This window comes from Denitromonas iodatirespirans, assembly GCF_018524365.1.
GTDB classification, from domain to species: domain Bacteria; phylum Pseudomonadota; class Gammaproteobacteria; order Burkholderiales; family Rhodocyclaceae; genus Nitrogeniibacter; species Nitrogeniibacter iodatirespirans.
In genome coordinates this window covers 57,070-165,744 of the sequence record NZ_JAEKFT010000006.1, presented here as the reverse complement: position 1 = coordinate 165,744, position 108,675 = coordinate 57,070, and the positions used below count along the sequence as shown (strand labels likewise).

Annotated in this window: 116 protein-coding genes and 4 tRNA genes (2 of these 120 cut by a window edge); 87 read left to right on the top strand and 33 right to left on the bottom strand. The window is 65.6% G+C overall.

The genetic code is table 11. The features are described from left to right. Positions 1-53 carry the end of an MFS transporter gene (locus tag I8J34_RS07610; protein WP_214360797.1) on the top strand. It extends 1,165 nt beyond the left edge of the window, so only the last 53 of its 1,218 coding nucleotides appear in the window; its start codon lies beyond the left edge, outside the window; it ends in the stop codon at positions 51-53. 186 nt (positions 54-239) lie between these two features. Here the strand turns inward: I8J34_RS07610 and I8J34_RS07605 are convergent, their stop codons facing one another. Continuing rightward, a complete protein-coding gene (locus tag I8J34_RS07605) occupies positions 240-644 on the bottom strand; it encodes a ribonucleotide reductase subunit alpha (protein WP_214360796.1) in 405 nt (134 codons plus the stop codon). A 196-nt stretch (positions 645-840) separates the two neighbouring features. Between I8J34_RS07605 and I8J34_RS07600 the strand changes: the two genes are divergently transcribed. The 5 genes from I8J34_RS07600 to I8J34_RS07580 all read left to right on the top strand — a co-directional run bounded on the left by I8J34_RS07600 (position 841) and on the right by I8J34_RS07580 (position 6,247). Next, positions 841-1,464 (top strand): alternative oxidase, encoded by a 624-nt coding sequence (locus I8J34_RS07600; RefSeq protein ID WP_214360795.1) that lies wholly within the window; start codon positions 841-843, stop codon positions 1,462-1,464. Between the two features lie 158 nt (positions 1,465-1,622). Next, positions 1,623-2,780, top strand: a complete 1,158-nt coding sequence (gene nosP / locus I8J34_RS07595; RefSeq protein ID WP_214360794.1) for a nitric oxide-sensing protein NosP — start codon at positions 1,623-1,625, stop codon at positions 2,778-2,780. Next, the gene (locus I8J34_RS07590; protein WP_214360793.1) at positions 2,773-3,948 is read left to right on the top strand and encodes an ATP-binding protein; all 1,176 of its coding nucleotides are present in this window, start codon (positions 2,773-2,775) and stop codon (positions 3,946-3,948) included. The genes nosP and I8J34_RS07590 overlap by 8 nt, the downstream gene beginning before the upstream one ends. 59 nt (positions 3,949-4,007) lie before the next feature. Then, complete coding sequence (locus I8J34_RS07585) at positions 4,008-5,726, top strand: putative bifunctional diguanylate cyclase/phosphodiesterase (RefSeq protein WP_214360792.1); 1,719 nt, start codon at positions 4,008-4,010, stop codon at positions 5,724-5,726. 233 nt (positions 5,727-5,959) lie between these two features. Next, a complete protein-coding gene (locus I8J34_RS07580; RefSeq protein ID WP_214360791.1) occupies positions 5,960-6,247 on the top strand; it encodes a putative quinol monooxygenase in 288 nt (95 codons plus the stop codon). A gap of 114 nt (positions 6,248-6,361) precedes the next feature. Here I8J34_RS07580 and katG read toward each other — a convergent pair whose 3' ends face one another. After that, the gene (gene katG / locus I8J34_RS07575) at positions 6,362-8,572 is read right to left on the bottom strand and encodes a catalase/peroxidase HPI (protein WP_214360790.1); all 2,211 of its coding nucleotides are present in this window, start codon (positions 8,570-8,572) and stop codon (positions 6,362-6,364) included. Between the two features lie 264 nt (positions 8,573-8,836). Between katG and I8J34_RS07570 the strand changes: the two genes are divergently transcribed. From I8J34_RS07570 to I8J34_RS07555, 4 genes are all read left to right on the top strand, one after another. After that, complete coding sequence (locus I8J34_RS07570; RefSeq protein ID WP_214360789.1) at positions 8,837-9,628, top strand: UDP-2,3-diacylglucosamine diphosphatase; 792 nt, start codon at positions 8,837-8,839, stop codon at positions 9,626-9,628. Beyond that, positions 9,616-10,815 carry a glycosyltransferase gene (locus I8J34_RS07565; protein ID WP_230411744.1) on the top strand — a complete coding sequence of 400 codons (1,200 nt, stop codon included), beginning with the start codon at positions 9,616-9,618 and terminating at the stop codon, positions 10,813-10,815. Before I8J34_RS07570 ends, I8J34_RS07565 begins: the two co-directional genes overlap by 13 nt. Further along, a complete protein-coding gene (locus I8J34_RS07560; RefSeq protein ID WP_214360788.1) occupies positions 10,793-11,161 on the top strand; it encodes a diacylglycerol kinase in 369 nt (122 codons plus the stop codon). Before I8J34_RS07565 ends, I8J34_RS07560 begins: the two co-directional genes overlap by 23 nt. Before the next feature lie 587 nt (positions 11,162-11,748). Next, a complete protein-coding gene (locus I8J34_RS07555) occupies positions 11,749-12,099 on the top strand; it encodes a PepSY domain-containing protein (RefSeq protein ID WP_214360787.1) in 351 nt (116 codons plus the stop codon). 38 nt (positions 12,100-12,137) lie between these two features. Here the strand turns inward: I8J34_RS07555 and I8J34_RS07550 are convergent, their stop codons facing one another. Next, a complete protein-coding gene (locus I8J34_RS07550) occupies positions 12,138-12,611 on the bottom strand; it encodes a hypothetical protein (RefSeq protein ID WP_214360786.1) in 474 nt (157 codons plus the stop codon). Positions 12,612-12,670: 59 nt separating this feature from the next. After that, the gene (locus I8J34_RS07545; protein WP_214360785.1) at positions 12,671-13,816 is read right to left on the bottom strand and encodes a hypothetical protein; all 1,146 of its coding nucleotides are present in this window, start codon (positions 13,814-13,816) and stop codon (positions 12,671-12,673) included. Positions 13,817-14,019: 203 nt separating this feature from the next. On the opposite strand from I8J34_RS07545, the gene I8J34_RS07540 reads away from it, so the two are divergent. Next, complete coding sequence (locus I8J34_RS07540; RefSeq protein WP_214360784.1) at positions 14,020-15,657, top strand: bacteriohemerythrin; 1,638 nt, start codon at positions 14,020-14,022, stop codon at positions 15,655-15,657. Positions 15,658-16,008: 351 nt separating this feature from the next. Continuing rightward, positions 16,009-16,398, top strand: coding sequence for a 3D domain-containing protein (locus I8J34_RS07535; protein ID WP_214360783.1), 390 nt, complete (start codon positions 16,009-16,011; stop codon positions 16,396-16,398). Positions 16,399-16,411: 13 nt separating this feature from the next. Here I8J34_RS07535 and I8J34_RS07530 read toward each other — a convergent pair whose 3' ends face one another. Genes I8J34_RS07530 through I8J34_RS07515 form a run of 4 tightly spaced genes read right to left on the bottom strand, consistent with a single transcriptional unit; the run spans position 16,412 to position 18,572 of the window. Continuing rightward, on the bottom strand, positions 16,412-16,798 hold the full coding sequence (locus I8J34_RS07530) for a nuclear transport factor 2 family protein (protein ID WP_214360782.1): 387 nt from the start codon (positions 16,796-16,798) through the stop codon (positions 16,412-16,414). Next, positions 16,795-17,433: a uracil-DNA glycosylase family protein gene (locus I8J34_RS07525; protein ID WP_230411743.1), complete on the bottom strand. Its 639-nt coding sequence runs from the start codon at positions 17,431-17,433 to the stop codon at positions 16,795-16,797. Before I8J34_RS07525 ends, I8J34_RS07530 begins: the two co-directional genes overlap by 4 nt. Positions 17,434-17,461: 28 nt before the next feature. Beyond that, positions 17,462-18,010: a cytochrome P460 family protein gene (locus I8J34_RS07520; RefSeq protein ID WP_214360781.1), complete on the bottom strand. Its 549-nt coding sequence runs from the start codon at positions 18,008-18,010 to the stop codon at positions 17,462-17,464. A gap of 28 nt (positions 18,011-18,038) precedes the next feature. Beyond that, positions 18,039-18,572 carry a carboxymuconolactone decarboxylase family protein gene (locus I8J34_RS07515; RefSeq protein WP_214360780.1) on the bottom strand — a complete coding sequence of 178 codons (534 nt, stop codon included), beginning with the start codon at positions 18,570-18,572 and terminating at the stop codon, positions 18,039-18,041. A gap of 118 nt (positions 18,573-18,690) precedes the next feature. On the opposite strand from I8J34_RS07515, the gene I8J34_RS07510 reads away from it, so the two are divergent. Next, on the top strand, positions 18,691-19,539 hold the full coding sequence (locus I8J34_RS07510) for a helix-turn-helix transcriptional regulator (protein ID WP_214360779.1): 849 nt from the start codon (positions 18,691-18,693) through the stop codon (positions 19,537-19,539). Here I8J34_RS07510 and I8J34_RS07505 read toward each other — a convergent pair. From I8J34_RS07505 to I8J34_RS07490, 4 genes are all read right to left on the bottom strand, one after another. Continuing rightward, entirely contained in the window at positions 19,520-20,626 is a 1,107-nt protein-coding gene (locus I8J34_RS07505) for a peptidoglycan -binding protein (RefSeq protein ID WP_214360778.1), read from the bottom strand. The two genes, I8J34_RS07510 and I8J34_RS07505, sit on opposite strands and share 20 nt — an antisense overlap. A 3-nt stretch (positions 20,627-20,629) precedes the next feature. Then, the gene (locus I8J34_RS07500; protein WP_214360777.1) at positions 20,630-21,709 is read right to left on the bottom strand and encodes a flagellar motor protein MotA; all 1,080 of its coding nucleotides are present in this window, start codon (positions 21,707-21,709) and stop codon (positions 20,630-20,632) included. A 144-nt stretch (positions 21,710-21,853) separates the two neighbouring features. Beyond that, positions 21,854-22,447, bottom strand: a complete 594-nt coding sequence (locus tag I8J34_RS07495) for a TetR/AcrR family transcriptional regulator (RefSeq protein ID WP_214360776.1) — start codon at positions 22,445-22,447, stop codon at positions 21,854-21,856. 2 nt (positions 22,448-22,449) lie between these two features. Beyond that, a complete protein-coding gene (locus I8J34_RS07490; protein WP_214360775.1) occupies positions 22,450-24,483 on the bottom strand; it encodes an NADPH-dependent 2,4-dienoyl-CoA reductase in 2,034 nt (677 codons plus the stop codon). A 160-nt stretch (positions 24,484-24,643) separates the two neighbouring features. Here I8J34_RS07490 and I8J34_RS25085 point away from each other — a divergent pair, with 160 nt between their 5' ends. The 3 genes from I8J34_RS25085 to I8J34_RS07475 all read left to right on the top strand — a co-directional run bounded on the left by I8J34_RS25085 (position 24,644) and on the right by I8J34_RS07475 (position 27,457). After that, complete coding sequence (locus I8J34_RS25085) at positions 24,644-25,171, top strand: DUF2778 domain-containing protein (protein ID WP_353525761.1); 528 nt, start codon at positions 24,644-24,646, stop codon at positions 25,169-25,171. Next, complete coding sequence (locus I8J34_RS07480; RefSeq protein WP_214360773.1) at positions 25,168-25,428, top strand: hypothetical protein; 261 nt, start codon at positions 25,168-25,170, stop codon at positions 25,426-25,428. The genes I8J34_RS25085 and I8J34_RS07480 overlap by 4 nt, the downstream gene beginning before the upstream one ends. A 376-nt stretch (positions 25,429-25,804) precedes the next feature. Beyond that, positions 25,805-27,457 (top strand): methyl-accepting chemotaxis protein, encoded by a 1,653-nt coding sequence (locus I8J34_RS07475; RefSeq protein WP_214360772.1) that lies wholly within the window; start codon positions 25,805-25,807, stop codon positions 27,455-27,457. A 51-nt stretch (positions 27,458-27,508) separates the two neighbouring features. On the opposite strand, the gene I8J34_RS07470 is transcribed toward I8J34_RS07475, so the two are convergent. Continuing rightward, positions 27,509-28,054: a thioredoxin family protein gene (locus tag I8J34_RS07470; RefSeq protein ID WP_214360771.1), complete on the bottom strand. Its 546-nt coding sequence runs from the start codon at positions 28,052-28,054 to the stop codon at positions 27,509-27,511. 166 nt (positions 28,055-28,220) lie between these two features. Between I8J34_RS07470 and I8J34_RS07465 the strand changes: the two genes are divergently transcribed. Further along, positions 28,221-28,673: a hypothetical protein gene (locus tag I8J34_RS07465; RefSeq protein WP_214360770.1), complete on the top strand. Its 453-nt coding sequence runs from the start codon at positions 28,221-28,223 to the stop codon at positions 28,671-28,673. Positions 28,674-28,817: 144 nt separating this feature from the next. Here I8J34_RS07465 and I8J34_RS07460 read toward each other — a convergent pair whose 3' ends face one another. Beyond that, positions 28,818-29,813, bottom strand: a complete 996-nt coding sequence (locus tag I8J34_RS07460; protein ID WP_214360769.1) for a YihY/virulence factor BrkB family protein — start codon at positions 29,811-29,813, stop codon at positions 28,818-28,820. Between the two features lie 235 nt (positions 29,814-30,048). Here I8J34_RS07460 and I8J34_RS07455 point away from each other — a divergent pair, with 235 nt between their 5' ends. The 11 genes from I8J34_RS07455 (at position 30,049) to I8J34_RS07405 (ending at position 41,789) form a co-directional block, all read left to right on the top strand. Beyond that, positions 30,049-32,013, top strand: coding sequence for an AMP-dependent synthetase/ligase (locus I8J34_RS07455; protein WP_214360768.1), 1,965 nt, complete (start codon positions 30,049-30,051; stop codon positions 32,011-32,013). 15 nt (positions 32,014-32,028) lie between these two features. After that, positions 32,029-32,811, top strand: a complete 783-nt coding sequence (locus I8J34_RS07450; protein WP_214360767.1) for an ABC transporter ATP-binding protein — start codon at positions 32,029-32,031, stop codon at positions 32,809-32,811. Between the two features lie 34 nt (positions 32,812-32,845). Continuing rightward, complete coding sequence (locus tag I8J34_RS07445; protein ID WP_214360766.1) at positions 32,846-33,772, top strand: branched-chain amino acid ABC transporter permease; 927 nt, start codon at positions 32,846-32,848, stop codon at positions 33,770-33,772. Between the two features lie 122 nt (positions 33,773-33,894). Further along, positions 33,895-34,962: a branched-chain amino acid ABC transporter permease gene (locus tag I8J34_RS07440; RefSeq protein ID WP_214360765.1), complete on the top strand. Its 1,068-nt coding sequence runs from the start codon at positions 33,895-33,897 to the stop codon at positions 34,960-34,962. Between the two features lie 67 nt (positions 34,963-35,029). Next, on the top strand, positions 35,030-36,352 hold the full coding sequence (locus tag I8J34_RS07435; RefSeq protein ID WP_214360764.1) for an ABC transporter substrate-binding protein: 1,323 nt from the start codon (positions 35,030-35,032) through the stop codon (positions 36,350-36,352). A 159-nt stretch (positions 36,353-36,511) separates the two neighbouring features. After that, positions 36,512-37,342, top strand: coding sequence for an ABC transporter ATP-binding protein (locus I8J34_RS07430; RefSeq protein ID WP_214360763.1), 831 nt, complete (start codon positions 36,512-36,514; stop codon positions 37,340-37,342). 90 nt (positions 37,343-37,432) lie between these two features. Continuing rightward, positions 37,433-38,662: a phenylacetate--CoA ligase family protein gene (locus I8J34_RS07425; protein ID WP_214360762.1), complete on the top strand. Its 1,230-nt coding sequence runs from the start codon at positions 37,433-37,435 to the stop codon at positions 38,660-38,662. Between the two features lie 67 nt (positions 38,663-38,729). After that, positions 38,730-39,338 carry a carbonic anhydrase gene (locus I8J34_RS07420; protein WP_214360761.1) on the top strand — a complete coding sequence of 203 codons (609 nt, stop codon included), beginning with the start codon at positions 38,730-38,732 and terminating at the stop codon, positions 39,336-39,338. Between the two features lie 4 nt (positions 39,339-39,342). Continuing rightward, positions 39,343-40,482: a CaiB/BaiF CoA transferase family protein gene (locus I8J34_RS07415; protein ID WP_214360760.1), complete on the top strand. Its 1,140-nt coding sequence runs from the start codon at positions 39,343-39,345 to the stop codon at positions 40,480-40,482. A 45-nt stretch (positions 40,483-40,527) separates the two neighbouring features. Next, positions 40,528-41,100 (top strand): sigma-70 family RNA polymerase sigma factor, encoded by a 573-nt coding sequence (locus I8J34_RS07410; RefSeq protein ID WP_214360759.1) that lies wholly within the window; start codon positions 40,528-40,530, stop codon positions 41,098-41,100. After that, the gene (locus I8J34_RS07405) at positions 41,097-41,789 is read left to right on the top strand and encodes an anti-sigma factor (protein ID WP_214360758.1); all 693 of its coding nucleotides are present in this window, start codon (positions 41,097-41,099) and stop codon (positions 41,787-41,789) included. Before I8J34_RS07410 ends, I8J34_RS07405 begins: the two co-directional genes overlap by 4 nt. A gap of 98 nt (positions 41,790-41,887) precedes the next feature. Here the strand turns inward: I8J34_RS07405 and I8J34_RS07400 are convergent, their stop codons facing one another. Continuing rightward, positions 41,888-42,475, bottom strand: a complete 588-nt coding sequence (locus tag I8J34_RS07400; protein WP_214360757.1) for a ferritin-like domain-containing protein — start codon at positions 42,473-42,475, stop codon at positions 41,888-41,890. Positions 42,476-42,618: 143 nt separating this feature from the next. Here I8J34_RS07400 and I8J34_RS07395 point away from each other — a divergent pair, with 143 nt between their 5' ends. Beyond that, positions 42,619-43,515: an AEC family transporter gene (locus I8J34_RS07395; protein ID WP_214360756.1), complete on the top strand. Its 897-nt coding sequence runs from the start codon at positions 42,619-42,621 to the stop codon at positions 43,513-43,515. Positions 43,516-43,536: 21 nt separating this feature from the next. On the opposite strand, the gene I8J34_RS25195 is transcribed toward I8J34_RS07395, so the two are convergent. The 4 genes from I8J34_RS25195 to I8J34_RS07375 all read right to left on the bottom strand — a co-directional run bounded on the left by I8J34_RS25195 (position 43,537) and on the right by I8J34_RS07375 (position 49,466). After that, on the bottom strand, positions 43,537-44,208 hold the full coding sequence (locus I8J34_RS25195) for a PhaM family polyhydroxyalkanoate granule multifunctional regulatory protein (protein WP_370661881.1): 672 nt from the start codon (positions 44,206-44,208) through the stop codon (positions 43,537-43,539). A gap of 98 nt (positions 44,209-44,306) precedes the next feature. Further along, positions 44,307-46,238, bottom strand: a complete 1,932-nt coding sequence (locus I8J34_RS07385) for a hybrid sensor histidine kinase/response regulator (protein WP_313798623.1) — start codon at positions 46,236-46,238, stop codon at positions 44,307-44,309. Continuing rightward, positions 46,235-47,158 carry an ABC transporter substrate-binding protein gene (locus I8J34_RS07380; protein WP_214360755.1) on the bottom strand — a complete coding sequence of 308 codons (924 nt, stop codon included), beginning with the start codon at positions 47,156-47,158 and terminating at the stop codon, positions 46,235-46,237. The genes I8J34_RS07385 and I8J34_RS07380 overlap by 4 nt, the downstream gene beginning before the upstream one ends. A gap of 7 nt (positions 47,159-47,165) precedes the next feature. After that, positions 47,166-49,466 carry a TonB-dependent receptor plug domain-containing protein gene (locus I8J34_RS07375; protein ID WP_214360754.1) on the bottom strand — a complete coding sequence of 767 codons (2,301 nt, stop codon included), beginning with the start codon at positions 49,464-49,466 and terminating at the stop codon, positions 47,166-47,168. Here I8J34_RS07375 and I8J34_RS07370 point away from each other — a divergent pair. Beyond that, complete coding sequence (locus I8J34_RS07370; protein WP_214360753.1) at positions 49,437-50,069, top strand: response regulator transcription factor; 633 nt, start codon at positions 49,437-49,439, stop codon at positions 50,067-50,069. The genes I8J34_RS07375 and I8J34_RS07370 overlap by 30 nt on opposite strands. A gap of 58 nt (positions 50,070-50,127) precedes the next feature. On the opposite strand, the gene I8J34_RS07365 is transcribed toward I8J34_RS07370, so the two are convergent. The 3 genes from I8J34_RS07365 to I8J34_RS07355 form a co-directional block, all read right to left on the bottom strand. Then, complete coding sequence (locus tag I8J34_RS07365; protein WP_214360752.1) at positions 50,128-50,832, bottom strand: P-loop NTPase family protein; 705 nt, start codon at positions 50,830-50,832, stop codon at positions 50,128-50,130. A gap of 40 nt (positions 50,833-50,872) precedes the next feature. Further along, positions 50,873-51,676: a class I SAM-dependent methyltransferase gene (locus tag I8J34_RS07360; protein ID WP_214360751.1), complete on the bottom strand. Its 804-nt coding sequence runs from the start codon at positions 51,674-51,676 to the stop codon at positions 50,873-50,875. A gap of 124 nt (positions 51,677-51,800) precedes the next feature. Next, complete coding sequence (locus I8J34_RS07355; protein ID WP_214360750.1) at positions 51,801-55,337, bottom strand: indolepyruvate ferredoxin oxidoreductase family protein; 3,537 nt, start codon at positions 55,335-55,337, stop codon at positions 51,801-51,803. 282 nt (positions 55,338-55,619) lie between these two features. Here I8J34_RS07355 and I8J34_RS07350 point away from each other — a divergent pair, with 282 nt between their 5' ends. The 47 genes from I8J34_RS07350 (at position 55,620) to rplQ (ending at position 88,280) form a co-directional block, all read left to right on the top strand. After that, complete coding sequence (locus I8J34_RS07350; RefSeq protein ID WP_214360749.1) at positions 55,620-56,135, top strand: Lrp/AsnC family transcriptional regulator; 516 nt, start codon at positions 55,620-55,622, stop codon at positions 56,133-56,135. 40 nt (positions 56,136-56,175) lie between these two features. Next, positions 56,176-56,260, top strand: a tRNA-Tyr gene (locus I8J34_RS07345). An 87-nt stretch (positions 56,261-56,347) separates the two neighbouring features. Then, a tRNA-Gly gene (locus I8J34_RS07340) sits at positions 56,348-56,421 on the top strand. A gap of 17 nt (positions 56,422-56,438) precedes the next feature. Next, a tRNA-Thr gene (locus I8J34_RS07335) sits at positions 56,439-56,513 on the top strand. A 68-nt stretch (positions 56,514-56,581) separates the two neighbouring features. Then, positions 56,582-57,772: an elongation factor Tu gene (gene tuf, locus I8J34_RS07330; protein WP_214360737.1), complete on the top strand. Its 1,191-nt coding sequence runs from the start codon at positions 56,582-56,584 to the stop codon at positions 57,770-57,772. Positions 57,773-57,837: 65 nt separating this feature from the next. Further along, positions 57,838-57,913, top strand: a tRNA-Trp gene (locus I8J34_RS07325). A 24-nt stretch (positions 57,914-57,937) separates the two neighbouring features. Then, positions 57,938-58,285, top strand: coding sequence for a preprotein translocase subunit SecE (secE, locus tag I8J34_RS07320; RefSeq protein WP_214360748.1), 348 nt, complete (start codon positions 57,938-57,940; stop codon positions 58,283-58,285). 2 nt (positions 58,286-58,287) lie between these two features. Beyond that, positions 58,288-58,821, top strand: a complete 534-nt coding sequence (gene nusG, locus I8J34_RS07315; RefSeq protein ID WP_214360747.1) for a transcription termination/antitermination protein NusG — start codon at positions 58,288-58,290, stop codon at positions 58,819-58,821. An 80-nt stretch (positions 58,822-58,901) separates the two neighbouring features. After that, a complete protein-coding gene (gene rplK / locus I8J34_RS07310; protein WP_214360746.1) occupies positions 58,902-59,333 on the top strand; it encodes a 50S ribosomal protein L11 in 432 nt (143 codons plus the stop codon). Between the two features lie 2 nt (positions 59,334-59,335). Further along, positions 59,336-60,034 carry a 50S ribosomal protein L1 gene (gene rplA / locus I8J34_RS07305; RefSeq protein ID WP_214360745.1) on the top strand — a complete coding sequence of 233 codons (699 nt, stop codon included), beginning with the start codon at positions 59,336-59,338 and terminating at the stop codon, positions 60,032-60,034. A 300-nt stretch (positions 60,035-60,334) separates the two neighbouring features. Continuing rightward, a complete protein-coding gene (rplJ, locus tag I8J34_RS07300; RefSeq protein ID WP_214360744.1) occupies positions 60,335-60,859 on the top strand; it encodes a 50S ribosomal protein L10 in 525 nt (174 codons plus the stop codon). 62 nt (positions 60,860-60,921) lie between these two features. Continuing rightward, positions 60,922-61,302 carry a 50S ribosomal protein L7/L12 gene (gene rplL, locus I8J34_RS07295; protein WP_214360743.1) on the top strand — a complete coding sequence of 127 codons (381 nt, stop codon included), beginning with the start codon at positions 60,922-60,924 and terminating at the stop codon, positions 61,300-61,302. A gap of 140 nt (positions 61,303-61,442) precedes the next feature. Beyond that, the gene (gene rpoB, locus I8J34_RS07290) at positions 61,443-65,576 is read left to right on the top strand and encodes a DNA-directed RNA polymerase subunit beta (protein WP_214360742.1); all 4,134 of its coding nucleotides are present in this window, start codon (positions 61,443-61,445) and stop codon (positions 65,574-65,576) included. Between the two features lie 38 nt (positions 65,577-65,614). Then, complete coding sequence (gene rpoC / locus I8J34_RS07285; RefSeq protein ID WP_214360741.1) at positions 65,615-69,898, top strand: DNA-directed RNA polymerase subunit beta'; 4,284 nt, start codon at positions 65,615-65,617, stop codon at positions 69,896-69,898. Positions 69,899-70,029: 131 nt separating this feature from the next. Further along, positions 70,030-70,407: a 30S ribosomal protein S12 gene (rpsL, locus tag I8J34_RS07280; protein ID WP_214360740.1), complete on the top strand. Its 378-nt coding sequence runs from the start codon at positions 70,030-70,032 to the stop codon at positions 70,405-70,407. Between the two features lie 33 nt (positions 70,408-70,440). After that, on the top strand, positions 70,441-70,911 hold the full coding sequence (rpsG, locus tag I8J34_RS07275; RefSeq protein ID WP_214360739.1) for a 30S ribosomal protein S7: 471 nt from the start codon (positions 70,441-70,443) through the stop codon (positions 70,909-70,911). Between the two features lie 98 nt (positions 70,912-71,009). Then, positions 71,010-73,103, top strand: a complete 2,094-nt coding sequence (fusA, locus tag I8J34_RS07270; protein ID WP_214360738.1) for an elongation factor G — start codon at positions 71,010-71,012, stop codon at positions 73,101-73,103. 32 nt (positions 73,104-73,135) lie between these two features. Next, positions 73,136-74,326, top strand: coding sequence for an elongation factor Tu (gene tuf / locus I8J34_RS07265; RefSeq protein WP_214360737.1), 1,191 nt, complete (start codon positions 73,136-73,138; stop codon positions 74,324-74,326). A gap of 53 nt (positions 74,327-74,379) precedes the next feature. Beyond that, entirely contained in the window at positions 74,380-74,691 is a 312-nt protein-coding gene (gene rpsJ / locus I8J34_RS07260; protein ID WP_144179113.1) for a 30S ribosomal protein S10, read from the top strand. 112 nt (positions 74,692-74,803) lie between these two features. Continuing rightward, complete coding sequence (gene rplC, locus I8J34_RS07255; protein ID WP_214360736.1) at positions 74,804-75,445, top strand: 50S ribosomal protein L3; 642 nt, start codon at positions 74,804-74,806, stop codon at positions 75,443-75,445. Next, positions 75,445-76,068: a 50S ribosomal protein L4 gene (gene rplD, locus I8J34_RS07250; RefSeq protein ID WP_214360869.1), complete on the top strand. Its 624-nt coding sequence runs from the start codon at positions 75,445-75,447 to the stop codon at positions 76,066-76,068. The genes rplC and rplD overlap by 1 nt, the downstream gene beginning before the upstream one ends. Then, positions 76,065-76,370 (top strand): 50S ribosomal protein L23, encoded by a 306-nt coding sequence (gene rplW / locus I8J34_RS07245; protein WP_214360735.1) that lies wholly within the window; start codon positions 76,065-76,067, stop codon positions 76,368-76,370. Before rplD ends, rplW begins: the two co-directional genes overlap by 4 nt. A 7-nt stretch (positions 76,371-76,377) precedes the next feature. Next, positions 76,378-77,205, top strand: coding sequence for a 50S ribosomal protein L2 (gene rplB / locus I8J34_RS07240; protein ID WP_214360734.1), 828 nt, complete (start codon positions 76,378-76,380; stop codon positions 77,203-77,205). 10 nt (positions 77,206-77,215) lie between these two features. Beyond that, entirely contained in the window at positions 77,216-77,491 is a 276-nt protein-coding gene (gene rpsS / locus I8J34_RS07235) for a 30S ribosomal protein S19 (RefSeq protein WP_214360733.1), read from the top strand. A 12-nt stretch (positions 77,492-77,503) separates the two neighbouring features. Then, on the top strand, positions 77,504-77,833 hold the full coding sequence (rplV, locus tag I8J34_RS07230) for a 50S ribosomal protein L22 (RefSeq protein ID WP_214360732.1): 330 nt from the start codon (positions 77,504-77,506) through the stop codon (positions 77,831-77,833). Positions 77,834-77,842: 9 nt separating this feature from the next. Beyond that, the gene (rpsC, locus tag I8J34_RS07225) at positions 77,843-78,622 is read left to right on the top strand and encodes a 30S ribosomal protein S3 (RefSeq protein WP_214360731.1); all 780 of its coding nucleotides are present in this window, start codon (positions 77,843-77,845) and stop codon (positions 78,620-78,622) included. Continuing rightward, positions 78,622-79,035 (top strand): 50S ribosomal protein L16, encoded by a 414-nt coding sequence (rplP, locus tag I8J34_RS07220; RefSeq protein ID WP_144179121.1) that lies wholly within the window; start codon positions 78,622-78,624, stop codon positions 79,033-79,035. Before rpsC ends, rplP begins: the two co-directional genes overlap by 1 nt. A gap of 2 nt (positions 79,036-79,037) precedes the next feature. Continuing rightward, entirely contained in the window at positions 79,038-79,229 is a 192-nt protein-coding gene (rpmC, locus tag I8J34_RS07215; RefSeq protein ID WP_214360730.1) for a 50S ribosomal protein L29, read from the top strand. Further along, complete coding sequence (gene rpsQ / locus I8J34_RS07210; RefSeq protein WP_214360729.1) at positions 79,229-79,498, top strand: 30S ribosomal protein S17; 270 nt, start codon at positions 79,229-79,231, stop codon at positions 79,496-79,498. The genes rpmC and rpsQ overlap by 1 nt, the downstream gene beginning before the upstream one ends. A gap of 131 nt (positions 79,499-79,629) precedes the next feature. Then, positions 79,630-79,998: a 50S ribosomal protein L14 gene (gene rplN / locus I8J34_RS07205; protein WP_214360728.1), complete on the top strand. Its 369-nt coding sequence runs from the start codon at positions 79,630-79,632 to the stop codon at positions 79,996-79,998. 9 nt (positions 79,999-80,007) lie between these two features. Beyond that, entirely contained in the window at positions 80,008-80,325 is a 318-nt protein-coding gene (rplX, locus tag I8J34_RS07200; RefSeq protein WP_214360727.1) for a 50S ribosomal protein L24, read from the top strand. 9 nt (positions 80,326-80,334) lie between these two features. After that, positions 80,335-80,874: a 50S ribosomal protein L5 gene (rplE, locus tag I8J34_RS07195; RefSeq protein WP_214360726.1), complete on the top strand. Its 540-nt coding sequence runs from the start codon at positions 80,335-80,337 to the stop codon at positions 80,872-80,874. Positions 80,875-80,881: 7 nt separating this feature from the next. Further along, positions 80,882-81,187, top strand: coding sequence for a 30S ribosomal protein S14 (gene rpsN / locus I8J34_RS07190; protein ID WP_214360725.1), 306 nt, complete (start codon positions 80,882-80,884; stop codon positions 81,185-81,187). Between the two features lie 12 nt (positions 81,188-81,199). Further along, a complete protein-coding gene (rpsH, locus tag I8J34_RS07185) occupies positions 81,200-81,595 on the top strand; it encodes a 30S ribosomal protein S8 (RefSeq protein WP_214360724.1) in 396 nt (131 codons plus the stop codon). Between the two features lie 10 nt (positions 81,596-81,605). Beyond that, complete coding sequence (gene rplF, locus I8J34_RS07180; protein ID WP_214360723.1) at positions 81,606-82,139, top strand: 50S ribosomal protein L6; 534 nt, start codon at positions 81,606-81,608, stop codon at positions 82,137-82,139. A gap of 15 nt (positions 82,140-82,154) precedes the next feature. Beyond that, positions 82,155-82,508, top strand: a complete 354-nt coding sequence (gene rplR, locus I8J34_RS07175) for a 50S ribosomal protein L18 (protein WP_214360868.1) — start codon at positions 82,155-82,157, stop codon at positions 82,506-82,508. A gap of 12 nt (positions 82,509-82,520) precedes the next feature. Then, a complete protein-coding gene (gene rpsE / locus I8J34_RS07170; RefSeq protein WP_214360722.1) occupies positions 82,521-83,045 on the top strand; it encodes a 30S ribosomal protein S5 in 525 nt (174 codons plus the stop codon). 4 nt (positions 83,046-83,049) lie between these two features. Further along, positions 83,050-83,232 carry a 50S ribosomal protein L30 gene (gene rpmD, locus I8J34_RS07165; RefSeq protein ID WP_214360721.1) on the top strand — a complete coding sequence of 61 codons (183 nt, stop codon included), beginning with the start codon at positions 83,050-83,052 and terminating at the stop codon, positions 83,230-83,232. Continuing rightward, positions 83,233-83,667 carry a 50S ribosomal protein L15 gene (rplO, locus tag I8J34_RS07160; RefSeq protein ID WP_214360720.1) on the top strand — a complete coding sequence of 145 codons (435 nt, stop codon included), beginning with the start codon at positions 83,233-83,235 and terminating at the stop codon, positions 83,665-83,667. Between the two features lie 11 nt (positions 83,668-83,678). Further along, the gene (gene secY / locus I8J34_RS07155; RefSeq protein ID WP_214360719.1) at positions 83,679-85,004 is read left to right on the top strand and encodes a preprotein translocase subunit SecY; all 1,326 of its coding nucleotides are present in this window, start codon (positions 83,679-83,681) and stop codon (positions 85,002-85,004) included. A 7-nt stretch (positions 85,005-85,011) separates the two neighbouring features. Beyond that, entirely contained in the window at positions 85,012-85,230 is a 219-nt protein-coding gene (gene infA / locus I8J34_RS07150; protein WP_214360718.1) for a translation initiation factor IF-1, read from the top strand. A 21-nt stretch (positions 85,231-85,251) separates the two neighbouring features. Beyond that, on the top strand, positions 85,252-85,365 hold the full coding sequence (rpmJ, locus tag I8J34_RS07145) for a 50S ribosomal protein L36 (RefSeq protein ID WP_004258276.1): 114 nt from the start codon (positions 85,252-85,254) through the stop codon (positions 85,363-85,365). A gap of 53 nt (positions 85,366-85,418) precedes the next feature. Beyond that, positions 85,419-85,781 (top strand): 30S ribosomal protein S13, encoded by a 363-nt coding sequence (gene rpsM / locus I8J34_RS07140; RefSeq protein ID WP_214360717.1) that lies wholly within the window; start codon positions 85,419-85,421, stop codon positions 85,779-85,781. 12 nt (positions 85,782-85,793) lie between these two features. Next, positions 85,794-86,183 (top strand): 30S ribosomal protein S11, encoded by a 390-nt coding sequence (gene rpsK / locus I8J34_RS07135; RefSeq protein ID WP_144179136.1) that lies wholly within the window; start codon positions 85,794-85,796, stop codon positions 86,181-86,183. A gap of 13 nt (positions 86,184-86,196) precedes the next feature. Continuing rightward, positions 86,197-86,826, top strand: a complete 630-nt coding sequence (gene rpsD / locus I8J34_RS07130) for a 30S ribosomal protein S4 (protein ID WP_214360716.1) — start codon at positions 86,197-86,199, stop codon at positions 86,824-86,826. A gap of 39 nt (positions 86,827-86,865) precedes the next feature. Then, positions 86,866-87,846, top strand: a complete 981-nt coding sequence (locus tag I8J34_RS07125) for a DNA-directed RNA polymerase subunit alpha (protein WP_214360715.1) — start codon at positions 86,866-86,868, stop codon at positions 87,844-87,846. 26 nt (positions 87,847-87,872) lie between these two features. Beyond that, positions 87,873-88,280 carry a 50S ribosomal protein L17 gene (gene rplQ / locus I8J34_RS07120; protein WP_214360714.1) on the top strand — a complete coding sequence of 136 codons (408 nt, stop codon included), beginning with the start codon at positions 87,873-87,875 and terminating at the stop codon, positions 88,278-88,280. A gap of 202 nt (positions 88,281-88,482) precedes the next feature. On the opposite strand, the gene I8J34_RS07115 is transcribed toward rplQ, so the two are convergent. From I8J34_RS07115 to I8J34_RS07105, 3 genes are read right to left on the bottom strand one after another with little or no spacing between them, the layout of a single operon-like run. After that, positions 88,483-88,869, bottom strand: coding sequence for an RNA-binding S4 domain-containing protein (locus I8J34_RS07115; protein WP_214360713.1), 387 nt, complete (start codon positions 88,867-88,869; stop codon positions 88,483-88,485). Continuing rightward, positions 88,866-89,408, bottom strand: coding sequence for a response regulator transcription factor (locus I8J34_RS07110; RefSeq protein WP_214360712.1), 543 nt, complete (start codon positions 89,406-89,408; stop codon positions 88,866-88,868). The genes I8J34_RS07115 and I8J34_RS07110 overlap by 4 nt, the downstream gene beginning before the upstream one ends. Next, on the bottom strand, positions 89,405-90,685 hold the full coding sequence (locus I8J34_RS07105) for an ATP-binding protein (RefSeq protein WP_214360711.1): 1,281 nt from the start codon (positions 90,683-90,685) through the stop codon (positions 89,405-89,407). Before I8J34_RS07105 ends, I8J34_RS07110 begins: the two co-directional genes overlap by 4 nt. 118 nt (positions 90,686-90,803) lie before the next feature. Here I8J34_RS07105 and I8J34_RS07100 point away from each other — a divergent pair, with 118 nt between their 5' ends. The 5 genes from I8J34_RS07100 to I8J34_RS07080 all read left to right on the top strand — a co-directional run bounded on the left by I8J34_RS07100 (position 90,804) and on the right by I8J34_RS07080 (position 94,551). Next, positions 90,804-91,268, top strand: coding sequence for a copper chaperone PCu(A)C (locus tag I8J34_RS07100; RefSeq protein WP_214360710.1), 465 nt, complete (start codon positions 90,804-90,806; stop codon positions 91,266-91,268). A gap of 117 nt (positions 91,269-91,385) precedes the next feature. Further along, on the top strand, positions 91,386-92,405 hold the full coding sequence (gene galE, locus I8J34_RS07095) for a UDP-glucose 4-epimerase GalE (protein ID WP_214360709.1): 1,020 nt from the start codon (positions 91,386-91,388) through the stop codon (positions 92,403-92,405). A gap of 75 nt (positions 92,406-92,480) precedes the next feature. After that, positions 92,481-92,957: a MarR family winged helix-turn-helix transcriptional regulator gene (locus I8J34_RS07090; protein ID WP_214360708.1), complete on the top strand. Its 477-nt coding sequence runs from the start codon at positions 92,481-92,483 to the stop codon at positions 92,955-92,957. 24 nt (positions 92,958-92,981) lie between these two features. Beyond that, positions 92,982-94,262, top strand: coding sequence for a cation:proton antiporter (locus tag I8J34_RS07085; RefSeq protein ID WP_214360707.1), 1,281 nt, complete (start codon positions 92,982-92,984; stop codon positions 94,260-94,262). After that, on the top strand, positions 94,255-94,551 hold the full coding sequence (locus tag I8J34_RS07080; RefSeq protein ID WP_214360706.1) for a lipopolysaccharide assembly protein LapA domain-containing protein: 297 nt from the start codon (positions 94,255-94,257) through the stop codon (positions 94,549-94,551). The genes I8J34_RS07085 and I8J34_RS07080 overlap by 8 nt, the downstream gene beginning before the upstream one ends. 4 nt (positions 94,552-94,555) lie before the next feature. On the opposite strand, the gene I8J34_RS07075 is transcribed toward I8J34_RS07080, so the two are convergent. Both I8J34_RS07075 and I8J34_RS07070 read right to left on the bottom strand, forming a co-directional pair. Further along, the gene (locus I8J34_RS07075) at positions 94,556-94,867 is read right to left on the bottom strand and encodes a hypothetical protein (RefSeq protein ID WP_214360705.1); all 312 of its coding nucleotides are present in this window, start codon (positions 94,865-94,867) and stop codon (positions 94,556-94,558) included. Between the two features lie 149 nt (positions 94,868-95,016). Next, complete coding sequence (locus I8J34_RS07070) at positions 95,017-95,598, bottom strand: DJ-1/PfpI family protein (protein ID WP_214360704.1); 582 nt, start codon at positions 95,596-95,598, stop codon at positions 95,017-95,019. 116 nt (positions 95,599-95,714) lie between these two features. Between I8J34_RS07070 and I8J34_RS07065 the strand changes: the two genes are divergently transcribed. Further along, positions 95,715-96,008 carry a ribbon-helix-helix domain-containing protein gene (locus tag I8J34_RS07065; RefSeq protein ID WP_214360703.1) on the top strand — a complete coding sequence of 98 codons (294 nt, stop codon included), beginning with the start codon at positions 95,715-95,717 and terminating at the stop codon, positions 96,006-96,008. A 10-nt stretch (positions 96,009-96,018) separates the two neighbouring features. Here the strand turns inward: I8J34_RS07065 and I8J34_RS07060 are convergent, their stop codons facing one another. Both I8J34_RS07060 and uvrA read right to left on the bottom strand, forming a co-directional pair. Continuing rightward, positions 96,019-98,562 carry a putative bifunctional diguanylate cyclase/phosphodiesterase gene (locus tag I8J34_RS07060; RefSeq protein ID WP_214360702.1) on the bottom strand — a complete coding sequence of 848 codons (2,544 nt, stop codon included), beginning with the start codon at positions 98,560-98,562 and terminating at the stop codon, positions 96,019-96,021. 115 nt (positions 98,563-98,677) lie between these two features. Beyond that, positions 98,678-101,506 (bottom strand): excinuclease ABC subunit UvrA, encoded by a 2,829-nt coding sequence (gene uvrA / locus I8J34_RS07055; RefSeq protein WP_214360701.1) that lies wholly within the window; start codon positions 101,504-101,506, stop codon positions 98,678-98,680. 171 nt (positions 101,507-101,677) lie between these two features. Between uvrA and I8J34_RS07050 the strand changes: the two genes are divergently transcribed. Both I8J34_RS07050 and ssb read left to right on the top strand, forming a co-directional pair. Further along, positions 101,678-103,015: an MFS transporter gene (locus I8J34_RS07050; RefSeq protein WP_214360700.1), complete on the top strand. Its 1,338-nt coding sequence runs from the start codon at positions 101,678-101,680 to the stop codon at positions 103,013-103,015. Next, on the top strand, positions 103,016-103,525 hold the full coding sequence (ssb, locus tag I8J34_RS07045) for a single-stranded DNA-binding protein (RefSeq protein ID WP_214360699.1): 510 nt from the start codon (positions 103,016-103,018) through the stop codon (positions 103,523-103,525). Positions 103,526-103,843: 318 nt separating this feature from the next. On the opposite strand, the gene I8J34_RS07040 is transcribed toward ssb, so the two are convergent. Next, entirely contained in the window at positions 103,844-104,992 is a 1,149-nt protein-coding gene (locus I8J34_RS07040) for a MalY/PatB family protein (protein ID WP_214360698.1), read from the bottom strand. 632 nt (positions 104,993-105,624) lie between these two features. Then, on the bottom strand, positions 105,625-105,888 hold the full coding sequence (locus tag I8J34_RS07035; RefSeq protein ID WP_214360697.1) for a hypothetical protein: 264 nt from the start codon (positions 105,886-105,888) through the stop codon (positions 105,625-105,627). Positions 105,889-106,079: 191 nt separating this feature from the next. Between I8J34_RS07035 and I8J34_RS07030 the strand changes: the two genes are divergently transcribed. Continuing rightward, positions 106,080-107,024, top strand: coding sequence for an MBL fold metallo-hydrolase (locus tag I8J34_RS07030; RefSeq protein WP_214360696.1), 945 nt, complete (start codon positions 106,080-106,082; stop codon positions 107,022-107,024). A 5-nt stretch (positions 107,025-107,029) separates the two neighbouring features. Here the strand turns inward: I8J34_RS07030 and I8J34_RS07025 are convergent, their stop codons facing one another. Then, positions 107,030-107,695 (bottom strand): tetratricopeptide repeat protein, encoded by a 666-nt coding sequence (locus I8J34_RS07025; RefSeq protein WP_214360695.1) that lies wholly within the window; start codon positions 107,693-107,695, stop codon positions 107,030-107,032. Between the two features lie 56 nt (positions 107,696-107,751). Between I8J34_RS07025 and I8J34_RS07020 the strand changes: the two genes are divergently transcribed. Then, the gene (locus tag I8J34_RS07020) at positions 107,752-108,543 is read left to right on the top strand and encodes a tRNA threonylcarbamoyladenosine dehydratase (RefSeq protein ID WP_214360694.1); all 792 of its coding nucleotides are present in this window, start codon (positions 107,752-107,754) and stop codon (positions 108,541-108,543) included. Here the strand turns inward: I8J34_RS07020 and I8J34_RS07015 are convergent. After that, positions 108,529-108,675, bottom strand: the 3' portion of a protein-coding gene (locus I8J34_RS07015; RefSeq protein ID WP_214360693.1) for a peptidoglycan DD-metalloendopeptidase family protein. The gene runs 681 nt beyond the window's last position; the window shows 147 of its 828 coding nt (coding positions 682-828); its start codon lies off the right edge, out of view; its stop codon occupies positions 108,529-108,531. The two genes, I8J34_RS07020 and I8J34_RS07015, sit on opposite strands and share 15 nt — an antisense overlap.

Here is a 108,675-nt window from a genome sequence, read left to right as displayed (position 1 = left end):
TGGTGTCGGTGTACGCCGCGCTCGGCGTGGGGCGGCGCACGGCGGCGAGCTGAGCGCGGCGACGCCGGCGGCACGGTGCGCTCAGAACTTGTGAATAAATCTACTGCGCGTGCCGATTGCTGCGTTGCTCACTCGCTCACTCCTCGCCTATCTATTTGATATGTCTCGTGGTTCGCTCGCGTAGTTGCCAAATGCGGCCTTGCACTCGGCCCTGCTCGCTACGATTTCATCACAAGTTCTCAGACGAAGCGCACCGGCCGACCGGTTTTGTCGAAGGCCAGAAAGCGCTCGATCTGGCCGTTCTCGATGTGCTTCACCATCAACTCCAGCGCCGGCTGCGCGGCCTCGCTGCCCAGCGGCTGGCCCCGGTGGCCGTCCAGCGCTGCCACGAACACGATCTGCCAGTCACGCCCGGTGTGCTTCGACTCGGCCACCAGGCTGTCGAAATCGGCCACCTCCGGCTGCGCCTTGTCCACATACATCACTGGTGTCAGCGTGCCGCCCTGACCCTCGGCAAAGCGTCGCGCCTCCTCGTCGGTGTGCTCGGCGGGCAAGGCCGCCGTGGCGAAGACGAATAGCAGGTGCTGCGGCTCGGTCTGCTGTGCGGCGACGGTCAGAAAATCGTTGAAATGCGTCAGTTCCATGGCGGGGCTCGTTCCGGCAAAAGAGGCAGGGTATGCCAGAGCTCGGGGCGATTCCTTGAGCTGACCGGGGGTGCGGGCGATGAATTTATCGCGCATCGACGCATCGAACAGCCGACGACCCCTGAATGGAGAAGACGATGATGAACCGGAATCTGGTGTTTGGACGGATGCCCCGGGGCGAGCCGAGGTGCCGGCCATGAACGCCCCCACCAATCTTGACTACGCGCACCCGGTCAATGGGCTGTCGGATCGCATTGCGCGCGGTCTCACCACCGTGCTGCGCTTTTTTGCCGACACCTTCTTCGCCCGGCGCTACGGGCATCGGGCGGTGGTGCTCGAAACCGTGGCTGGGGTGCCCGGCATGGTCGGCGCGACGCTGCAGCATCTGAAGGCGCTGCGCTACATGTCCGACGACCACGGCTGGATCCGCACCTTGATGGACGAGGCCGAAAACGAGCGCATGCACTTGTTCACCTTCATCGAGATCGCCCAGCCCAACGCGCTCGAGCGCGGGCTGATCATCCTGGCGCAGGGGGTGTTCTACAACGCCTTCTTTCTGCTCTACCTGATCTCGCCGCGCACGGCTCACCGCATGGTCGGCTACTTCGAAGAGGAGGCGGTGATCAGCTACACCGCCTATCTGGCCGATGTCGACGCCGGGCGCCAGCCCAATGTGCCGGCACCGCAGATCGCCATCGACTACTGGCATCTGGCGCCCGACGCGCGGTTGTCGGATGTGATCGTCGCCGTACGGGCCGACGAAGCCGGCCATCGTGACGTCAACCATGGCTTCGCCGACCAGCTCGACCCGGTGCGCTGACGGCCGGGGCGAGGGCAGGGCGCACGATCTGCGCTTCAGAATTCGCCGCGTCCGGCCGTTGATGGAGGACGAGAGCGCTGAATCAGCGTGTGCCTGACCTGACCCGGTGCTGAGGTGGAAGCGGTTTTGTCAATTTTTTCAATAGGATGCGTACGTTAATGCCACGCCAATCCGCGATTCGACTCGGTCACTCGCTGGCGCAGGATGCCCGCCTGGCCGCGCAGGAGTTCCATGCCGCGGTGGCGCAGGACGACGCCGCGCTGGTGGCGTTTTTCTGCTCCAGCCTGTATGACCTCGATGCGCTGGCCGACGAGATGGCGCGCCTGTTCGCCGGCATCCCGGTGATCGGTTGCACCACCGCGGGCGAGATCGGGCCGGCCGGCTATTGCCGGCACAGCCTGTCGGGGGTGAGCTTTTCGGCCGCCGCCTGCAGCGCTGTCGTCGGCCGTGTCGATGCGCTGCAGCAGTTCCACATCGCCGACGGGCAGGACTTTGCCACCGACTTGCTGGGCCAGCTCAAGGCGCAGCGGCCCGCGGCGTCGGGGGCCAACACCTTCGGCATGCTGCTGATCGACGGCTTGTCGATCCGCGAGGAGTCGGTGGCGCACACCCTGCAGTCGGCGCTGGGCAGCATCTCCATCGTCGGTGGCTCGGCCGGCGACGATCTCAAGTTCAGCCGCACCTGGATCTATCATGACGGCGCCTTCCACACCGATTGCGCGGTGCTCGCGCTGGTCAATACCGAGCTGCCGTTCATGGCCTTCAAGACGCAGCATTTCGTCACCGAAGAGGAGCGTCTGGTGGTGACCGAGGCCGACGCCGACCGGCGCATCGTGTATGAAATCAACGGCCTGCCGGCCGCCGAGGAGTACGCCCGGCTGGTCGGCACCACGGCAGAAGGCCTGGGGCCGGATCAGTTCGCCGCGCACCCCATCGTGGTGCTGATCGACGGCACCGACTATGTGCGCTCGATCCAGAAGGTCAACGCCGATGGCAGCCTCACCTTCTACTGCGCCATCGAGGAAGGGCTGGTGCTGCGCGTGGCGCGCGGGCAGGACATCGTGGACGATCTCGACACCACCCTGGCGCGCATCCGCGAGGTGATCGGCCCGCCCGAGTTCATCTTCAGCTGCGACTGCATCCTGCGCCACCTGGAGATGGAGGCGCGCCAGCAGCGCGATGCCGTGGCCGAGCTGCTGATACGCAACAACACCATCGGTTTCAGCACCTATGGCGAGCAGTACGGCGGGGTGCACATCAACCAGACGCTGACCGGCATCGCCATCGGGCGCTCGCTGGAGACCGGCGATGCCTGAGCAAACGCCGCCTGCCTCGGCCGACGAGCACAGCCTGCGGCAGGAGATCGCGCGCCAGCAGAAGATCATCCGTGTGCTGATGAACCGCATCGAGCGCGAGGCCGATGCGCAGCGCTCCGACTACGGCCGCTTCCAGACCACCGTGATGCTCGAGAACCAGGTGCGCGAGCGCACCGTCGAGCTCGAAACCGCGCTGCTCGAAAACAAGAAGATCAACCAGAACCTGGCCGCCGCGCGGGCTCGCATGGCCGAGGAGATCGACGAGCGGCGCCGCGCGCAGGAAGCGCAGCGGGCCCTCATCCAGAAGCTCGAAAGCGCTCAGAACCAACTGCTGCAATCCGAAAAACTGGCCTCCATCGGGCAGCTGGCCGCCGGCGTGGCACATGAAATCAACAACCCCATCGGCTTCGTCAATTCCAATCTGTCGACACTCAAGAACTACGCCGCCGGCCTGCTGCGCCTGCTGGCGGCCTACGAGCAGGCGCCGCAGGCGCCCGACGCGCGGGCCGACATCGACGCCATCCGCCAAGCCGTCGACATCGACTTCCTGCGCGAGGACATCGGCACGCTGATCGACGAATCGATCGACGGCACCGCGCGCGTGCGCCGCATCGTGCAGGACATGCGCGACTTCTCGCGCATGGGCGACGGTGGCTGGCAGCTGGCCGATCTGCACCAGGGGCTCGAAAGCACGCTCAACGTGGTGTGGAACGAGATCAAGTACAAGGCGCAGATCGTCCGGGAATTCGGCACGCTGCCCGAGGTGGAATGCCTGCCGTCGCAGATCAACCAGGTGTTCATGAACCTGCTGGTCAATGCCGCTCAGGCCATCGACGGCCACGGCACCATCACGCTGTCCTCCGGCGTCGAGGGCGACTGGGTATGGATCGCGGTGGCCGACACCGGCCGCGGCATCGCGCCCGAGCATCTCAAGAAGATCTTCGATCCCTTCTTCACCACCAAGGCGGTGGGACAGGGCACCGGGCTGGGGTTGTCAGTCTCCTACGGCATCGTCAATCGCCACGGCGGCCGGATCGAGGTCGACAGCCAACTCGGCGTCGGGACGAGCTTCCGCATCTGCCTGCCCGTGCGCCAGAGCGCATCGCCGACACCGGCCGGCGGCTCGCAGACTGCCAAGCTGCCCGACCCGGTCGATGCGCAGAGCTGACGCCTTGCTGCCCACCGTCGCGCGCCCCTCTCTTTCAAGGCCCCCGAGGCTCGCCTTCCATGATGCAGATCTACCGTAAGCCGCCACAGGCCCTGCCCGCCGAGAGCGCCTTCTTCCGGCTCCCCGGCGCCTTGCTGATGATCCTCGACGACGACTGGATCATCCAGATGATGAGCGAGTCGTGGCGCGACGTGCTGGGCATGGGGCAAGACACCCTGCGGTGGCGCCGCTTCCCCGACCTGCTGCATCCGCTCGACCGCGTTGACGTCACCGACCGTCTCGCCACCATCGGCGATGTGCTGACGACGGTGCGCTTCTCCTGCCGCTGCCGCAAGGCCGACGGGCACTATGTCGGCCTCGCCTGGAGCGTCAGCCACGACCCCGACCAGGGCTTGTTCTATGCCGCCGCGCACGAAACCGGCATCCACCTCTCGCACCACGAGGCGCGCCTGCCCGAAGTCTTCGTCGACGGGCTCACCGGCCTGCCCAACCGCGGCCTGTTTCTCGACCGCGTCAGCCATGCCATGCAGCGCGCCGCGCGGCGCAAGGACTTGAGCTTTGCCGTCATCCACTGCGGCGTCGATCGCTTCAGCGTCATCAACCACAGCCTCGGCAACCGCATCGGCGACCTGCTGCTGATCGAAGTGGCCAACCTGCTGCGCCGCACCACCCGGCCCACCGACATGGTGGCCCGCCTCGGTGGCGACGAATTCGGCATCCTGCTCGAAGACATCCGCGACGCCACCTCGCCGGTGCGCGTCATCAAGCGCCTGCAGGACCACCTGGTCGTGCCCTTCCGCCTGCACGAGCACGAAGTGTTCTCCAGCCTGTCGAGCGGCATCACGCTGTCCGGCGAGCCCTATGCCGAGGCCGACATCATGCTGCGCGACGCCAACATGGCCATGGGCCGGGCCAAGGGCCAGGGCGGCGGCGGCTACGTTTTGTTCGACCGCGGCATGCACGAGACTGCGCTGCGGCGGTTGGACCTCGAACTCGATTTGCGCCGGGCGCTCGAACGTGACCAGTTCGAGGCCTACTACCAGCCCATCGTCCGCGTGGCCGACCGGCGCCTGATCGGCTTCGAAGCCTTGGTGCGCTGGAACCACCCCGAACGCGGCCTGATCTCGCCGGCCGATTTCATCCCGCTGGCCGAAGAAAGCGGCCTGATCGTGCACATCGGCCGCTGGATGCTGCACCAGGCCTGCGCGCAGATGCGCGCCTGGCAGCTGGCCTTTCCGCGGCGTCCGGCACTCACCGTCAGCGTCAACCTCTCGGCCCGCCAGCTGCTGCACCCCGACATCCTCCCCGAGATCCGCCGCACCCTGCGCCAGACCGGCCTGTCGGCCCGCCACCTCAAGCTCGAGATCACCGAGAGCGCCATGATGGAAGATGCCGAGCGCGCCATCGAACTGCTCGAAACCCTCAAGCGCACCCGGCTCAAGCTGATGCTCGACGACTTCGGCACCGGCTACTCCTCGCTCTCCTACCTGCACCGCTTGCCCATCGACGTGCTCAAGGTCGACCGCTCCTTCGTCATGCACATGCACGAACGCAGCGAAGACCGCAGCTTCGTCGAAACCATCGTCAACCTGGCGCAAAAGCTCGGCCGCCCGGTGGTCTGCGAAGGCGTGGAGCTGCCCGAGCAGGAAGCGCTGCTGCGCGAGCTCGGCGTGGAATACGCGCAGGGCTACCTGTACTCGCGGCCGGTGACGGCGGCGCAGGCCCAGATGCTGATCATCGAGGACGCGGCGCGGTTCGCACGCAAGCGGCGAGGCTAGGGCTGACCGGCCGGGCGCGTTCGGTGGATGCCGGGCGCAATGACGGAGCGCTCGCCCTCAGGGGCGGCGAACCCCGTCACGCTGCTCGTCACCATGGGCCAGCACTGGTCTCCTCCTAGGGCCTGACCCTTCGCCGCAGTCGATGTGATAGGGTCGGCCCTGCCAGTTTGCGTATGCGATTGGTATCCTGTGACGGACATTTCGTCCCGTAATGAATAAAACAAGGACTCTTCATGACCACGAATGTCATCATCACCTTTACTGCAAAGCCCGAGAAACTGGCGGCATTCACCGACATCCTCCAGAGCGTAAAGACGGAGCTGCCGAAGGTTGACGGTTGTATCGCGGTGGATGTCTTCAATGACACCGCCAATCCGTGCGTCTTCACCCTGGTGGAAACCTGGCAGTCTGAAAGTGCCCACAAGGCGCATATCGAGGGGGTCGTGTCATCGGGGGGCTGGAGTCATATCGCATCCCATTTGGCATGCGATCCGAGCAGCAGCTATTTCAAGGCGCTCTGATTCAACGGACGGCCGATTCGCGCGGCGGTCGGCGGCTGAGCCGCCCGCCGGGCGGCCCGTCGTCGAGGCAATGACCGCTTCGTTGCGCGCAGCTGCGGAACGAAGTGGCAGGCCTTACTTCACGTCGAAGCGGTCGAGGTCCATGACCTTGGCCCAGGCCGCGACAAAGTCGCGCACGAACTTGGCCTGCCCGTCTTCCTGCGCATAGATCTCCGCCAGCGCGCGCAGTTGTGAGTTGGCGCCGAAAACCAGGTCGACCCGTGTGCCGGTCCATGTCAGCTCACCGGTCTTGCGGTCGCGCCCTTCGAAGCTGTCGCTGGCGTCCGAAGTCGCCTTCCAGACGGTGCCCATGTCGAGCAGATTCACGAAGAAATCGTTGCTCAGCACCTGGGGGCGCTTGGTGAATACGCCATGCTTCGAGCCGCCCGAGTTGGCGCCGAGCACGCGCAGGCCGCCGACCAGCACCGTCATTTCGGGCGCGCTCAGGGTGAGCAGCTGGGCGCGGTCGACCAGCATGGCCTCGGCGGGCACCGAATACACCTGCTTCTGGTAGTTGCGGAAGCCGTCGGCCTCGGGCTCCATCACGTCGAAGGATTCGATGTCGGTCTGGTCCTGCGAGGCGTCGGTGCGGCCCGGGGTGAAGGGCACGCTCACCGGATGGCCCGCCGCTTCGGCCGCGGTTTCGACCGCCGCGCAGCCGGCCAGCACGATGAGGTCGGCGAGCGACACTTTCTTGCCGCCGCTCTGCGCGCTGTTGAAGGCCTGCTGGATGTCTTCGAGCGTGCCCTGCACGCGGGCCAGCTGGTCCGGCTGGTTCACCGCCCAGTCTTTCTGCGGGGCGAGCCGGATGCGCGCGCCGTTGGCGCCGCCGCGCATGTCGGAGCCGCGGAAGGTCGAGGCCGAGGCCCAGGCGGTGGACACTAGCTCGGCGATCGACAGGCCCGAGGCCTTGATCTTGGCCTTGAGGTGGTCGATGTCCTTGGCGTCGATCAGCGGGTGATCGACCGCCGGCACCGGGTCCTGCCAGATCAGGTCTTCGGCCGGCACTTCCGGGCCCAGATAGCGGGCCCTGGGCCCCATGTCGCGGTGGGTGAGCTTGAACCAGGCGCGGGCGAAGGCGTCGGCGAAGGCCGCCGGGTCTTTGTGGAAGCGCCGGGAGATGGGCTCGTAGATCGGATCGAAGCGCAGGCTGAGGTCGGCCGTGGTCATCATCGGCGGATGCTTCTTCGACGGGTCGTGCGCATCGGGGATCATGTCTTCCGGCTTGACGTCCTTGGCCACCCACTGGTTGGCGCCGGCAGGGCTCTTGGTCAGCTCCCACTCGTAGCCGAACAGCGTATTGAAGTAGCCGTGGTCCCACTGCGTGGGGTTGCGCTTCCAGGCGCCCTCGATGCCGCTGGTGGTGGTGTCGCCGCCCTTGCCGGTACCATGCTTGTTGAACCAGCCCAGGCCCTGCGCTTCGAGCGGGGCGGCTTCGGGTTCGGGGCCGACCAGCGCCGGGTCGCCCGCGCCGTGTGCCTTGCCGAAGGTGTGACCACCGGCGGTGAGGGCCACCGTTTCCTCGTCGCCCATGGCCATGCGGGCGAAGGTCTCGCGCACGTCACGGCCCGAGGCGACCGGGTCGGGGTTGCCGTCGGGGCCTTCGGGGTTCACATAGATCAGGCCCATCTGCACGGCGGCCAGCGGGTTTTCCAGCTGGCGCTCGCCGGAGTAGCGGCTGTTGGGCTTGTCGCTGGTGGCCAGCCATTCCTTCTCGGCGCCCCAGTAGATGTCCTCTTCGGGCTGGAAGATGTCCGGGCGGCCGCCGCCGAAACCGAAGGTCTTGAAGCCCATCGATTCGAGCGCGCAGTTGCCGGCCAGGATCATCAGGTCGGCCCAGGAGATCTTGTTGCCGTATTTCTGCTTGATCGGCCACAGCAAGCGGCGCGCCTTGTCGAGGTTGCCGTTGTCGGGCCAGCTGTTGACCGGCGCGAAGCGCTGGTTGCCGGTGCCGCCACCACCACGGCCGTCGGCCGTGCGATAGGTGCCGGCGCTGTGCCAGGCCATGCGGATGAACAGGCCGCCGTAATGGCCCCAGTCGGCCGGCCACCAGTCCTGCGAGGTGGTCATCAGGGCATACAGGTCCTTTTTGAGGGCGGCGAAGTCGAGCTTCTTGAATTCTTCGGCGTAGTCGAAGTCCGTGCCCAGCGGGTTCGATGCCGGGGCGTGCTGGTGCAGGATGTTCAGGTTCAACTGGTTGGGCCACCAGTCGCGGTTCGACTGGGCGCCGGTGGTGGCGCTGGCCGCGTTGTGGCCCGAAAACGGGCATTTGCCTTCGGTGCTCATGATGATGTTCTCCTCTGACAGTCAACCCGGGATGGGAACTCTCGCTAATCACCTTAGTTGCGAATGGCTCATGTTTCTATCGAATTGATTTCATGAATGCCATAGTCACTGCGTATCGGTCGGAGGGCCACGAACCACACCGGGCCACGAGGCACCGGCGCGCTCGGCGGTTTCGCGGGTCCGATGCTTGCAGGGGCAGCGTGTCACATGGCCGTAGCCTGTTCGTCACACGGCAGACACGCCGCCGACCCACACTGCGCCGCAATGCGCTGGAAAACCGTCTTCCTCTCCGATATTCACCTGGGCACGCGGGCCTGCCAGGCCGACCGGCTGCTCGACTTCCTGCGCCACCACCCCTGCGACAAGCTTTACCTGGTCGGCGACATCATCGATTTCTGGGCGATGTCGCGCGGCATCCACTGGTCGGCCGAGCAGAACACCGTGGTGCAGAAGCTGTTGCGCCTGGCGCGGCACGGCACCCAGGTGGTGTTCATCCCCGGCAACCATGACGAAGCCCTGCGCGACTACTGCGGCACCGACTTCGGCGGCATCCAGCTGCGCGAGGAGGATGTCCACACCACCGCCGACGGCCGCCGTCTGCTGATCGTCCATGGCGATGCTTTCGACCAGGTGACGCGCCATCACCGCTGGGTCGCGGTGCTCGGCGACATCGCCTACAACACGCTGGTGCGCCTCAACATCTGGCTGTCGCGCGTGCGGCGCCTGCTGGGCATCAGCGGCTACTGGTCGCTGGCCGGCTACGCCAAGCAGAAGGTCAAGAAGGCCATCGACTTCGTCTTCGATTTCGAGGACTCGGTGGTTCACCATGTACGCGACCGTGGGCTCGACGGCGTGGTGTGCGGCCACATCCACTGGCCGACGCTCAAGGACTGCGACGGCGTGCTGTACGCCAACTGCGGCGACTGGGTCGACTCCTGCTCGGGGCTGGTCGAGGACGCCGCCGGCACCCTGCATGTGGTGCGCTGGCAGCCCGGCATGGGCCGCCCGGCGCTCGAAGCGCCGGCCCCGGAAGAGGACTCCGCGTGCGTGTCCTGATGCTCAGCGATGTGTACTTCCCGCGCATCAACGGGGTGTCCACGTCGATCGAAACCTTCCGCCGGCAATTGCCGGCGCAGGGCATCGCCACCGAGTTGCTGGCGCCGGCTTATGGCGGCGAGCCGGTCGACGAGGTCGATATCCTGCGCATACAGGGCCGCCCGGTGCCGGGCGATCCGGAAGACCGCCTCATGCGCTGGCGCGAGGCCTGCCGGGTGGTGGACCGCCTGCCGCCGGGCGACTACGACGCCATCCACATCCAGACGCCCTTCCTGGCGCACTACCTGGGCACCCGCCTGCGCCGGCGCCACGGCCTGCCCACGGTGGTGACCTACCACACCCTGTTCGAAGACTACCTGCACCACTACGCGCCATGGCTGCCCAAGGCCGGGCTGCGGGCGCTGGCGCGGCAGCTGTCATGCCGGCAGTGCAATGCGGTGGACGCGGTGATCGCCCCGTCCTCCGCCATGGCCGCACGCCTGCGCGACTACGGTGTGCGCACGCCGATCCATATCCTGCCGACCGGCATCCCGGTGGCGCACTACGCGAACGGCGACGGTGCCCGTTTCCGCGCCCGCCACGGCCTCGACCCCGTGCGGCCGCTGGCGCTCTACGTCGGACGCCTGGCCTTTGAGAAGAACCTGCACTTTCTGCTCGACGTGGCCGAACAAGCGCGCCAGCGGCAAAGCCCGGTGCAGCTGCTGCTGGCCGGCGATGGCCCGGCCAATGCGCCGCTGCGCGCGGCGGTCGAACGCCGTGGCCTGAGCGATTGCGTCGGCTTCGTCGGCTACCTGTCGCGCGAAGACGAACTGCCCGACTGCTATGCCGCGGCCGACGCCTTCGTCTTCGCCTCCAAAACCGAAACCCAGGGCCTGGTGCTGCTCGAAGCCATGGCCGCCGGCGTGCCGGTGGTGTGCCTGGCCGAGATGGGCGTGCGCGACGTGGTCGCCGGCTGCCCGGCGGCACGCACCCCGCCGGCCGAGCCCGGCGCCTTTGCCGAGGCCCTCGTCGACCTGCTCGCCGATCCGGCGCGCGAGACCACCTTGGCCGAGGCGGCGCGCGCCCATGCCGCCGAGTGGTCCGACGCCGCCATGGCCGAGCGCCTCGCCACCCTCTACCGGCAGCTTGCCGTCCCCGGCGTGCGCGCCGTCTCCGGAGATCTGAATGGAAAGCCCGTTCAAGGGTAAGACCGGCCTGCGCCGCCTGATCAACGCTTTCGGTTACTCGATGAATGGCCTGGCGACCGCCTTCCGTGTCGAAGACGCCTTTCGCCAGGAAGTGCTGCTCGCCGCCGTGCTGATCCCGCTGGCGCTGTGGTTCGAGGTCAGCGCCCTGGAGCGCGCCCTGATGATCGGCAGCGTGCTGCTGATCCTCATCGTCGAGCTGCTCAACTCGGCGGTCGAAGCCACTGTCGACCGCGTCTCGCTCGACAGCCACCAGCTCGCCAAGCGCGCCAAGGACATTGGAAGCGCCGCGGTGTTCGTCGCGCTGGTCAACGGCGTAGTGGTGTGGGGGCTGATCCTGGTCCGGTGAGGCAGGGGCTCTTCGCTGGATGACATGACAGATGGACTGCTTGGTTGGAGCGCTGATCAAGCGTAGCCCGGACAAGGCCCGCAGGGCCGCCTCCGGGATTCGTCGGTTGATCGACCACTGTCCCCGGATTCCGCTTCGCTGCATCCGGGCTACGAATCTGTGATGCCGGCAGCCGGCAGGGTGAACGAAGCGCTAACGCCCGGTTCAGCCAATGTAGGGCGGATCAGCGAAGCGTCATCCGCCGAAGGCCTCCGCTCCAATCACTGCATGCGGCGGAAGGCGCCTCGCTTTTCCGTCCTACGCGAGCTGGCGGGCGAGGTCGTTGAAGCGCACCGGGCCGTCCTTCAGGTGCCACAGCAAGCGTAGCCCGGACAAGGCCCGTAGGGCCGCCTCCGGGATTCGTCGGTTGATCGACCACTGTCCCCGGATTCCGCTTCGCTGCATCCGGGCTACGAATCCGTGATGACGGCAGCCGGCAGGGTGAACGAAGCGTTAACGCCCGGTTCAGCGCGGGTTCAGCGCGCGGACGCAAGAATGACCTCACGGTCGCAACGGCGATCGCGACAAACCTTCACAGGAGATGCGCCATGAAAACCCGCACTTTGATTCTGACCCTCGCCCTCGGTGGCGGCCTGCTGGCCGGTGCCGCCGCCGTGGCTCCCGTGTTTGCCCAGAGCGACGCAGCGCCCGCCGTGCGCCAGGACGACGGTCTGAGCATGCCCCAGATCCACGACGCGCTCACCGCCGCGGGCTACCGCAACATCAACGCCATCGAACGCGAACGCAATCGCTACGAGGTCAAAGCCAGCGATGCCGACGGCCGGCGCGTCGAACTGAGCGTCGATCCGATGACCGGCAAGGTGATGAAGACCGAGACCCGGCGCGATCGGCGCGAGGAGGCGACCCGCGAGCGTCGCGGGTCGGATGGCGCCAAGTGACGTTCGCCGGTGGCCGCCCGTCCGGCCAGGGTGGGCGGCTACCGGACGGTTTCGATCAGCGCCGTCGGCGTGACCGTCAGCACCAGCCCGTGGCGGATATCGGGCAAGGCGGGATTGTTCTTGCGTGCCGCGGCGGTGTAGCGATCCATCGTCACGTCGATCGTAGCCTGATCCACCGTGGCGTCTTCCCGCCAGCGGACATCGCGGACTTCGCCCTCGTGCGTCAGGCGGAAGACGTTGGCGAGCGGATATTCATCAAAGGTCGAAACGCTCAGGTAATAGGTGTTGGCGCACACGCCATGGGTCTCGACGAAGCAGTCGCCGCCGACTTGTGGCACGGCGTAGAGACGCAGGCTGAGGTTCTTCTCAATGGCCGGATCGCGCGCGTCGAGGTCGATCCGTTGGCCGTAGGCCAGGGCGGCCTTCAGGTCGTCGGGGGCGATCTGGGCTGGCGGCGCGAGGTGGGTGCAGCCGGCGAGCAGCAGGGGCAGGAGGCGAGTCGGCAATGCCATGAGCGCCGGAGCGCAGCATGGATTCGAATGTCATTTTCGGTCCGCGCGCATCGCCCCGCTCACAACAAATACCGTTCCATCTGCCGCACCGGCGCGTTGCGCAGCAGGTAGAGGTTGGGGTTGTCGCGCTGGGCGCGCTGGCCGGCTTCGCTGACTGCGACCGGTTCGCGTTCGAGGATGCACAGGCGGCGGCTGATGCAGTCGGCGCGCCACTGCGCGTTGGCCTTGCGGCCGCGCTCTTCGACGGCGATGCGGGTGAGGTGGAATTCGTCGTCGGGCGATTCGTCCGCGATGCGTCGGCGGATGGCGTCATGCGCCTTGTTGAGGCTGCCCTGCTGCACGCACAGGTCGTAGAGCGCGGCCAGGCAGCGGAAATTTTGGATGGGGATCGGGCAGACGCCGTCGAGCCATGACAGCGCGGCGATGAGCTTGCGGCCATACACATCGTAGGCGTAGCGCAGGGTTTCGTCGCGGAAGGCCGGTGTGTTGCCGACCGCCTGCAGCGCTGCCTTCCAGGCCGGTTCGAAGTCGGCTTTGTTGCGCCCACGGCTGAGTTCGTCGGCCCATTCGACCTGCTTGCGGCGCGAGGGCAGGGCCATCACGGCCTGCCAGGCCGGCCAGCGCGGGCCGAAGGCGCGGCGCAGTGCGGCGGCGTCGCGCGCTTCGAAACGGCGGAACATCTCCTGCAGCGTGCCGGTGCCGAAATTCACCTGGATCGGCCCGAACGAGAGCCCCGCGCCGTCGAAATTGCCGGTCACCTGCAGATAGGGGTCGCCCGAGGTTTCGAAGGCGGCGGTGACTTCGATGGCGCGCGCCAGCGCGTTTTCGGCCGGCAGCGGCGGCAGGTGGTCCGGGTCGGGCATTTCGAGATAGACGCGCGGGCCGTGGGCCTCGATGCGCGCGAAGCTGCCCTCGCGGGCCAGGCGCTCGGCTGCGTTGGCCACCGTGGCCGGATCGCCGGCCTCGACCCACACGAAGCGGCCGTCCAACCCCTGGCCCAGACCGTCGGCGGGTGCCAGCGAGGCGATGTCGACGCTGCGCCCCAGCGCGTGGCGCAGCTGCTGGACGGCGCCGACCAGTTCGCGATGGATGCGGACGCTGCCGTCGGCGCGGGTGTATTCGGCGAGGCGGAAGTTGGGGGTGACCCAGGCGCGCTTGGGGCCGCCGACCAGGTAGTCGTTGTCGTACTTCAATCCGAGCGTCATGGCGTCTCCTCGCAGCCGGTGTATAGGCCTCAGTGTAGACGGCGCTCGCCGGCGAGTCGGCCTTGCCGTTTTGAAAGGAAAAACGCCTGTGGCGACGGGCTTTGCGCGGGGGCAATTGATTTCCATCAACACGCCTGCGGAGCCGTTCCGGACAATCGAGGGCTGATGCGCAGCGCCACCGGTGGCGTCCGAGGTAGCGAAACATGCAGATTGTGGCCTGGAACGATTCCCTGAAAACCGACATCGACGTGGTCGACCAGCAGCATCGCGGGCTGGTCGAGCTGGTCAATGCCACGGCGGCCAAGCTGGCCCAGGCGCCCGAGCTGTCGGCGGACGAGGTGCGCCTGCTGCTCGGCTATCTGACCGATTACGCGCAGGTGCACTTCAGTACCGAAGAGGCCTTGATGGCCTTGTGCGGGCTGGAGGCGCGACAGACCGATGCCCATCACGAAGGCCATGCGCGTTTCCTGGCGCAGGTGGGCGACATGGTCGAGGCGCTGGGCGAGGACGGGGTGCTCGATGGCCAGCGCCTGCTGATGTTTCTGGGCGACTGGCTGATCGACCACATCCAGGGTGAAGACCAGGTGATTGCCCGTTCGCTGCGAGCCGCCATGGCCGCCACCTCGCCGGGCGGGGCGCCGGGGGCGGTCGGCGCGGGCGATGCGTTCGGCAGTTGGGAGGCGCGCGCCCAGGCCCTGGCGGCGTCGCAGCTGGCCGATGCCGAGCCGGATTTTTCGGCCGTGGTGGCGCGCCACAGCGCGGCCTTGCTGGCCAGCGAGGCCGGCGTGGTCGATCTGTGCACCCATGGCGAGGTGCCGGCGCTGATCGTGTCGCTCGATGCGGCCCTGATGCCGGCCACGATTCTGCATGCCAACGCGGCGGCTGCGGACTTCTTCGGCCAGCCGGCGGACATCCTGTGCCGTCATGCCCTGGCCGATCAGCTCAGTGCCGACGAGGTGGCGCGCTTCCCGGTGCTGGTCGGCGAAGTGTTGATGGCCGGGCGCTTCGAGGGGCCGTTGCGCTGTCGCGACGCCGAGGGCAAGGAACAGAGCGTGCGCGCCCGGGTGACGCATCTGGCGCTGCACGGGCAGACGGTGCTGCTGGTGTTGTTGCGCCCCGAGGCGGCGCCGATCGCGGGGCGCGAGGTGGTGCCGGTCGAGCAGCCGGCGGTCGTCGGCTCGGTGCTGTCGCGCCATGCGCTGTTCCACGATCTGCCAAAAGAGGAGCTCGATCAGCTCGACGCCGCCGCGCGCCTGATCCGCGTGCCCCGCGGCAAGGTGGTGTTCCACAAGCTGGATGCGCCGCTTGGCGTGTACCTGGTGATCAGTGGCCAGGTGAAGCTGGCGGTGTCGAATGCCCGCGGCGCGGAAAAGGTGATGGGCTTTGCCGGGCCGATGCAGGTGTTCGGCGAAATCGACGCCTTGACCGGCGTGAACCACACCGTGCTGGCGCAAAGCCTGGCGGCCACCGTGCTGCTGCTCATTCCGCTGGCCCCGCTGCAGGACTTGCTGACGCGCAGCCTGCCGTTCTCGCGGGCGCTGGTGGCGCATTTCGGCAAGCGCTACCAGGACGTGGCCTGGGATCTCGAAGCCTATGCCTTGCAGACCGGCATGGAACGCGTCATCGACCATCTGCTGCAGCATGCCCGCATCAACGCCGCCGGCGTGCTCGAAGCCGTGCTGCCGGCGCAAAAGCAGGTCATCGCCTCCTACCTCAACCTCACCCCGCCGACTTTGTCGCGCACCTTCCAGCAATTGAGCGAGGCCGGGCTGATCGAGATGAGCGGCCGCTATGTGCGCATCCCCAACAAGCGGCGCCTGCTGAACTTCCATCCCGACTGAGGATTGCCGGCGGGTCTTGGCGGGCGGCGCTGTGCTGCGCTAGGGTCTGTTGACAATCATTCGGGGGTCGCGCGCGGGCCTGTTTGGTCGCAGGGCAAGGCGCGCCGACGCAGTCTGGGTGGCCCCCAGCCAAGGAGGCGCAACGCCGCCATGCGGCCAAACAGGCCCGCGCCCGCAGGGTTGTGTCCAAATGGCTTCGCCACTGCGTTGCACTCGTTGCCAAGGGGGCCACCCTTGGCTGCCTCCTGCGCCTTGTCGCGAAGCCATTTGGACACAACGCGATCCCCCGAATGATTGTCAACAGACCCTAGGGTGTGGTTGCGTCGCGCCCGATGCGCGGCGCACCTGCCCATGACCGCCCGTTTGCGACGCTATTTCCTGCTGCTGTTGCCACTACTGCTCACCGCCTGCGGCGATGAGCGCCAAAGCATGACCGTGACGGCCACCGCCTACACCTCCTCGCCCGGCGAGACCGACGACACGCCCGACCTCGCCGCCTGGGGCGACACCCTCGCGCCCGGCATGAAAGTCATCGCCGTGTCGCGCGATCTGCTCGAACTCGGCCTGGTGCAGGGCGCCGAGGTCACCATCGAGGGGCTCGACGGGGAATACGTGGTGCTCGACAAGATGCACCCGCGCTGGACGCAGAAGATCGACATCTACATGGGCGACAACGTCAAGAAAGCCCGCGCCTGGGGGCGGCGCGAGGTGACGATTCGCTGGGACGGCGAGCGGGAGTAGACCCCACCCGAGCTCAGGGCACGCTGTCAGCCACCGGATCGAAATGGAACACCTTGGCGATGATGCGCCACTGGCCGTCGAGGCGGATCAGGCTGAGCAGATCGTCGAAATGCTTGTGCATCATGGTGCTGCGCATGCGCGCCAGCGCGGTGACCGGGCCGGCGAATTCGATGCTGTCGATGCTGTAGCTGCAGGCCTCGCCGGTGCTCTCGGGCGAGGTGCGCCCGGCGACGATAGGGAAATAGGTGGGCATGTCGAGGTGCAGCAGCTTGCCGTCGCTGGCGGTGAAGTAGTGCGCCTCGGGGTGAAAGACCTCGGCCAGCAGCGCGGTGTCGCAGCGCACCAGGGCGTCGTAGTACTTGTGCAGCAGTTCGGTGATGGCGGCAGTGTCGTCGGTCATGGGGTTTCCTTGGGGTTGGCGGTGAGGACGGCTTGGACGCGTGCTTGCAGCATGGGCAGCACGTCTTGTTCGAACCAGGGGTTGCGCACCAGCCAGCGGTTGTTGCGCGGGCTGGGATGCGGCAGCGGCAGGGCATGCGGCCAGTGTTCGCGCCAGTGCTCGACCACGCGGGTGAGCGGCGTCTTGCCGGTGCCGAGGTGGTAGTCCATGGCATAGCCGCCCAGCACGATCGTCAGCGACAGGCGCTCGAAGCGTTGCATGAAGGCATCGCGCCAGGCGGCAGCGCATTCGGGGCGGGGCGGCAGATCGCCGCGCTTGCCGGTGCCGGGGTAACAGAAACCCATCGGCAGGATGGCGATGCGCGTGGCGTCGTAGAAGGTGTCTCGGTCGATGCCGAGCCAGGCGCGCAGGCGCTCGCCGCTGGCGTCGTCGAAGGGCACGCCCGACGCATGCACCCGCGCCCCCGGCGCCTGGCCGGCGATCAGGATGCGTGCACGCGGGTCGAACTGGAACACCGGGCGCACGCCGTGCGGCAAGTGCGCCGCACAGCGGTTGCAGCGGCGGACCTCGGTGAGAAAGGCGTCAAGCGACGTCATCGGGGCGGGCGGGGTGTCGCGCAGGATCGAGCACTGCATCCTGCGCGACACGGCGGCCGAGGGCAAGTCAGCGGGCCGTCAGGGTCGGATAGCCCTGGATGAAGACCCGGTCGGTCTTGGCCGCCGGTACATGGCAGCCCTTGCAGTCCGCCTCGTAGCTGACGGCGGCGTTGGTGGCGGGGGCGTCGGCCTTGAATAAGGCCCAGCCCCAGCCGTCGGCCCACAGCGGGTTGCCGGAGAAGCGGCCTTTGGCGTCCTTGACCATCACGAACCATACCGCGGCGTCCGAACCCCATACCACCGGGTCACCGGTAGTCATGGCGCCGGTCTCCAGCTTGCGGATTTCTTTCACCAGGGTGGCGCCGTCGGGGAATTGCCCGGTCTTGCGGTAGTGCTCGGCCGAGGTCTTTTCGGTGTACACATCGTGCAGGCCGCGGGCCGGCGACTTTTCATCCAGCACCGCCCACGAACCCAGATGCACGAAGCGGTCGCGCACCTCGGTGGGGCGGCTGATGTGGCCCTGGCCGTTCACATAGGGCGAGAAATCGCCTGCCATGGCGAGCAGGGGCAGGGCGAGGGCGCTGGCGAGCAGCGCGCGGGAGAATGCGGGTTTCATTGTGCGTCTCCTTCTTCAAGCAGGGGGCTCAGACCGCCACCACCGGGAAGTCCACCTCGGTGTCGGCGACATGGTTGGTGTAGTTGGTGAGCACATTGAGGGCGACGTTGGCCACCACTTCGAGGATCAGGCTGTCGTCGAGGCCGGCCTGGCGGTAGCCGGCCATGGCCTCGGCGGATACGCGGCCGCGGTCCTCGACCAGGGCACGGGCGAAGCCGGCGATGGCGGCATTGAGCGGGTTGCTGCCGCGGCCGCTGCGGGCAGCGACGATGGCATCTTCGGACAGCCCGGCGCCCTTGCCGATCAGGGTGTGGGCGCTCAGGCAGTACTGGCAGGTGTTGGCCTGGCCGGCGGCGAGGGCGACGATTTCGCGCTGGGCGGCGCTCAGGCGGCCGGTGCCGAGGGTTTCGGACAGGCCGAGGTAGCCATTGAGCGCGGCGGGGGCATGGGCCAGGGTGGCGAACAGGTTGGGCACCATGCCGAGCTTGGCCTTGACGGCCTTGAGCGTGGCGGCGGTGGTGGCGTCGGCGGTGTCGATGGACAGGGGGGCGATATGGGGCATGAGGATCTCCGTTCGTTGGGGGTGCGGGAATGCACGTGACGGATGATCGGCCTTTGTTGGATACGATATGGCACACTACGTATCAAATTCGTAACCCAAAGTCTTGAGTGAGGCGCCCATGACCGATCGACTTGCCGGCCTGCTCCAGCACTATTCGCTGTCGGCACGCATGTTCCACAGCGGCCCGCTGTGCGGCCATCACCACTTCGCCGCGCCGCATGGCTATGTGCATCTGGTCAAACGTGGGCCGGTCACGGCGCGTGCCGCGATTCATGACGATCTGCAGATCAGTGAGCCGAGCGTGCTGTTCTATCCGCGCGTGGCGCCGCATCGCCTGCTGGTGCCGCCGAGCGAGACGGCCGAGCTGTTCTGCGCCGAGGTGGAGCTGGGGGCCTCGGCGGGCAACCCGCTGGCCATGGCGCTGCCGCCGGTGCTGCTGATCCCGTTGGCCGAGGTGCCGGGGCTGGGGCCGACGCTGGACCTGCTGGTGGCTGAGGCCTTGGCCGACCATTGCGGCCGTCAGGCGGCCATCGACCGCCTGTGCGAATTGCTGCTGATCCAGTTGCTGCGCTACCTGATGGACCGGCGCCTGGCGCCCACCGGGCTGCTGGCCGGCCTGGCTGATCCGAAACTGGCGCGCGCCATCGCCGCCATGCATGACGCGCCGCAGGCGCCGTGGACGCTGGCGTCGCTGGCCGAGCGGGCGGGCATGTCGCGCGCGCGCTTTGCGGCGGCCTTTCGCGACACGGTGGGCGCCACGCCGGGCGACTACCTGGCCGAGTGGCGCATGAACGTGAGCTGCACCCTGCTCAAGCAGGGGCGGCCGGTGGCGGTGGTGGCCGACCAGGTGGGCTACGGCAGCCCGAATGCGCTGGCGCGGGCCTTCCGCGCGCGCATCGGTTGTGCGCCGCGCGAATGGCTGGCGCAGGTGCGCGGCGAGGCGGCGCTCAGCGACTCGTCAGCTTGAGCTCGATGCGCCGGTTCTTGGCGTAGGCGGCGTCGGTGTTGCGCGGGTCGATGGGGTGGAATTCGCCATAGCCGGTGGCGGCCAGGCGCTGCGGGTCGATGCCCTGGGCGCGCAGGTATTTGACGATCGACAGCGCACGCGCGGTCGACAGCTCCCAGTTGGAGGGGAAGCGCGCGGTCGAGATCGGCCGACGGTCGGTGTGGCCGTCCACCTGCAGCACCCAGGGCAGGTCGGCGGGGATCTCGCGGGCGATGTCCTTGAGTGCGCCGGCCAGGCGCGCGAGCTGGGTCTTGCCGGCCTCGCTGACCTCGGCCGAGGCGCTGTCGAACAACACCTCGCTGGCGAACACGAAGCGGTCGCCGACGATCTGCACGTCCTCGCGCTGGCCGAGTACCGCGCGCAGGCGGCCGAAGAATTCCGAGCGGTAACGCGCCAGCTCCTGCACCCGGCTGGCCAGCGCCACGTTGAGCTTCTGGCCCAGTTCCTCGATCTTCAGATCCTTGTCGCGGGCCGCCTGCTCGGCGGCGCCGAGCGCTTCGTTGAGCTGTTCGAGCTGGCTGCGCAGGGCGGCGAGCTGGCGGTTGAGCAGCTCGACCTGGGCGATCGAGCGTTCGGACAGTTCGGTCTTTTGCTTGAGCGCGGTACCGGTGGTGTCCAGCTCGCTGGCCAGGCGCGCGGCTTCGGCTTCGAGCTCGGCCTTGAGGCGTTGCAGGGCGGCGATATCGGCGGCCAGCCGGGCTGCTTCGCTTTCGGCAGCGCTGCGTGCGGTCTCGCTCGATTGCAGGCGCGCATCGAGCGCCTGGCGGGCGGCGTCGCTGCGCTCGAGCGAGGCGGCCAGTTCGCCGAGGCGGATCTCGGTCTGGCGCCGGGCATCGGTCTCCAGGCTCAGTTGGTCGGCCAGTTGCGCCAGCTCGGCGTTGAGCCGAGCCAGTGCGCGGTCGCGCCCGCTGACCGCATCGGTGAGCACGAACTGGCCGATGGTGAAGATCAGGATGACGAAGACCATCACCATCAGCAACGCGGCGAGCGCGTCGACAAAGCCGGGCCAGAAGTCGATGCCGCGGCGGCGACGGGCCAGCGTGGCCATGGCTCAGTCGGCCCGGCGGCCGTCGAGCGCCGCGGCGATGGTGCGCGAGAGCAGGCGCAGCTCGGCGCGCAGCTCTTCGGTGAATTGGGCGTTGGCGTCGGGCTGGTGGGCGAGGTGGCGCACCAGCCCGGCCAGGTCATCCTGGCTGCTGGCCAGCGCGGTGAAGTCGCGCGACTCGCGCGAGATGAGATCGGACAGGCGCGTCAGCTGGGTGTTGAGCTCGGACAGGTGCTCGCCGGTGGCGCGCCGCTCGCGTTCGGAGTCGGCGGTCGAGCGCTGCATGCGCTCCAGCGACTCGGCGGTCTGCTCGAGCAGGGCCTGCACATAGGCCGGCACGCTGCCCTCGTCGCCACCGAGGCCGGAGGCGGGCAGGCGGGTGATGCTCGACAGCCATTCTTCCAGCTCGTTGTAGAAGCGGTTCTGCGCGTGGCCCGACTGCAGGTCGAGGAAGCCCACCACCAGCGAGCCGCCGAGGCCGAACAGCGAGGTGGAGAAGCTGGTCGCCATGCCCGACAGCGGCGCGTCGAGGCGGGTCTTGAGGGTGTCGAACATGGCCACCGGGTCGGTGCCCACGCTCATGCCGCCGATGATGTCGCCCACCGAGCGGATGGTCGCCAGCAGGCCCCAGAAGGTGCCGAGCAGGCCGAGGAAGATGAGCAGGCCGATCAGGTAGCGGGAGAAGTCGCGCTGCTCTTCGAGGCGGATCTGCACGCTGTCGAGGATGCTGCGCATCGAGGCCGGCGAGAGGTGGACGCGGCCGTTGTCGCGGCTGGTCAGCAGGCGGGCCATCGGCGCCAGCAGCACCGGGCGCGAGGTGCCGGCGTTGCCACCTTCGCCACCGTCCCGGCGCGGTTCGAAGGCTTCGATCCACAGCACTTCGCGCTGCAATCGCCACACCTGGCGCAGGTTGACCCCGATGCCGACCGCCAGCACCAGGAGGATCACGCCGTTGAAGGCGGCATTGGCGCGAAAGGCATGTTCGAGTTGTGGGGCGAGAAAGGCCGCGAGCACGGCGACCAGCGCCAGGAACAGGCTCATCCAGGTGGTGGCATGGGCTGGGCGGGTGAACGCCTTGGGTGTCATGGGCATCGGCTCCTCATCGGGCGGGGCTCGGACGCTCCCAGTCTAACCCGCATCCATGCCCAAGCCGAAGCGCGGCCGGCGTGCTGCGGCGTGACGCATGTCGCAGCGGCGGCCAGCCTGGCCCGGATCGCGGGGGAGGGCGCTTCAGCCCGGCGCCTGCCCGAGCAGCATCGCCACGGCGCTGTCGGCCAGCGCGTCCAGGGTCATGGCGCCGTCGGGCCGGTACCAGTGGGTGCTCCAGTTGAGCATGCCGAACAGCCACAGCCGCAGCGGCGGCGCGGCGCTGGTGAGGGTGCCCTGCGCCACCAGCGCGTCCAGCGTCTGCTGCCAGGGGATCTGGTAGCGGTCGAAGGCCTCGGCGATCTGGCGCCGGGCGGCGGCGTCGAGGGCGCGGGTTTCGCCGATCAGCAGCGGGGCGTTGGTGTCATGCTCGAAGAGGCTGCCCAGGTGCGCGCGTACCAGCCGGTGCAGGCGGTCGAGCGGATCGTCGACGCCGGCAATTGCCGCCTGCTGGCGCGCCTCGCTGGCGGCCAGGCCTTCGAGGATCACCGCCTTGAGCAGATCGAGCTTGCTCCTGAAATGGTAGAAGGGGCTGCCCGAGCGCATGCCGGCGGCTTCGGCGATGTCGCGCGTGGTGGTGGCCTCGAAGCCTTTTTCGACAAACAAGCGGGCCGCCGCACGCAGCACCTCGGTGCGGCGGTTGGCCTCGGCGGCCGGTTCGGTCTTGCGTCGCGGCATGCTCAGAGCGCCGCCGCGACGCGGGTGCCTTGGTCGATGGCCCGCTTGGCATCGAGTTCGGCGGCCACGTCGGCGCCGCCGATCAACGTCACCGGAATGCCGGCCGCCTCCAACGGGGCGAGCAGTTCGCGGCGCGGCTCCTGCCCGGCGCAGACCACGATGGTGTCCACCGGCAGCGTCTTGGCTTCGCCATTGACCGTGATGTTGAGTCCGGTGTCGGTGATGGCTTCGTAGCTCACGCCGGGGATCATCATCACGCCGCGCTTCTTGAGCAAGGTGCGGCGGATCCAGCCGGTGGTCTTGGCCAGCCCGTTGCCCACTTTCGATGCTTTGCGCTGCAGGAGGAATACCTGGCGCGCGGCTTTTTCATCGACCGCTTCGGCCAGCCCGCCGCGGTTGGCATAGCTCGGGTCGATGCCCCACTCGCGGTTGAAGCGCTCGGCCTCGCTGCGCGCGTCATGGCTGTGGGTGAGGAACTCGCCCACGTCGAAGCCGATGCCGCCGGCGCCGATGATGGCCACGGTGTCGCCGGCCGTCTTGCGCCCCTCGATGATGTCCAGGTAGCTCGCCACCTTGTCGCTGTCGGCGCCGGGGATGTCGAGCGTGCGCGGGGTGATGCCGGTGGCCAGCACCACATGGTCGAAGCCGGCGGCCGTGAGCGTTTCGGGGGCGACCCGCGTATTCAGTTGCAGCGCCACGCCGGTGGTCTCGATGCGCTTGCCGAAGTAGCGCAGGGTCTCGTTGAAGTCTTCCTTGCCGGGGATTCGCTTGGCGATGTTGAACTGCCCGCCGATGCGGTCCGCCGCGTCGAACAGCGTCACCGCATGGCCGCGCTCGGCGGCGGTGGTGGCACAGGCCATGCCGGCCGGGCCGGCGCCGACCACCGCCACCTTCTTCGGCGCGGTGGTCTTCTCGATGACCAGCTCGGTCTCGTGACAGGCACGCGGGTTGACCAGGCAGGAGGTCAGCTTGCCGTTGAAGATATGGTCCAGGCAGGCCTGGTTGCAGGCGATGCAGGTATTGATCTCGTCGCTCTTGTTGGCCGCCGCCTTGTTCACGAAGTCGGCATCGGCGAGGAAGGGGCGGGCCATCGACACCATGTCGGCACAGCCCGAAGCGAGCACCTCTTCGGCCACCTCCGGGGTGTTGATGCGGTTGGTGGTGATCAGCGGGATCGTCACCTCGCCCTTGAGCCGCTGCGTGACCCACGCAAAGGCCGCGCGCGGCACCATGGTGGCGATGGTCGGAATGCGCGCCTCATGCCAGCCGATGCCGGTGTTGATGATCGTCGCGCCGGCCGCCTCGATGGCCTTGGCCAGCGCCACCACTTCGTCCCAGCTGCTACCGCCCTCGACCAGGTCGAGCATCGACAGGCGGAAGATGATGATGAAGTTCGGCCCCACCTTGGCGCGCGTGGCGCGCACCGTCTCGACCGCGAAACGGATGCGGTTCTCGAAGCTGCCGCCCCATTCGTCGGCGCGGTGGTTGGTCTGCGGCGCGATGAACTGGTTGATCAGGTAGCCCTCGGAGCCCATGATCTCGACCCCGTCGTAACCCGCGTCCTGCGCCAGCTTGGCGCACTTGGCGTAGGCCGCGATGGTGCGGCGGATGCCCCAGCCGGTGAGTGCCCGTGGCTTGAAGCGGTTGATCGGCGCACGCAGCGCCGACGGCGCCACGCACAGCGGGTGGTAGCCATAGCGGCCGGTGTGCAGGATCTGCAGCGCGATCTTGCCGCCCTCAGCATGCACCGCGTCGGTGACGATGCGATGCTTTTTCACCTGCCACGAAAAGCTCAGCTGCGAGCCGAAGTGATACACCCGCCCGGCCAGATTCGGCGAAAACCCGCCGGTGACGATCAGCCCCGCGCCGCCGCGCGCACGCTCGGCATAGAAGGCGGCCATGCGCTCGAAGCCGTTTTTCTCCTCCTCCAGCCCGGTGTGCATCGAGCCCATCAGCGTGCGGTTGCGCAAGGTGGTGAAGCCCAGGTCGAGCGGGGCGAGCAGGTGTGGGTAGGGGGGCGTGGCGGGGGCGGTCATCGGGTCTCCGTTTTTCGATTAATTTTTAAGCAAGCAAGCGCTTGGTTATTTTGTCCAAGGCAATCAGAGATTGCAAGTAAAGGCTGGAACCGGCGCTTCAGGCCATGGCTCGAAATTATGCTAATGTCGTCCATGGATTCGTTGTGGTGCGTCGCCCAGAATGCCCGTAGCACCTGGGTGGTGGCGCAATGAGGGTTGTGACCAGAAAGAGCCTTTAAAGGACGATGGCGTTGATCGATTGCACATTTGCGTTGAATGGAGAGCCGATGAGCGAACTGCGTTGTCGGGGGCAGGCCTTTGCGGCCTTCTCCGCCGTGGCGACCATGCGAACAGGCGGGAGTTCGCCTGTCATTCCGGTGTCGGCCCAATCCCGCCAGGTACCTACTTCATCCTCGATCGCCAGTCGGGCGGCCTGCTCGGTGCGTTCCGGGATCTCTTCAGTGACCGGAAGATGTGGTTTGCGCTCTATGCCAACGATGGTCGCATTGATGACGAAACCTATTGCGATGCAGTGAAGAGAGGCCAGTTCAGATTGCATCCGAAAGGACCGCTTGGCATCAGTGAAGGCTGCATCACGGTCGATTCGGCGTCTGGGTTTCAGCATCTTCAGGCGCTCATCCGGGGCTCAGTACCGGTGCCTGTTCCGGGGACTCTCTTGAAGGCATACGGCAAGGTGGTGGTCTCGTGAAGCGCCTGTTCCTGGTCCTGGCCGTGCTCGCGTGGATAGCGGCTGCTTCCGTCGCCCTGACGCGTCTATGGTTTGCTTATCCCGACATCTTTCCCGCGCTGCCCGGGCCTTGGGTCAGCTATCTGCTTGACGCATACGGTGCCCAGAATGCCGAGGATGTGGCTGACCTTGAAATCTTGATCGGGCTTGCTGTGAGCATTCCGGTCGTGACGCTGATGACGGTTGTGGGGTTGTGGGTGGTCCGGCGGCGTCCTTGATATTGGTTTGTGGGGCATCTCAAAAGGCGTGTGTGCTGGACCCGCGTCATGGGTGAAGAATCAGGTTCGTCGCCCGGATGCCGCGCGGTGGAATCCAGGAAGACTGTCTGTCAGGTTGGCGGTAAACGGGGACGATGAGGGCAAAGCGATTCGCGGTGGCGACGTGCGCTCGCTGCCCGTCCGGGTGGGGCGTAGGCGGGTGCCGATGCGTCACCGATATACGACGAACGGTATAGATAACCCCTTCAGTTGCTTCCGGGGGCGTCGCAATCAAATAAAAAAGCACGCCGTGGTGCGCAGGGCGTTTGGCGTGTCACCGCCGAACGATCCGCCCAGACACCGCGTGCGCCCATGAGCCACCAGGAGAACAACCGCCATGCTTTCGAACCTGTCCGTCCGTTGGAAGATCATTGGCCCGATCCTCTTCATGGGGGCGATGTCCCTCGTGCTGAGCGTGTTCGGGATCCACAGCGCCAGAAACGCCGAGGCGCTCACCATTGAAGTAGGTGCCCGCTACTTGCCGGCCATTTCGGTGCTGCTCGAAGCCGATCGGGATCTCTACCAGGTGCTCGTGGCGGAACGCTCCTGGCTGAGCTCCGGCAACGATGGGCAGCACGCCAAATGGCAGGCGCAAATCGACGAAAACCGACAGCAGTCCGCGACCCGTGTCGGAAAGTTCGCCGCCATCGTCGCGCAGTTGCCGGCCACCGCTGCGGCGACCGCCCCGCTGCTCAAACAGTACGAAAGCGATCGGCGAGCCTGGGAGGCCAGCAGCGACCGGATCGTCACCTTGCTCAAAAGCGGCGACGAGGCCGCCGTTGCCGAAGCGCGCAGCCTGAGCTTTGGCGAGGCCGCCAAGCAGTTCGACAGCATGCGCGACCAGATCGACAAGTTGTCCGAAATCGTGGTCAATGGGGCCACGACCAGCGAAGCGCGGGCAGAAAGCTCGGCCCATGCCGCCTATGTCGGCACGCTGGTCATCAGCGCGGTCGTGGTGGCCACGATACTCGCGGTGCTGCTGTTGATGCCCAAGCTGGTGCTCACGCCGCTGCGCAACCTGAATGCGCGCTTGAAGGAATTGTCGGCTGGCGGGGGTGACCTGACGGTTCGTCTCCCGATCAATTCGAAGGACGAACTGGGCCAGATGGCGGCCAGTTTCAACCAGCTGCTGGACAGCCTGGGCGGGATGTTCCGTCAGCTGCTCGGCGATGCGGACAAGCTGACCGATGGCGTGCGAAAGCTTGAAGCGAGCATCAACGACATCTCCGATCGCTCGGAGGCGTTGGCCGATATCACCACCGCCAACGCCGCCAGCGTCGAGCAGATCACGGTGAGCGTCTCCCATATCGCCGACAACAGCAACGATGCCGAAGCGCTGGCGCACAGCACGGGTGAGCTGACCGTGGCCACCGCGGAGGGCGTGACCACCATTGCCGCGCAGGCTGTCGAAGCGGCCCGGCGGGTGCGCGAGCTGGCCGACGTGCTCGGCGGCCTGGACCGCCGCTCGGGCGACATCACCGGCATTGTCGGGGTGATCCGCGAGATCGCCGACCAGACCAATCTGCTGGCGCTCAATGCCGCCATCGAAGCGGCCCGTGCCGGCGAACAGGGGCGCGGTTTTGCCGTGGTGGCCGACGAAGTGCGCAAGCTGGCCGAGCGCACCGGCAAGGCCACGCTGGAAATCACCACCATGCTCGACGGCATGCGCGACGAAACGCAGCAGGCCGTCGGCTTCATGGAGCAGACCGTCGCGACGGTGGAGAGCAGCGTCAGCCTGACCGAAGACGCGCGCGGCAAGATTTCGGAGATCGGCAGCAAGATCACCGCCGTGGCCAACCGCATGAGCGAGGTTGCCCTGTCGATCAACGAACAGCGCAGCGCCACCTCGTCCATCGCGCAGAACACCGAGGGCATCACCGGGCGGGTCCAGGAAACCGATGCCGCCCTGCGCGAAGCGCGCAAGACGGTGGACCAGGTGGCCCTGGTGTCGCGCAGCACGATGGAGAAGTTCGCCGCCTTCAAGCTGTGATGCGCGCCCGCACCGCCCCCGGATGCCGCCTGGCGGCTTCCGCGGGCGGGCTCATCGCCACTTGATCGAACAGCCCATGCTGGGCGTTTGCTCGCGCGGGCCTTGCCCGGTGGCAGCGATCAGCCGCATGGCGTCGACCAGTTCGCGGTTGCGCTTGGTCGGATTGCCCCGGCCGGCATCGTCCAGGCGGCCGCGGTACTGCAGTTCGCCGTCCTTGTTCAGACCGAAGAAGTCCGGCGTGCACACCGCCCCGTAGGTGCGACCGACCTGCTGGGTCGCATCGACCAGATAGGGAAAGCTGAAGCCGTGTTCCGCGGCGAAGCGCTTCATGTTCGCCGGGCTGTCGAGCGGCACCTGGGTGGCGTCGTTCGACATCACGGCCAGCACGCCGATGCCCTCGGCCTGCAGCGTGCGGGCGTCGTCGGCCAGGCGGTCCGCAATGGCTTGCACATAGGGGCAGTGGTTGCAGATGAAGGCAATCAGCACGCCCTTGTCGCCCAGCTGTTCGGACAGGGTGTAGGACATGCCGTCGGGGTCTGGCAGCGTGAAATCGGGGGCTTGCCAGCCGAAGTCGCAGATCGGGGTGTCGAGAAGCATGCGGGTCTCCTGGGGGCCGAGGGGATGCAGCGCAGCGCCATCCGGGCGCCGTCGGACGATCTTGCACCGCGCCGGAAACCGTCCTTTTGCCCGCCGCCGGCCGACATGCTGTCAGACTGTCGGCGAATGGATGGCCATGAGGGCAATGATGACAGATCGAGCAGGCGTGCCGAAGCGACGCCGGATACCGTGGGTGCTGATCGGCGTGGTGCTCTTCGTGCTGGCGTTCATGGGGCGGACCGGCTACGACATCTACGACAAGCGCCAGGCCATGGCGCGGGTGCAGGCGGCCTTTGCCGAGTACGACCGCGCGGATCGGCGCTGGGCACGCGCCCTCGATGCCGCACTGAAGGCGCCGGGCGAGGCGGCGGCCGGCCCGATCCGCGAAATGGCCGAGGCCGAACAGACGGTGGCCCGGGTGCCGGCGTCGGGCTGTGCGGCACGGGTGGGCGAGCAGTTGGTGCGGGCGATGCAGGCGTCGCGGCAGGCTGTGATGGCGCGCTCGGCGACTGAGTCGACGGAAGATGCTGCGTTTGCCGCGGCGATGCGTGGTGCGAAGGATGTGCGTCTCGACTACGAGATCGCGCGGGCGCGGTGTTTCGAGTCGCCGAGAAGTTGAGGGCGTCGCGCCTTGTTATGCAGGCGGCTCTTTGCCGGTCGGCGGTTTGAATCGGGGCGTAGCCCGGGTCGCGCGCCGCGACATCCGGGGTCGGTGGTTGCGTGGGCCGTGATCCCGGTGTCGGGCCTTCGGCCCTCGACCGGGCTACCGGCTGGGCGCCCCTTCGGTGGCGGGGGGTTTGAGCAGGGCGGGGGTGGCCTCGGCGGCGGGCGTCTCGACTAGCGCCTCCGGCGCCTCTCGCGGTGCGGCCGCCTTTTTCTGTTTCTTCTGCCGCCGGAAATGCCGGTCGCCGACATGGTCGATGCGGTTGAGCTGGAAGGTGATCTCAGCGCCATACAGCAGGATCAGCGACACGTAGTACACCCACAGCAGCACGATGGCGAGCGAGCCGGCCGGGCCGAAGGTGGCGGCGGTGTTGCTGCGGCCCAGGTACAGGCCGATGGCCCATTTGCCGACCTCGAACAGGACGGCGGTGAGCACGGCGCCGATCATCAGGGCGCGGGTCGACAGCCGGGTGGGCACCAATACCTTGTAGATGATGCCGATCATGCTGCTTTGCAGGGCCAGCGAGATGCCGATCTGCAGCGCGGTGGCGAGCCACAGCAGCGCCTGGATGCCGCGCGTGGCGTATTCGCCCACGGCCAGGATGGCGGCGCTGGCGACCAGCGAGACCATCAGCAGGAAGCCGATGCCGATGACCACGGTGAGCCCGCGCAGCCGGCCGATGAGTTGCTTCATCCAGGCGCTGCGATCCCGGGACGGATGGCCGAAGACGGCTTCGAAGGCGTGGCCCATCTGGACGAACAGGCCGGTGGCGCCGATCAGCGTGACGAGCGTGCTGACCGCCGCGGCGAGTCCGCCCTGGCCGGATTGCTGGCTGGCGGTGACTAGGCGGGCGATGAGGCGGGCGCCGTCGGCGCCGATGAGCGCTTCGAGTTCGCCGACGATGCGCTCGCTGGCGGTGTCGGCGCCGAAGATCAGCCCGGCCACCGAAACGGCGATGACCAGCACCGGGGCCAGCGAGAAGGCGGAGTAGTAGGCGAGCGCGGCGGCATAGGTGGCGCAGCGGTCGTCGCCCCATTTGCGCGCGGCGCGCCAGGGCACCAGGGCGTAGCGAAGAAAACGGGTGAGGCGGGTCACGGGCGTCGTCGTCGGTCGGGCGGATGGAGTGCCTACTTTAACCCGCTTGCGTATGCCGTGTGGCAGCTGTCGTGACGGCGGGGCGCAATTGTCACAATTGCGTACATTCTGAAAATAGTTGCGCAAACATGCGCTGCGAGACTCCAGCCTCGAAAAGGGCCCCCGGCCCCCCGGACGCCAACAACACCACGGCGCCGCGGCAAAAAGACAAGAGACACCAAAGGAGGAGACGGGCATGTCGGACCCCCGTGGGCAGGATGAACTGAACACATTTCCGCGCCTGTTGATGCAGCATGCTCAACAGCGGCCGAACCGGCCGGCGATGCGCGAGAAGGAATACGGCATCTGGCAGACCTATAGCTGGGCGGAAGTGGCGCAGAACGTGCGCGCCATCGCCTGCGGTCTGGCCGAGCTGGGCTTCAAGCGCGGCGACCGTCTCGGCATCATCGGCGACAACCGGCCGCGCTTGTACTGGTCGGTGGCGGCCTGCCAGTGCCTGGGCGGCATCCCGGTGATGATGTACCAGGACGCGGTGGCCGAGGAAATGGCCTATGTGCTGCAGGATGCCGAGATCAAGTTCGTGGTGGTCGAGGATCAGGAGCAGGTCGACAAGATGCTCGAGATCCGCGAGCAGGCACCGCTGCTCGAGCATGTGATCTACGACGATCCGCGCGGCATGCGCCACTACGCCGAGACCTTCCTGCTCGGTCTGGACGAGTTGCAGGCGATGGGCACGGCGCATGACAAGGCGCAGCCGGACTTCCTCGACGGCGAGATCCGCAAGGGCCAGCCGGACGATGTGTCGGTGATGCTGTACACCTCGGGCACCACCGGCAAGCCGAAGGGCGTGTGCCAGACGCACGACGCCTTCATCCAGTCGGCCAAGGGCGGCTGCCAGTTCGACAAGCTCACCGAGAGCGAGGACATCCTCTCCTACCTGCCGATGGCCTGGGTGGGCGACCACCTGTTCTCCTATGCCCAGGCGATGGTGTCGGGCTTCACCATCAACTGCCCGGAATCGGGCGAGACGGTGATGACCGATCTGCGCGAGATCGGCCCCACCTACTATTTCGCCCCGCCGAGGGTGTTCGAGAACCTGCTCACCACGGTGTTGATCCGCATGGAAGACGCCAGCTGGATCAAGCGCAAGATCTTCGGGCACTTCATGGAGGTGGCCAAGCGCTGCGGCGCCGAGATCCTCGACGGGCTGCCGGTGTCGACCGCCGATCGCTTCCAGTACTGGCTGGGCAACCTGCTGGTCTACGGCCCGCTCAAGAACGTGCTGGGCTTCTCGCGCATCCGCGTGGCCTACACCGCCGGCGCGGCGATCGGGCCGGACCTGTTCCGCTTCTATCGCTCGATCGGCATCAACCTCAAGCAGCTCTATGGCCAGACCGAAACCTGCGCCTATGTGTGCCTGCAGCCGGACGGCCAGATCAAGCTCGATTCGGTGGGCAAGCCGGCGCCGGGCGTGGAGGTCAAGCTGGCCGAGAACGGCGAGATCCTGGTCAAGGGCCCGATGCTGCTCAAGGCCTACTACAAGCGCCCGGATGCGACCGCCGAGTCGCTCAACGAGGACGGCTACTTCCTCACCGGCGACGCCGGCTTCTTCGATGACGACGGCCACCTGAAGATCATCGATCGCGCCAAGGACGTGGGCAAGCTCAACAGCGGCAGCATCTTTGCGCCCAACTACATCGAGAACAAGCTCAAGTTCTTCCAGCACGTCAAGGAAGCCGTGGCCTTCGGCAACGAGCGCGACTTCGTCACCGCCTTCATCAACATCGACCTCGAAGCCGTGGGCAACTATGTCGAGCGCCGCGGCCTGGCCTACTCGGGCTATACCGATCTGGCCGCCCAGCCGATGGTGATGCAGCTGATCAAGGAGTGCGTGGAGGAGATCAACGCACAACTGGCGGCCGACCCGATGATGGCCGACTCGCAGATCAAGCGCTTCCTGATCCTGCACAAGGAGCTGGACGCCGACGACGGCGAGCTGACCCGCACCCGCAAGGTGCGTCGCAAGTTCGTCTCGGAACGCTATGCGGTGCTGATCGATGCGCTGTACTCGGGCAAGACCGAGCAGCACATCGAGACCGAAGTGAAATACGAGGATGGTCGTCAGGGCAAGATCGCTGCCGACCTGAAGATCGAAGAGGCGAAGACCTTCGCCCCGCAGGCCGCAAAGACGGCCGCCTGAGCGCGAGGAGACAACATGGCACGGGAAATCGGCGACGTCGTCCTGAAGATGGAGGGCATTTCGCTCTCCTTCGGCGGGGTCAAGGCGCTCACCAACATCAGTTTCGACGTGCGCGAGCACGAGATCCGCTCGATCATCGGCCCCAACGGCGCCGGCAAGAGCTCGATGCTCAACGTCATCAACGGCGTCTATCACCCGCAGGAAGGGCAGGTCACCTTCCGCGGCGAGGTGCGTCGCGACATGGAGCCGCACAAGGCGGCCAAGCAGGGCATTGCCCGCACCTTCCAGAACATCGCGCTGTTCAAGGGCATGAGCGTGCTCGACAACATCATGACCGGGCGCAACCTGAAGATGACATGCAACCTCTTTCAGCACGCCCTGCACTGGGGGGCGGCGCGCAAGGAGGAGATCGAGCACCGCCGCAAAGTGGAGGAGGTGATCGACTTCCTCGAAATCCAGAGCATCCGCAAGACGCCGGTGGGTCGCCTGCCCTACGGCCTGCAGAAGCGGGTCGAGCTGGGCCGCGCGCTGGCCGCCGAGCCGAGCCTGCTGCTGCTCGACGAACCCATGGCCGGCATGAACGTGGAAGAGAAGCAGGACATGTGCCGCTTCATCCTCGATGTGAATGACCAGTTTGGCACCACCATCGTGCTCATCGAGCATGACATGGGCGTGGTGATGGACATCTCCGACCGCGTGGTGGTGCTCGATTACGGCAAGAAGATCGGCGACGGCGAACCGGACGAGGTGAAGAACAACCCGGACGTGATTTCCGCCTACCTCGGCACCAGCCACTGAGCGCGCCGCGAAAAGGGATAAGAGGAGACTAACCATGCAGTTCTTTTTCGAAGTGCTGATCGGCGGCTTGCTTTCGGGGGTGTTGTACGCCCTGGTGGCCCTCGGTTTCGTGCTGATCTTCAAGGCGTCGGGCGTGTTCAACTTCGCGCAGGGCGCGATGGTGTTCTTCGCCGCGCTGACCTTCGTCGGTTTTCTGGAAGTGTTGCCGGGCTGGACCGGGCTGGAAGAAGGCGGCCGGGCGGTGTTCTGGCTGGCTTTCGTGCTCTCGCTGGGGGCCATGGTGTTGCTGGCCATCGCCACCGAGCGGGTGGTGTTGCGCCCGCTGGTCAACCAGCCGCCGATCACCTTGTTCATGGCCACCATCGGCCTGACCTTCCTGGTCGAGGGCATCGCCCAGGGCATCTGGGGCGCCAACGTGCGCGGCCTGGATCTGGGCATTCAGGACGAACCCATCGAATACATGATGGAGAACTTCAACATCCTGATTTCGTCCTTCGATGTCTTCGCGGCGACGGTGGCGGCGATCCTGGTGGCGGCGCTGGCGCTGTTCTTCCAATACACCCGCATCGGTCGCGCTCTGCGAGCGGTGGCCGACGATCACCAGGCCGCCTTGTCGATCGGCATTCCGCTGCGCCACATCTGGGTCATCGTGTGGGCCGTGGCCGGCTTCGTGGCACTGGTGGCCGGGATGATCTGGGGCGCGCGCAACGGGGTGCAGTTCGCGCTCACCTTCACCGCGCTCAAGGCGCTGCCGGTGCTGATTCTCGGCGGATTCACCTCGGTGCCGGGTGCCATCGTCGGCGGCCTGATCATCGGCGCCTCCGAGAAGCTGGCCGAGGTGTATGTCGGCCCCTTCGTCGGCGGCGGTATCGAATCGTGGTTCCCGTACATCCTGGCCCTGGGCTTCCTGCTGATTCGTCCGGAAGGCCTGTTCGGCGAAAGACATATTGACAGAGTGTGAGCCCCCACGCTTGGGGCCAAGGCCCCTGCGCTGCCCCCCGAGGGGGCCGTCGCCCGCCTTGGGGCGCCCCGGCGCCGGGCGATGGATACGAACAACGAGAGCGGCAACATTGGAGACAACGCATGCTTTACCGTGAAGCCGGCCAGTTCAAGGCCAGTTATGAGGCAGATCAGCAGATCTTCCCGATTTTGCAGGACCGTGTCGGCGTATTGCTGCTGATCGGGTTCTTCGCCCTGGCGGTGCCGCTGTTCGCCGACCAGTACTGGCTCAAGGCGATCCTGATCCCGGTGCTGATCTTCTCGCTGGCCGCCATCGGCCTCAACATCCTGACCGGCTATGCCGGCCAGCTGTCGCTCGGTTCGGCGGCGTTCATGGCGGTGGGGGCCTTCGGCGCCTACAACTTCATGCTGCGCATCGACGGCATGCCTTTCCTGGTGGCGATCCTGCTCGGCGGTCTGTGCGCCGCGGCGGTGGGCGTGCTGTTCGGCCTGCCGAGCCTGCGCATCAAGGGCTTCTACCTGGCGGTGGCCACCTTGGCCGCGCAGTTCTTCATCGTCTGGGCGCTGGTCAAGATCGAGTGGTTTTCCAACTACTCATCCTCCGGCGTGATCACCGCGCAGGAGATCGAGATCCTCGGCTTCGCCTTCGACGGACCGGTGTCCAAGTATCTGCTGACCTTGTTCGTGGTGGTGGTCATGGCCTTGCTGGCCAAGAACATGGTGCGCTCGACCACCGGCCGGATGTGGATGGCGGTGCGCGACATGGACGTGGCCGCCGAGGTGATCGGAATCCGCCTGATGCGCACCAAGCTCACCGCCTTTGCCGTGTCCTCGTTCTACTGCGGTGTGGCCGGCGCGCTGTATGCCTACACCTACATCGGCACGGTGGAGCCCGAGGGCTTCAACCTCGACCTGTCGTTCAAGATCCTGTTCATGATCATCATCGGCGGGGTCGGCTCGATCATGGGTTCCTTCCTCGGGGCGGCCTTCATCGTGCTGCTGCCGATCGCGCTCGACGTGACGGTGCCGGTGCTGCTCGGCGATCTGGTGTCGGCCAGTTTCGTATCCAATCTTCAGCTCATCGTCTTCGGCGGGCTGATCGTGTTCTTCCTGATTGTCGAACCGCACGGGCTGGCGCGCCTGTGGCAGATCGGCAAGGAGAAGCTGCGGCTGTGGCCGTTCCCGCACTAAACTGGAATCCGGTCGGCCGGCCAGGTCGATCTACCCAGGCAACATCAAAAAGAGAGGAGATAGACACATGAATCTGAAGAAGACAGTCATTCTCGGCGCTGCTGTCGCGGGTTTGCTGGGCTCGTCCCTGGCGATCGCGGCTGAGCAGTTCATCGGTCTGCCGAGTTATCGCGTGGGTCCGTACGCTGCCGGGGGTTCCGGGATTTTCGGCGGCTGGATCGACTACATGCAGATGATCAACGAGCGCGACGGCGGCATCAACGGCGTCAAGCTGGCCTGGGAAGAGTGCGAAACCGAGTACAACAACGCCCGCGGCGTCGAGTGCTACGAGCGTCTGAAGGAAAAGGGCGAGACCGGCAACACGGTGTTCCAGCCCTTGTCCACCGGCATCACCTACTCGGTGCTCGACAAGGTCGCCAAAGACAAGATCCCGCTGGTGACCATGGGCTACGGTCGCACCGATGCGGCTGACGGCCGGGTCTTTCCCTATGTCTTCCCGCTGATCACCACCTACTGGTCGCAGGCGACCACCATGATCAAGTACATCGCCGGCAAGGAAGGCGGTACCGACAAGCTCAAGGGCAAGAAGATCGCCCTGCTGTACCACGATTCGGCCTACGGCAAGGAGCCGCATGCCGTGCTGGAGAAGATGGCCGAGCGCTACGGCTACGAGCTGACCAAGATCGCGGTGGCCCACCCGGGCAACGAGCAGCAGTCGCAATGGCTGCAGATCCGCCAGTTGAAGCCTGACTGGGTGATCCTGTGGGGCTGGGGCGTGATGAACCCGACCGCGCTCAAGTCCGCCGCCAAGACTGGCTTCTCGCGCGAGAAGATGCTCGGCGTGTGGTGGTCCGGTGCCGAGGAAGACACCGTGCCGGCCGGCAGCGCCGCCAAGGGCTTCACCGCCGCGGGCTACAACGTGGCAGGTGACAACTACCCGGTGATCAAGGACATCGAGACGCATGTCTACGCCAAGGGCAAGGGCAACCTCGAAGACAAGTCCCGTGTCGGCAGCGTGTACTACAACCGCGGTGTGGTCCATGGCCTGATCACCGTCGAGGCGATCCGCAAGGCGCAGGAGAAGTACGGCAAGGGCAAGGCCCTGACCGGCGAGCAAGTGCGCTGGGGCTTCGAGAACCTCGACCTCGACGACAAGCGCCTGGCGGATCTGGGTGCCACCGGCTTCCTGCCGCCGCTCAAGACCAGCTGCATGGACCACGAAGGTTCCGGCAGGGTCAAGTACCAGCAGTGGGACGGCAGCAAGTGGAACGTCGTCACCGACTGGATCGAGGCCGACAAGGAAATGGTCCGCGGCATGATCGAAGAGTCCGCGGCGGCCTACGCCAAGGAAAAAGGCATCACCCCGCGCGATTGCTCGAAAGAGATGTAATCGCACGGGCACGCACGGCCGGCTCGCCGGTCGTGCGCGGCCTTCCCCCAGCGGGGAAGGTCCGCCGAGCGCATCGCGGTGTGTTCGGCGGACCCTCTCTTGAGAAGTTTGCGGGGGAGGAGGGGACACCACCAAGTCGGCAGAGACATGACAATGACAATGCAGAACACTGCCGCGGCCACCGAGGCCGCACCCTACCTCAGCGTCAACAACGTCGAGGTCATCTACGACCACGTCATCCTGGTGCTCAAGGGCGTGTCCCTTGAAGTGCCCAAGGGCAAGATCGTCGCATTGCTCGGGGCCAACGGCGCCGGCAAGAGCACCACGCTCAAATCGATCTCGAACCTGCTGCGCGCCGAGCGCGGCGACGTGACCAAGGGCAACATCGAATTCAAGGGCGCGCGCATCGACCAGATGACGCCGGCCGACCTGGTCAAGCGCGGCGTGATCCAGGTGATGGAAGGCCGTCACTGCTTCGGCCACCTGACGATCGAAGAGAACCTGCTCACCGGCGCCTACACCCGCGGCGACGGCAGCGCCGGCATCAAGCGTTCGCTGGACATGGTCTACCAGTACTTCCCGCGCCTCAAGGAGCGCCGCAGCTCGCAGGCCGGTTACACCTCCGGCGGCGAGCAGCAGATGTGCGCCATCGGCCGCGCCATCATGGCCAACCCCGAGATGGTGCTGCTCGACGAGCCCTCGATGGGCCTGGCGCCGCAGATCGTCGAAGAGATCTTCGAGATCGTGAAGGACCTGAACAAGAAGGAAAGCGTCAGCTTCCTGCTCGCCGAGCAGAACACCATGGTGGCGCTGCGCTATGCCGACTTCGGCTACATCCTCGAAAACGGCCGCATCGTGATGGAAGGCGAGGCCAAGTACCTGGCCTCCAACGAGGACGTCAAGGAGTTCTACCTCGGCCTGTCGGGCGAAGGGCGCAAGAGCTTCCGCGACGTCAAGCACTACCGCCGCCGCAAGCGCTGGCTGTCCTGAGCGCTGCCTTCGCGGCCGGAGCCGCGACTACGGCCGGTCGGGGCGCATGAGCGGCGCACCCGATCCGTTTCGATCGAACCAAGGAATGTCATGAACTTCTTCGACGCCAGAGAGCACCGCGATCCCGCCGAGCGCGAGCGGGATCTGCTGGCCCGCCTGCCCCGCCAGATCGCCCATGCCAAGGCCAACACGGCCGCCTTCGCCGGCTTGCTGGCCCGGGTGGACCCGGCCAGCATCACCACGCGCGAGGCGCTGGCGACGTTGCCGGTGATCCGCAAGTCGGAACTGCTCGACCTGCAGAAGGCCGCGCGGCCCTTCGGCGGCTTCTCGGCCGTCGGTTGGGGCGCCGCCTGCGCCCGCGTGTTCGCCTCGCCCGGCCCGCTGTACGAGCCGGAAGGCGCGCGCGAGAACTACTGGCGGGTCGCCCGCGCCCTGTTCGCCGCCGGCTTCCGCGAAGGCGACCTGGTGCACAACACCTTCTCCTACCACATGACGCCGGCCGGCTCGATCATGGAGACCGCCGCCCATGCCATCGGCTGCACGGTGTTCCCCGGCGGTGTCGGCCAGACCGAGCAGCAGCTCGAAGCGATGGTCGACCTCAAGCCGGTGGCCTACACCGGCACGCCGTCCTTCCTGCGCATCCTGCTCGACAAGGCCGACGAGGCCGGCATCACGCTCAACCTGAGCAAGGCCTTCCTGTCGGGCGAAGCCTTCCCGCCGAGCCAGCGCGACGCCCTGGCTGCGCGCGGCATCCACGCCTACCAGGGCTATGCCACGGCCGACATCGGCCTGATCGCCTACGAGACGCCGGCGCGCGAAGGCCTGGTCATCGACGAGGACGTGCTGGTCGAGATCGTGCGCCCCGGCACCGGCGACCCGGTGGCCGACGGCGAGGTCGGCGAAGTGGTGGTGACCACCTTCAACCCGGACTACCCGCTGATCCGCTTCGGCACCGGCGACCTCTCCGCCATCCTGCCCGGCGCCAGCCCCTGCGGGCGCACCAACCGGCGGATCAAGGGCTGGATGGGGCGGGCCGACCAGACCACCAAGGTCAAGGGCATGTTCGTGCACCCCGGCCAGATCGCCGCGGTGGTCAAGCGCCACCCCGAGATCGCCCGTGCGCGCCTGGTGGTCGACAACCCCGGCCTGACCGATCGCATGACGCTGTGCTGCGAGGCGGCCGACGATGCGGCGCTGCGCGAGCAGATCGTCGCCTCCCTGCGCGAGACGACCAAGCTGCGCGGCGAAGTGGCCTTCTGCGCGGCCGGCACGCTGCCCAACGACGGCAAGGTGATCGACGACATCCGCAGCTACGAGTAGACACGCGGGCCCGCCGTGCCGAGGATAGGGGCGTGAAGGACCTCTCCAACCCCTGCAGGAGACTGCCGTGATCCGCGATCTGCTCGAAGGCAACAAGCGCTTCGTCGACACCGTCTTCGAGCGCGAGCGCGACTACTTCGCCGAGCTGTCGAAGGCGCAGCACCCCACGGTGCTGTGGATCGGCTGCTCGGACTCGCGGGTGCCGGTCAACACCATCACCCAGACCCGCCCGGGCGAGATCTTCGTCCATCGCAACGTCGCCAACATCGTCGCCGGTGCCGACTGGAATCTCTCCGCGGTGCTCGAGTTTTCCATCAACCACCTCAACATCCCCGACATCGTCATCTGCGGCCACTACGGTTGCGGCGGCATCCAGGCGCTCGACGCCGCCAGCGAGCATGACCAGTACGTGCCGATCTGGCTCAACAGTGCGCGCGAGGCGGCGCACCGGGTCGATGCCCGCTTGGCCGCCGAGGGCCGGCAGCTCGATGCCGACGCCCGCCTGCGCCTGATCGTCGAAGAAAACGTCAGCCTGCAGCTCGAACACCTGCTCGCCTACCCCTTCGTGGCGCGCGCGGCCGATGCCGGCAAACTGGCGGTGCACGGCTGGGTGTACGACATGGAATCCGGTCGCATCCAGGTCCAGCGCTCCCGCCCGCGCCGCCCCACGGAATGAGCCCATGACCGAACGCAATAAACCCCTGGCCGGGATGACCGTCCTCGACCTCACCCGCCTGCTGCCCGGCCCGCTGGCCACCCTGCACCTGGCCGACCTCGGTGCCGAGGTGATCAAGATCGAAGACCCCGGCGTGGGCGACTACGCCCGCCGCATGGGCGCCATGCATGGCGACACCAGCTACTTCTTTCAGCTGGTCAACCGCAACAAGAAAAGCCTGGTGCTCGACCTCAAGGACCCGGCCGACAAGGCCGTCTTGCTCGGCCTGGTCGATACGGCCGACATCCTGGTCGAGGGCTTTCGCCCCGGCGTGATGGCCAAACTCGGCCTCGACTACGCCACGCTCAGCGCGCGCAACCCGCGCCTGGTCTACGGCAGCATCAGCGGCTACGGTCAGACCGGGCCCTATGCCCAGCGCGCCGGCCATGACATCAACTACCTCGGCTACGCCGGCGTGCTCGACCAGATCGGCAGCGCCGGCGGCCCGCCAGCACTGAGCAACCTGCAGATCGCCGACCTGCTCGGCGGCACGCTGACCCCGCTGGTGGGGCTGCTGGCGGCCGTCATCGATGCGCGCGCCAACGGCCGCGGGCGGCATGTGGACGTGGCCATGACCGACGCCGCGCTGGCCCATGCCATCTTTCCCATGGCCGAAGTGCTGGCCCACGGCCAGACCCGGCCGCGCGGCGACGACCTGCTCACCGGCGGCGTGCCCTGCTATGGTGTGTACGAGACCCTGGACGGCCGCCACATGGCCGTCGGCGCGCTCGAAGAGAAGTTCTGGCAACTGACCTGCGACACTCTCGGCCGGCCCGATCTCAAGCCGTATCACTTGAGCGTCGGCGAGCAGGGGCGCTATGCCCGCGCCCAGCTCGAAGCGATCTTCCGCGGCCGTACGCTGGCCGAATGGACGGCGGTGTTCGATGCCGTCGATTGTTGTGTCACGCCCGTGCTGCGCCTGCACGAGAGCCTGCAGCATCCGCAGATCCAGGCGCGCGGCATGGTCGTCGAGGTCGGCGGCATGCGCCAGTTCGCCCCGCCCTTCGGCCTGAGCGAGTTTTCGCTGGGTGAGGCGACCGCCGCGCCGGCGGCCGATGCCGACGCGGCCGAGTTGCGCGCGCGTGCATCCAGATCGGGCGGATAGGCGTACAGGGCGTAGACGGCGCATGGGGCGCGCCGGGACGAGGCCATGCTCGACGACATCGACATCCGACGATTGATTCTCCTCAGCGCCGCGCGCGATGCCGCGGCCTTCGAGCAACTCTACCAGCGCACCGCCCCGGTGCTGCTGGGCGTGGCCTTCAAGATCACCGGCCGGCGCGAGCTGGCCGAGGAAGTGCTGCACGACGCCTTCATCAAGATCTGGCATGCCGCGACACGCTTCGATCCGGTGGCCACGCGGCCGGTGGCATGGATGGCGACCATCGTGCGCAACCGCGCCATCGACACGGTGAGCCGTGCCGACGTGGCGCGGGTGAGCACGCTCGACGACAGCGAGGGCGCGCTCGACCGGCTCTTCGACTGGTCGGCCTCCTCCGAGGACGAGGCCGATCAGGCGCAGATGCGTCACTGGCTACGCGGCTGCCTCGACGAACTCAAGGGCCGCGAGCGTCAGGCGCTGGTGCTGGCCTATCTGCACGGGCTCAGCCACGGCGAGCTGGCCGACCATCTGGCCACGCCGCTGGGCACCGTCAAATCCTGGGTGCGACGGGGGCTGCAAAGTCTCAAGCACTGCGTCGACAGCTGCATGGGGGTGTCATGAAGCTTGGTCAGTCGCCTCATCTGGATGCCCTGTGCGGCGAGTATCTGCTCGGCACGCTGCGCGGGCCGGCACGCGCGCGCTTCGAGCGCGCCTGCGCCCAGGAGCCGCGCGTGGCGCTGCGCCTGCAGCATTGGCAGCACCGGTTCACGCCACAGCCGAGCGAGGCCTTCCGCATGCCGCCGACGCCACCCACCTGGCAGCGCATCGCGCGCGACCTCGACCTGCGCCGCTACCGCCAACCTTGGTATGCGCGGGTGGGCGTGTGGCGCGGCTGGGCGCTGGCGACGAGCGCCGCGTTGGCTGTGTGGGTCGGCGTCGTCATGATCGACCGGTCGGCGCCCGCACCGGCCATGCGCCCGATCGCCACCCTGGCCAGCGGCCAGGGCGGGGCGGCGGTGGTGGCCTCGCTGTCCGACGACGGCCGCTGGCTGGCACTGGCGCCGGCGCGCCCAGTCGAGGCCGGGCCGCAACAGAGCTACGAGCTGTGGTTGCTGCCGCCCGATGGCAGCGCGCCGGTGTCGGTGGCGGTGATGGGACAGTTGGGCACGCAGCTGCCGGTGCCCGCAGCCTTGGTCGGCCGGTTGCAGGCAGGGGCAAAACTGGCCGTTTCGGTCGAACCGGCCGGCGGCTCGCCCACCGGCGCGCCGACCGGCCCGGTGATCCTGGTCGGCGCCATCGGCGCGGTGTGAGGCAGGCCCTGCCGGCGGCGAGGCGGTTGCGTTCAATGGCCCCGGTGGTGGGGGGGCCGCCCTCGCGGCGATCCCCCGGCAGCCCGTCAGATGCGGTGTCAGCCGATGAAGGCGGCCGGTACCGGGTCTTCGCCCAGCACGTTGAGCAGGATCGCCCAGTGCATGGTTTCGTCGCCCAGGATGCTGGCGGCGGCGCGGGCCAGTGCGCGATTCGAAAACTGCGGCACCGCGCCCAGGTAGGCGCTGGCGGCGCCCTGTTCCAGCCCGGCGGCAAAGCGCAGCACGTCGGCCTGATCCTTCAGCGTGTCGACCGGAAACCGGTAGTCCTCGGTACGCATCGCCATCGCCGGCGTGCCGCCGAGCTTGCCGACGGTGCCGGCCAGCACCTCGGCATGGGCCTTGTGATGGCCCTGGAACTTGAGCGCCACGTCGAGCACCGGTTTTGTCAGCAGGCCGGATTCGGCGCCGACCTGGTAGGCGGCAATCGCCTGGTATTCCAGCCCGAGGGCCACATTGAGGATGGCCAGGTCGTCGGCGTCGGTCATCGTCGCCTTGCCGGCCAGGGCGCGGCCGGGGGCTGCCAGGCCGATGGCTGCCGTGGCGCCCAGCGCGAACAGGCCGCCGGCGGCGAGCAACCGGCGACGTTCGAGGCGGGTGGGGGAGAGATCGATGAGGGTCGTGTCCATGGTGTGCTCCGTTGAGGTGACAGGGGGCAGGATGCCGCCCGTGCTACCTGTACGGCGCAGCCGGCCAATTGGATGCAGCAGCGACGACGAATGCGTTCGTTACGGATATCCCAGCCACCGGTGGGGCGGGTATTCTCGTGCGCATGGATACCTTCCTGCTCCTCCTGCCCGATTTTTCGCTGATCCTGCTCGGCACGGTTTTGCGCCGCTATGGCGGGTTTGTCGACGGGTTCTGGAGCGGTCTGGAAAAGCTGGTCTACTTCGTGCTCTTCCCGGCCCTGCTGTTCGGCGCGCTGGCGCGGGCGCAAATCGATGTCGACACGACGCTCCCGCTGTTCCTCGCCGGGCTGGTGGTGATGGGCAGCGGCTTTGCGCTCGGACTGGCCGGGCGCGCGCTGGCCGGGCTGTCGGCGATGGCCTTTGCCTCGCGCGTGCAATGCGCCTTTCGCTTCAATACCTATATCGGCATGGCGGTGGCGGGCAAGGTGCACGGCGCCGAAGGGATCGCCACCATGGGCGTGCTGTGCGGCACCATGGTGCCCTTCGCCAACGTCATGGCGGTCAGCCTGATGGCGCGCCATGGACAGGGCGGGGTATGGCGCGAGCTGGCGAGAAACCCCTTGATCCTGGCCACCCTGGCGGGGCTGGCCTTCAACCTGACCGGGGCTACGCTGGCGACGCCGGCGCAGGCCTTTCTCGGTCGCCTGGCGGACGCCTCGATTGCGCTGGGTCTGCTGGCGGTGGGTGCGGCCCTGCGCTGGGGGCAGGCCGGCGGGCGCTGGCTGGGGATGGGGTGGATCATGGCGGTCAAGCTGCTCTGCCTGCCGGCCGTGATCTGGTTCGTCGCCCCCTGGCTGGGCTTGACCGGCGTGGCGCGCGACGTGGTGGTGATGTTCGCGGCGCTGCCGTCGGCGTCCTCGGCCTACATCCTGGCCATGCGCATGGGCGGCGACGGCCCCGGGGTGGCCTGGCTGATTTCGGCCACCACCGTATTGGCGGTACCGACCATGACCTACTGGCTGAGCCTGCTGCGCGGCTGACCGGTCGGCCGCCTCAGACGCTCAGGCCTTCTTGCGGGTCGAGGGCGCGGCCGGGGCTTTCTTGGCGGTGGTGCTGCGCTTGCGCGGCGCGGCGGTGCCGGTCGCTGTCTTGCTGCGGCTGCGGGTGGCCGGCTTCTTCGCCGCAGGTTTCTTGGCGGGCGCGGCGGCGGGCGTGGCCGGGGATTCCGGCGATTTTTCGGACATCATTTGCCAGGGCCACATCGCGGCGCTGGCCGCGGCATTGGTGGCGGCCGTGGCCGCGTCGACGAAGGGATTGCCGCTGTTCTCCGGTACGGGCGCCTCGGCCGCGGCCTCGTCCGGCTCGGCAGCGGCTGGTTCGCTGGCGGCCGCGCCACCGCTCATGGCCTGCAGCCAGGACCACAGCGCGGCATTGTTGAAGGCGCCGCCGGTGCCGCTGCTTTCGGAAGCCTCCGGCCCTTTCTGGCGGGTGGCCTCGCCCATGGCCTTGATGGCCGAGAGCGTGGCGCGCTGCATCTCCAGCCCCTGGATGCTCATCTGCAGCATGTTGAGGTTCATCTTGAGCCAGCCTTCGACGGCTTTCATGTCCTCGATGCGCTTGTCGAGTTCGTCCACATCCAGCGTCGGGGTGACCATGCCGGGCAGCGAGAAGCCCATGTTGCCCCACATGTTGCGCACAAATTCGAGGGGGTCGGACGAGGAATCGTGGCTCATGGCAGGGCTCCGTGCAGTACGTTGGGACTCAGGATCTTAGCTGACGCAGCGGCCAAATGCATGGTGCATGGCAGCATCCGGCGCCGGCGGCGCGGGCGTCAAGCCTCGTCGTCCGGTTCTTCGGCGGTCAGCATGCGCTGCATCAAGGCGCGCAGCTTGGCGGGGCGGACCGGCTTGTGCAGCAGCGGCACGCCCGCGGCGCGGGCGCGCTCGAGCGGCTCGCTGGCGGTGTCGCCGCTGATCAGGATGGCGCGCAACTGGTAGCCGAAGGCGCCGCGCAGGTTGGCGATGACCTCCAGGCCGGTGTGGTGTTCCTGCAGGCGGTAGTCGGTGATCAGGATGTCGGGCCGGGCGCCGCCGGTGAGCGCGTCGATCAGGGCCGAGGGCATGGCGGCGGCGGTGACCTGGCAACCCCAGGCGCTCAGCAGGCTGGTGAGGCTGTCGAGCGCCAGCGGGTCGTCGTCGAGCACGGCGACGGAGACGTCCTGCAGGCTGCCCGGCTGGCGGTCGGCGGGGATGACGACGGCCGGCGCCTCGGGCGCCACGCGGCGGGCGCTGACGCCGAACACCGAGCCGACCCCGGGCCGCGAGCGCAGGCTGAGGCGATGGTCGAGCAGCTGGGTGAGTCGCCTGACGATGGCCAGCCCGAGGCCGAGCCCCTTGCTGCGGGCGCGCTCGGGATTGTCGAGCTGGACGAACTCCTGAAAGATCAGCTCCTGCGCGTCGGCCTCGATGCCGCGGCCGTTGTCGCGCACTTCGACACGCAGCCGGTCGCCCTCGCCCTCGGGCCGACAGGCGATGAGGATGCTGCCGTGGTCGGTGTAGCGGATGGCGTTGCTGACGAGGTTCGACAGGATGCGTTCGAACAGCAGCGGGTCGGTGTCGATCCAGTGCTGGCACGGCCGCACCCGCAGGCGCAGATGACGCTCCTCGGCCCAGATGTGGAAGTCGTTGACGATGCGGTCGAGGATGGGCTGGAGCGGCGTGGGCTGGATGTTGGGCTGCAGGGCGCCGGCATCGAGGCGGGAGATGTCGAGCAGGCTGTCGAGCAGGTTTTCCATGGCCTCGGCCGAGGCGGCGATCTGGCGCACCAGGCGGTGGGTGGCCGGTGGGTGATCCTGGCCGCTGAGTTCGGCGATGAACAGGCCGAGGGCGTGCATCGGCTGGCGCAGGTCATGGCTGGCCGCGGCGAGAAAGCGCGATTTGGCAATGTCGGCGCGTTCGGCCTCTTCCTTGCGGGCACGCAGTTCGGCCGTTGCCTCGGCGATGCGCCGGGTCATGTCCTCATGGGCGCCCTGCAGGCGCTCGGCCATGTCGTTGACGCCGATCGCCAGCCGTTTCAGGCTGCCGCCGCCGCGCACCGCGACCCGCTCGTGCAGGCGCCCGGCACCGATGCGCCCGACCGCCTCGGCGACATTGCGGATCGGCTGGCTGACGCCCTGGCTCATGCGGATGGCCAGCAGCACGCTGCCGACCAGCACCAGCAGCAGCGCCACCAGCCCCGTCCATAGCAAGGTGTTGCGTCGCGCGTCGAGCCGGGTGCGGGAGAGGTCGACGATGACGGTGCCCAGCTGTCGGGTGCTGGTGCCTTGCTGGACGTCGTCGAAGGCGAGCAGGTCGACATCGAGGCGGGTGGGCAGGATCGGTTCGTAGAAGCGCAGCGTATGGCCAAACACCTCGTCGAAGGACTGCTGGCGGCTGCGCAGCGCCACTTCGCTGCTGATGATGCCGCTGCGGGCCAATTCGCGGCCGGCGGCGTCGTCGATCAGGATGCCGCGCACGTCTTCTTCGGAGAGGGCGCCGTCGAGCAGGCGTCGCAGGTCTTCGCGGTTGTTGGAAAAGACCGCGTACTCGGTGGCCGCGGCGATCTGCCGCGCGAAGGCCCGACCCCGGTCGCGGTAGGCCTCTTCCAGGTCGGAGATCCGCGAGTGGGTGTAGTAGGCGGTCATGAAGACCGCCAGCGTGATGGCCGGGATGACGGCGACCAGCAGCACGCGCGCGCGGATGCCCCAGGCGTGTATCCACATCATGGGGCAGCCTCCGCGCGGCGGAGCTTGGCTTCCAGCGTGGCGGCGTCGGGGAGCTCGATGGACAGCGAACGGGCCACATGGGGGTTCACGCTGACCGAGAACTGCGTCGGGTAGCTGGCCTCGGGCAACGGCGCGCCGCGGACCGCCAGCATGGCCTGTTCGGCGGCTTGCCGGCCCATGTGTTCGGGGGTCGAATAGACCGCCATGACGGCGCCGGCGCGCACATAAGCCGGCGAAAAGCCGACGACGGGGGCGCGGTGGCGGTAGGCGGTGAGCAGCACGTTCTGGATGGTGAAGTTGTTGAACACCTTGGGGTCGGGCACGGCCAGCAGGATGGCCGGGCGCGACAGCACCGCCTGCAAGGCGCTGTAGAGCGTCTGGTCGTCCGAGACTTCGGCGGCACGCACCGTCAGGCCCTGGGCCGGTGCGGCGGCGTGGATCGCCTTGACGAAGCCGGCCGACTGCGCCCCGTGCACGATGGCGATCCGGTTCCAGTCGGGCAGCGCCGCGCGGATCAGGGCCAGTTGGCGGGAGACGGGTTGGTCGATGAACACCGCGGAGCGCTTGCCACGGGCGGCGGGCGGCAACTCGGCATAGCTTTGCTCGGTGAGCAGCGTGCAGATCAGGGGGTGGCTGCCGTTGTGCTGGGACAGTTCCTGGGCCGCACGGGTGCCGATGGCGATCAGTATGTCGTCGGGCGCCAGGGTTTTGGCATCGAAGTCGCCGACCTCGGTGCGCACGGTCGCGATCCGCGGTTGCTCGGCCTGCAGCGCGTCGGCGACCGTCTGCGCCGTGCGTTGATAGGCGTCGGCGTCGCCGCTGAGCACCAGATGGATGGTGGGCGCAGCGATCAGCGGACCCGCCGTGCAGCACAGCAGCACGGCAAGGGCACGCAGAAGGCAGGCGCCTGGCAGCCTCATGAGCGGTTCAGTATTCCACGCGCAGCGTCACGTACGCTTGGGTGGGGCGGGTCAAGGTGGGCAAGTAGTCGGAGACCTCGTCGGTAAACCGCTCCACGCCGACGGCCAGCTCCCCGCGCACGCCGCCGGCGGCGATGCGGCGGGCAAGGCGCAGATCGGTGCGACGATAGGCTTTCAGCCGGTGTTTGTCCTGCGTGTACCACTGCATGCTGCCGACAAAATGGTGCGATACGCTCATATGCCATCCGGGGGAGACCTCTGCCGCCGCGAAAACCGAGAATTGCTCGTTCGGGGCAGACCGGTCAGCAAACTCGTCGTTGCTGTTGATATCCAGCGAAGCATAATGCCCACCGACCCAGGTGTCATGTGTCGGACGATATAGACCGCTCAATTCGGCGCCACGGATTCGGGCATAGCCGCCGTTGAAATAACGCGGGGTCTCCCCGTTGTTGTTGAGTGCAGGGGCTGGGGTGACATTTGAGGGAGCAGTTACTCGGCGGAGCATATCTTCTACGCGCTCGTCGAACAGGCGAAGGTCAACGGAGCTGCGCCCACCTCGCCATTCCTGACGCACCCCAACTTCGCGTGTCGTCACGCGTTCCGGTTTGAGTCCAGGCGAGGGTTGAAAGCTTTGGCGCAACAATACGCCACCAGTCACGGTGGTAAATCGGACGTCGGCATATCGCTCGAAGGGTGTGAGATTGCGATAGGCACGACTGAAGGCGGCGCGCAGCGTGGTGTCCGGCAGGACATGGAAGTTGGCGGCCAGACGCGGCGACAGGCGGGGGCCGGTTTCGTTGGTCTTCTCCAGCATGGCGCCAGCATTGAACGTCCATTCGGGCGTGGCCTGCCATTCAGTATTGGCAAAGAGCCTCGCTTGGCGAACCACGATGTTTTCGTCGGTGGCGAATATCTGCTCAGAACTGACCCTGTCCTCGCGCCATCCCGCGCCCCAGGCTAAGCGTAGGTCGCTGCGTGGGTGGCGTAGATGCTCGAATTCCAAATCGTCACGCAACGCACGGTTTCCGTAGTCGACTTGGACGCCGTTGCCTCCACCGATTGGTACAAAAAAAGCATCGACGGCGCGCTCTTCCTGATGAAAATAGGTGGCCTTGATCTCATCGCCCAGGCCAAGCTGCTTGCGCCAGCGCAGCTGGCCGAAACCGCTGTAGCTGTCGATGCTTCGCGCGGGGTCGGTGACGTCGTTCGACAGACCGGTGCGCGCCCGGCTGTCGACGAAGCCCAGGTGGAATTCAAGCTCCTGGTCGGGTGCCAGCTGCCAGTCGATGCGGGCATCGACCCGCTGGTTGCGATAGGTGTCGCCCAGCAGCTCCAACCCGTTGTCGCCCTGTCGGCCGACGGTCAGGCGGGCGGAGACGTTGCCGGCTTGCTGGCGGGTGGACAGCACGCGCTCCTGGATGCCGTTTTCGCCTTCGGTGATGCGCAGGCGAAAACGTGGGGTGTCGGCCGCCGGCCGGGTGATGATGTTGACCACGCCGAGAAAGGCGTTGCTGCCGTAGGCCGCCGCGTTGGAGCCGCGAAACACCTCGATGCGGTCGATGTCGTCGATATCCACGCTGATCTTGGCCCATTCGATGCCGCTGATGAAATAGGGCGAATAGGCCGAGCGCCCGTCCACCCGCACCAGCATGCGCCGCGGCGCATCGTCGGACAGCCCGTGATAGGTGGTCAGGGCCGTGGCGCCATTCTTGTGTCCGAGCTGGAAGCCGGGCACCCAGGCGAGCAGTTCGGCCAGGTTTCGTGCGCCGGAGGCGCGGATCATGGCCCGGTCGATGACGGTGGCGGCGCCGGGGGCATCCTTGAGCGGCTGGATCAGGCGGGCGGCCGAGAGCACCACCGGGATGTCGTCCAGAAAACTCATCTCGGTCGACACCGCGTCGGGCGCTGCGCGGCTGGTGGCGGTGGCCGCAGCAAGGCACAGGACGGTGAGCCACAGGACGGTTCGGTTGGGCATGGCAGATGGCGCTATGTGGTTGCCTGAGTCGGGCGGGCGCGATACCGGACACGAAAAGGGGTTGCCGGTATTGTCGCTGTATTGACGACAGGCGCATAGGCCATTCGTGAGACCGGTGCCGGGGACGCCGGCCTGCGTCGAAAGCGCGGGTGAAATCGGGCACAATGCCGACAATCCGCCGCCGGGCGCGGCGCCGTGGCGCGACGCTGGGCAATGTGGCACCATGCTATCCTTTTGGAATGGTCGGCGCGCCATCCCGTCGGGATGCGCAAAGCGCTCGAGAGAGTGATTGGAGAAGAGTTCGTGACGAAGATTCTGGTGGTTGAAGATCACGTTCTGGTGCGTGAAGCCATGTCACAGACGCTGATGCGCCTGGAGGATGGCGTGCAGTGCGTGGGGTTCAAGGCGGCGGACGAGGCCTTGGCCGAGCTGGAGCGCGACTCCGAGTGGGACCTGGCGGTTATCGACCTGATGCTGCCGGACATGAACGGTTTTTCGCTGCTGGCGATTCTGGCCAAGCGTTTCCCGGACCTGCCGGCGATCGTGGTGTCGGCGCTCGATGACGGTGCCTCGATCCAGCGGGCGCTGAAGGCCGGGGCGTCGGGGTTCGTGCCCAAGTCGTGCTCGAGCGAGGAATTGCTCGACGCCATCCGCATCGTGCTCGGCGGCGGCGTTTATACGCCCAAGGAAGATGCCGCTGGCGTGGCGCGCCGGCGCAGCGGTGCACCGGTCCAGGACCGTTTCGGCTTGACCACGGCGCAGACCCGGGTGATGGAGTTGCTCGCCCAGGGCCGCACCAACCGGGAAATCGCCGAACTGCTGGGTTTGTCGGAAGGGACGGTCAAGGTGCACATGTCGGCGATCTTCCGCGCCTTGAACGTCACCAACCGTGCCCAGGCGGTGCTGGTCATCACCCGCCACGGCGCGCGCGTCTAAGCGGGGGCTCCGGAAGATCTCCGCCCTGAACCCGGCCCGGATGGGCCTGGCGCCGGGTTCAGCGCGACAGTCCGGTGGCGTAGTGCGGCAGGTGGCCGGCTGCTTCCATGTCGGCGTCCTCCGACATGACATCTTCTTCCGGGTCCTTGGTGTCCCGGTATTCGATTTCCAGCACATCCAGCATCTGCCGCGCTATCGCGCGGCAGGCGTTGGACAATTGCGTGGGCAACTGGTCCGGCACTTCGCGCTGCAGCAGCAGTTTGGTCGATGACAGGCCATTGACCGGGCGCAGGATGCGGTGGCGGTAGGCGCTCATCCACTGGCCCACGCTGCGGTCGGCGGCTTCGCGGGCCCAGGGATTGGTGGGCCACTGCGAGGGCAGGGCGTAGGCGCGCGGAAAGCGCTCCAGGTCGGCGATCACCGTCCGGATGTCTTCATGCGATTCGCGGAACGGCAGCAGCACGATGTCGGCCAGCGCATACAGACGCCGGTCGACCTCGGGGCGGTTGCCGCCGCCGTCGATCACGCCCAGCCAGCCGTCCATGGTGCGCAGCTTGTCCACCACCTTGGTGAGGCTCTCGGGGGTACGTGCGTCAGCGGTGACATAGCGCCGGCCGTTGGGGGCAAGAGGTTCGCGGGAGGTGTCGGTAAGTACGCAGGCGGAGCGCTGGCCGAGGAGGCCGAGCCCCTGGCAGAGCATGTGCGACAGGGTGGTCTTGCCGGTGCCACCCTTGTTCCCGATCACGCAGATGATGTCAGCCATGACGGTGTTTCCGATGCGCGGCAAAGGCCGCATGTTCGAATTATCGATGCTCGGCCGCGTGCGCATCCGGCGGAACTGACCGGTTTTTTCTCCCCTTATCTCGGTTCTTCGGTGCCGCCGTCGGCGCGTACACATAGAGCGTCCGGCCCCCGGCCGCTTCGGCCGGCACGATGCGCTCGGGGGTGGCGTCGGGCACCGCGAAACTGTTGCTGATCAGGCGGCTGCCGGCCTTCATCTGTGCTTGCGCCTTGGCCCATACCTGCGCCATCGGCACTGGGGAGAGGAAGACGTAGATCACGTCGTAGTCGGACCAGTCCTCGGCCCAGAAGTCGCCGCGACGCCAGTCGAGGTTGCGCAGGCCGGCCGCTTGCAGACGGCCGATCAGCCACGGGGCGGGCGCCGCTTCGATACCGACCACCTGGCAATCCGGCCGGGCGGCGGCGAGGGGGCGGACCAGAGAGCCGGTGCCGGCGCCGGCGTCGAGGATCCGGGCGGAGGTGTCCGGTAGCAGGGCGAGCACGGCGCGTGCCGTGCGCGCATTGGTCAGGAACAAGGGCACCTGGGTACGGAAGCTGGTCCAGTAGAACAGCGCCAGCACCACGAAGGCAGCCAGATACCAGCTCGCCGAGACGCCGAACTGGCTGGCCGCCCAGACCAGCGGGGTGAAGCCGAGATGAATGAGATGCCACCAGCGCGCCGCGCGCAGCTGGTGGCTGACCAGGGCGGCCAGCACGCCCTGGGTGGCGGCCAGCAGGAGGCCGGTGAGCGGTGCGCCGAGCTTGAGGGCGGCGAACACCAGCGCCCAGGCAATGCCCTGGGCCAGCAGGAAGCGAAGCAGTGGCATGAAAGAGTCGCGAGACCGGATTGCCGCCATGATAGCCGCCGGCCTCGCCGGGCAAGCGACGATCAGCCGGTGATTTCATGCCCAAATATCCACCGGGCGACGGCCCCGCCGCCCGGCGCCGGGCTCAGGCGGCGCGCGCCGTGCTGGCCGGGTCGGCAGGCTTGCGCCATTGCTGGAGCAGGCGCTGCCGGGTTTTCTCTGCCTCGGCCATGTTGCGGGCCTTGACATGGCCGAAGCCGCGGATGGCGTCGGGGATCGAGGCGATCTCCACCGCCAGCTTGTGGCGCAGGAAGCTGAGCGAATCGAGCAGTTCGGCCACATCCTGTTCGTATTGCCGGATCAGGGCGCGCTCGGCGCGACGCTCTTCGGTGCGGGCGAAGATGTCCCAGCGCGTGCCGCGCAGGCCCTTGAGCCGCGCCAGCAGGCGGAAGATGCGCTTCATGCCCTCGCCGTAGACCCGCTTGGCGATGCGTCCGGTGGTCGGGTCGGGCTTGGCGAGGAAGGGCGGAGCGAGGTGGAACTTGACCTCGTAGTCGCCTTCGAAGGCGGCCTCCAGTTGCGACCAGAAGGTCGGGTCGCTATACAGCCGGCCCACTTCGTACTCGTCCTTGTAGGCCATCAGCTTGAAGTAGTTGCGCGCCACCGCCTCGCTCAGTCCGGCGGTGCCCAGCGGGGCCTCGGCCGCGCGCACGCGCTCGACCAGATGGCGGTAGCGTTTGGCGTAGGCGGCGTCCTGGTAGTCGGTCAGATAGGCCACGCGGCGCTCGATGATCTCGTCGAGCGTGGGCGGGTGCAGCGGTGTGGCGTGCGGCGGATTGGCGATGCGAGTGACCGCCTCGAGGTCGCAGGCGGCGCGCCGCCCCCACAGGAAGGCCTGCTTGTTCATCGGGATGGCGACGCCGTTGAGCTCGATGGCCTTCATCAAGCCCTCGTGGCTGACCGGCACCATGCCCTTCTGCCAGGCGTAGCCGAGCAGGAACAGATTGGTGGCAATCGCGTCGCCCATCAGCGCCGTGGCCAGCGCCTGGGCGTCGAAGAAGTCGACATTGTCGGCACCGACCGCCTCGCGCACAGTGCGTTCCATCTTGTCGAGCGGGAACTGCCAGTCGGGGTTCTTGGTGAAGTCCGAGGTGGGCATCTCGGCACAGTTGATGACCGCGCGCGTGCGCCCGGCGGCCATCTTGGCCAGGGCCTCGACGCTGGCCGAGACCACGACGTCGCCGCCGATCACGGCGTTGGCTTCGCCGGCCGCGATGCGCACCGCGTGCAGATCGTCGGGCCGGTCGGCGACACGGATGTGGCTGAACACCGAGCCGCCCTTCTGTGCCAGGCCGGTCATGTCGAGCACCGTCACGCCCTTGCCGTCGAGGTGCGCGCCCATGCCGATCAACGCGCCGATGGTGACCACGCCGGTGCCGCCGACGCCGGTGACCATGATGCCGAAGGGCCGTGTGGTGTCGGGCACCACCGGCTCGGGCAGCTCGGGGAAGTGCGCGTCGGCATCGGCGATCGCCCGCCCCTTGCGCGGCGCGCCGCCTTCGATGGTGACAAAGCTCGGGCAGAAGCCGTTGAGGCAGGAGTAGTCCTTGTTGCAGGAGGACTGATCGATCTGCCGCTTGCGGCCGAACTCGGTTTCCACCGGCACGATCGACATGCAGTTGCTCACCACGCCGCAGTCGCCGCAGCCCTCGCACACCGCCTCGTTGATGAACACCCGCCGCGCCGGGTCGGGGTATTTGCCGCGCTTGCGCCGGCGGCGTTTTTCGGCGGCACAGGTCTGGTCGTAGATCAGCGCGGTGACGCCGCCCGAGTCGCGCAGCTCGCGCTGGATGGCGTCGAGCTCGTCGCGATGGCGCATCGGTACATGCGGAATGTCGGACGGGCCATAGGCGCGCGCCGTGCCGTCGGTGACCACGACGATGTTGTTGACGCCTTCGGCCTGCAGCTGGCGGACGATGATCGGCACCGTGAGCTGGCCGTCATGCGGCTGGCCACCGGTCATGGCGACCGCGTCGTTGTAGAGGATCTTGTAGGTGATGTTGACACCGGCGGCCACCGCCTGGCGGATCGCCATCAGGCCGGAGTGGAAGTAGGTGCCGTCGCCCAGGTTGGCGAAGATGTGCTTTTCGCGGGTGAAGGGCGCCTGGCCGACCCAGGGCACGCCTTCGCCGCCCATCTGGGTGAAGGTGCCGGTGCGTCGCTCGGGCATCCAGGTGACCATGTAGTGGCAGCCGATACCGGCCAGCGCGCGGCTGCCCTCGGGCACATGGGTCGAGGTGTTGTGCGGGCAGCCCGAACAGAAGGTGGGTACGCGGTCGATGGAAAACACGCGTTTTTCGAGCGCCGCTTCCTTGGCCTCCAAAAAGGCCAGGCGCGCCTGGATGCGGTCGGAGGTGAAGAAGCGGGCGATGCGGCCGGCGATCACGCGGGCGATCATCGCCGGGGTCAGCTCGCCGGCGGCCGGCAGCAGCCATTCGCCATGATCGACCTTGCCGTCGCCCTTGGGCAGCAGGGCCCATTCGCCCTTTTCGTCGAACTTGCCGATGACGCGCGGGCGCACGTCTTCGCGCCAGTTGTAGAGTTCTTCCTTGAGCTGGTATTCGAGCAACTGGCGTTTTTCTTCGACCACCAGGATCTCTTCGAGCCCCTCGGCGAAATGGCGCACGCCCACCGATTCGAGCGGCCACACCATGCCGATCTTGTACAGCCGGATGCCGATCTCGGCGGCCAACGCGTCGTCGATGCCCAGGTCGTCGAAGGCCTGGCGCACGTCCAGGTAGCTCTTGCCCGAAGTGATGATGCCCAGCTTGGGCGTTGGCGAGTCGATGACGATCTGGTTCAGCCCGTTGGCCCGGCAATAGGCCAGCGCGGCGTAGAGCTTGTAGTGCAGCAGCCGCTTCTCCTGCACCAGCGGTGGGTCCGGCCAACGGATGTTGAGGCCGTCGGGCGGAATCGCGAAGTCGTCGGGCAGGACCACCTGCACTCGGTTCGGATCGACATCGACCGAGGCGGAGGTCTCCACCGTGTCGGCCAGCGCCTTGAACGCCACCCAGCACCCCGAGTAGCGCGACAGCGCGTAGCCATGCACACCGAAATCGATGTATTCCTGCACGCCGGCCGGGGCCAGCACAGGCATCATCATCGACTTGAAGAAGTGATCGGTCTGGTGCGGCAGGGTGGAGGACTTGGCCGCATGGTCGTCGCCGGCCACCACCACCACGCCGCCATACTTCGAGCTGCCGGCCGCGTTGCCATGGCGGAAGACGTCGCCGCTGCGGTCGACCCCGGGGCCTTTGCCGTACCACATGGCGAACACGCCGTCGAACGTGGCTTCGGGCGAGAGATTGACCTGCTGCGAGCCCCACACCGCCGTGGCCGCCAGGTCTTCATTGATGCCCGGCTGGAAAACGATATGGCGCTGCTTCAAATGCGGGCGCGCCTTCCACAGCGTCTGGTCGAGGCCGCCCAGCGGCGAGCCGCGATAGCCGGACACGAAGCCGGCGGTGTTGAGTCCGGCCGCCTCGTCACGCTCCTGCTGGATCATCAGCAGGCGCACCAGGGCCTGATAGCCGGTGAGATAGACGCGGCCTTTCTTCAAGGTGTACTTGTCGTCGAGACTGGGCGCGTGGGCGGGCGAGGGGGCAAGCGTGCTGTCGGCCATGGGGTTCCTCCTCAAAAATCGGATTTTTGGGGTGTGGCAACACGAGGTCGGGCTGCAGGGCGAAATCTTGTGAATACCCGCCCCTAGCCTAGCCCGGGGTCGGGGCGGCGGCTAGTGGGTTGGATGCCGGCCGGCCCGGAAGGTTGCGTCAGGCGCCTTGGCGCCCGCCTCCGTGGCCGTCTGCGCACGTCTGCCCTGCGTGCTCGGATGGCTGGGTTCGCCAAATTGCCGGCAATCGGTGTTTGCCGCACACTTCGCCTGAACGCCATTTCGGAGCCCTGTATGGACCCGCTCGACCGTATCGACCTCGGCATTCTGGAGACGCTTCAGCGCAACGGACGCATGACCAATGCCGATCTGGCCCACCAGGTGTCCTTGTCGCCGTCGCCGTGCCTGCGGCGGGTGCGTCAGCTCGAAGCGCAGGGCGTGATCCGCGGCTACGCCGCGCTGGTGGATCCATGGCGAGTCGGTCTGGGCCTGCAGGCCTATGTGACGGTGACGCTCGACAAGCGCGGCGACACGCAGATCCGGGCCTTCCATGCCGCCGTCGGTGCGTGGCCCGAAGTGCTGTCATGCTTTGCACTGACCGGCGAGATGGACTATCTGCTGCATGTGGTGGTCGAGGATCTGGAGCATTTTTCCCGCTTCCTGATGGATCGTCTGCTGAAGCTCGACGGGGTCGCCAACGTGAAGTCCAGCTTCGTGCTGCAGACCGTCAAGCACACCACCGCACTGCCGCTGGAGGGCCTTGCGCGACAGGCAGGGCCGGCGTCACCGTCGGGCGCAAAAAAGGTTTGACACGAAAAGTGGCTCCGACTATAGTGCGGGGCTTCTCGCTGGAGGGGTTCCCGAGCGGTCAAAGGGATCAGACTGTAAATCTGACGGCACAGCCTTCGAAGGTTCGAATCCTTCCCCCTCCACCAGGTTTTTGGATGTACGTAGTTAGATAGATTGGCGCCGAGGCTTGAAATCCGGTGAAGCGGGCGGTGTGGATTGTCGCTTCGTTGTGTGCGGGTGTAGCTCAATGGTAGAGCAGAAGCCTTCCAAGCTTACGACGAGGGTTCGATTCCCTTCACCCGCTCCATGTGTTGTGTGTGGCGTGCCCATGTAGCTCAGTGGCAGAGCACTCCCTTGGTAAGGGAGAGGTCGGCAGTTCAATCCTGCCCATGGGCACCAAGCTTCGCTTGGTGTGGCCAGCCTGGATTGTGTAGCGCGTATTCCTGATTTCGAACAGAGGTATCGATATGGCTAAGGGCAAGTTTGAGCGGACGAAACCGCACGTCAACGTCGGCACGATTGGTCACGTTGACCATGGCAAGACCACGCTGACGGCGGCGATCACGACGATCCTGTCGAAGAAGTTCGGCGGTGAAGCCAAGGACTACGCGTCGATCGACAGCGCGCCGGAAGAAAAAGCGCGCGGCATCACGATCAACACGGCACACGTCGAGTACGAGACGGCCACCCGTCACTACGCCCACGTGGATTGCCCGGGTCACGCCGACTACGTCAAGAACATGATTACCGGTGCTGCGCAGATGGACGGCGCGATCCTGGTGTGTTCGGCCGCTGACGGCCCGATGCCCCAGACCCGCGAGCACATCCTGCTGGCCCGTCAGGTCGGCGTGCCGTACATCATCGTCTTCCTGAACAAGTGCGACATGGTCGACGACGAAGAGCTGCTCGAGCTGGTCGAGATGGAAGTGCGCGAGCTGCTCTCCAAGTACGACTTCCCGGGCGACGATGTGCCCATCGTCAAGGGTTCGGCCCTGAAGGCCCTCGAAGGCGACCAGAGCCCGATCGGCGAGCCGGCGATTTTCCAACTGGCCGACGCCCTGGATTCCTACATCCCGACGCCCGAGCGCGCCATCGACAAGCCCTTCCTGCTGCCGATCGAAGACGTGTTCTCGATCTCCGGCCGCGGCACTGTGGTGACCGGTCGTGTCGAACGCGGCATCGTCAAGGTGGGTGAGGAAATCGAGATCGTCGGTATCAAGCCGACCGTCAAGACCACCTGCACCGGCGTGGAAATGTTCCGCAAGCTGCTCGATCAGGGTCAGGCTGGCGACAACGTCGGCGTGCTGCTGCGCGGCACCAAGCGTGAAGACGTCGAGCGTGGCCAGGTGCTGTGCAAGCCGGGTTCGATCACCCCGCACACCCACTTCACGGGCGAGATCTACGTGCTGTCGAAGGAAGAAGGTGGTCGTCACACCCCGTTCTTCGCCAACTACCGTCCGCAGTTCTACTTCCGCACTACGGACGTGACCGGTTCGATCTCGCTGCCCGAAGGCACCGAGATGGTCATGCCGGGCGACAACGTGTCGATCACCGTCAAGCTGATTGCCCCGATCGCCATGGAAGAAGGTCTGCGCTTCGCCATCCGTGAAGGCGGTCGTACCGTCGGCGCCGGTGTCGTGGCCAAGGTCATCGAGTAATCGACGGCTGACTGTTGTTTTCCGAAGGGCGCTGCGGCATCGTGGCGCCCTGTAGTCTCTGCTGCAGGGGTATAGCTCAACTGGCAGAGCGTCGGTCTCCAAAACCGAAGGTTGGGGGTTCGATTCCCTCTGCCCCTGCCATATTTTCTGGACTGTTAGACCCGAATGGCTGACAAGCTCAAGTTTGTGCTGGCGCTGCTTCTGGTGGCTGCTGGCGTGGCTGGATTCTACCTGCTCTCCGAGCAGGTGCTGGTGCTGCGCGTTCTGGTCGTCCTGGCGGGCGTGGCGGCGGGTTCTGCCGTTGCCTGGTTCACCGAGCCCGGCCAGCGCTTTGCCGTTTTTGTTCGCGAGACGGTGGCCGAGACCAAAAAAGTGGTTTGGCCGACCCGCAAGGAAACGGTCCAGATGACGGGCGTTGTCTTCGCTTTCATGGTCGCCATGGCATTGTTCCTGTGGCTGACCGACAAGAGCCTTGAGTGGGTGTTGTACGACCTCGTGCTGAACTGGAAGTGATTATGTCCAAACGCTGGTATGTGGTTCACGCCTATTCGGGCTTCGAAAAATCGGTTCAGCGTGCGCTGATCGAGCGCATCTCGCGCGCAGGCATGCAGGACTTGTTTGGTCAGGTTCTGGTGCCGGTGGAAGAAGTGGTCGAGATGAAATCCGGCCAGAAAAGCATTTCGGAGCGCAAGTTCTTTCCGGGCTATGTGCTCGTCGAGATGGAAATGAACGAGGAGACTTGGCATCTGGTCAAGTCGACACCGCGGGTCACCGGCTTCGTGGGTGGCACCGGGACCAAGCCGACGCCGATTTCCGAGAAGGAAGTGGCCAAGATCATGAGTCAGATCCAGGAGGGTGTGGAGAAGCCGCGTCCCAAGGTTCTGTTTGAGGTCGGCGAAGTGGTTCGCGTCAAGGAAGGTCCGTTCACCGATTTCCACGGGGCGGTCGAAGACGTGAACTACGAGAAGAGCAAGTTGCGGGTGTCGGTGACCATCTTCGGTCGCGGCACACCCGTCGAGCTGGAATTCGGCCAGGTCGAAAAGACCTGAGCCTGAGCCCGCCGCTGGCGGGATCGAGGAGCGCCGGCCGCAGGCTGGTGCGTTCGCACTCACTATAGGAGCAAGCCTTCATGGCTAAGAAAATCATCGGCTATATCAAGCTGCAGGTGCCGGCGGGGAAAGCCAACCCGAGCCCCCCGATCGGTCCCGCGCTGGGTCAGCGCGGCCTGAACATCATGGAATTCTGCAAGGCGTTCAACGCCCGCACGCAGAGCCTTGAGCCGGGTCTGCCGATCCCTGTCGTCATCACTGCCTTCAGCGACAAGAGCTTCACCTTCATCATGAAGACGCCGCCGGCGTCGGTCCTGATCAAGAAGGCGGCCGGTCTGCAGAAAGGGTCGCCCCGCCCGCATACCGACAAGGTCGGCAGCGTGACGCGTGCGCAAATCGAAGAAATCGCCAAGACCAAGATGCCCGACCTGACGGCGGCGGATCTGGAAGGTGCTGTGCGGACCATCGCAGGTTCTGCGCGCAGCATGGGCGTGACGGTTGAGGGGCTCTGATCATGGCAAAAGTTTCCAAGCGCGTGCAGGCGATCCGCGCCAAGGTTGATCGCAATCGTGTGTACTCCATGGCCGACGCGCTGGCGTTGATCAAGGATCTGGCCAGCGCCAAATTCGACGAGTCCGTCGACGTGGCCGTCAATCTCGGTATCGATCCGCGTAAATCGGATCAGGTGGTGCGCGGTTCGGTCGTGCTGCCCGCCGGTACCGGCAAGAGCGTGCGCGTGGCTGTGTTCGCCCAGGGCGACAAGGCCGCTGCCGCCAAGGCGGCCGGTGCCGATGTGGTCGGTTTCGACGATCTGGCCGAGCAGGTCAAGGCCGGCAATCTGGATTTCGACGTGTGTATCGCCACGCCGGACGCCATGCGCGTGGTCGGTCAGCTGGGCCAGATTCTCGGCCCGCGTGGCCTGATGCCGAACCCGAAAGTCGGGACGGTGACCATGGACGTCGAGACGGCGGTGAAGAACGCCAAGGCCGGTCAGGTGCAGTACCGCGCCGACAAGGGCGGCATCGTGCACGCCACCATCGGTCGTGCATCGTTCTCGGTCGAATCGCTGCAGCAGAATGCCGCTGCGCTGGTCGACGCGCTGAACAAAGCCAAGCCGGCCACGTCGAAAGGCCTGTATCTGCGTCGCGTCGCCGTGTCCAGCACCATGGGTGCCGGTGTGCGCGTCGAGCCGTCGAGCGTGATCAACGCTTGATGCGAGTTTGCCCGGCGACCCCGGAAGGGGTGGTCGGGTCTTTGGGCTGCGGTGTCGGTGACGCCGCAGGTTGTCAAAGACCGCTGGGGATTCTTTATCCGGCCTGCCGGAGCGAGTCTCAAATTCGAGTCCGACCCCTGTGTCGGGCGCGAGCCCAGCGTAGATGGCGAAGCCCGAATCAGGATTCATTATCGGCCCTGCCGAGTAGCTCTTGATCTCCTGAATGACGGTCGCCGAAAGTGGTCCGATCCCGGGTACGTGCTACCCAGGTGAGGCGTAACCATTCAGTGGGAGATGACCGTGGGTCTCAATCTTGAAGGTAAGAAGGCAGTTGTCGCCGACGTGTCCGCCGAAGTGGCGAACGCGCAGGTGATCATTGTCGCTGAGTACCGTGGTCTCGAAGTGGGTCAAGTGACCGAATTGCGCGCCAAGGCGCGTGAAGCGGGCGTTTATCTGCGCGTACTGAAGAACACCCTTGCGCGGCGTGCCATTGCTGGCACGCACTTCGAAGGGCTGTCTGACCAGCTGGTGGGGCCGCTGATCTACGGTATTTCCGCAGATCCGGTGGCGCCGGCCAAGGTGCTTCAGCAGTTCTCGAAGGACAACGACAAGCTGGTGATCAAAGCCGGTGTCATGCCCAACTTCGTCATGGACGCAGCTGGGGTCAAGGCACTGGCCACCATGCCGAGTCGTGAAGAGCTGCTGGCCAAGCTGCTCGGCACGATGCAGGCACCGATCGCCAAGTTCGTCCAGACGCTCAACGAGGTGCCCGGAAAGTTCGTGCGTACGCTCGCAGCGGTTCGTGATTCGAAAGAGACTGCGTAATTTCCCGAGTAATTGCCGTTTCTTGGGAAGCGGCGTTAGTTCAGTTATCAGGAGTAACTCAAATGGCTGTTAGCAAAGCAGAAATCCTCGACGCAATCGCGTCCATGTCGGTTCTGGAACTGTCCGAACTGATCAAGGAAATGGAAGAGAAGTTCGGTGTGTCCGCCGCTGCCGCCGTGGCCGTGGCCGGCCCCGCCGTGGCTGGTGAAGCCGCCGCCGCCGCTGAAGAGAAGACCGAATTCGACGTGATTCTGGCCGCTGTCGGCGAGAAGAAAGTCGAAGTCATCAAGGTCGTGCGCGCTGCCACCGGCCTGGGCCTGAAAGAAGCCAAGGACCTGGTTGACGGTGCTCCGAAGGCCGTCAAGGAAGGCGTGGCCAAGGACGAGGCCGAAGGCCTCAAGAAGCAGCTCGAAGAAGCCGGCGCCAAGGTCGAGATCAAGTAATTTCTCGGTCCCAGGCAGGGCTGGCACCCGAAAGTGGGCGCCAGCCCTTTCGTACTTTTCGAAGCCAGAAGAGAACGAGATCGTCCCTGACGGCTCATTGTCTCCTGTCTTCCCACGTCTGAACGCTACCCGGAGCATCTATGGCGTACTCCTACACCGAGAAAAAGCGTATCCGCAAGAGCTTTGCCAAAGGCGGGGCTGTGCTGGACGCGCCCTTTCTGCTGGCGACGCAGATTGAGTCCTTCGCATCCTTCCTCCAGGCGGAAACCTCCGCAGCGCAGCGGGCCAACCAGGGCCTGCAGGCCGCCTTCACCTCGATCTTCCCGATCAGCAGCCACAGCGGAAATGCACGCCTCGAATTCGTGCACTACCTGCTGGGCGAGCCGGCGTTCGATGTGAAAGAGTGCCAGCAGCGCGGCCTGACCTTTGCGGCCCCGCTGCGCGCGCGCGTGCGCCTGGTCATCATGGACCGCGAAGCGCCGAAGGAGACCGTCAAGGAAGTCAAGGAGCAGGAAGTCTACATGGGCGAGATTCCGCTCATGACGAACACCGGCTCCTTCGTCATCAACGGTACCGAGCGGGTCATCGTGTCCCAGCTGCACCGTTCGCCGGGTGTGTTCTTCGAGCACGACCGCGGCAAGACGCATGCCTCGGGCAAGCTGCTGTTCTCGGCGCGGGTGATTCCCTACCGCGGCTCCTGGCTGGACTTCGAGTACGACCCGAAGGACTACCTGTATTTCCGCGTCGACCGTCGCCGCAAGATGCCGGTGTCGATCCTGATGCGTGCCATCGGGATGACAACCGAGCAGATCCTGGCGACTTTCCATGACTTCGACCGCTTCGAGCTGAAGGCTGATGGCGCTTCGTTTGCTGTGGTGCCCGAGCGCCTGCGCGGCGAAGTGGCCAAATTCGACATCCTCGATGCCGACGGCAAGGTCATCGTCGAGAAGGAAAAGCGCGTCACCGCGCGTCATATCCGTCAACTCGCCGATGCCGGCGTGTCGGCGATCGACGTGCCGGACGACTTCCTCCTCGGCCGCGTGATCGCCAAGGATCTGGTCGATGCGGAGACCGGCGAAATCGTCGCCCGTGCGAATGACGAGATCACCGAAGAGGTGCTGGCGCAGCTGCGCGACGCCAACGTGGTCGAGCTGCCGACGCTGTACATCAACGATCTGGATCGCGGTGCGCACATCTCGCAGACCCTGCGCATCGACGAAACCACCGACGAGTGGGCTGCCAAGGTCGCCATCTATCGCATGATGCGTCCGGGCGAGCCGCCCACCGAAGACGCGGTCGAAGCCCTGTTCAAGGGGCTGTTCTACGCCGAAGAGCGCTACGACCTGTCGGCCGTCGGCCGCATGAAGTTCAATCGCCGCGCCTATCCCGAAAAGATCGACGACAAGGCGCCGGAATGGTATCGCCGGATGCTCGAGGCGGTTGGCCCGAAGACCGAGGAAGGTCCGGGGACGCTGTCGAACGAAGACATCCTGGCGGTCATCGCCATCCTCATCGAGCTGCGCAACGGTCGTGGCGAGATCGACGACATCGATCATCTCGGCAACCGCCGTGTGCGTTCGGTGGGTGAGCTGGCCGAGAACCAGTTCCGCGCCGGTCTGGTGCGTGTCGAGCGTGCCGTCAAGGAGCGCCTGGGCCAGGCCGAATCCGACAACCTGATGCCGCATGACCTGATCAATGCCAAGCCGATCAGCGCCGCCATCAAGGAGTTTTTCGGTTCCAGCCAGCTGTCGCAGTTCATGGACCAGACCAACCCGCTGTCCGAGATCACGCACAAGCGTCGTGTCTCGGCGCTCGGTCCGGGTGGTCTGACGCGTGAGCGCGCCGGCTTTGAAGTGCGCGACGTGCATCCGACCCACTATGGCCGCGTGTGCCCGATCGAAACGCCGGAAGGTCCGAACATCGGTCTGATCAACTCGCTGGCCGTGTACTCGCGCACCAACCGCTACGGCTTCCTCGAAACCCCGTACCGCAAGGTCGAGGACGGGAAAGTCACCGACCAGATCGATTACCTGTCGGCCATCGAAGAAGGCCAGTACGTGATCGCCCAGGCCAACGCGCAGATCAACGCCGAAGGCCGGCTGAGCGGCGAACTGGTGTCCTGCCGTCACAAGGGGGAATTCTCGCTGGCCGTGGCCGACTCCGTTCAGTACATGGACGTGGCGCCGGGCCAGATCGTGTCGGTGGCTGCCTCGCTGATTCCGTTCCTTGAGCATGACGACGCGAACCGCGCGCTGATGGGCGCCAACATGCAGCGTCAGGCCGTGCCCTGCCTGCGCCCCGAGAAGCCCTTCGTCGGCACCGGCATCGAGCGCCTGGTGGCGGTCGACTCGGGTACCGCCGTGCAGGCAACCCGCGGCGGCGTGGTCGACTATGTCGATGCCAACCGTATCGTGGTGCGGGTCAACGACGACGAAACCCTGGCGGGCGAAGTCGGTGTCGACATCTACAACCTGATCAAGTACACCCGTTCCAACCAGAACACCAACATCAACCAGCGTCCCATCGTCAAGGTGGGCGACGTGATCGCCCGCAACGACGTGATCGCCGACGGCGCCTCGACCGACCTGGGCGAACTGGCCCTCGGCCAGAACATGCTGGTCGCGTTCATGCCGTGGAACGGCTACAACTTCGAAGACTCGATCCTCATCTCCGAACGTGTCGTGGCCGACGACCGCTTCACCTCGATCCATATCGAGGAGCTGACCGTCGTGGCCCGTGACACCAAGCTCGGACCCGAAGAGATCACCCGCGATATCGCATCGCTGGGCGAAGCCCAACTGGGCCGCCTGGACGAGTCCGGCATCGTGTACATCGGCGCCGAAGTCGAAGCCGGTGACGTGCTGGTCGGCAAGGTCACGCCCAAGGGCGAGACCCAGCTGACGCCGGAAGAGAAGCTGCTGCGCGCGATCTTCGGTGAGAAGGCCTCCGACGTGAAGGACACCTCGCTGCGCGTGCCCTCGGGCATGAACGGCATCGTCATCGACGTGCAGGTGTTCACCCGCGAAGGCATCGAGCGCGATGTGCGCGCCCAGTCGATCATCGACGACCAGCTGCGCAGCTTCAAGACCGATCTGGCCGACCAGATGCGCATCGTCGAGCGCGACGCCTTCGCCCGTATCCGTCGCATGATCGTGGGCCAGAAGGCCAACGGCGGGCCGAAGAAGCTGGCCAAGGGCACCGAGATCTCCGACGCCTACCTGGACAGCCTCGAGCCGTATCACTGGTTCGACATCCGCATGGCGGCCGAAGAGATCGCGACCCAGCTCGAAGCGGTCCGCGAAGGTCTCGAGAAGACCCGCAAGGATTTCGAGCTGGCCTTCGAGGTCAAGAAGAAGAAGCTCACCCAGGGCGACGAGCTGCCCCCGGGCGTGCAGAAGATGGTCAAGGTCTACCTGGCGGTCAAGCGTCGCCTGCAGCCGGGCGACAAGATGGCCGGTCGTCACGGTAACAAGGGTGTGGTCTCGCGCATCGTGCCGGTCGAAGACATGCCGTACATGGAAAACGGGACGCCGGTCGACGTGGTGCTCAACCCGCTGGGCGTGCCCTCGCGGATGAACATCGGTCAGATTCTCGAAACCCACCTGGGCTGGGCCGCCAAGGGTCTGGGCAACAAGATCGACACCATGTTGCGTACCAACGCCGCCGTCAAGGAAGTGCGTGGCCTGCTCGGCGAGATCTACAACCGTCACGGCAAGAGCGAGGACATCGACAGCTTCAAGGACGAGGAAGTGCTGGAGCTGGCCGACAACCTGCGCAAGGGCGTGCCCTTCGCCACGCCGGTGTTCGACGGTGCCAAGGAAAGCGAGATCGAGGCGATGTTCGAAATCGCAGGTCTGCCGACCTCCGGCCAGGTCACGCTGTTCGACGGCCGCACCGGCGAAGCCTTCGAGCGCAAGGTCACGGTGGGCTACAAGCACGTGTTGAAGCTGCACCACTTGGTCGATGACAAGATGCACGCCCGCTCCACCGGCCCGTACTCGCTGGTGACCCAGCAGCCGCTGGGCGGCAAGGCGCAGTTCGGTGGTCAGCGTTTCGGCGAAATGGAAGTGTGGGCCCTGGAAGCCTACGGCGCCTCCTACACGCTGCAGGAAATGCTGACGGTCAAGTCCGACGACGTGACCGGCCGGACCAAGGTGTACGAAAACATCGTCAAGGGCGAGCACAAGATCGATGCGGGCATGCCCGAGTCGTTCAACGTGCTGGTGAAGGAAATTCGCTCGCTGGCCATCGACATCGACCTGGATCGTATTTGAGCCGACTGAGTCCAACGCTCAATCGGATGGAGTGACACATGAAAAGCCTGCTCGCTGATCTGTTCAAACAGACCCTTCCCAATGAGGAAGAGTTTGATGCGATTACCATCGGTCTCGCATCGCCGGACAAAATCCGGTCCTGGTCCTATGGCGAAGTCAAAAAGCCGGAGACCATCAACTACCGCACCTTCAAGCCCGAGCGCGACGGCTTGTTCTGCGCCAAGATCTTTGGCCCGGTGAAGGACTACGAGTGCCTGTGCGGCAAGTACAAGCGTCTCAAGCACCGCGGCGTGATCTGCGAAAAGTGCGGCGTCGAAGTGACGCTGTCGAAAGTGCGCCGCGAGCGCATGGGCCACATCGAACTGGCCTCGCCGGTGGCGCACATCTGGTTTCTGAAGAGCCTGCCCAGCCGTCTGGGCATGGTGCTCGACATGACCCTGCGCGACATCGAGCGCGTGCTGTACTTCGAAGGCTTCGTGGTGGTCGAGCCGGGCATGACCCCGCTGACCCGTGGCCAGCTGCTGACTGAAGACGACTACCTGGCCAAGGTCGAAGAATACGGTGACGAGTTCGAAGCCTCGATGGGCGCCGAAGGCGTGCGCGAGCTGCTGCGCACGCTCGACGTGAATCAGGAGATCGAGAAGCTGCGCGGCGAACTCGAAGCGACCAGCTCCGACGCCAAGATCAAGAAGTTCTCCAAGCGCCTGAAGATCCTCGAGGCCTTCCAGCAGTCCGGCATCAAGCCGGAGTGGATGATCCTGGCGGTGCTGCCGGTGCTGCCGCCGGACCTGCGTCCGCTGGTGCCGCTGGACGGCGGCCGTTTCGCCACTTCCGACCTGAACGACCTGTACCGTCGCGTCATCAACCGCAACAACCGTCTGAAGCGTCTGCTCGAGCTCAAGGCGCCCGAGATCATCGTGCGCAACGAGAAGCGCATGCTGCAGGAGTCGGTCGACTCCCTGCTCGACAACGGTCGCCGCGGCAAGGCCATGACCGGTGCCAACAAGCGTCCGCTCAAGTCGCTGGCCGACATGATCAAGGGCAAGGGCGGTCGTTTCCGTCAGAACCTGCTGGGCAAGCGTGTCGACTACTCCGGCCGTTCGGTCATCGTGGTGGGCCCGCAGCTCAAGCTGCACCAGTGTGGCCTGCCCAAGCTGATGGCACTGGAGCTGTTCAAGCCCTTCATCTTCAACAAGCTGGAGCTGATGGGGCTGGCCACGACCATCAAGCAGGCCAAGAAGATGGTGGAGAGCCAGGAGCCGGTGGTGTGGGACATCCTCGAAGAGGTGATCCGCGAACATCCGGTGCTGCTCAACCGCGCCCCGACCCTGCACCGCCTCGGTATCCAGGCCTTCGAGCCGGTGCTGATCGAAGGCAAGGCGATCCAGCTGCATCCGCTGGTCTGCGTCGCGTTCAACGCCGACTTCGACGGCGATCAGATGGCCGTCCACGTGCCGCTGTCGCTCGAAGCGCAGATGGAAGCCCGCACCCTGATGCTGGCCTCCAACAACGTGATCTCGCCCGCCAACGGCGAGCCGATCATCGTCCCGTCGCAGGACATTGTGCTGGGCCTGTACTACGCTAGCCGCGAAGGCATCGGCGAGAAGGGCGACGGCATGGTGCTGCAGGACGTCTCCGAGGTGCTGCGCGCCTACGAGTCGGGCAACCTGTCGCTGCATGCGCGCATCACCGTGCGCCTGAAAGAAGCCGATCTCGGTCCGGATGGCGAGCGCATCGAGCGCGTGACCCGCTACAACACGACGGCCGGCCGTGCGCTGCTGTCGGAAATCCTGCCGGCCGGTCTGCCGTTCAGCGTGATCGACAAGCCGCTGAAGAAAAAGGAAATTTCCAAGCTCATCAACGCCTCCTTCCGCCGTTGCGGCCTGAAGGCGACGGTGGTGTTCGCTGACCAGCTGATGCAGTTCGGTTTCCGTCTGGCGACGCGTGCCGGGGTGTCGATCGCGGTCAAGGACATGCTGGTGCCGGATCAGAAAGAGCCGATCATCCGCGCTGCCGAAAACGAAGTGAAAGAGATCGCCCAGCAGTACGCGTCGGGTCTGGTGACCGATGGCGAACGCTACAACAAGGTGGTCGATATCTGGGGCCGCACCGGTGACCAGGTCGCCAAGGCGATGATGGATCAGCTCGGCAAGCAGAAGATCGAGGACCGCTTCGGTGCGACGCCGCGCGACAACTGGTGGCAGGCCGTGTATATGCCGGGCGCGAAGGCGCCGGAAGCCAAGGAAGTCGATCAGGAGTCCTTCAACTCCATCTACATGATGGCCGACTCCGGGGCGCGGGGTTCTGCCGCACAGATCCGCCAGCTGGCCGGTATGCGGGGCCTGATGGCCAAGCCGGACGGCTCGATCATCGAGACGCCGATCACCACCAACTTCCGTGAAGGCCTGAACGTGCTTCAGTACTTCATCTCGACGCACGGTGCGCGTAAAGGCCTGGCCGATACCGCACTGAAGACGGCGAACTCGGGTTACCTGACGCGCCGCCTGGTCGACGTGACACAGGATCTGGTGGTCACCGAAGACGATTGCGGTACCCGCAACGGCTTCAACATGAAGGCCATGATCGAGGGCGGCGAGGTCATCGAGCCGCTGCGCGAGCGCATCCTCGGTCGCGTGTGCATCGACGATGTGGTCAATCCGGACACCCAGGAAACCGTCATCGCCGCCGGCGAACTGCTCGACGAGAACGCGGTCGAGTTGATCGAAAGCCTCGGCATCGACGAAGTGGCCGTGCGTACCCCGCTGAGCTGCGAAACCCGTTACGGTCTGTGCGCCAAGTGCTACGGTCGTGACCTGGGCCGAGGCTCACTGGTGAACGTCGGCGAGGCGGTCGGTGTGATCGCAGCGCAGTCGATCGGTGAGCCGGGTACCCAGCTGACCATGCGGACCTTCCACGTCGGTGGTGCGGCGTCGCGGGCGGCAGCGGCCAGTTCGGTCGAAGCCAAGTCGGCCGGCAGCATCCGCTTCACCCAGAACATGCGTTATGTGACCAACGCCAAGGGCGAGAAGATCATCATCGCCCGCTCGGCGGAAGTACTGGTGGCCGACGATATGGGCCGCGAGCGCGAGCGTCACAAGGTGCCCTACGGCGCCATGCTGCTGGTCAGCGATGGCGATGCCATCAAGGCCGGCCAGCAACTGGCCACCTGGGATCCGCACACCCGCCCGATCGTGACCGAGTTCGCCGGTACGGTGAAGTTCGAGAACGTCGAGGAAGGGGCGACCGTCGCCAAGCAAATCGACGAGGTGACCGGTCTGTCCACCCTGGTGGTGATCGATGCCAAGCGTCGTGGCGGCTCCGCTTCTACCAAGGGCATGCGCCCGCAGGTCAAGCTGTTCGACGAGAAGGGCGATGAAGTGAAGATCGCCGGCAGCGATCATGCGGTGGCTATCACCTTCCAGGTCGGCTCGATCATCACCGTCAAGGATGGTCAGCAGATCAACGTCGGCGACATCCTGGCACGCATCCCGCAGGAATCGGCCAAGACCCGCGACATCACCGGCGGTCTGCCGCGGGTGGCGGAGCTGTTCGAAGCACGTTCCCCGAAGGATGCCGGCGTGCTGGCCGAGTTCACCGGTACCGTGTCCTTCGGCAAGGAAACCAAGGGCAAGCAACGTCTGGTGATCACCGAGCTGGACGGCACGGCGCACGAGTTCCTGATTCCGAAAGACAAGCACGTCATGGTGCACGACGGCCAGGTGGTCAACAAGGGCGAGCCGATCGTCGACGGGCCGGCCGAACCGCACGACATCCTGCGCCTCAAGGGCATCGAGGCGCTGGCCCGCTACATCATCGACGAAGTGCAGGACGTCTATCGTCTGCAGGGCGTGAAGATCAACGACAAGCACATCGAAGTGATCGTGCGTCAGATGCTGCGCCGTGTGGTGATCTCGGATTCGGGCGACACCCGCTTCATTCGTGAAGAGCAGGTCGAGCGCTCCGAAGTGCTGGACGAGAACGACCGGATCGAAGCCGAAGGCAAGTTGCCGGCCAGCTACGAAAACGTGCTGCTCGGTATCACCAAGGCCTCCTTGTCGACCGACTCCTTCATCTCGGCCGCGTCCTTCCAGGAAACGACCCGGGTGCTGACCGAAGCGGCCATCATGGGCAAGCGTGACGAACTCCGTGGTCTCAAGGAAAACGTCATCGTCGGCCGACTCATCCCGGCCGGTACCGGGATGGCGTACCACCGTAACCGCCGTGCCCAGTCCGAAGGACAGGACCTGGGCGGGGAGCACGCCTGGCCCGCGGCGGCCGAAGAGCTCCTGGATCTGCCGCAGGAAGATGTGTCAACGCGTTGACCTTTTAAAACAAACGGGGGTAAAATCCGGCCTCTTTTTGTAGACTGACCAATCGTAGTCAGTCGCAGCCGGAATACACCGCCCGAGGCGGCCCAGGGGGCTGCCTCGGTTTTTTGGGAAATTCTCAAGCTATGCCAACAATTAATCAGCTCGTCCGCAAACCGCGGAAATCCGCCGTACTCAAAAGCAAGGTGCCGGCGCTGGAAGCCTGCCCGCAGAAGCGTGGCGTGTGTACCCGTGTGTACACCACGACGCCGAAGAAGCCGAACTCCGCGTTGCGTAAGGTGGCCAAGGTGCGCCTGACCAACGGGTTCGAGGTGATCTCGTACATCGGCGGTGAGGGGCACAACCTGCAGGAGCACTCCGTGGTCCTGATTCGCGGTGGCCGGGTGAAGGACTTGCCGGGTGTGCGTTACCACATCGTCCGCGGGTCGCTGGACTTGCAGGGTGTCAAGGATCGTAAGCAGTCGCGCTCCAAGTACGGTGCCAAGCGCCCGAAGAAAGCCTGATTGTTGGCTCAATGAGAATCGGAAGGGGTTGATATGCCGCGTCGTCGCGAAGTTCCCAAGCGTGAGGTCCTGTCGGATCCGAAGTTTGGTAGTCAGGATGTTTCCAAGTTCATCAATGTGATCATGCAGGCCGGCAAGAAGGCCGTGGCTGAGCGCATCGTCTATGGTGCCTTTGATCACATCTCCAGCAAATCCGGCAAGGATCCGCTGGAAGTGTTTACGGCTGCTCTGGGCAATGTGCGCCCGGTGGTCGAGGTGAAGAGCCGCCGCGTCGGTGGTGCCAACTACCAGGTGCCGGTGGAAGTGCGTCCCTCTCGTCGCATGGCGCTGTCGATGCGCTGGCTGCGCGAGGCCGCCCGCAAGCGTGCCGAGAAGTCGATGGCCCAGCGTTTGGCTGGCGAGTTGCTGGAAGCGGCTGAAGGTCGTGGTGCGGCGATGAAGAAGCGCGAAGAAGTGCACCGCATGGCCGAGGCCAACAAGGCGTTCTCGCACTATCGCTTCTGATTTGAAAGCGACGTGGATCGAGCCCGTCAGGGCTCGTTTTTTTGTAATCGACTGAAAGAAAAAATCGCGCCTTGGCGTGATTGGGAAGGGTTGCTACCGTGGCTCGCAAGACACCTATTGAGCGTTACCGCAATATCGGTATTTCGGCTCACATCGACGCCGGCAAGACAACGACGACCGAGCGAATCCTGTTTTATACCGGCGTGAACCACAAGATTGGTGAAGTTCACGACGGCGCAGCGACCATGGACTGGATGGCGCAAGAGCAGGAGCGTGGCATCACCATCACCTCCGCGGCGACCACGTGTTTCTGGAAGGGGATGGATCTGAGCTATCCCGAGCATCACATCAACATCATCGACACTCCGGGGCACGTCGACTTCACGATCGAAGTCGAGCGCTCCATGCGCGTGCTCGACGGTGCCTGCATGGTCTACTGCGCGGTGGGTGGTGTTCAGCCGCAGTCCGAGACGGTGTGGCGTCAGGCAACCAAGTACCGTGTGCCGCGTCTGGCCTTCGTGAACAAGATGGATCGCTCTGGTGCGGATTTCTTCAAGGTCGTGGCTCAGATGAAGAGTCGCCTGAAGGCCAATCCGGTGCCCGTGGTGCTGCCGATCGGTGCAGAAGAGCACTTCGAAGGTGTGGTCGATCTGATCAAGATGAAGGCGATCGTCTGGGACGAGGCGTCGCAGGGGACCAAGTTCTCTTACGCCGAGATTCCCGCGAACCTGGCCGAAGAGGCTGCGACCTGGCGCGAGCAGATGGTCGAGGCGGCTGCCGAAGCCACCGAAGAGCTGATGAACGAGTACCTGGAGAGCGGCGATCTGAGCGAAGCCCAGATCATGGCCGGTCTGCGCAAGCGCACCATCGCCTGCGAAATCCAGCCGATGCTGTGCGGTACCGCGTTCAAGAACAAGGGTGTTCAACGCATGCTGGATGCGGTCATCGAATTCATGCCCTCGCCGACCGAAGTGCCGGCCGTGCAAGGTACCGATGAAGATGGCAATGAGCTGACGCGCAAGTCGTCGGACGACGAGAAGTTCTCGGCCCTGGCGTTCAAGCTGATGACCGACCCGTTCGTTGGTCAGCTGACCTTCATTCGTGTTTATTCCGGTGTTCTGGATTCCGGCGACACCGTGCTGAACTCGGTCAAGGACAAGAAAGAACGTATCGGCCGTCTGCTGCAGATGCACGCCAACGACCGGATCGAGATCAAGGAAGTGCGCGCCGGCGATATCGCTGCTTGCGTGGGTCTCAAGGATGTCACTACGGGTGAAACCCTGTGCTCCCCCGATGCGCCGATCATTCTCGAGCGCATGGAGTTCCCGGATCCCGTGATTCACGTGGCCGTAGAGCCCAAGACCAAGAGCGACCAGGAAAAGATGGGTATCGCCCTGAGCCGTCTGGCCCAGGAAGATCCGTCGTTCCGCGTGCGCACCGACGAAGAATCCGGCCAGACGATCATCTCCGGCATGGGCGAGCTGCACCTCGAGATCATCGTCGATCGCATGAAGCGCGAATTCAACGTGGAAGCCAACGTCGGTGCGCCGCAGGTGGCCTACCGTGAAGCGGTGCGTTCGGCTGTCGAGCAGGAAGGCAAGTTCGTCAAGCAGTCCGGCGGTCGCGGCCAGTATGGCCACGTCTGGATCAAGCTGGAGCCGAACGAGGCGGGCAAGGGCTACGAGTTCGTCGACGCCATCAAAGGTGGTGTGGTGCCGCGTGAATACATCCCGGCGGTCGATCGCGGCATTCGCGACACGCTGCCGAGCGGTGTGCTGGCCGGCTTCCCGGTGGTGGATGTCAAGGTCACGCTGTTCGATGGCTCCTACCACGATGTCGACTCGAACGAAAACGCGTTCAAGATGGCCGGTTCGATGGCCTTCAAGGACGCCATGCGTAAAGCCAATCCGGTGCTGCTTGAGCCGATGATGGCGGTCGAGGTCGAGACGCCGGAAGACTTCATGGGCAACGTGATGGGCGACCTGTCCGGTCGTCGCGGTATCGTGCTGGGCATGGACGACATCGCCGGCGACATGAAGGGGATTCGTGCCGAAGTGCCGCTGGCCGAGATGTTCGGCTACGCCACCTCGCTGCGTTCGCTGACCCAGGGTCGCGCAACGTATTCGATGGAATTCAAGCATTACAGCGAGGCCCCGAAGAACGTGGCCGAGGCTGTGATCAAGAGCAAGTAATTTCGTATTTTCGAGACTAAGGAAACGAAACAATGGCTAAGGGTAAGTTTGAGCGGACGAAACCGCACGTCAACGTCGGCACGATTGGTCACGTTGACCATGGCAAGACCACGCTGACGGCGGCGATCACGACGATTCTGTCGAAGAAGTTCGGCGGTGAAGCCAAGGACTACGCGTCGATCGACAGCGCGCCGGAAGAAAAAGCGCGCGGCATCACGATCAACACGGCACACGTCGAGTACGAGACGGCCACCCGTCACTACGCCCACGTGGATTGCCCGGGTCACGCCGACTACGTCAAGAACATGATTACCGGCGCTGCCCAGATGGACGGCGCGATCCTGGTGTGCTCGGCCGCTGACGGCCCGATGCCGCAGACCCGCGAGCACATCCTGCTGGCCCGTCAGGTCGGCGTGCCGTACATCATCGTCTTCCTGAACAAGTGCGACATGGTCGACGACGAAGAGCTGCTCGAGCTGGTCGAGATGGAAGTGCGCGAGCTGCTCTCCAAGTACGACTTCCCGGGCGACGATGTGCCCATCGTCAAGGGTTCGGCCCTGAAGGCCCTCGAAGGCGACCAGAGCCCGATCGGCGAGCCGGCGATTTTCCAACTGGCCGACGCCCTGGATTCCTACATCCCGACGCCCGAGCGCGCCATCGACAAGCCCTTCCTGCTGCCGATCGAAGACGTGTTCTCGATCTCCGGCCGCGGCACTGTGGTGACCGGTCGTGTCGAACGCGGAATCGTCAAGGTGGGTGAGGAAATCGAGATCGTCGGTATCAAGCCGACCGTCAAGACCACCTGCACCGGCGTGGAAATGTTCCGCAAGCTGCTCGACCAGGGTCAGGCTGGCGACAACGTCGGCGTGCTGCTGCGCGGCACCAAGCGTGAAGACGTCGAGCGTGGCCAGGTGCTGTGCAAGCCGGGTTCGATTACCCCGCACACCCACTTCACGGGCGAGATCTACGTGCTGTCGAAGGAAGAGGGCGGCCGTCACACCCCGTTCTTCGCCAACTACCGTCCGCAGTTCTACTTCCGCACCACGGACGTGACCGGTTCGATCTCGCTGCCCGAAGGCACCGAGATGGTCATGCCGGGCGACAATGTGTCGATCACCGTCAAGCTGATCGCCCCGATCGCCATGGAAGAAGGTCTGCGCTTCGCCATCCGTGAAGGCGGTCGTACCGTCGGTGCCGGCGTCGTGGCCAAGGTCATCGAGTAATCAACCCTCCCCGGGCGGTGCCTTTGCACCGCCCTCGCTCTTTGGACAACATCATGCAAAGCCAAAAAATCCGTATCCGCCTGAAGGCCTTCGATTACCGCCTGATCGACCAGTCCGCGCTTGAGATCGTCGAGACGGCAAAGCGCACCGGCGCAGTCGTCCGTGGCCCCGTGCCGCTGCCGACGCGTATCGAGCGCTATGATGTGTTGCGTTCGCCGCATGTGAACAAGGCCTCGCGCGATCAGTTCGAGATTCGTACCCATCAGCGCCTGATGGACATCGTCGATCCCACCGAAAAGACGGTCGACGCATTGATGAAACTCGACCTGCCCGCAGGTGTGGATGTGGAAATCAAGCTGCAGTAATTCTTGGCTTGTGTTCTAAGCGCCGAGGCCGGTATAATCCGGCCTTTGCGTTTTTCGCGCAAAAAACTCTTTACGGCCCCGGTCAATCGCAACCGGGATTTGGGAGAATAAAATGAGTCTAGGCCTTGTAGGTCGCAAGGTCGGCATGACTCGCATTTTCACGGACGATGGTCAAACCATCCCCGTGACGGTGCTTGACATGTCCGACAACCGCGTTAGCCAGATCAAGACCGCTGAGACCGACGGCTACACCGCCGTCCAGGTTGCCTTCGGCAAGCGTCGCGCTAGCCGGGTGGGTAAGCCGCTCGCGGGTCACCTTGCCAAAGCAGGTGTTGAGGCAAGCTGGCTGCTTCAGGAGTTTCGTGTCGATGCAGCAGCGCTCGATGGCGTCAAGCCGGGCGATGTGCTGACTGTGGACATTTTTGGTGTCGGCCAGAAGGTCGATGTCGTCGGGACGTCCATCGGTAAGGGTTTTGCTGGCGCCATCAAGCGTCACAACTTCTCGTCGAACCGCGCTTCTCACGGTAACTCCGTGTCTCACAACTCCGCTGGCTCGATCGGTCAGGCGCAGGATCCGGGGCGGGTGCTTCCGGGTAAGCGTATGGCGGCTCACATGGGTGATGTTCGTCGCACCATGCAGAACCTGGAAGTGGTTCGTGTGGATGCCGAGCGTCAGCTGTTGCTCGTCAAGGGTGCTGTCCCGGGTGCTCGGGGTGGTGATGTGGTCGTTCGGCCGGCAGTCAAGGGGGCGTGATGGAACTTAAGCTTCTCAATGATCAGGGTCAGTCTGCCGAGACGGTCCAGGTGTCCGACGTCTTGTTCGGGCGCGAGTACAACGAGGCGCTGATTCACCAGGTCGTGGTTGCCTATATGGCCAACGCCCGTTCGGGGAATCGTGCCCAGAAAGGTCGCTCCGAGATCGCCAAATCGACCCGCAAGCCGTGGCGCCAGAAGGGTACCGGTCGTGCGCGTGCCGGTATGGCGTCCAGTCCGCTGTGGCGCGGGGGTGGTCGGATTTTCCCGAACTCGCCCGACGAGAACTTCTCGCAGAAAATCAACCGCAAGATGTATCGCGCCGGCGTGGCGTCGATCCTGTCGCAACTGGCGCGTGAAGGCCGCATTTCGGTGGTGGAGGATTTCGCCCTGGAAGCGCCGAAGACCCGACTGTTCGCGGACAAGCTGAAGGGTATGGGCTTTGCGGATTCGGTGTTGGTGATTACCGAAGAGCTGAGCGAAAACCTCTTCCTGGCATCGCGCAATCTGCGTGACGTGCTGGTGCTGGAGGTGACCGAGGCGGATCCGGTGTCGCTGGTGCGCTTCCCGCAGGTCGTCGTGACCAAGGGTGCGCTGGCGAAGATGCAGGAGGTGTGGCAATGAGTCAGCTCAAACAAGAGCGTCTGCTGAAGGTCTTGTTGGCCCCGCAGATCTCCGAGAAGGCGACTTATATCGCCGACAAGAATGAACAGGTGGTGTTTCGCGTCGTGTCCGATGCGACCAAGCCGGAAGTGAAGGCGGCGGTCGAGTCGCTCTTCAGTGTCAAGGTGAAGTCGGTCCAGATCGCGAACGTCAAGGGTAAGGTCAAGCGCTTCGGGAAAATCACCGGTCAGCGCAAGGGTTGGAAAAAGGCGTTCGTTTGCCTGCAGCCCGGCCAGGAAATCAACTTCGCGGCAGGGGAGTGACTGAGCTATGGCGTTGGTAAAAGTTAAACCGACATCCGCCGGTCGTCGTGCGGTTGTTCAGGTGGTCAACAAGGATCTGTACAAGGGTCGCCCGCACGGTGCTTTGATTGAGAAGCAGTCGAAAAAGGCTGGCCGCAACAATGCAGGTCGTATCACGGTTCGTCATCAGGGCGGTGGTCACAAGCAGCACTATCGCATGATCGATTTCCGTCGCAACAAGGACGGTATCGTGGCCAAGGTTGAGCGTGTCGAGTACGACCCCAACCGCACGGCGCACATCGCACTGCTGTGCTATGCCGATGGCGAGCGTCGCTACATCATTGCCCCGCGCAACATCGAAGTGGGTCAGGAAGTGGTCAGTGGTTCCGAGGCGCCGATCAAGGTCGGCAATGCCTTGCCGATCCGGAATATTCCGGTCGGTACCGTGATCCACTGCATCGAGATGCAGCCTGGCAAGGGGGCTCAGTTGGCCCGCTCGGCCGGCGCTTCCGTCCAGTTGCTGGCGCGCGAAGGCTCCTATGCCCAACTGCGCTTGCGCTCCGGCGAGATTCGTCGTGTGCACGTCGAGTGCCGTGCGACGGTCGGCGAAGTGGGTAACGGCGAGCACGGTCTGCGCAAGATCGGCAAGGCCGGTGCCAATCGCTGGCGCGGTATCCGTCCGACGGTTCGTGGCGTGGTCATGAACCCGGTGGATCACCCGCACGGCGGTGGTGAAGGTCGTACGGGCGAAGGCCGTGTGCCGGTCAGCCCGTGGGGCACGCCGGCCAAGGGCTATCGGACGCGCAACAACAAGCGCACCGACTCGATGATTGTTCAGCGCCGCAAAAAGCGTTAAGGGGTAACGGATGACTCGCTCTCTGAAAAAAGGCCCGTTCGTCGACGCTCACCTGTTGAAAAAGGTGGACGCGGCGCGGGGTAGCAACGACAAGCGCCCGATCAAGACTTGGTCGCGTCGCTCGACGGTTCTGCCGGATTTCGTCGGTCTGACGATCGCCGTGCATAACGGCCGTCAGCACGTGCCGGTGTATGTGTCGGAAAACATGGTCGGCCACAAGCTCGGTGAATTTGCCCTGACGCGTACGTTCAAGGGCCATCTCGCCAGCAAGAAGGCGAAACGTTAAGGAGTCTGGGTAATGGAAACTAAAGCCATCCTCCGCGGCGTCCGCCTCAGCGCTCAGAAAGGGCGCTTGGTGGCAGACCAGGTCCGCGGCAAGCCGGTTGAGCAGGCGCTGAACATTCTGGCGTTTTCCCCCAAGAAGGGCGCGCAGATCATCAAGAAGGTGGTCGAGTCCGCGATTGCGAACGCCGAGCACAACGACGGTGCCGATATTGACGAGCTCAAGGTGAAGACCATTCACGTTGAAGAAGGTATGACGCTGAAGCGTTTTACTGCGCGCGCCAAAGGTCGGGGCAATCGCATTCTGAAGCCGACATGTCACGTGTTCGTGACGGTCGGGAACTGAGGGGAACTCATGGGTCAGAAAATTCATCCTACCGGGTTCCGCCTCGCGGTTACCCGCGACTGGACCGCCCGCTGGTATGCATCGAAAAAGGATTTCGCCAAGACTCTAGCGGATGATCTGGCGGTTCGCGCTTTCCTGAAAAAGCGTCTGTCGCACGCCTCGGTCGGCCGCGTGTTGATCGAGCGTCCGGCGAAGAACGCCCGGATCACGCTGTTCAGCGCACGTCCTGGCGTGGTGATCGGCAAGAAGGGCGAGGACATCGAGCGCCTGAAGGCTGATCTGCAGAAAATGGTCGGCGTGCCGGTTCATGTGAACATCGAAGAAGTGCGCAAGCCGGAAACCGATGCTCAGCTGATCGCCGATTCGATCGCGCAGCAGCTCGAGCGCCGGATCATGTTCCGTCGTGCCATGAAGCGTGCCATCCAGAACGCCATGCGTCTGGGTGTCCAGGGCATCAAGATCATGAGCTCCGGGCGCCTTAACGGTGCAGAAATCGCGCGTACCGAGTGGTATCGCGAAGGCCGCGTGCCGCTGCATACGCTGCGTGCCAACATCGATTACGGCGTTTCCGAAGCCAAGACCACCTACGGCGTCTCCGGTATCAAGGTCTGGGTGTACAAGGGCGAAATGCTTGGCCGCAATGAGCAGCCCGCCGTGAGTGAGCCCGAGAACGAACCGCGTCGCGCTCGTCGTGGCGGTCGCAATGACGGTGACAATCGTGGTCAGCGTCGCGCACCGCGCCGCGCCGAAACCGGTGGCGATGCGGCTACTGAGAGCAGGAGTGAATAATGCTTCAGCCGAAAAGAAGAAAGTACCGCAAAGAACAGAAAGGCCGTAACACCGGCCTGGCGACCCGCGGCGCCAAGGTGAGCTTCGGCGAGTACGGCCTCAAGGCCACCGGTCGTGGCCGTCTGACGGCACGCCAGATCGAGTCGGCGCGTCGTGCGATGACCCGTCACATCAAGCGTGGCGGACGGATCTGGATTCGCGTGTTTCCGGACAAGCCGATCAGCCGCAAGCCCGCCGAAGTGCGGATGGGCTCGGGTAAAGGGAATCCGGAGTACTACGTGGCCGAGATTCAGCCGGGCAAAGTGTTGTACGAAATGGACGGTGTCGACGAATCCCTGGCGCGTGAGGCCTTCCGCCTTGCGGCAGCAAAGCTGCCGTTTGCGACCACGTTCGTGACTCGTCATGTGGGGTAATCATGAAAGCAAGTGAACTCCGCGCGAAGAGCGTCGAAGAACTCAATACGGAAATGCTGGAATTGCTCAAGGCGCAGTTCAGTCTGCGCATGCAGCTGGCAACCCAGCAACTGACCAATACCAGCCAGCTTGGCAAGGTGCGTCGCGATATCGCGCGCATTCGGACCCTTCTGCGTGAAAAGGCGGCTCAGTAATGACTCAGGAAACTGTGAAAACCTGCCGCACGCTGGTGGGTAAAGTGGTTAGCGACAAGATGCAGAAGACGGTGACGGTGTTGGTCGAGCGTCGCGTCAAGCATCCGTTGTACAGCAAGATCATCATGCGCTCGGCGAAGTACCACGCGCACGATGAAGATGGCGTGGCCGGTGCCGGCGATCTGGTGGAAATCGAAGAGTGCCGCCCGATCTCCCGCTCGAAGAACTGGAAAGTTTCCAAGGTTCTCGAGAAAGCACGCATCATCTAAAAAAGTGTTGAAAGTGGCTTGTCAAGTATTTGGCAAGCCACTATAATTCCGCTTCTTTGCTCTTTCGAGCATAAAACCCGTACGGGTTCCAAGACTGACCGCATGGCGGGCCAAGTTGGAGTGTAAAACTCATGATTCAAATGCAAACGGTGCTGAACGTCGCCGATAACTCTGGCGCGCGTTCGGTGATGTGCATCAAGGTGTTGGGCGGCTCCAAGCGTCGCTACGCCGGGGTGGGTGACATCATCAAGGTGGCGATCAAGGAGGCGGTGCCTCGTGGTCGCGTCAAGAAGGGCGATGTTTATAGTGCGGTGGTGGTGCGTACGGCCAAGGGCGTTCGTCGCTCGGATGGCGCGCTCATCAAGTTTGATGGCAATGCGGCGGTCTTGCTGAACTCCAAGCTGGAGCCGATCGGGACGCGTATCTTCGGGCCGGTGACGCGCGAGTTGCGTACCGAGCGCTTCATGAAGATCGTTTCGCTCGCGCCGGAAGTTCTGTAAGGAGCGGTCATGAACAAGATTCGTACCGGCGACGAAGTCGTCGTTCTGGCTGGCAAGGATCGTGGCCGTCGCGGGGTTGTCCTGCGTCGGGTGGATGCCGAGCTGGTGGTTGTTGAGGGTGTCAATCGTGTCAAGAAGCACGTGCGCCCGAACCCCATGAAGGGTGAGGTGGGTGGCATCGTCGAGAAAGACATGCCGATCCATGTTTCCAATGTTGCGCTGTTCAATCCTGCCGTCCAGAAGGGCGATCGTGTCGGGATCAAAGTGCTTGAGGACGGTCGCAAGGTGCGCGTGTTCAAGTCGAACGGCGAACTGGTCGACGCATAAGGAAACGCGATGGCACGCTTGCAAGATTTCTATAAGGAAACCGTCGTCCCGGGCTTGGTCAAGCAGTTTGGCTACAAGTCGGTGATGGAGGTTCCGCGCATCACGAAAATCACCCTGAACATGGGTGTGGGTGAAGCAGTCGGCGACAAGAAGATTCTGGAGTTCGCGGTGGGTGACATGGCTAAAGTGGCCGGTCAGAAGCCGGTTGTGACCCGGGCTCGCAAGTCGATCGCTGGCTTCAAGATTCGTGACGGGTACCCGATCGGCTGCATGGTGACGCTCCGCGGTCCCCGCATGTTCGAGTTTCTGGATCGCTTTGTGACGGTGGCGCTGCCGCGCGTCCGTGACTTCCGCGGCATTGCCTCGAAAGGCTTCGACGGTCGTGGTAACTACAACGTCGGCGTCAAAGAGCAGATTATTTTTCCGGAAATCGAGTACGACAAGGTGGATGCCCTGCGCGGCATGAACATCAGTATTACGACTACCGCGAAGACTGACGCAGAGGCGCGAGCGCTCCTGGCGGCGTTCAAGTTTCCGTTCAAGAATTGAGGGCGATATGGCGAAACTGGCTCTGATCAATCGCGAAGAGAAGCGTCGCAAGCTGGTGGCGAAGTACGCCGCCAAGCGGGCTGCGCTGGTCGCGCAAATCAACGACAGCGGTCTGTCGGATGAAGAGCGTATGGCGGCTCGGCTGAAGCTTCAGCAACTGCCCCGTAACGCTAACCCGACGCGCGGTCGTAATCGTTGCAGCCTGACGGGTCGTCCGCGGGGTGTGTTCCGTAAATTCGGTCTGTGTCGCAACAAGCTTCGGGAAGTCGCTTTCCGTGGCGAGGTGCCGGGTATGACCAAGGCGAGCTGGTAAGGAGAGACGAAGATGAGTATGTCTGATCCAATCGCCGATATGTTGACCCGCATCCGCAACGGTCAACAGGCGCAAAAGTCGACCGTGGTGATGCCTTCTTCCAAGTTGAAGGTGGCCATTGCCAAGGTGCTTCAGGAAGAAGGTTACATCGATGGCTTCTCGGTTCGCGAAGCCGGTGGCAAGCCCGAGCTGGACGTGGCGCTCAAGTACTATGCCGGCGCGCCGGTGATCGAGCGCATTGAACGTATTTCGAAGCCGGGTCTGCGAGTCTACAAGGGCAGCCAGGATTTGCCCCGCGTCATGAACGGCCTGGGTGTGGCCATCGTGTCGACGCCGAAGGGCGTCATGACCGATCGTGCTGCTCGCGCCAGTCGTGTTGGCGGCGAAATCATCTGCATCGTGGCGTAAGGAGGCGGACATGTCGCGTGTAGCAAAGAATCCGATCTCCGTACCGAAGGGTGTGGATATCAAACTCGATGCGAGCAGCATTACTGTCAAGGGCCCGCTGGGCTCGCTGACCCGTGCGCTGCATCCGTCGGTGTCGGTTGCGCTGGACGGTGATTCCATTCAATGCACCGCCGTGGAAGGGAAAGTCGATGGCCGTGCGATGTCCGGCACGATGCGCTCGCTGGTCGCCAATATGGTGGTCGGCGTGACCAAGGGTTTCGAGCGCAAGCTGACCCTGGTGGGCGTCGGTTATCGTGCTCAGGCTCAAGGCGACAAGCTGAACCTCAGCCTTGGTTTCTCGCATCCGGTGTCGCATCAGATGCCGGCCGGTGTGAAGGTGGAAACGCCGACGCAGACCGAAGTGCTGATCAAGGGTGTCGACAAGCAGCAGGTCGGCCAGGTTGCCGCTGAAGTGCGTGCCTACCGGAGTCCGGAGCCGTACAAGGGCAAGGGCGTTCGTTACGCGGACGAGGTTGTCGTCATCCGCGAAACCAAGAAGAAGTAAGGGCCGTTTGTCATGATGAACAAAAAAGCGACGCGCGTGCGTCGGGCTCGCAAAACCCGAGCCAAAATCTCCGAGCTGAAAGCAGTTCGACTCACGGTCTTCCGCTCGAATCTGCATATCTATGCCCAGATCATTTCCGGGTGTGGCTCTCGCGTTCTGGCAGCGGCTTCGACTGTCGAGGCTGCTGTTCGTGGCGATGCGACCAATGGCGGAAACGTTGCCGCGGCGGTGTCCGTCGGCAAAGCGATCGCCGAGCGTGCGAAAGCCGCCGGCGTCGAGACCGTCGCCTTCGATCGTGCTGGATTCCATTATCACGGCCGCGTCAAGGCGCTGGCAGAGGCGGCTCGCGAAGCCGGCCTCAAGTTCTAAGCGAGGTTAGCAATGGCGAAACAGCAAACCAAACGCGCCCCGGCAGCTGAAGAACGCGACGATTCGTTCCGCGAAAAGATGGTGGCGATCAATCGCGTCACCAAAGTGGTCAAAGGCGGTCGAATTCTCGGTTTTGCAGCGCTGACGGTGGTTGGCGATGGTGACGGCGCCGTCGGCATGGGCAAGGGCAAGTCGCGTGAAGTGCCGGTGGCCGTGCAAAAGGCCATGGACGAGGCACGTCGCAAGATGGCCAAGGTGTCCCTGAAGAACGGCACCCTGCACCATGCGGTGGTGGGCAAGCATGGCGCTGCGACGGTGCTGATGCAGCCGGCGCCCTCCGGTACCGGCATCATTGCCGGCGGCCCGATGCGCGCAGTGTTCGAAGTCATGGGTGTGACCGACATCATCTGCAAATGCCTCGGCTCCTCGAACCCCTACAACGTGGTTCGCGCCACGTTGAACGGCCTGTTTGCAGTGCGTACGCCGGCGGAAATCGCTGCCAAGCGCGGCAAGTCGGTCGAAGAAGTGATTGGGTGAGGTCATGGCGGACAAAAAACTGAAAGTCACGCTCATCAAGAGCGTCATCGGAACCAAGCAGTCCCACCGCGCGACCGTGCGTGGGCTGGGTCTGCGTCGCCTCAACCACACGGTTGAGCTCCAGGACACCCCCGAGGTGCGCGGCATGGTTAACAAGGTCGCCTATCTGGTGAAGTGCGAGGGCTAAATGCAACTCAATACCATCAAATCAGCCGAAGGTGCTAAGCACGCTCGCAAGCGCGTTGGGCGCGGTATCGGCAGTGGGCTTGGCAAGACCGGCGGTCGCGGTCACAAGGGCCAGAAGTCGCGTTCGGGCGGTTTCCACAAAGTCGGCTTTGAAGGCGGTCAGATGCCGATTCAACGCCGTCTGCCGAAGCGCGGCTTCATCTCCCTGGTGCGCGGCCGTAATGTCGAAGTTCGCCTGTCCGAGCTGGAAGCGCTGCCGGTCGATCAGATCGACCTGCTGGTGCTGAAGCAGGCCGGCGTGGTGCCCGCTGACGCGCTGTCAGCGAAAGTGATTCTGTCGGGTGCCATCACCCGCAAGGTTGTCCTGTCCGGTGTTGGCGCGACCAAAGGCGCGCTTGCGGCGATTCAGGCGGCCGGCGGCAGCGTCGCAGAGTAAGGCGTCAGATCGTGGCAAAACAACCCGCGACCCTTGGCAATCAGGGCAAGTTCGGCGACCTGCGTCGCCGACTGATGTTCCTGTTGGGGGCGTTGGTGGTGTATCGCATCGGTGCGCACATTCCTGTGCCCGGGATCGATCCGCAGAAACTGGCGGAACTGTTCCAGACGCAGCAAGGCGGAATTCTTGGGGTGTTCAACCTCTTTTCCGGCGGCGCGCTGTCACGATTCACCATTTTCGCGCTCGGGATCATGCCGTACATTTCGGCGTCGATCATCATGCAATTGATGAGCGTCGCGTCGCCGCAACTCGAGGCGCTGAAGAAGGAAGGCGAGGCGGGCCGTCGCAAGATCACTCAGTACACGCGTTACGGCACGCTGGCGCTGGCGTTGTTCCAGGCGGTCGGTATCTCGGTGGCGCTGGAAGGCCAGCCGGGCTTGGTGCTGGACCCTGGCTTGATGTTCCGCTTCGTGACCGTGGCGACGCTGGTGACCGGTACCATGTTCCTGATGTGGCTGGGTGAGCAGATCACTGAGCGCGGACTGGGCAACGGCATTTCGCTGATCATTTTCGCCGGCATCGCCTCCGGCCTGCCGAGCGCGATCGGTGGTTTGTTCGAGCTGGTGCGCACCGGCGGCATGCATCCCTTCACGGCCTTGTTCATCTGCATCCTGGTGGTGCTGGTGACCGCGTTGGTGGTGTTTGTCGAGCGTGGCCAACGGAAGATTCTGGTCAATTACGCGAAGCGTCAGGTCGGCAACAAGGTGTATGGCGGACAGAGTTCGCACCTGCCCTTGAAGCTGAACATGGCTGGCGTCATTCCGCCGATCTTCGCGTCGAGCATCATCCTGTTTCCCGCTACGCTGGGGCAATGGTTTGGTGCTTCCGAGGGCATGACCTGGTTGCGGGACATTTCCGCCACCTTGGCCCCCGGGCAGCCGATTTACGTGATGTTGTACGCCGCTGCGATCGTGTTTTTCTGCTTCTTCTATACCGCGCTGGTGTTCAATGCGCGGGAAACGGCAGATAACTTGAAGAAGAGCGGTGCGTTTGTTCCGGGGATTCGTCCGGGCGAGCAGACGGCGCGCTACATCGATCGCATCCTGATGCGATTGACCATGGCGGGCGCGGTGTACATCACGCTGGTGTGTCTGCTTCCTGAGTTTCTGATTCTGAAGTGGAACGTGCCGTTTTATTTCGGGGGGACCTCGTTGCTGATCATCGTTGTCGTGACGATGGATTTCATGGCACAGGTTCAGGCGTACATCATGTCGCACCAGTATGAAAGCCTTCTCAAGAAGGCCAATTTCAAGGGTGCGGGAATGCCGATGCGGTAAGAGCACCATGACGAAGGAAGACGGCATCGAGATGCAGGGGGAGGTGTTGGAAACCCTTCCCAATGCGATGTTTAAGGTTCGCCTGGAAAATGGCCATACGGTACTGGGCCATATTTCCGGGAAGATGCGCATGCACTACATTCGGATCCTGCCTGGGGACCGCGTCACAGTGCAATTGACGCCATACGATCTGACCAAGGGGCGGATTGTGTTCCGCTCCAAGTAACAGAATCTTCAGGAGATAGAAATGAGAGTTCAGGCTTCAGTGAAGCGCCTCTGCCGAAACTGCAAGATCATTCGCCGCAAAGGCGTGGTTCGTGTGATTTGCACCGATCCGCGTCACAAGCAGCGCCAGGGTTGATAACGAAAGTTATCAGAACTATAATTTAAGGTTTAACTTTCTGGGGTGATCGGATGGCCCGTATTGCTGGGGTAAACATTCCCAATCACAAACACGCGGAAATCGCATTGACGGCGATCTTCGGGGTTGGCCGGACGCGCGCGCAGAAAATCTGCGACGCAGCCGGTGTTGCACGTTCGGCAAAGATCAAGGATTTGACTGAGTCGGATATGGAGCGTCTGCGCGACGAGGTGGGCAAGTTCTCGGTTGAAGGCGATCTGCGTCGTGAAATCACGATGAGCATCAAGCGCCTGATGGACCTGAGTTGCTATCGTGGGCTGCGCCATCGTCGCGGTCTGCCGTGCCGTGGTCAGCGGACCCGCACGAACGCCCGCACCCGCAAGGGACCGCGCAAGGCAATTGCCGGCAAGAAGTGATAGAGACGAGATATGGCTAAGACTGCAACCAAAGTTCGCAAGAAGGTCAAGAAGAACGTTGCCGAAGGCATTGTTCATGTTCATGCGAGCTTCAACAACACCATCATCACCATCACCGACCGTCAGGGCAACGCCTTGTCGTGGGCGACTTCGGGTGGTGCCGGCTTCAAGGGCTCGCGCAAGAGCACTCCGTTCGCCGCCCAGGTGGCCGCGGAAGCGGCTGGCAAGGCCGCTCAGGAGTGTGGCGTGAAGAACGTCGAAGTGCGCATCAAGGGGCCTGGCCCGGGGCGTGAGTCGTCGGTGCGTGCGCTGAATGCGCTGGGTATCAAGGTGACCAGCATCACCGATATCACGCCGATCCCGCACAACGGTTGCCGGCCGCCCAAGAAGCGCCGTATCTAACAAGGAGTAAAACGTGGCCCGCAATCTTGATCCCAAGTGCCGCCAGTGCCGCCGTGAAGGCGAGAAGCTGTTCCTGAAAGGCGAGAAGTGCTTTACCGATAAGTGCGCCATCGAGCGCCGCGCCTATGCGCCTGGTCAGCACGGTCAGCGTTCCGGTCAGCGCATGTCCGGTTACGGCGTTCAGCTGCGCGAAAAGCAGAAGATCCGCCGCCTCTACGGCGTGCTCGAGCGCCAGTTCCGGAAAGTGTATTCCGAGGCTGATCGCCGCCGCGGCCAGACGGGTGAGAACCTGCTGCAACTGCTGGAAGGTCGCCTGGATTCGGTTGCCTACCGCATGGGCTTTGGTGTTTCCCGTGCTGAAGCGCGTCAGGTCGTTCGCCACAACGGCGTCCTGGTCAACGGTCAGCGTGTGAACATCCCGTCTTACAACGTTCGTCCGGGTGATGTGGTTGAAGTCACCGAAAGCGTCCGCGGCACTCTGCGTGTCAAGGCGGCGCTGGAAGCTGCGGAATCCCGCGGATTCCCGGAATGGATCGAAGTGGATGTGAAAGCCGGCAAGGGCGTGTTCAAGGCCTACCCGCAGCGCAGCGAACTGCCTGCCACGCTGAACGAAGGTCTGGTCGTCGAACTTTACTCCCGCTGATTGCGGTTTCTGACGTAATTTGCGAAACAAGGACTGCTGATGCAAAGCAATGTACTGCTGAAACCGCGCATCATTGACGTACAAAGCCTGTCGACCGTGCATGCACGAGTGACGATGGAGCCGTTCGAGCGCGGATTCGGACACACGCTCGGTAACGCCCTGCGTCGGATCTTGCTGTCGTCGCTTCCGGGGTGTGCACCGACCGAAGTTAGCATCCAGGGCGTGCTGCACGAGTACTCGACACTGGACGGTGTCCGCGAGGACGTGGTCGACCTGCTGCTGAACCTGAAAGGGGTCGTGCTGAAGATGCACAACCGCTCGGATGCGGTGCTGCGCCTGGCCAAATCCGGTGAAGGTGTCGTGACGGCGGCGGACATCGAGACCACCCACGACGTCGAAGTCATCAACCCCGACTTCGTGATCGCGCATCTGGCGCCCGGCGGCAAGCTCGACATGGAGATCAAGGTCGAGGAAGGCCGTGGTTACCAGCCGGCTAACCAGCGTCCGACCAATGGCGAATCCAAGTCGATCGGCCATGTCGTGCTGGACGCTTCGTTCAGCCCGGTGCGTCGTGTCAGCTACAAGGTCGAAAGCGCACGGGTCGAGCAGCGTACCGACCTGGACCGTCTGGTGATCGATATCGAGACCAACGGTGCCGTCGATCCGGAAGAGGCGATCCGCTTTGCGGCTCGCGTGCTGGTTGATCAGCTGTCCGTGTTTGCCGATCTGGAAGGCACGCCGATCGAAGTCGAGGCCACACAGGCGCCGACGATCGACCCCGTGTTGCTGCGTCCGGTCGATGATCTGGAGCTGACTGTCCGCTCGGCGAATTGCCTGAAGGCAGAAAACATCTATTACATCGGTGACCTGATCCAACGGACGGAAACCGAACTGCTCAAGACGCCGAATCTCGGTCGCAAGTCGCTGAACGAGATCAAGGAAGTGCTCGCTTCGCGCGGCCTGACGCTCGGCATGAAGTTGGAAAATTGGCCGCCGGCCGGGCTCGAGAAGCTCGGTTGATTCGGCAGGGATAAAGGAACGAGATCATGCGTCACCGTAACGGTCTTCGCAAGCTGAACCGCACCAGTGCACACCGCCAGGCAATGTTCCGCAACATGGCAAATGCGCTGCTGCAGCACGAAGTCATCAAGACGACCCTCCCCAAGGCAAAGGAACTGCGCCGGGTGGTCGAGCCCCTCATCACGCTGAGCAAGAAAGCCACGGTAGCCAATCGCCGTCTGGCCTTCGACCGTCTGCGCGACCGCGACATGGTGGTCAAGCTCTTTGACGAGCTGGGCCCGCGTTTCGCTGCCCGCAACGGCGGCTATCTGCGCATCCTGAAGTACGGCTTCCGCGACGGCGACAATGCACCGATGGCGCTGGTCGAGTTGCTGGATCGTCCTGAGGAGGCCGCTGAGCCGATCGACGCACCGGCGGAAGAAAAAGCCGCTTGAACGCGACCGGTCGGGGCCTAGACCCGACCATGATCCCGATCAGCAAAACGCCCCGCTCAAGCGGGGCGTTTTGTTTCCGGCGCGCTCACCGGCTCCGGTAGGCCCGGGTTTGGTGGCTTGTGGGCCGGCCCTCATCGATTGCCAGGAAGGCGCACTCGGCGAGTGTTGCGTGCTTTGGCCCAGTCCGCGTGACCGTCTTGATTCAGGTGTCGCCCGATTCGTTGAAGCGGTGAATCAGGCGCCGGTCCCGTTTGGTCGGTCGCCCGCCCTGGCGGGCTGGACCTTGTGCCAGGCGCTGGGCACGTTCGGCTTCGGCGCGGGCAAGGCTCTCGGGGGTTTCGGCGTAGAGCAGCTGGGCGACCGGGGCGGGGTCGCGGCGCTCGGAGAGCCCGGCCACCGTCAAGGTCACCTTGCGCGTGCCGAGCGTAATTTCCAGTGTGTCGCCCGGGTGGAGCATGCGTGCGGGTTTGACCCGCGTGCCGTTCACATGCACATGGCCGCCGTCGACGGCGGCCTTTGCCAAGCTACGGGTTTTGTAGAAGCGCGCGGCCCACAACCACTTGTCGATGCGCTCGCCGTCGGCGCTCATTCCTTCACCGGGCGTTTGGCCAGCTTTCGCTGTAGCGTGCGGCGATGCATCTTGAGCGCGCGGGCGGTAGCGGAGATGTTGCCCTGGTGTTCCGCCAGCACGCGCTGGATGTGCTCCCACTCCAGGCGGTCGACGGACATCGGTTCGACGGGCGCCGTGTCGCACGGGGCCGTGACAGCGTCGGTGAGAGCCCGCAGGATGCTGTCGGCGTCGGCCGGCTTGGCCAGATACTGATGGGCGCCAAGTTTGATGGCGTCGACCGCGGTGGTGATGCTGGCGTAGCCGGTGAGGACCAGGATGCGGGTGTCGGCGCGCACCTCGCGCAGGGGGGCGATCAGGGGCAGGCCGGAGCTGCCTGCCAGGTTGAGATCGAGAATGACCGCATCCGGTCGCACGCGCCGCATCTCCTGCAGGGCCATGCTGCCGTCGAGCGCACCGATGCATTCGAGCCCCCGATGCGACAGGGTGCGGCACAGAATGCGGTTGAAGGCGGGGTCGTCGTCGACGACCAGAACGGTGCGGATGCCTGAAGTTGTCATGGGTTGAGCAAAGGCAGAGTGACGGTGGTGATGGTACCGCCGCCGTCGCGCGGGGCGTAGCGTAGCGTGCCACCAAAGGATTCGATGGCGCCCAGGCTGAGCAGCAGCCCGATGCCGAGGCCGTTGCTGCTGGTCGGGCGCTCCGCGGGGGCGCGGTGCAGGGCGTCGAGGATGTCCGGCGCAATGCCGGGGCCGCGATCGGCCAGGCGGATCTCGAGCTGCCCTTGCGTTTGCCCGGCGCTGACGGCGACATGCCGGTCGGGCGATGCCGTGGCCGCGTTGTTGACGAGGTTGTGCATGGCCTGGGTGAGCGACTGGTCGGCGATCATGCGCAGACCGGCGAGTGTGTCGATGCCCGCGCGGTCGATCGTGACGTCGGGCCGCTGGGATTCGATGGTGGCGAGCACGCCCCCGAGCCAATCGGCTGCCGCGATGGCTCCGCCGGCCTCGACCCGCGCCTGCCCGCCGGAGGCCGTCAGCCGCGAGAGTATCGACCGGCAGTGGGCGATCTGCTGCTCCATGACCACCAGATCCTCATGAATTTCGCCGTCGTCGTCGCACTGCATGCGCAGGCTGTCGACGATCAGGCGCATGGTGCCCAGTGGGGTGCCCATTTCATGGGCGGCGCCGGCGGCGAGATTGGCCATGGCGACGATGCGCTCGTTGCGCAGACGGCGCTCGCGGGCCTGGGCCAGTGCGTGGTCGCGGGCGCGCACTGCGCTGGTCATGCGCGATACATACCATGTCATCACCAGCGCGGACACCGCAAAGGTGCCCCACATCCCGGCCAGATGCCAGTCGATGGCGCGGGTCGGGTCGGCCAGGCCGAGGGGCTGATGGTGCACCCACAGCCACGAGTAGATTCCGATCGACAGGGCCGACAGCAGCCAGGTGTGCAGCACCGGCAGCACGGCGGCACCGACCGCGATCAAGGGCAGGAACAAGGAAATGAGCGGGTTGGTGGCCCCGCCGGTGAGATAGAGCACGCCGCTCCAGGCAGCCAGGTCGACCACCAGTTCGAGCAGGATGCTCCACGGCCCGGGTGGGTTCGGGGCGGACAGGCCCTTGAGGAGCAGCAGGTTCCACAGGCCGAGGGCGCCGGCAATCATCACGATGGGGACCGCGGGGATGTGGATGTCGAGTGCCGGCGCGGCGCCAACGGCCAGCGCAATCATCGCCAGCACCGAATACCAGCGCAGGGTGATCAGGCGGGCGACATGACTCTGGCGGGCGTCCGGGCGGGAGTCGTCGAGAGAGGGCGCGGGGTGGTCGAACATCGCCCGCCATTATGGCGCAAGCGGCAGCGCGCAGCCGCTGTGCGACGAACTGACGCAGTGGTGCGCACGCGCTTTGGGGTACCCTTTTGAGCGACATAACGACCGGAGTTACCGCGCCATGAAGCACACCCGTCAGTTGATCGCCGCCATCCTGTCGGCCTGTACCGTAACCGCTGCGTGCGCCGGCGGTGTGTCGGTGAGTGACCCCTGGGTGCGCGGCACGGTGGCCGCGCAGAAGGCCACGGGGGCTTTCATGGGGCTGACGGCGAGCGCCCCGACGCGCCTGGTCGGGGCCAGCAGCCCGGCCGCGGCGCAGGTCGAGGTGCATGAAATGACGATGGAGAACGACGTCATGAAGATGCGCCCGGTCGCGGCGCTCGATCTGCCCGCCGGCGCCAAGGTGGACCTCAAACCGGGCGGGTATCACATCATGTTGATGGGGCTGGCCAAGCCGCTGTCCGAAGGCATGACGGTGCCGATGACGCTGACTTTCGAAGCGGCTGATGGCGCGCGCGAGACGGTCGACGTCGAGGCCCCTGTGCGTGCGCTGACCGCCGCGCCGATGAAACACGGCATGCACTGAGAGCGCCGCCCCAGTCGATGCCAGGCCGCCTGCGGGCGGCTTTTTTGCGTCCGCCGACGTCATGTCGTGCGAAGCGGTTATCATCCGGGCGATATTTCATCCTCGGGAGTTTCTGGCATGGCATGCATTCTCGTCACCGGTGGTGCGGGCTACATCGGCTCGCATACCTGCGTTGCGCTGATGGCGGCCGGGCACCAAGTGGTGGTTGTCGACAACTTCAGCAACAGCAAGCCCCTGGCGCTGCAGCGTGTGGCGCAGATCGCCGGGCGGCCGGTGGCGGCGGTGCACGAGGTCGATCTGCGCGACCGTCCGGGGCTCGAGGCGGTATTCGGTGCGCATCGCTTCGATGCGGTGATTCATTTCGCCGGGCTCAAGGCGGTTGGCGAGTCGGTCGCCAAGCCGCTGGCCTACTACGACAACAATGTCTCCGGCACGCTGGTGCTGCTGGAGGTGATGGCCGCCCACGGGCTCAAGCGCATGGTCTTCAGCTCCTCGGCGACGGTGTATGGCGACCCGGCCAGCGTGCCGATCCGCGAAGATTTTCCGACCGCGCCGACCAACCCGTACGGGCGCACCAAGTGGATGCTGGAGTTCATCCTGCGCGATGTCGCCGCCACCGACCCGGACTGGCAGCTCGCCTTGCTGCGCTACTTCAACCCGGTCGGTGCGCACCCGTCCGGCCTGATCGGCGAGGATCCCAACGGGATTCCGAACAACCTGATGCCCTATGTGTGCCAGGTGGCCGTCGGCAAACTGGCGCAGCTGAGCGTGTTTGGCGACGACTACCCCACGGCCGACGGCACCGGCGTGCGCGACTACATCCATGTGGTCGACCTGGCGGTCGGGCATGTGCGGGCGGTCGAGCGCCTGATCGACGGGGCCGGCGTCCTCACCTTGAACCTGGGCACGGGCCGGGGCTACAGCGTGCTCGACGTGATCAAGGCCTTCGAGCAGGCATCCGGCCGTCCGGTGCCCTACCGCGTTGCTCCGCGTCGCGCAGGCGATATCGCCCAATGCTATGCCGATCCGGCGCAAGCGCAGGCCGCACTGGATTGGCGGGCAGCGTATGATCTGGCCGACATGTGTACCGACGCCTGGCGCTGGCAGTCGGCCAACCCGGAGGGTTATGGTGATTGATGTCGTACTGTGGCGGCGCTGGACGCCACCGAAGGGCTCCGCTTATGATGCGTTTGTTTTGCACAAAACTAAATCATGAGCGCATCCGTGAGCAACCCGACCACCCATGACGCCTTGCGTCTGTTCCGCGCCATTTACGCGGCAGTGCGCCATCACCTTCAGAGTATCGAGCGCCGCTGCGGTGCGAGTGGTGCCCAGGTGTGGGCGCTGGCTCTGCTGGCGCGCCAGCCCGGCATGCGGGTCACCGAGCTGGCAAGTGCCATGGCCATCCATCCGTCCACCGCCAGCAACCTGCTGGCCAAGGCCGAAAAGGCCGGGCTGCTCCGGCGCGAGCGGTCGACGGCCGATCAGCGGGTGGTCAAGCTGTACCTGACCGACACCGGTCGCGACACGCTGGCGAAGGCGCCCGAGCCGGTGGCCGGCCTGCTGCCCGACGCGTTGGCCCGTTTGCCGCAGGAGGTGCTGTCGCGCCTGAGCGGTGACCTGCAGCTGCTCGCCACGCAAATGTCGGTGCAGGACGATGCCGCCGGCCGTCCGTTTTCGGATCTTTAAGCGTTTGGCCGAGCAGGTGAGGCGATGAACTGGCCCTTTCTGCCCGCGTGGCCGCCCGATTTCAATGGATTCGTCCTGTTTGGCCTGCTCATGCTGGCCGGGCTGGTCGGGGGGGAGTTGGCGCACCGCAGTGGCTTCCTGCCGCGCATTACCGGCTTCATCGCCATCGGTTTCGTGCTTGGCCCCAGCGTGGCCGGCCTGCTCACGCCGGAGATGCTCGACGGTGCCCAGGTCTTCGTCGATGTCGCCCTCGGCCTGATCCTGTTCCAGCTCGGTCGCCTGCTCGATCTGTCGCTGGCCCGCCAGGAGCGATCCTTGCTCGTCGCGGCCCTGGCCGAGGCGGGGCTGGCCTTCCTCGCCGTGTTCGCCGTGCTCACGCTGTTCGACGTGCCGCTCATCCAGGCCGCGGTGGCCGCGGCCATCGGCATCTCTTCATCGCCCGCCGTGGTATTGCTGGTGGTACGCGAGCTGGGCGCCAAAGGCCCGCTCACCGACCGCAGCCTGATGCTGGTGGCGATGAACAACATCTTCTCCTTTCTCGCCTACACCGCGCTGCTGCCTTTCATCCATTACGCGCACAACGCCGGCTGGGAGATCGCGGTACTTGAGCCGCTGTATGTGCTCGGGGTGTCGGTGGGCATTGCCGGCGGCTTCGCCTGGCTCTTGCTGCAACTGGCGCGCCTGTTGCCGAAGGACGAAACGACGCAGTTCGCCTTGTTGATCGGCATGATCGTCGGCACCGTCGGGGTCGCCCAGCTGGCCAATGGCTCGATGCTGCTGAGCCTCTTGGCCCTCGGCGTGATGACGCGCAATCTCGACCGCCACTCGCATGTGCTGCCGGTCGATTTCGGCAGCGGCGGCGAGCTGTTCTTCGTCATCCTGTTCGTGGTGGCCGGGGCGCGGCTGCATCTGTCCGACCTCAGTTCGGCCGGGTTCGCGGCGGTGGCCTTCGTGGCGGCGCGCTTTGTCGGCAAGAGCGCCGGTGTGATGATCCTGATGCGCGGCGGGCTCGACATGCGCCAGTCTGCGCTGATGGGGCTGACGCTGGTGCCGATGGCCGGCATGGCGATCGGGCTCACACAGATGACGGCGGCGCGTTTTCCCGAGTTCGCCGCCACCTTGTCGGCCATCGTGCTCGGTGCCATCGTGATCCTGGAAACGGTGGGGCCGGTGCTCACCGAGTACGCGCTCAAGCGCAGTGGCGAGGTGCCGGAGGATGGCGCGGCAAACACCGCGGATGCCGAGGTGCCCGATGACGCCGCCGCTAGCGGCGATCCGTCGGTGATGGAGGGCAAGGATGCGTAATGTGCTGTTGACCGTCTCGGTGGTACTGGCGGCGGTGTTCGCACTGCAGAACGTCCACCCGGTGGCGCTGAGCTTCGTCGTCTGGCAGATCGAGACTTCGGTGGCGATGGCCTTGCTGTGGGCGCTGCTGCTGGGCGTGGTGATCGGTGTGCTGACACTGCTGCCGACGACGCTGCGGGCGCGTCAGGCGGCGCGGCAGGCCCGCCATGCGGCGAGCGATGCGCGCCCGGCACAAGCGCCGGCGGTACCGACGCCGCCGCCCGCCGACCGGCCGCGCATGCCGGACTGAGGGCTTACCAGTTGCGGCGGATGCGGTTGCGGTGCTGGACGTCGTTGGGCAGCAGCTTCTGCATGGCCTCGAGGTGGCGCTCCAGCATCTGAGTGGCCTGCGCGAAGGTGGCGCGGTTCAGCACCGGCAGTTCGCTCTGGCGGGCGATGAGCCGGGCGAGCATTTCGATATGGTGCCGGCGTTGCTCGCTGTCGCCCGGCAGGAAGACGGCCAGGCCGGCCTGTTCGAGGGTTTCGAGCACCTTGATGCGACGTTCGACCCGGCGCAGATACCGGCTTTGCGGGTCTTGGGATGTGGTCGGCGTGGGCTGTGGCATGGCGGCCTCCGGGGCGTCGGCGGCCGGTCGCTGGGCGGTGTTTCAACGACCGGTCTGTGATGCTCTGACGCTAGCACAAAAGCGGTAGTCCGCCGACGCCCGGCGATCCGTGCGGCCGGCGCGGGGCGCCGGCCGGAGGCGGAGCCCCTTCAGGCGTGGTGGACGGTGGTGCCGAGCAGAGCGAGGAACTGGGCGATCCACTGCGGATGGGCGGGCCAGGCCGGCGCCGAGACCAGGTGGCCGTCGGTCATCGCGGCATCGACCGCAATGCTCTCGTAGTGGCCGCCGGCCGCGCTGACGTCCGGGCCGCAGGCGGGGTAGGCGGTGCAGTGCTTGCCGCGCAGCACATCGGCGGCGGCCAGCACCTGCAGGCCGTGGCAGACGGCGGCGATCGGCTTTTTGGCGCCGTCGAAGTGGCGCACGATGTCGAGCACGCGGGGGTTGAGGCGGATGTATTCGGGCGCCCGGCCGCCGGGAATGCACAGGCCGTCGTAGTCGGCCGGGTCGATGGCGTCGAAACTGGCGTTGAGGGTGAAGTTGTGGCCGCGCTTTTCGGTGTAGGTCTGGTCGCCTTCGAAGTCGTGGATGGCGGTGGCGATCTGCTCGCCGGCCTGTTTGTCCGGGCACACCGCGTGCACCGTGTAGCCGACCGCCAGCAGGGCCTGGAAGGGCACCATCACTTCGTAGTCTTCGACGAAATCGCCGACCAGCATCAGGATCTTACGTGTCATTGTCGTCTCCTCCAGAGGGTGGTTGCCGCGCGACGGTGACAGCGCCGGGCGGACATCTACACTGTAGGCAGTCGACCCGTCGTCGGGGTAGTAGTGCACTGCTACAAGGAGGCATCATGTGCAATCTGTATTCAGGCCAGGATCCGGCCAGTTACGAGACGGTGAAGCGGTCGATCCGCTTGAACGGCCATGTCACCAGCGTGGCGCTGGAGCGCCAGTTCTGGGACATCCTTGAACGCCTGGCGGCGACCGAAGGCTTCAGCCTGGCGCAGTTCCTGGCGCGCCTGCATGACGAGCTGCTCAACCGGCATGGCGACGTGGGCAATTTTTCGTCACTGCTGCGGGTCGCCTGCACCATCTACCTGAGCCGCGGCGAAACGCCCTCCGACGAGACGGCCGCCGCAGCCTGAGCCGGCCGAATCAGCGGGTGCAGAGCGCCAGCCGCGTGCCCGGCGCCTCCTGGGTGGGGCGCCCGATCAGATAGCCTTGGGCGTAGTCGATGCCGATCTCGTCGAGCAAGGCGAGGATTTCGGCATTCTCGACGAACTCGGCGATGACTTTGATATCCAGCTGACGGGCCAGGGCCGTGATGCTGCGCACGAACACCTGGTCGCGCTCGCTGCTGAGCATGTTGGCGACGAAATCGCCTTCGATCTTCAGGAAGTCGAAGGTGAAATTGCGCAGGTAGTGGAAGGACGAGAAGCCGGAGCCGAAGTCGTCGATGGCCAGCTTGAAACCCTCCGCCCGCAGTTCGGAGAGGAAGCGCTGCAGCAGGCTCAGGTTCTTGACCGTGTCGCGCTCGGTGATCTCGAACACGATGCGCTCGGGCGGGAAGCCCGAGGCGGCGACGATGGTGCGCAGCGTGGTGGTGAATTCCGACAGCACCAGCGCGCGCGGCGACAGGTTGAAGAACAGGTAGCCGTCGTAATCGGTGCCGGCCACCTTGGCCAGCGCGGCCTCGATCACGATGGCGTCGAGGCGGTGGATGACGCCGACCTTTTCGGCGATCTCGATGAACTGGTCGGCGCGGATCACCTCGCCGTTGATCTCGATGCGCGAGAGCACCTCGACCGCCGCCACCTGCTTGTCGGCGATGCCCAGGATCGGCTGGAAGTAGGGGGTGATGCGCTTCTCCTCGACCGCCGCCAGCACCGCCACGCCCATCTCCGACAGGTCGCGGAAAACGGTCATCACGTCCGCATTGGTGGGCAGGCGCACGCGCTCCTTACCCTCCGCCTTGGCGCGATACATCATGGTGTCGGCAAACAGGAAGAGGTCTTTCGGGTCGGCCGCATGATCGGGGAAGACGGCGACGCCGATCGAGGCCGAGGCATGGATGCGATCGCCGTTCTTGGCCTCGATCTCGACCCCGCGCGCCACGTCCAGCACCCGCTGGGCGACCGTGTAGCCCTGTTCCATGTCCGCCTCGGGCAGCACCACCACGAACTCGTCGCCGCCGTAGCGGGCGAAGATGTCGCCCGGGCGCAGCGCTGCGGCCACCGCACCGGAGAACTGCTGCAGGAAGCGGTCGCCGCACGCGTGGCCGTAGTGGTCGTTGATCAGCTTGAAGTTGTCCAGATCGAGCAACAGCAGCGTGAAGGGGCTGGCGTGGCGCTGGCTGCGGCCGACCTCGTAGCCCAGCAGCTCCCAGAACACGCGCTGGTTGTAGAGCCCGGTGAGCGGGTCGCGGGTGGCGTAGTACTCCAGGTCGCGGGTGTATTTGTGGATCGCCTTGATCGAGCCGACCACGTTGAGCAGGGTGGACAGGATGCTCTCGAGCACCAGCATGTGCGTCTGGTCGGCGAGGGTGTCGGCATGCACGCCGATGCCGACGATGCCGCCGATCTTGGGCTGCTCGACGAATAGCGACTTGATCCTGAGCGCCAGCTCGGCGGCGTCCAGCGCGGTCGACAGCGCAGCGTCGCTGTCGTGGTGATGGCGCAGCGTGATCTCGGCCGGGCCCGACAGGCGCGGATGGTCCTTCACCGCCTCGGCGATCTGCGCCTCGATCTGTGAGCGCAGCGCATCGTCCGGCCGGCCGTGCCAGAACACCTCGACCTCGAAAGCCTCGTCGCCGATCTGGAACACCGAGAACAGCACATGCACGTCGATCACTGCGTTGATGTCGGTCAGCAGCTGGTTGACGTACTCGCGCCAGTCGCGGATCACCTCCGAGGTGATGACGAATTTCTCCAGCAGCCCGATCTCGAACAGCAGGATGTCCTTGTCCACCGCAATCGAGCGCAGGCGCATCGCCAGGGTGCCCAGCGCCTGCTGGATGCGGGCGATTTCAGCGAACGGTTGCTCCGCCGGATTGCTCAGCGCCTTCAGGTCGGCCACGCTGCTGATGGCATCGACCTGCTCCTCGACCGCTTCCACGCTGCGACCGATGCGGCGGCTGACCCACCACACGCCGCCCGAGGCGATGCCGATGCCCAGCAGGATGCTCGGCATGGCGCTGAAGAAGAAGGCCCACAGCGCCTCGGCGACCACCTGGGCGAGCGGCGTGCGCACCTCGATGGCGCCGAGCACCTGGCCTTCCTGCGCCAGGTTGTGGCAGCTCAGGCAGCGCGCCTCGGCGACCAGCGGGAAGACGCTGCGTAGATTCCCCTTGACGGTCTGCTCGCGCACCGCACCGCTTTCCAGCACCTCGCGCAGCAACGGGTCGCTAGCGCGGTCGGCCGGCGTGGCGCCCGGGGCGGCCGCATTGTGGATGCGGATCGTCATGTCGGGGTTGCTGGCGCGCAGGGCCGCGTTGAAGGCCTGGGCCTGCTCCGGATACCAGCCGGTGTTCATCACCTCGTAGAGCATGGCCTGGGTCAGGCGGGCGCTCTCCTCGGCCTGGTTGCGCGCATGACGGGCCAGCGTCTCCTCGAAACCGCTGGTGACGGCATACCAGCTACCGCCGACGAACACGAGCCCGACAACGGCCGAGGTCAGCAAAATGAAGAGGCGGATGCTCATGGGCGGCCGTGGGCGGAGAAAGGGAATTCAACGCTACGCGGCTTGCCCGGGGATGGATTTGCGTTGGATCAAATATTCGCGTACATCCGCCTGGAAGGCGCACACCAAAAGGGTTCTACGGGATACGCGAGAGTATGGGCGCGAGATATTTGCCAGTGTGGCTGGCGGGCGTGGCGGCGATGGTCTCGGGGGTGCCGGCGGCCAGGATGGTGCCACCGCCGTTGCCGCCTTCGGGGCCGAGGTCGATGAGCCAGTCGGCGGTCTTGATCACGTCCAGGTTGTGCTCGATCACCACCACCGTGTTGCCGTGGTCGCGCAGCCGGTGCAGCACCGCCAGCAGCATCTCGATGTCCTGGAAATGCAGGCCGGTGGTCGGCTCGTCGAGGATGTACAGCGTGCGCCCGGTGTCGCGCTTGGACAGCTCCAGCGCGAGCTTGACCCGCTGCGCCTCGCCGCCCGAGAGCGTGGTGGCGCTCTGGCCAAGGCGGATGTAGCCCAGGCCCACGTCGTCCAGCGTCTGCAGCTTGCGCGCCACGGCCGGCACCGGGGCGAAGAACGCGAGCGCCTGCGCCACGGTCATCTCCAGCACGTCATGGATGGTGCTGCCCTTGTAGCGCACGTCGAGCGTCTCGCGGTTGTAGCGCTTGCCGTGGCATACGTCGCAGGGCACGTACATGTCGGGCAGGAAGTGCATCTCGACCTTGATCAGCCCGTCGCCCTGGCAGGCCTCGCAGCGCCCGCCCTTGACGTTGAACGAGAAGCGCCCCGGCCCGTAACCGCGGGTGCGTGCCTCGGGCACACCGGCGAACAGCTCGCGGATCGGCGTCAGCAGGCCGGTGTAGGTGGCCGGGTTGGAGCGCGGCGTGCGGCCGATGGGCGACTGGTCGACATTGATCACCTTGTCGAAAAAGGCCAGCCCGTCGACGCTGTCATAGGCGGCGGGCTCGGCGTTCGAGCCGTACAGATGGCGCGCCGCGACGGCGTACAGGGTGTCGTTGATCAGCGTCGACTTGCCCGAGCCCGAGACGCCGGTGACGCAGGTGAGCAAGCCCACCGGCAGCTGCAGGTCGGCGCCCTTGAGATTGTTGCCGCGGCAGCCGCGCAGCACCAGCTGGCGGTCTTCGCGCGGGGCGACGCGCTGGGTCGGGATGGCGATCGCGCGCCGGCCCGACAGGTAGGCGCCGGTGAGCGAGTCGGCATGGCGCACGATGTCTTCGGGCAGCCCCTCGGCCACCACCTGGCCGCCATGCTCGCCGGCGCCGGGGCCCATGTCGACCACATGGTCGGCGGCGCGAATCGCGTCTTCGTCATGCTCGACCACGATCACCGTGTTGCCCATGTCGCGCAGGCGCTTGAGCGTGCCGAGCAGGCGGTCGTTGTCGCGCTGGTGCAGGCCGATGGAGGGTTCGTCGAGCACGTACATCACGCCGGTCAGGCCCGAGCCGATCTGGCTCGCCAGGCGGATGCGCTGCGCCTCGCCGCCCGACAGCGTGTCGGCCGAGCGCTGCAGGGTGAGGTAGTCGAGGCCGACGTTGATCAAAAAGTGCAGGCGGTTGGTGACTTCGCGCACGATCTTGTCGGCGATCTGGGCGCGGTGGCCGGTCAGCTGCAGGGTCTCGAAGTAGTGCGCGCAATCGGCCAGCGGCAGGTGGCTCAGCTCGGGCAGGGTGCGGGTGCCGATGCGCACATGGCGCGCCTCGGCGCGCAGGCGGGCACCGGCGCACACCGGGCAGGTCTGGGTGCCGCGCAGCTTGGCCAGCTCTTCGCGCACGGCCAGTGAATCGGTCTCGCGATAGCGCCGTTCGAGGTTGGGGATGATGCCTTCGAAGGGGTGCTCCTTGAGCACCGCGCGGCCGCTGTCCGACAGGTAGCGGAAGGCGATCGCCGTCTTGCCGCTGCCGTGCAGCACCACCTCGCGCACCGGCTCCGGCAGGCTGTCGAAGGGCGCCTCGATGTCGAATTTGTAGTGCTTGGCCAGCGAGGTCAGCATCTGGTAGTAGAACTGGTTGCGCCGGTCCCAGCCGCGGATCGCGCCGCCGGCCAGCGACAGGTCGGGATGGGCCACCACCCGCTGCGGGTCGAAGAACTCCATCGCCCCCAGACCGTCGCACTTGGGGCAGGCGCCGGCCGGGTTGTTGAAGGAAAACAGCCGCGGCTCCAGCTCGGCCAGCGCGAAGCTGCACACCGGGCAGGCGAAGCGCGAGGAAAACAGATGCTCGACGCCGCTGTCCATCTCCAGCGCAATGGCGCGGCCCTCGGCATGGGTCAGCGCGGTTTCGAAGGATTCGGCCAGGCGCTGGCGGGCGTCGGCGCGCACCTTGAGGCGGTCGACCACCACATCCACGCTGTGGCGCTTGTTCTTGTCCAGCTTGGGAGCGGCGTCGAGGTCCACCACCTCGCCGTTGATGCGCACCCGCACGAAGCCCTGGGCGCGCAGCTCGCCGAGCAGATCGGCCTGTTCGCCCTTGCGGTTGGCCACCACCGGCGCGAGGATCATCAGCTTGGTGTCTTCGGGCAGCGCCAGCACATGGTCGACCATCTGGCTCACGCTCTGCGCCTCGAGCGCATGCTCGGGGTGGTCGGGGCAGTAGGGCGTGCCGGCGCGGGCGAAGAGCAGGCGCAGGTAGTCGTGGATCTCGGTGACCGTGCCCACGGTCGAGCGCGGGTTGTGGCTGGTGGCCTTCTGCTCGATCGAGATCGCCGGGCTGAGGCCCTCGATGAGATCCACATCCGGCTTTTCCATCAGCTGCAGAAACTGCCGCGCGTAGGCCGACAGCGACTCCACATAGCGGCGCTGCCCCTCGGCATAGAGCGTGTCGAAGGCCAGCGAGGACTTGCCCGAGCCCGACAGGCCAGTGATCACCGTCAGGCGATTGCGCGGCAGGTCGAGGTCGATGTTCTTCAGGTTGTGGGTGCGGGCACCGCGAATTCGAATGTGGTCCATGGCGGGCAGTTCGTCACCGAAAGTGGGTCGCAAGTGGGCGAAGCGATGTGCGGCGCCCGGGCCTGACGGATCGGGCCATCGCCGCGCACGGCCTGCCCGGCGCAACCTGCTAATATACGCAATTCACTTCGCCCGAACCAAGTTTCGCCTCCCATGGCCGACACTGATTCCATGACATCCGCCGAGCGGCGCACCGGCGCGTCGCTGGCAGGCATCTTCGGCCTGCGCATGCTCGGCCTGTTCCTGATCCTGCCGGTGTTCGCGGTCTACGCGCACACCCTGCCGGGCGGCGACAACCTCACGCTGGTCGGGCTGGCGCTGGGCATCTACGGGCTCACCCAGGCCTGTTTCCAGATCCCCTTCGGCATCGCCTCCGACCGCTTCGGCCGCAAGCCGGTGATCATCGTCGGCCTGCTGCTGTTCGCCGCCGGCTCGGCCCTGGCCGCCATGGCCCATAGCGTGCAGTGGATCATCGTCGGCCGGGCGCTGCAGGGCGCCGGGGCCATTTCCGCCGCGGTCACCGCACTGGCGGCCGACCTCACCCGCGAGCAGCACCGCACCAAGGTGATGGCCATGATCGGCTCGACCATCGGCTTGATGTTCGCCGTCTCGCTGGTGGCTGCGCCGTTGCTGTATGCCGCCATCGGCATGCCCGGCATCTTCTGGATGACCGCCGGGCTCGCCCTGCTGGCCATCGTCGTGCTGCGCCGCGTGGTGCCCAACCCCCCGCAGGTCGAGGCCAAGCCGGTGCGCTTTGCCGGCGTGCTGCGCGACACCCAGCTGCTGCGCCTCAATCTCGGCATCTTCACCCTGCATCTGGTGCAGATGGCCATGTTCGTGGTGGTGCCGGCCGCCTTGGTGGCGCGCGGCAACCTGCCGGTCGCCGAACACTGGAAAATCTATCTGCCGGCGGTGCTGGTCAGCTTCGCGCTGATGATTCCGGCCATCATCGTGGCCGAGCGCAAGAACCGCCTCAAGCCCATCTTCCTGGCGGCCATCGTCCTGTTGGCGCTCACCCAGTTCGGCCTGCTCTTCGGCCGCGAACAGGTGTGGCAGATGGGCGCGCTGTTGGTGGCCTTCTTCGTCGCCTTCAATATTCTCGAAGCCACGCTGCCCTCGCTGGTCTCGCGCGTCGCCCCGCCGGCCTCCAAGGGCGCGGCGCTTGGCGTGTACAACACCAGCCAGGCGCTGGGCCTGTTCCTCGGCGCAACGCTCGGCGGCTGGCTGAGCCAGCATGTGGGCGCCGACAGCGTGTTCGTCGTCACCACCCTGGCCGCCCTGCTGTGGCTGGGCGCGGCGCTGACCATGCTGCCGCCGCCCAAGGTGGCCGCGCGCAGCTACCCGATCGCTGCAACAGTGGACATCGACGCCGTTCGTCGGCAGATTCTCGATTTGCCCGGCGTGCGCGAAGCCGTCATCGAACATGATGCGCGCATGGCGCATCTCAAGGTTAATCTGGACCGGTGGGACGAAGCCCGCCTGCGTCAATTGATAGGAGGAGAAGTCTGAATGGCATCGGTCAATAAAGTGATTCTGGTGGGGAACCTGGGCCGCGACCCGGAGATCCGCTACGCCCCGTCCGGCGACGCCATCTGCAACGTGAGCATCGCCACCACGGATACCTGGAAGGACAAACAAACCGGCGAGAAGAAGGAATCGACCGAATGGCACCGCGTGGTGTTCTTCGGCAAGCTCGCCGAAATCGCCGGCCAATACCTCAAGAAAGGTCGCGCCATCTACGTCGAAGGCCGCCTGCAGACCCGCAAGTGGCAGGACCAGAACGGCCAGGACCGCTACACCACCGAAATCCGCGCCAACGAAATGCAGATGCTCGGCGGCCGTGAAGGCGGCGGTGGCGGCGGCGACGCGCCGATGGACGACGGCGGCTACGACCAGCGCCCGGCCAGCCGCCCCGCACCGCAACAACAGCGCCCGCAGCAAGGTGGCGGCAACCGCCCGGCACCGGCGAGCGGCTCGGGTGGCGGGTTCGGGGATTTCGACGACGATATTCCGTTCTGAGGTCTGTCCTGCGCGGGGCCTCGCGGCCCTGGCAACGAAAAACGGAGTCCCTTGAGGACTCCGTTTTTCGTTGTGGGATCGGCCGGGCATTGACTTGTTGCATGCGGTCGCCCCCGCCCGGGCCGCCGACCTCAAGACGTCGATAGCGGATAGGCGACCGTTGTCGCTGGGTGCGTAGTCCGGATGCAGCGAAGCGGAATCCGGGAGCAGCGGTTGATTCGCCACCGCGCTTTGATTCCTGACGTTCTTGCCCGCTCAACTGCCAACCCCGGATTCCGCTGCGCTGCACCCGGGCTACGTCTCCCCGCTGGAAGAGGTTCAGCGCGCCGCCAAGCCGGCGGCCATGCGCCGCAGGCCTTCGTCCAGCGTCTGGCGCGGGCAGCCGAAATTGAGCCGCACGAAGCCCGGCGGGGCGCCGAAGTGGCGGCCGTCGGAGAGGCCGACGCCGTGGTCTTCGAAGAAGGCGGCGGGGTCGTCGAGGCCGGCGTCGCGGCAGTCGATCCAGGCCAGATAGGTGGCTTCGGGGCGGGTGGTGCGCAGGCCGGGCATGGCGGCGATGGCATCGACGACGCGCTCACGGTTGCCGCGCAGGTAGTCGATCAGGGCGCGGCGCCAGGGCTCGCCATCGCGGTAGGCCGCTTCCGTGGCGACCAGGCCGAGCACGTTGGGATGCGGGATGAGGCCGCGCATGGCGCGCTGGTAGCGTTGGCGTAGCCGGGCGTCGGGGATGATGGCGAAGCTGGCGTAGAGCGGGGCGATGTTCCAGGTCTTGCTGGGTGCCATGAGGGTAATGCTGCGCCGGGCGATGCGCTCGTCGAGGGCGGCGATGGGGGTGTGGGTGCCGTCGAGCACCAGGCCGCAGTGGATGTCGTCGGAGCACACGATGAGGTCGTGCCGTTCGGCGCGCTCGGCCAGGGCGGTCAGCTCGTCGCGGGTGAACACGCGGCCGACCGGGTTGTGCGGATTGCACAGCAGCAGCATGCGGGTGCGCGTGTTGAGGGCGGCGTCGACCGCATCCCAGTCCCAGCCCCAGTGATTGTCCGCTTCGACCAGCGCGACGGTCTGCAGCGTGCGCCCGGTGTTGGCGGGCGCGTGCAGGAAGGGCGGGTACACCGGCGTGGCGGTGAGCACACCATCCCCCGGTTCGCCGGCGATGGCGCAGGCGACGTTGAAGCCGGTGACCACGCCGGGCAGCCACACCAGCCAGTCGGCGTCGATGCGCCAGTCGTGGTCGCGCTCGATGCTGTGCACCACGGTGTCGACCAGCGAGGGCCAGGGGCCGGCGTAGCCGAACACTTTCTGGTCGATGCGCGCATGCAGGGCGTCGAGGATGGGCTGCGGGGTGGCGAAGTCCATATCGGCCACCCACATGGGCAGAATGTCGCGGCCCGCGTAGCGCGCCCACTTTTCGTCGGGGATGGCGCGGCGGTCGATGACGGTGTCGAAGTCGAAGGTCGGGGTGGTCATAAGGAATGGGCGTCGGACGAAGTGCTCATCAGTCTAGGGAGAGGACGTCCCCGTTGTCACGCGCATATCCGCGCCCGATCGAGCGGAGGCGTCCGAACGCCACGCAGTGGCCGGTTGAAACCGGCCCTACGATGTCCTGCCCCGGTCGAACGCTGCGGGCGGGGGCCCCGGCCATCCGCCGGGCCGTCCCAAGGATGGCCGCCGCCCCCTCGGGGGGCAGCGAGCAAAGCGAGCGTGGGGGCCTTGGCCATCCGCCGGGCCGTCCCAAGGATGGGCGCGGCCCCCTCGGGGGGCAGCGAGCAAAGCGGGCGTGGGGGCCCTCCGCCCGCCTGCCGGGCCGCCCCAAAGGCGGGCGCGGCCCCCTCGGGGGGCAGCGAGCGAAGCGGGCGCGGGGGCCCTCCGCCCGCCTGCCGGGCCGCCCCAAAGGCGGGCGCGGCTCCCTCGGGGGGCAGCGAGCAAAGTGGGCGTGGGGGCCCTCCGCCCGCCTGCCGGGCCGCCCCAAAGGCGGGCGCGGCCCCCTCGGGGGGCAGCGAGCAAAGCGAGCGTGGGGGCCTCCGCCCGCCTGCCGGGCCGCCCCAAAGGCGGGCGCGGCCCCCTCGGGGGGCAGCGAGCAAAGCGAGCGTGGGGGCCTTCTATATACCGCCGCCGTGATGCTCCACAAAGTGCTTGAGCACCATCTTCAGCATGGTCACCCGATGCATGTCGCCCTTGGCGCGGGCGGCTTCGATGTCGTCGCAGATCATGCGCTTGATGCGTTTTTCGCCGCGGGCGGTGTGGGTCAGGTAGTTGCCCAGCTCCACCGCCACCATTTCGGGCAGGTGTTCATGTTCGGCGATGGCGAGGATCTCTTCCTCGCTCAGTTCGGACAGTTCGATGCAGTCCTGGATGGTCAGCATGGCTTTTCCCTCCACAGTGAAAGCTGCGCTGCCGGCCGGGCCGCCGAGGCGTGGACGCGTCGGCGGGGCCGTGCGGCGTCGTGATGTTTCAATGACAGTGAAACACCGCCATCGTTGCAAAGTATTGATCCGTGGCAATCGCGGGAGCGTCGCCGGCTAAAATGCGGGGGTCACCCGAGATGGAGAAGTGAATGTCCTTGTTGATTGCCTGGCCCGACGAGATCTACGCCGTCGATGCCGACTACATGCGCCCGCAACTGGCCGCCATCCATGTGATCCGCAGCGGCGACCAGGTGGCGCTGGTGGACACCGCCCACAACGGGTCGGTGCCGCGGGTGTTGGCCGCCTTGGGCGAGATGGGTCTCGGTGCGGAGGCGGTGCGCTACATCCTGCTGACGCATATCCATCTGGATCATGCCGGCGGTGCCGGCGCCTTCATGGCGGCCTGTCCGAACGCCACGCTGGTGGTGCATCCGCGCGGTGCGCGGCACATGGCCGATCCGTCCAAGCTGTGGGCCGGCACGGTGGCGGTGTATGGCGAGGCGGATGCCATTGCGCGCTACGGGCAGATCCGGCCGGTGCCGGCCGAGCGCATCCTCGAGGCCACCGACGGGCTGGAGATCGACTTGAACGGCCGCATCCTCCAGGTGGCCGATACGCCGGGCCATGCCCGCCATCATGTGTGCTATTTCGATGTGCAGAGCCGCGGATGGTTCACCGGCGACGTGTTCGGGCTGTCCTACCGGGAGCTGGATCGCGACGGCAAGGCCTTTGTGTTTCCGTCCACCACGCCGGTGCAGTTCGACCCCGAGGCCATGCATGCGTCCATCGACCGCCTGATGGCGGCCGAGCCGACGGCGATGTATCCGACCCATTTCAGCCGCATCACCGATCTGCCGCGCCTGGCGGCCGACCTGCACCGACTGATCGACGCGCATGTGGCCATTGCCCGCGCGGCGGCCGATGCGCCGGACCATCGCCACCAGATCGTCCGTGCCGGGTTGTGCGCCTTGCTGCGCGAAGAGGCGCAGCGCCAGCAATGGACGATCGGCGAGGACGCGTTGTTCGAGGTGTTCGCGGTGGACCTGGAGCTCAATGCGCAGGGGCTGGAGGTGTGGCTCGACAGCGGCGCCTGAGCCGCTCAGGGCGCGTCGCGCAGCGCATCGTACTTGGCCTGCGCGCCGCGGTCGCCTTGCAGCGCGGCTTGCAGATACCAGTGGCGGGCCAGGCGTGTGTCCTGCGTGACGCCATAGCCTTGCTCGTACATGTGACCGATCAGGTATTGCGAGCCGACGTCGCCGGCATTGGCGGCGGCGCGGTACCAGTAGGCGGCCTGGGCGTAGTCTTGCGGCACGCCCTGGCCGAGGAAATACAGCGTCGCCAATGACACCTGGGCTTCCATGTGGCCTTGCGCGGCGGCCCGGCGGTACCACTCCGCGGCGGTGGTGAACGAGCGGGCGACATGGTCGCCGTGGTCGTAGAGCAGGGCGAAGTTGAATTGCGCCTGGGGCAGCCCGGCCTGTGCCGCGCGGCGCAGCCATTGCCACATGGCGTTGCCGTTGTCGCTTTGGGTTTCGCCGCGGTAGAGCATCATCGCCAGATTGAACTGGGCCAGGCGGTTGCCGCGCCGTCCGGCCACTTCGAAATAGCGGGCGGCCGTGGCATGATCGCCGCCTTCGTAAGCGTGGTTGCCGGCTTGTGCCAGGCGCATGGTTTCAAGGGTTTGTGCCTGAGCCTGAGTGGGGTTGGCGCCACTGGAGAACGAGAGGGCCAGGGCAAGCGCCAGGGCAAGTGGGCGAATAGGCATGGAGGGCTCCCGCGGGTTTCTCGTTGGAGCACACCGGGCCAAGGGAGTTCAGTGAAATGGGCAACGAGCAGGCGACGGCCGCGACGGTGGATCGGGCACGGCGCTTCGGCGGCATCGTGCGCTTGTATGGCGAGGCGGGTCTGGCGCGGCTGGGGCGGGCCCATGTGGCCGTGGCCGGCATCGGCGGGGTGGGCTCGTGGGCGGTGGAGGCGCTGGTGCGCAGCGGTGTCGGCTACCTGCGCCTGATCGACCTCGACCATGTGGCCGAATCGAACATGAACCGCCAGATCCATGCGCTCGACGCCACCCTCGGCCAGGCCAAGGTCGAGGCCATGGCGGCGCGCATCGGCCAGATCGATCCGGGCATCACGGTGGTGTGCGTGGACGACTTCGTCACCGAGGCCAACGTGGCCACGACGCTGGCGCCGCCGCTCGATTTCGTCATCGACGCCATCGACGATGTGCGCGCCAAGGCCGCCATCGTGATGCACTGCCGCCGCCATGGCATCGGGCTGATCACGCTCGGCGCGGCCGGCGGGCAGACCGACCCGACACGCATCGCCATCGAGGATCTGTCGCGCACCACGCAGGATCCGCTGCTGGCCAAGCTGCGCGCGCGGCTGCGGCGCGACCATGGTTTCCCGCGCGATCCGGCCAAGCGCTTCCGTGTCGAGGCGGTGTACTCGACCGAGCCGCTGCGCTACCCGGACGCCAGCTGCACCCCTGAGGCCGGCCCGGCCGGGCTCAGCTGCGCGGGTTTCGGCTCGAGCATGGCGGTGACCGCCAGCTTCGGCCTGACGGCCGCGGCGCGGGCGATCGAGCGGCTGGCGACATCAGGGCAGAAATAGCGCCGGGTCGACCGGCGTGCCGTTGAGGAACACGCTCCAGTGCAGATGCGGCCCGGTGGCCCGGCCGCTCTGGCCGACGGTGGCGACCTTCGCGCCCTGGGCCACAGGTGTGCCGGCGGCGATGGCCACGCT

What these genes read in the sequence shown, in the direction of transcription:
- rplW (WP_214360735.1), top strand. Translation starts at nt 76,065, where the DNA reads ATGAGTCAGCTCAAACAAGAGCGTCTGCTGAAGGTCTTGTTGGCCCCG.
- secE (WP_214360748.1), top strand. Translation starts at nt 57,938, where the DNA reads ATGGCTGACAAGCTCAAGTTTGTGCTGGCGCTGCTTCTGGTGGCTGCT.
- rpsL (WP_214360740.1), top strand. Translation starts at nt 70,030, where the DNA reads ATGCCAACAATTAATCAGCTCGTCCGCAAACCGCGGAAATCCGCCGTA.
- I8J34_RS07560 (WP_214360788.1), top strand. Translation starts at nt 10,793, where the DNA reads ATGGAAAGCCCGTTCAAGGGTAAGACCGGCCTGCGCCGCCTGATCAAC.
- rplX (WP_214360727.1), top strand. Translation starts at nt 80,008, where the DNA reads ATGAACAAGATTCGTACCGGCGACGAAGTCGTCGTTCTGGCTGGCAAG.
- I8J34_RS07030 (WP_214360696.1), top strand. Translation starts at nt 106,080, where the DNA reads ATGTCCTTGTTGATTGCCTGGCCCGACGAGATCTACGCCGTCGATGCC.
- I8J34_RS07500 (WP_214360777.1), bottom strand. Translation starts at nt 21,709, where the DNA reads ATGACACCCAAGGCGTTCACCCGCCCAGCCCATGCCACCACCTGGATG.
- I8J34_RS07060 (WP_214360702.1), bottom strand. Translation starts at nt 98,562, where the DNA reads ATGAGCATCCGCCTCTTCATTTTGCTGACCTCGGCCGTTGTCGGGCTC.
- I8J34_RS07445 (WP_214360766.1), top strand. Translation starts at nt 32,846, where the DNA reads ATGCAGTTCTTTTTCGAAGTGCTGATCGGCGGCTTGCTTTCGGGGGTG.
- I8J34_RS07470 (WP_214360771.1), bottom strand. Translation starts at nt 28,054, where the DNA reads ATGCTTCTCGACACCCCGATCTGCGACTTCGGCTGGCAAGCCCCCGAT.
- I8J34_RS07490 (WP_214360775.1), bottom strand. Translation starts at nt 24,483, where the DNA reads ATGACCGCCCCCGCCACGCCCCCCTACCCACACCTGCTCGCCCCGCTC.
- I8J34_RS07495 (WP_214360776.1), bottom strand. Translation starts at nt 22,447, where the DNA reads ATGCCGCGACGCAAGACCGAACCGGCCGCCGAGGCCAACCGCCGCACC.
- katG (WP_214360790.1), bottom strand. Translation starts at nt 8,572, where the DNA reads ATGAGCACCGAAGGCAAATGCCCGTTTTCGGGCCACAACGCGGCCAGC.
- uvrA (WP_214360701.1), bottom strand. Translation starts at nt 101,506, where the DNA reads ATGGACCACATTCGAATTCGCGGTGCCCGCACCCACAACCTGAAGAAC.
- I8J34_RS07105 (WP_214360711.1), bottom strand. Translation starts at nt 90,685, where the DNA reads ATGTTCGACCACCCCGCGCCCTCTCTCGACGACTCCCGCCCGGACGCC.
- I8J34_RS07600 (WP_214360795.1), top strand. Translation starts at nt 841, where the DNA reads ATGAACGCCCCCACCAATCTTGACTACGCGCACCCGGTCAATGGGCTG.
- infA (WP_214360718.1), top strand. Translation starts at nt 85,012, where the DNA reads ATGACGAAGGAAGACGGCATCGAGATGCAGGGGGAGGTGTTGGAAACC.
- rplO (WP_214360720.1), top strand. Translation starts at nt 83,233, where the DNA reads ATGCAACTCAATACCATCAAATCAGCCGAAGGTGCTAAGCACGCTCGC.
- I8J34_RS07450 (WP_214360767.1), top strand. Translation starts at nt 32,029, where the DNA reads ATGGCACGGGAAATCGGCGACGTCGTCCTGAAGATGGAGGGCATTTCG.
- I8J34_RS07020 (WP_214360694.1), top strand. Translation starts at nt 107,752, where the DNA reads ATGGGCAACGAGCAGGCGACGGCCGCGACGGTGGATCGGGCACGGCGC.
- I8J34_RS07475 (WP_214360772.1), top strand. Translation starts at nt 25,805, where the DNA reads ATGCTTTCGAACCTGTCCGTCCGTTGGAAGATCATTGGCCCGATCCTC.
- rplV (WP_214360732.1), top strand. Translation starts at nt 77,504, where the DNA reads ATGGAAACTAAAGCCATCCTCCGCGGCGTCCGCCTCAGCGCTCAGAAA.
- tuf (WP_214360737.1), top strand. Translation starts at nt 73,136, where the DNA reads ATGGCTAAGGGTAAGTTTGAGCGGACGAAACCGCACGTCAACGTCGGC.
- I8J34_RS07410 (WP_214360759.1), top strand. Translation starts at nt 40,528, where the DNA reads ATGCTCGACGACATCGACATCCGACGATTGATTCTCCTCAGCGCCGCG.
- I8J34_RS07050 (WP_214360700.1), top strand. Translation starts at nt 101,678, where the DNA reads ATGACATCCGCCGAGCGGCGCACCGGCGCGTCGCTGGCAGGCATCTTC.
- rpsM (WP_214360717.1), top strand. Translation starts at nt 85,419, where the DNA reads ATGGCCCGTATTGCTGGGGTAAACATTCCCAATCACAAACACGCGGAA.
- I8J34_RS07455 (WP_214360768.1), top strand. Translation starts at nt 30,049, where the DNA reads ATGTCGGACCCCCGTGGGCAGGATGAACTGAACACATTTCCGCGCCTG.
- rpsQ (WP_214360729.1), top strand. Translation starts at nt 79,229, where the DNA reads ATGACTCAGGAAACTGTGAAAACCTGCCGCACGCTGGTGGGTAAAGTG.
- I8J34_RS07110 (WP_214360712.1), bottom strand. Translation starts at nt 89,408, where the DNA reads ATGACAACTTCAGGCATCCGCACCGTTCTGGTCGTCGACGACGACCCC.
- rplA (WP_214360745.1), top strand. Translation starts at nt 59,336, where the DNA reads ATGGCAAAAGTTTCCAAGCGCGTGCAGGCGATCCGCGCCAAGGTTGAT.
- I8J34_RS07425 (WP_214360762.1), top strand. Translation starts at nt 37,433, where the DNA reads ATGAACTTCTTCGACGCCAGAGAGCACCGCGATCCCGCCGAGCGCGAG.
- I8J34_RS07510 (WP_214360779.1), top strand. Translation starts at nt 18,691, where the DNA reads ATGACCGATCGACTTGCCGGCCTGCTCCAGCACTATTCGCTGTCGGCA.
- rplQ (WP_214360714.1), top strand. Translation starts at nt 87,873, where the DNA reads ATGCGTCACCGTAACGGTCTTCGCAAGCTGAACCGCACCAGTGCACAC.
- rplE (WP_214360726.1), top strand. Translation starts at nt 80,335, where the DNA reads ATGGCACGCTTGCAAGATTTCTATAAGGAAACCGTCGTCCCGGGCTTG.
- I8J34_RS07125 (WP_214360715.1), top strand. Translation starts at nt 86,866, where the DNA reads ATGCAAAGCAATGTACTGCTGAAACCGCGCATCATTGACGTACAAAGC.
- rpsS (WP_214360733.1), top strand. Translation starts at nt 77,216, where the DNA reads ATGACTCGCTCTCTGAAAAAAGGCCCGTTCGTCGACGCTCACCTGTTG.
- rplR (WP_214360868.1), top strand. Translation starts at nt 82,155, where the DNA reads ATGAACAAAAAAGCGACGCGCGTGCGTCGGGCTCGCAAAACCCGAGCC.
- rpsE (WP_214360722.1), top strand. Translation starts at nt 82,521, where the DNA reads ATGGCGAAACAGCAAACCAAACGCGCCCCGGCAGCTGAAGAACGCGAC.
- I8J34_RS07385 (WP_313798623.1), bottom strand. Translation starts at nt 46,238, where the DNA reads ATGATGTGGATACACGCCTGGGGCATCCGCGCGCGCGTGCTGCTGGTC.
- I8J34_RS07525 (WP_230411743.1), bottom strand. Translation starts at nt 17,433, where the DNA reads ATGCAGTGCTCGATCCTGCGCGACACCCCGCCCGCCCCGATGACGTCG.
- rplC (WP_214360736.1), top strand. Translation starts at nt 74,804, where the DNA reads ATGAGTCTAGGCCTTGTAGGTCGCAAGGTCGGCATGACTCGCATTTTC.
- I8J34_RS07440 (WP_214360765.1), top strand. Translation starts at nt 33,895, where the DNA reads ATGCTTTACCGTGAAGCCGGCCAGTTCAAGGCCAGTTATGAGGCAGAT.
- rplK (WP_214360746.1), top strand. Translation starts at nt 58,902, where the DNA reads ATGGCTAAGAAAATCATCGGCTATATCAAGCTGCAGGTGCCGGCGGGG.
- rpsK (WP_144179136.1), top strand. Translation starts at nt 85,794, where the DNA reads ATGGCTAAGACTGCAACCAAAGTTCGCAAGAAGGTCAAGAAGAACGTT.
- nosP (WP_214360794.1), top strand. Translation starts at nt 1,623, where the DNA reads ATGCCACGCCAATCCGCGATTCGACTCGGTCACTCGCTGGCGCAGGAT.
- I8J34_RS07395 (WP_214360756.1), top strand. Translation starts at nt 42,619, where the DNA reads ATGGATACCTTCCTGCTCCTCCTGCCCGATTTTTCGCTGATCCTGCTC.
- rplD (WP_214360869.1), top strand. Translation starts at nt 75,445, where the DNA reads ATGGAACTTAAGCTTCTCAATGATCAGGGTCAGTCTGCCGAGACGGTC.
- I8J34_RS07555 (WP_214360787.1), top strand. Translation starts at nt 11,749, where the DNA reads ATGAAAACCCGCACTTTGATTCTGACCCTCGCCCTCGGTGGCGGCCTG.
- I8J34_RS07520 (WP_214360781.1), bottom strand. Translation starts at nt 18,010, where the DNA reads ATGAAACCCGCATTCTCCCGCGCGCTGCTCGCCAGCGCCCTCGCCCTG.
- rplB (WP_214360734.1), top strand. Translation starts at nt 76,378, where the DNA reads ATGGCGTTGGTAAAAGTTAAACCGACATCCGCCGGTCGTCGTGCGGTT.
- I8J34_RS07350 (WP_214360749.1), top strand. Translation starts at nt 55,620, where the DNA reads ATGGACCCGCTCGACCGTATCGACCTCGGCATTCTGGAGACGCTTCAG.
- nusG (WP_214360747.1), top strand. Translation starts at nt 58,288, where the DNA reads ATGTCCAAACGCTGGTATGTGGTTCACGCCTATTCGGGCTTCGAAAAA.
- I8J34_RS07040 (WP_214360698.1), bottom strand. Translation starts at nt 104,992, where the DNA reads ATGACCACCCCGACCTTCGACTTCGACACCGTCATCGACCGCCGCGCC.
- rpsN (WP_214360725.1), top strand. Translation starts at nt 80,882, where the DNA reads ATGGCGAAACTGGCTCTGATCAATCGCGAAGAGAAGCGTCGCAAGCTG.
- rpsC (WP_214360731.1), top strand. Translation starts at nt 77,843, where the DNA reads ATGGGTCAGAAAATTCATCCTACCGGGTTCCGCCTCGCGGTTACCCGC.
- I8J34_RS07355 (WP_214360750.1), bottom strand. Translation starts at nt 55,337, where the DNA reads ATGGCCGACAGCACGCTTGCCCCCTCGCCCGCCCACGCGCCCAGTCTC.
- galE (WP_214360709.1), top strand. Translation starts at nt 91,386, where the DNA reads ATGGCATGCATTCTCGTCACCGGTGGTGCGGGCTACATCGGCTCGCAT.
- I8J34_RS07115 (WP_214360713.1), bottom strand. Translation starts at nt 88,869, where the DNA reads ATGAGCGCCGACGGCGAGCGCATCGACAAGTGGTTGTGGGCCGCGCGC.
- I8J34_RS07570 (WP_214360789.1), top strand. Translation starts at nt 8,837, where the DNA reads ATGCGCTGGAAAACCGTCTTCCTCTCCGATATTCACCTGGGCACGCGG.
- I8J34_RS25195 (WP_370661881.1), bottom strand. Translation starts at nt 44,208, where the DNA reads ATGAGCCACGATTCCTCGTCCGACCCCCTCGAATTTGTGCGCAACATG.
- I8J34_RS07090 (WP_214360708.1), top strand. Translation starts at nt 92,481, where the DNA reads ATGAGCGCATCCGTGAGCAACCCGACCACCCATGACGCCTTGCGTCTG.
- tuf (WP_214360737.1), top strand. Translation starts at nt 56,582, where the DNA reads ATGGCTAAGGGCAAGTTTGAGCGGACGAAACCGCACGTCAACGTCGGC.
- ssb (WP_214360699.1), top strand. Translation starts at nt 103,016, where the DNA reads ATGGCATCGGTCAATAAAGTGATTCTGGTGGGGAACCTGGGCCGCGAC.
- rpmC (WP_214360730.1), top strand. Translation starts at nt 79,038, where the DNA reads ATGAAAGCAAGTGAACTCCGCGCGAAGAGCGTCGAAGAACTCAATACG.
- I8J34_RS07550 (WP_214360786.1), bottom strand. Translation starts at nt 12,611, where the DNA reads ATGGCATTGCCGACTCGCCTCCTGCCCCTGCTGCTCGCCGGCTGCACC.
- I8J34_RS07435 (WP_214360764.1), top strand. Translation starts at nt 35,030, where the DNA reads ATGAATCTGAAGAAGACAGTCATTCTCGGCGCTGCTGTCGCGGGTTTG.
- I8J34_RS07065 (WP_214360703.1), top strand. Translation starts at nt 95,715, where the DNA reads ATGTGCAATCTGTATTCAGGCCAGGATCCGGCCAGTTACGAGACGGTG.
- I8J34_RS07085 (WP_214360707.1), top strand. Translation starts at nt 92,982, where the DNA reads ATGAACTGGCCCTTTCTGCCCGCGTGGCCGCCCGATTTCAATGGATTC.
- I8J34_RS07400 (WP_214360757.1), bottom strand. Translation starts at nt 42,475, where the DNA reads ATGGACACGACCCTCATCGATCTCTCCCCCACCCGCCTCGAACGTCGC.
- I8J34_RS07075 (WP_214360705.1), bottom strand. Translation starts at nt 94,867, where the DNA reads ATGCCACAGCCCACGCCGACCACATCCCAAGACCCGCAAAGCCGGTAT.
- I8J34_RS07360 (WP_214360751.1), bottom strand. Translation starts at nt 51,676, where the DNA reads ATGCCACTGCTTCGCTTCCTGCTGGCCCAGGGCATTGCCTGGGCGCTG.
- I8J34_RS07405 (WP_214360758.1), top strand. Translation starts at nt 41,097, where the DNA reads ATGAAGCTTGGTCAGTCGCCTCATCTGGATGCCCTGTGCGGCGAGTAT.
- rpsH (WP_214360724.1), top strand. Translation starts at nt 81,200, where the DNA reads ATGAGTATGTCTGATCCAATCGCCGATATGTTGACCCGCATCCGCAAC.
- I8J34_RS07365 (WP_214360752.1), bottom strand. Translation starts at nt 50,832, where the DNA reads ATGGCTGACATCATCTGCGTGATCGGGAACAAGGGTGGCACCGGCAAG.
- I8J34_RS07535 (WP_214360783.1), top strand. Translation starts at nt 16,009, where the DNA reads ATGACCGCCCGTTTGCGACGCTATTTCCTGCTGCTGTTGCCACTACTG.
- rplP (WP_144179121.1), top strand. Translation starts at nt 78,622, where the DNA reads ATGCTTCAGCCGAAAAGAAGAAAGTACCGCAAAGAACAGAAAGGCCGT.
- rpmJ (WP_004258276.1), top strand. Translation starts at nt 85,252, where the DNA reads ATGAGAGTTCAGGCTTCAGTGAAGCGCCTCTGCCGAAACTGCAAGATC.
- I8J34_RS07545 (WP_214360785.1), bottom strand. Translation starts at nt 13,816, where the DNA reads ATGACGCTCGGATTGAAGTACGACAACGACTACCTGGTCGGCGGCCCC.
- I8J34_RS07530 (WP_214360782.1), bottom strand. Translation starts at nt 16,798, where the DNA reads ATGACCGACGACACTGCCGCCATCACCGAACTGCTGCACAAGTACTAC.
- I8J34_RS07070 (WP_214360704.1), bottom strand. Translation starts at nt 95,598, where the DNA reads ATGACACGTAAGATCCTGATGCTGGTCGGCGATTTCGTCGAAGACTAC.
- rplN (WP_214360728.1), top strand. Translation starts at nt 79,630, where the DNA reads ATGATTCAAATGCAAACGGTGCTGAACGTCGCCGATAACTCTGGCGCG.
- rpoC (WP_214360741.1), top strand. Translation starts at nt 65,615, where the DNA reads ATGAAAAGCCTGCTCGCTGATCTGTTCAAACAGACCCTTCCCAATGAG.
- rplL (WP_214360743.1), top strand. Translation starts at nt 60,922, where the DNA reads ATGGCTGTTAGCAAAGCAGAAATCCTCGACGCAATCGCGTCCATGTCG.
- I8J34_RS07100 (WP_214360710.1), top strand. Translation starts at nt 90,804, where the DNA reads ATGAAGCACACCCGTCAGTTGATCGCCGCCATCCTGTCGGCCTGTACC.
- I8J34_RS07585 (WP_214360792.1), top strand. Translation starts at nt 4,008, where the DNA reads ATGATGCAGATCTACCGTAAGCCGCCACAGGCCCTGCCCGCCGAGAGC.
- I8J34_RS07505 (WP_214360778.1), bottom strand. Translation starts at nt 20,626, where the DNA reads ATGGCCACGCTGGCCCGTCGCCGCCGCGGCATCGACTTCTGGCCCGGC.
- I8J34_RS07380 (WP_214360755.1), bottom strand. Translation starts at nt 47,158, where the DNA reads ATGAGGCTGCCAGGCGCCTGCCTTCTGCGTGCCCTTGCCGTGCTGCTG.
- rpoB (WP_214360742.1), top strand. Translation starts at nt 61,443, where the DNA reads ATGGCGTACTCCTACACCGAGAAAAAGCGTATCCGCAAGAGCTTTGCC.
- I8J34_RS07415 (WP_214360760.1), top strand. Translation starts at nt 39,343, where the DNA reads ATGACCGAACGCAATAAACCCCTGGCCGGGATGACCGTCCTCGACCTC.
- I8J34_RS07605 (WP_214360796.1), bottom strand. Translation starts at nt 644, where the DNA reads ATGGAACTGACGCATTTCAACGATTTTCTGACCGTCGCCGCACAGCAG.
- I8J34_RS07430 (WP_214360763.1), top strand. Translation starts at nt 36,512, where the DNA reads ATGCAGAACACTGCCGCGGCCACCGAGGCCGCACCCTACCTCAGCGTC.
- rpsG (WP_214360739.1), top strand. Translation starts at nt 70,441, where the DNA reads ATGCCGCGTCGTCGCGAAGTTCCCAAGCGTGAGGTCCTGTCGGATCCG.
- I8J34_RS07025 (WP_214360695.1), bottom strand. Translation starts at nt 107,695, where the DNA reads ATGCCTATTCGCCCACTTGCCCTGGCGCTTGCCCTGGCCCTCTCGTTC.
- rplF (WP_214360723.1), top strand. Translation starts at nt 81,606, where the DNA reads ATGTCGCGTGTAGCAAAGAATCCGATCTCCGTACCGAAGGGTGTGGAT.
- I8J34_RS07590 (WP_214360793.1), top strand. Translation starts at nt 2,773, where the DNA reads ATGCCTGAGCAAACGCCGCCTGCCTCGGCCGACGAGCACAGCCTGCGG.
- rpsJ (WP_144179113.1), top strand. Translation starts at nt 74,380, where the DNA reads ATGCAAAGCCAAAAAATCCGTATCCGCCTGAAGGCCTTCGATTACCGC.
- I8J34_RS07540 (WP_214360784.1), top strand. Translation starts at nt 14,020, where the DNA reads ATGCAGATTGTGGCCTGGAACGATTCCCTGAAAACCGACATCGACGTG.
- I8J34_RS25085 (WP_353525761.1), top strand. Translation starts at nt 24,644, where the DNA reads ATGCCCGTAGCACCTGGGTGGTGGCGCAATGAGGGTTGTGACCAGAAA.
- I8J34_RS07515 (WP_214360780.1), bottom strand. Translation starts at nt 18,572, where the DNA reads ATGCCCCATATCGCCCCCCTGTCCATCGACACCGCCGACGCCACCACC.
- I8J34_RS07580 (WP_214360791.1), top strand. Translation starts at nt 5,960, where the DNA reads ATGACCACGAATGTCATCATCACCTTTACTGCAAAGCCCGAGAAACTG.
- I8J34_RS07080 (WP_214360706.1), top strand. Translation starts at nt 94,255, where the DNA reads ATGCGTAATGTGCTGTTGACCGTCTCGGTGGTACTGGCGGCGGTGTTC.
- rpmD (WP_214360721.1), top strand. Translation starts at nt 83,050, where the DNA reads ATGGCGGACAAAAAACTGAAAGTCACGCTCATCAAGAGCGTCATCGGA.
- I8J34_RS07035 (WP_214360697.1), bottom strand. Translation starts at nt 105,888, where the DNA reads ATGCTGACCATCCAGGACTGCATCGAACTGTCCGAACTGAGCGAGGAA.